General features: G+C 68.7%; 109 protein-coding genes, 4 tRNA genes, 1 pseudogene and 1 riboswitch (2 of these 115 cut by a window edge). Of the genes and pseudogenes, 89 read left to right on the top strand and 25 right to left on the bottom strand.

The window, feature by feature from the left end; all coding sequences use genetic code 11:
• From D9T14_RS01855 to D9T14_RS01805, 11 genes are all read left to right on the top strand, one after another.
• Positions 1-825, top strand: partial view of an NADH-quinone oxidoreductase subunit J gene (locus D9T14_RS01855; protein ID WP_119161128.1) — the 3' portion only. It extends 90 nt beyond the left edge of the window; 825 of the gene's 915 nt are visible here — the last part of the coding sequence; the start codon falls outside the window, past its left edge; the stop codon is at positions 823-825.
• Entirely contained in the window at positions 825-1124 is a 300-nt protein-coding gene (gene nuoK, locus D9T14_RS01850) for an NADH-quinone oxidoreductase subunit NuoK (protein ID WP_119160945.1), read from the top strand. Before D9T14_RS01855 ends, nuoK begins: the two co-directional genes overlap by 1 nt.
• Before the next feature lie 37 nt (positions 1125-1161).
• Positions 1162-3042, top strand: a complete 1881-nt coding sequence (gene nuoL / locus D9T14_RS01845; protein WP_232012325.1) for an NADH-quinone oxidoreductase subunit L — start codon at positions 1162-1164, stop codon at positions 3040-3042.
• Between the two features lie 13 nt (positions 3043-3055).
• On the top strand, positions 3056-4615 hold the full coding sequence (locus D9T14_RS01840; protein ID WP_119160947.1) for an NADH-quinone oxidoreductase subunit M: 1560 nt from the start codon (positions 3056-3058) through the stop codon (positions 4613-4615).
• A 3-nt stretch (positions 4616-4618) separates the two neighbouring features.
• On the top strand, positions 4619-6172 hold the full coding sequence (gene nuoN, locus D9T14_RS01835) for an NADH-quinone oxidoreductase subunit NuoN (RefSeq protein ID WP_119160948.1): 1554 nt from the start codon (positions 4619-4621) through the stop codon (positions 6170-6172).
• A gap of 12 nt (positions 6173-6184) precedes the next feature.
• Positions 6185-7162 (top strand): polyprenyl synthetase family protein, encoded by a 978-nt coding sequence (locus tag D9T14_RS01830; protein ID WP_119160949.1) that lies wholly within the window; start codon positions 6185-6187, stop codon positions 7160-7162.
• Between the two features lie 150 nt (positions 7163-7312).
• Positions 7313-7969, top strand: a complete 657-nt coding sequence (locus D9T14_RS01825; RefSeq protein ID WP_119160950.1) for a GntR family transcriptional regulator — start codon at positions 7313-7315, stop codon at positions 7967-7969.
• A 205-nt stretch (positions 7970-8174) separates the two neighbouring features.
• Positions 8175-8948 carry an SDR family NAD(P)-dependent oxidoreductase gene (locus D9T14_RS01820; protein WP_119160951.1) on the top strand — a complete coding sequence of 258 codons (774 nt, stop codon included), beginning with the start codon at positions 8175-8177 and terminating at the stop codon, positions 8946-8948.
• A gap of 24 nt (positions 8949-8972) precedes the next feature.
• A complete protein-coding gene (locus tag D9T14_RS01815; RefSeq protein ID WP_119160952.1) occupies positions 8973-9836 on the top strand; it encodes a transketolase in 864 nt (287 codons plus the stop codon).
• Positions 9833-10816: a transketolase family protein gene (locus D9T14_RS01810; RefSeq protein WP_119160953.1), complete on the top strand. Its 984-nt coding sequence runs from the start codon at positions 9833-9835 to the stop codon at positions 10814-10816. Before D9T14_RS01815 ends, D9T14_RS01810 begins: the two co-directional genes overlap by 4 nt.
• 205 nt (positions 10817-11021) lie before the next feature.
• Positions 11022-12416, top strand: a complete 1395-nt coding sequence (locus D9T14_RS01805; protein ID WP_232012323.1) for an MFS transporter — start codon at positions 11022-11024, stop codon at positions 12414-12416.
• Between the two features lie 90 nt (positions 12417-12506).
• Here the strand turns inward: D9T14_RS01805 and D9T14_RS01800 are convergent, their stop codons facing one another.
• Together D9T14_RS01800 and D9T14_RS01795 are read right to left on the bottom strand one after the other, a co-directional pair.
• The gene (locus tag D9T14_RS01800; RefSeq protein WP_119160954.1) at positions 12507-12977 is read right to left on the bottom strand and encodes a DUF805 domain-containing protein; all 471 of its coding nucleotides are present in this window, start codon (positions 12975-12977) and stop codon (positions 12507-12509) included.
• A gap of 63 nt (positions 12978-13040) precedes the next feature.
• Positions 13041-13586: a TetR/AcrR family transcriptional regulator gene (locus D9T14_RS01795; protein ID WP_170175743.1), complete on the bottom strand. Its 546-nt coding sequence runs from the start codon at positions 13584-13586 to the stop codon at positions 13041-13043.
• A gap of 288 nt (positions 13587-13874) precedes the next feature.
• Here D9T14_RS01795 and D9T14_RS01790 point away from each other — a divergent pair, with 288 nt between their 5' ends.
• The 3 genes from D9T14_RS01790 to D9T14_RS01780 are packed head-to-tail and all read left to right on the top strand — an operon-like array spanning position 13875 to position 16925.
• Positions 13875-14513 (top strand): electron transfer flavoprotein subunit alpha, encoded by a 639-nt coding sequence (locus D9T14_RS01790; protein ID WP_170175742.1) that lies wholly within the window; start codon positions 13875-13877, stop codon positions 14511-14513.
• A gap of 17 nt (positions 14514-14530) precedes the next feature.
• Entirely contained in the window at positions 14531-15454 is a 924-nt protein-coding gene (locus D9T14_RS01785) for an electron transfer flavoprotein subunit alpha/FixB family protein (RefSeq protein WP_182482046.1), read from the top strand.
• 13 nt (positions 15455-15467) lie between these two features.
• A complete protein-coding gene (locus tag D9T14_RS01780) occupies positions 15468-16925 on the top strand; it encodes an FAD-dependent oxidoreductase (protein ID WP_170175741.1) in 1458 nt (485 codons plus the stop codon).
• Positions 16926-17221: 296 nt separating this feature from the next.
• On the opposite strand, the gene D9T14_RS01775 is transcribed toward D9T14_RS01780, so the two are convergent.
• From D9T14_RS01775 to D9T14_RS01755, 5 genes are all read right to left on the bottom strand, one after another.
• The gene (locus D9T14_RS01775; protein WP_119160959.1) at positions 17222-18007 is read right to left on the bottom strand and encodes a DUF805 domain-containing protein; all 786 of its coding nucleotides are present in this window, start codon (positions 18005-18007) and stop codon (positions 17222-17224) included.
• A 315-nt stretch (positions 18008-18322) separates the two neighbouring features.
• Positions 18323-19153: a DUF805 domain-containing protein gene (locus tag D9T14_RS14080; RefSeq protein WP_119160960.1), complete on the bottom strand. Its 831-nt coding sequence runs from the start codon at positions 19151-19153 to the stop codon at positions 18323-18325.
• A gap of 139 nt (positions 19154-19292) precedes the next feature.
• The gene (locus tag D9T14_RS01765) at positions 19293-21248 is read right to left on the bottom strand and encodes a M13 family metallopeptidase (RefSeq protein WP_119161130.1); all 1956 of its coding nucleotides are present in this window, start codon (positions 21246-21248) and stop codon (positions 19293-19295) included.
• A gap of 140 nt (positions 21249-21388) precedes the next feature.
• The gene (locus D9T14_RS01760) at positions 21389-22492 is read right to left on the bottom strand and encodes a 2-oxoacid:ferredoxin oxidoreductase subunit beta (protein ID WP_119160961.1); all 1104 of its coding nucleotides are present in this window, start codon (positions 22490-22492) and stop codon (positions 21389-21391) included.
• On the bottom strand, positions 22489-24399 hold the full coding sequence (locus D9T14_RS01755) for a 2-oxoacid:acceptor oxidoreductase subunit alpha (RefSeq protein ID WP_119160962.1): 1911 nt from the start codon (positions 24397-24399) through the stop codon (positions 22489-22491). Before D9T14_RS01755 ends, D9T14_RS01760 begins: the two co-directional genes overlap by 4 nt.
• A gap of 142 nt (positions 24400-24541) precedes the next feature.
• On the opposite strand from D9T14_RS01755, the gene mptB reads away from it, so the two are divergent.
• Positions 24542-26188 (top strand): polyprenol phosphomannose-dependent alpha 1,6 mannosyltransferase MptB, encoded by a 1647-nt coding sequence (mptB, locus tag D9T14_RS01750; RefSeq protein WP_119161131.1) that lies wholly within the window; start codon positions 24542-24544, stop codon positions 26186-26188.
• A 71-nt stretch (positions 26189-26259) separates the two neighbouring features.
• Here mptB and D9T14_RS01745 read toward each other — a convergent pair whose 3' ends face one another.
• Positions 26260-27201 carry an exodeoxyribonuclease III gene (locus D9T14_RS01745; protein WP_119161132.1) on the bottom strand — a complete coding sequence of 314 codons (942 nt, stop codon included), beginning with the start codon at positions 27199-27201 and terminating at the stop codon, positions 26260-26262.
• A 108-nt stretch (positions 27202-27309) separates the two neighbouring features.
• Between D9T14_RS01745 and D9T14_RS01740 the strand changes: the two genes are divergently transcribed.
• From D9T14_RS01740 to D9T14_RS01730, 3 genes are all read left to right on the top strand, one after another.
• A complete protein-coding gene (locus D9T14_RS01740) occupies positions 27310-27837 on the top strand; it encodes a hypothetical protein (protein ID WP_126464251.1) in 528 nt (175 codons plus the stop codon).
• Complete coding sequence (locus D9T14_RS01735) at positions 27834-28343, top strand: hypothetical protein (RefSeq protein WP_119160964.1); 510 nt, start codon at positions 27834-27836, stop codon at positions 28341-28343. The genes D9T14_RS01740 and D9T14_RS01735 overlap by 4 nt, the downstream gene beginning before the upstream one ends.
• Before the next feature lie 131 nt (positions 28344-28474).
• Positions 28475-28559 (top strand) — tRNA-Tyr (locus tag D9T14_RS01730).
• Positions 28560-28573: 14 nt separating this feature from the next.
• Here D9T14_RS01730 and D9T14_RS01725 read toward each other — a convergent pair.
• Positions 28574-29953 carry a SidA/IucD/PvdA family monooxygenase gene (locus D9T14_RS01725; RefSeq protein ID WP_119160965.1) on the bottom strand — a complete coding sequence of 460 codons (1380 nt, stop codon included), beginning with the start codon at positions 29951-29953 and terminating at the stop codon, positions 28574-28576.
• A gap of 446 nt (positions 29954-30399) precedes the next feature.
• On the opposite strand from D9T14_RS01725, the gene D9T14_RS01720 reads away from it, so the two are divergent.
• From D9T14_RS01720 to ahpF, 3 genes are all read left to right on the top strand, one after another.
• Positions 30400-31089, top strand: coding sequence for a GNAT family N-acetyltransferase (locus D9T14_RS01720; protein ID WP_119161133.1), 690 nt, complete (start codon positions 30400-30402; stop codon positions 31087-31089).
• Positions 31090-31316: 227 nt separating this feature from the next.
• The gene (ahpC, locus tag D9T14_RS01715; protein WP_119160966.1) at positions 31317-31880 is read left to right on the top strand and encodes an alkyl hydroperoxide reductase subunit C; all 564 of its coding nucleotides are present in this window, start codon (positions 31317-31319) and stop codon (positions 31878-31880) included.
• 50 nt (positions 31881-31930) lie between these two features.
• A complete protein-coding gene (ahpF, locus tag D9T14_RS01710) occupies positions 31931-33496 on the top strand; it encodes an alkyl hydroperoxide reductase subunit F (RefSeq protein WP_119160967.1) in 1566 nt (521 codons plus the stop codon).
• A gap of 63 nt (positions 33497-33559) precedes the next feature.
• Here the strand turns inward: ahpF and D9T14_RS01705 are convergent, their stop codons facing one another.
• Positions 33560-34609, bottom strand: coding sequence for a hypothetical protein (locus D9T14_RS01705; protein ID WP_119160968.1), 1050 nt, complete (start codon positions 34607-34609; stop codon positions 33560-33562).
• Between the two features lie 72 nt (positions 34610-34681).
• On the bottom strand, positions 34682-35755 hold the full coding sequence (locus tag D9T14_RS01700) for a hypothetical protein (protein ID WP_126464250.1): 1074 nt from the start codon (positions 35753-35755) through the stop codon (positions 34682-34684).
• Between the two features lie 284 nt (positions 35756-36039).
• Between D9T14_RS01700 and D9T14_RS01695 the strand changes: the two genes are divergently transcribed.
• From D9T14_RS01695 to D9T14_RS01665, 7 genes are all read left to right on the top strand, one after another.
• Positions 36040-36112 (top strand) — tRNA-Thr (locus D9T14_RS01695).
• Positions 36113-36190: 78 nt separating this feature from the next.
• Positions 36191-36266 (top strand) — tRNA-Met (locus tag D9T14_RS01690).
• A 118-nt stretch (positions 36267-36384) separates the two neighbouring features.
• Complete coding sequence (gene rpmG, locus D9T14_RS01685) at positions 36385-36555, top strand: 50S ribosomal protein L33 (RefSeq protein ID WP_119160970.1); 171 nt, start codon at positions 36385-36387, stop codon at positions 36553-36555.
• Positions 36556-36670: 115 nt separating this feature from the next.
• Entirely contained in the window at positions 36671-38461 is a 1791-nt protein-coding gene (locus tag D9T14_RS01680) for a hypothetical protein (RefSeq protein ID WP_119160971.1), read from the top strand.
• A 79-nt stretch (positions 38462-38540) separates the two neighbouring features.
• On the top strand, positions 38541-38975 hold the full coding sequence (locus D9T14_RS01675) for an FAS1-like dehydratase domain-containing protein (protein ID WP_119160972.1): 435 nt from the start codon (positions 38541-38543) through the stop codon (positions 38973-38975).
• Positions 38972-39424, top strand: coding sequence for a MaoC/PaaZ C-terminal domain-containing protein (locus D9T14_RS01670; protein WP_119160973.1), 453 nt, complete (start codon positions 38972-38974; stop codon positions 39422-39424). Before D9T14_RS01675 ends, D9T14_RS01670 begins: the two co-directional genes overlap by 4 nt.
• Complete coding sequence (locus D9T14_RS01665; protein ID WP_119160974.1) at positions 39421-40566, top strand: UDP-N-acetylmuramate dehydrogenase; 1146 nt, start codon at positions 39421-39423, stop codon at positions 40564-40566. The genes D9T14_RS01670 and D9T14_RS01665 overlap by 4 nt, the downstream gene beginning before the upstream one ends.
• Before the next feature lie 61 nt (positions 40567-40627).
• Here the strand turns inward: D9T14_RS01665 and D9T14_RS01660 are convergent, their stop codons facing one another.
• Complete coding sequence (locus D9T14_RS01660; protein WP_232012321.1) at positions 40628-42166, bottom strand: sugar transferase; 1539 nt, start codon at positions 42164-42166, stop codon at positions 40628-40630.
• 701 nt (positions 42167-42867) lie between these two features.
• Here D9T14_RS01660 and D9T14_RS01655 point away from each other — a divergent pair.
• The 23 genes from D9T14_RS01655 (at position 42868) to D9T14_RS01545 (ending at position 70123) form a co-directional block, all read left to right on the top strand.
• Positions 42868-42940 (top strand) — tRNA-Trp (locus D9T14_RS01655).
• Positions 42941-43179: 239 nt separating this feature from the next.
• Positions 43180-43560 carry a preprotein translocase subunit SecE gene (secE, locus tag D9T14_RS01650; RefSeq protein ID WP_170175740.1) on the top strand — a complete coding sequence of 127 codons (381 nt, stop codon included), beginning with the start codon at positions 43180-43182 and terminating at the stop codon, positions 43558-43560.
• Between the two features lie 19 nt (positions 43561-43579).
• On the top strand, positions 43580-44449 hold the full coding sequence (gene nusG, locus D9T14_RS01645) for a transcription termination/antitermination protein NusG (RefSeq protein WP_119160976.1): 870 nt from the start codon (positions 43580-43582) through the stop codon (positions 44447-44449).
• 109 nt (positions 44450-44558) lie between these two features.
• Positions 44559-44987 (top strand): 50S ribosomal protein L11, encoded by a 429-nt coding sequence (gene rplK / locus D9T14_RS01640; RefSeq protein WP_119160977.1) that lies wholly within the window; start codon positions 44559-44561, stop codon positions 44985-44987.
• A gap of 108 nt (positions 44988-45095) precedes the next feature.
• Positions 45096-45794, top strand: coding sequence for a 50S ribosomal protein L1 (rplA, locus tag D9T14_RS01635; RefSeq protein ID WP_119160978.1), 699 nt, complete (start codon positions 45096-45098; stop codon positions 45792-45794).
• Between the two features lie 311 nt (positions 45795-46105).
• On the top strand, positions 46106-46753 hold the full coding sequence (gene rplJ, locus D9T14_RS01630) for a 50S ribosomal protein L10 (RefSeq protein WP_119160979.1): 648 nt from the start codon (positions 46106-46108) through the stop codon (positions 46751-46753).
• 15 nt (positions 46754-46768) lie between these two features.
• Complete coding sequence (gene rplL / locus D9T14_RS01625) at positions 46769-47170, top strand: 50S ribosomal protein L7/L12 (protein ID WP_119160980.1); 402 nt, start codon at positions 46769-46771, stop codon at positions 47168-47170.
• 197 nt (positions 47171-47367) lie between these two features.
• Positions 47368-47997, top strand: coding sequence for a hypothetical protein (locus D9T14_RS01620; protein WP_126464249.1), 630 nt, complete (start codon positions 47368-47370; stop codon positions 47995-47997).
• A 181-nt stretch (positions 47998-48178) separates the two neighbouring features.
• Positions 48179-48389: riboswitch (cobalamin riboswitch) on the top strand.
• Between the two features lie 81 nt (positions 48390-48470).
• Positions 48471-50150, top strand: coding sequence for an ABC transporter substrate-binding protein (locus D9T14_RS01615; protein ID WP_119160982.1), 1680 nt, complete (start codon positions 48471-48473; stop codon positions 50148-50150).
• On the top strand, positions 50147-51181 hold the full coding sequence (locus tag D9T14_RS01610) for an ABC transporter permease (RefSeq protein WP_119160983.1): 1035 nt from the start codon (positions 50147-50149) through the stop codon (positions 51179-51181). Before D9T14_RS01615 ends, D9T14_RS01610 begins: the two co-directional genes overlap by 4 nt.
• Complete coding sequence (locus D9T14_RS01605; RefSeq protein ID WP_119160984.1) at positions 51178-52035, top strand: ABC transporter permease; 858 nt, start codon at positions 51178-51180, stop codon at positions 52033-52035. Before D9T14_RS01610 ends, D9T14_RS01605 begins: the two co-directional genes overlap by 4 nt.
• A gap of 9 nt (positions 52036-52044) precedes the next feature.
• The gene (locus tag D9T14_RS01600) at positions 52045-52878 is read left to right on the top strand and encodes an ATP-binding cassette domain-containing protein (RefSeq protein WP_119160985.1); all 834 of its coding nucleotides are present in this window, start codon (positions 52045-52047) and stop codon (positions 52876-52878) included.
• A complete protein-coding gene (locus D9T14_RS01595) occupies positions 52865-53476 on the top strand; it encodes an ABC transporter ATP-binding protein (protein WP_119161135.1) in 612 nt (203 codons plus the stop codon). The genes D9T14_RS01600 and D9T14_RS01595 overlap by 14 nt, the downstream gene beginning before the upstream one ends.
• Before the next feature lie 251 nt (positions 53477-53727).
• Positions 53728-57204 carry a DNA-directed RNA polymerase subunit beta gene (gene rpoB / locus D9T14_RS01590; RefSeq protein WP_148669041.1) on the top strand — a complete coding sequence of 1159 codons (3477 nt, stop codon included), beginning with the start codon at positions 53728-53730 and terminating at the stop codon, positions 57202-57204.
• 89 nt (positions 57205-57293) lie between these two features.
• Entirely contained in the window at positions 57294-61184 is a 3891-nt protein-coding gene (locus tag D9T14_RS01585) for a DNA-directed RNA polymerase subunit beta' (protein WP_119160987.1), read from the top strand.
• A gap of 355 nt (positions 61185-61539) precedes the next feature.
• The gene (locus D9T14_RS01580) at positions 61540-63198 is read left to right on the top strand and encodes an FTR1 family iron permease (RefSeq protein ID WP_232012319.1); all 1659 of its coding nucleotides are present in this window, start codon (positions 61540-61542) and stop codon (positions 63196-63198) included.
• Between the two features lie 31 nt (positions 63199-63229).
• Positions 63230-63865 carry an iron transporter gene (locus D9T14_RS01575; RefSeq protein ID WP_119160989.1) on the top strand — a complete coding sequence of 212 codons (636 nt, stop codon included), beginning with the start codon at positions 63230-63232 and terminating at the stop codon, positions 63863-63865.
• Positions 63866-63950: 85 nt separating this feature from the next.
• Entirely contained in the window at positions 63951-65273 is a 1323-nt protein-coding gene (locus D9T14_RS01570; protein WP_119160990.1) for a Fe-S-containing protein, read from the top strand.
• A 20-nt stretch (positions 65274-65293) separates the two neighbouring features.
• Positions 65294-66583, top strand: coding sequence for an ABC transporter permease (locus D9T14_RS01565; protein WP_119161136.1), 1290 nt, complete (start codon positions 65294-65296; stop codon positions 66581-66583).
• A 4-nt stretch (positions 66584-66587) separates the two neighbouring features.
• Positions 66588-67829 (top strand): ABC transporter permease, encoded by a 1242-nt coding sequence (locus D9T14_RS01560; RefSeq protein ID WP_119160991.1) that lies wholly within the window; start codon positions 66588-66590, stop codon positions 67827-67829.
• 8 nt (positions 67830-67837) lie between these two features.
• Entirely contained in the window at positions 67838-68593 is a 756-nt protein-coding gene (locus tag D9T14_RS01555) for an ABC transporter ATP-binding protein (RefSeq protein WP_119160992.1), read from the top strand.
• On the top strand, positions 68590-69126 hold the full coding sequence (locus D9T14_RS01550) for an FMN-binding protein (protein WP_119160993.1): 537 nt from the start codon (positions 68590-68592) through the stop codon (positions 69124-69126). Before D9T14_RS01555 ends, D9T14_RS01550 begins: the two co-directional genes overlap by 4 nt.
• A gap of 46 nt (positions 69127-69172) precedes the next feature.
• Positions 69173-70123: an FAD:protein FMN transferase gene (locus D9T14_RS01545; protein WP_119160994.1), complete on the top strand. Its 951-nt coding sequence runs from the start codon at positions 69173-69175 to the stop codon at positions 70121-70123.
• 26 nt (positions 70124-70149) lie between these two features.
• On the opposite strand, the gene D9T14_RS01540 is transcribed toward D9T14_RS01545, so the two are convergent.
• From D9T14_RS01540 to D9T14_RS01525, 4 genes are all read right to left on the bottom strand, one after another.
• Positions 70150-70767, bottom strand: coding sequence for a response regulator transcription factor (locus tag D9T14_RS01540; protein ID WP_119160995.1), 618 nt, complete (start codon positions 70765-70767; stop codon positions 70150-70152).
• Entirely contained in the window at positions 70764-71912 is a 1149-nt protein-coding gene (locus D9T14_RS01535; RefSeq protein WP_119161137.1) for a sensor histidine kinase, read from the bottom strand. Before D9T14_RS01535 ends, D9T14_RS01540 begins: the two co-directional genes overlap by 4 nt.
• Before the next feature lie 5 nt (positions 71913-71917).
• Positions 71918-72712, bottom strand: a complete 795-nt coding sequence (locus D9T14_RS01530; protein ID WP_119160996.1) for an ABC transporter — start codon at positions 72710-72712, stop codon at positions 71918-71920.
• A 92-nt stretch (positions 72713-72804) separates the two neighbouring features.
• Positions 72805-73743, bottom strand: coding sequence for an ABC transporter ATP-binding protein (locus tag D9T14_RS01525; protein ID WP_119160997.1), 939 nt, complete (start codon positions 73741-73743; stop codon positions 72805-72807).
• Between the two features lie 364 nt (positions 73744-74107).
• Here D9T14_RS01525 and rpsL point away from each other — a divergent pair, with 364 nt between their 5' ends.
• The 5 genes from rpsL to D9T14_RS01500 all read left to right on the top strand — a co-directional run bounded on the left by rpsL (position 74108) and on the right by D9T14_RS01500 (position 79408).
• On the top strand, positions 74108-74479 hold the full coding sequence (gene rpsL / locus D9T14_RS01520; protein ID WP_119160998.1) for a 30S ribosomal protein S12: 372 nt from the start codon (positions 74108-74110) through the stop codon (positions 74477-74479).
• Positions 74479-74949 carry a 30S ribosomal protein S7 gene (rpsG, locus tag D9T14_RS01515; RefSeq protein WP_119160999.1) on the top strand — a complete coding sequence of 157 codons (471 nt, stop codon included), beginning with the start codon at positions 74479-74481 and terminating at the stop codon, positions 74947-74949. Before rpsL ends, rpsG begins: the two co-directional genes overlap by 1 nt.
• A gap of 92 nt (positions 74950-75041) precedes the next feature.
• Positions 75042-77144, top strand: coding sequence for an elongation factor G (gene fusA / locus D9T14_RS01510; RefSeq protein WP_119161000.1), 2103 nt, complete (start codon positions 75042-75044; stop codon positions 77142-77144).
• 251 nt (positions 77145-77395) lie between these two features.
• On the top strand, positions 77396-78586 hold the full coding sequence (gene tuf, locus D9T14_RS01505; RefSeq protein ID WP_119161001.1) for an elongation factor Tu: 1191 nt from the start codon (positions 77396-77398) through the stop codon (positions 78584-78586).
• A 192-nt stretch (positions 78587-78778) separates the two neighbouring features.
• Entirely contained in the window at positions 78779-79408 is a 630-nt protein-coding gene (locus tag D9T14_RS01500) for a vitamin K epoxide reductase family protein (protein WP_232012317.1), read from the top strand.
• 21 nt (positions 79409-79429) lie between these two features.
• On the opposite strand, the gene D9T14_RS01495 is transcribed toward D9T14_RS01500, so the two are convergent.
• Both D9T14_RS01495 and D9T14_RS01490 read right to left on the bottom strand, forming a co-directional pair.
• A complete protein-coding gene (locus D9T14_RS01495) occupies positions 79430-80920 on the bottom strand; it encodes a DUF2079 domain-containing protein (RefSeq protein ID WP_126464248.1) in 1491 nt (496 codons plus the stop codon).
• Entirely contained in the window at positions 80917-82164 is a 1248-nt protein-coding gene (locus tag D9T14_RS01490) for a multidrug effflux MFS transporter (RefSeq protein WP_119161004.1), read from the bottom strand. The genes D9T14_RS01495 and D9T14_RS01490 overlap by 4 nt, the downstream gene beginning before the upstream one ends.
• A gap of 200 nt (positions 82165-82364) precedes the next feature.
• Between D9T14_RS01490 and D9T14_RS01485 the strand changes: the two genes are divergently transcribed.
• The gene (locus tag D9T14_RS01485; RefSeq protein WP_170175739.1) at positions 82365-82904 is read left to right on the top strand and encodes a GNAT family N-acetyltransferase; all 540 of its coding nucleotides are present in this window, start codon (positions 82365-82367) and stop codon (positions 82902-82904) included.
• 210 nt (positions 82905-83114) lie between these two features.
• Entirely contained in the window at positions 83115-84299 is a 1185-nt protein-coding gene (locus tag D9T14_RS01480) for a Fic family protein (RefSeq protein ID WP_119161006.1), read from the top strand.
• Between the two features lie 111 nt (positions 84300-84410).
• Here the strand turns inward: D9T14_RS01480 and D9T14_RS01475 are convergent, their stop codons facing one another.
• From D9T14_RS01475 to D9T14_RS01465, 3 genes are all read right to left on the bottom strand, one after another.
• On the bottom strand, positions 84411-85883 hold the full coding sequence (locus D9T14_RS01475) for an amino acid permease (RefSeq protein ID WP_119161007.1): 1473 nt from the start codon (positions 85881-85883) through the stop codon (positions 84411-84413).
• Positions 85884-86042: 159 nt separating this feature from the next.
• The gene (locus tag D9T14_RS01470) at positions 86043-87338 is read right to left on the bottom strand and encodes a Y-family DNA polymerase (protein WP_119161008.1); all 1296 of its coding nucleotides are present in this window, start codon (positions 87336-87338) and stop codon (positions 86043-86045) included.
• A complete protein-coding gene (locus D9T14_RS01465) occupies positions 87314-87742 on the bottom strand; it encodes a LexA family protein (RefSeq protein WP_119161009.1) in 429 nt (142 codons plus the stop codon). The genes D9T14_RS01470 and D9T14_RS01465 overlap by 25 nt, the downstream gene beginning before the upstream one ends.
• Before the next feature lie 48 nt (positions 87743-87790).
• Here D9T14_RS01465 and gltX point away from each other — a divergent pair, with 48 nt between their 5' ends.
• From gltX to D9T14_RS01350, 23 genes are all read left to right on the top strand, one after another.
• Entirely contained in the window at positions 87791-89254 is a 1464-nt protein-coding gene (gene gltX / locus D9T14_RS01460; RefSeq protein ID WP_119161010.1) for a glutamate--tRNA ligase, read from the top strand.
• 390 nt (positions 89255-89644) lie between these two features.
• A complete protein-coding gene (gene rpsJ / locus D9T14_RS01455; protein WP_016668002.1) occupies positions 89645-89956 on the top strand; it encodes a 30S ribosomal protein S10 in 312 nt (103 codons plus the stop codon).
• A gap of 11 nt (positions 89957-89967) precedes the next feature.
• Positions 89968-90627: a 50S ribosomal protein L3 gene (gene rplC, locus D9T14_RS01450; protein ID WP_119161138.1), complete on the top strand. Its 660-nt coding sequence runs from the start codon at positions 89968-89970 to the stop codon at positions 90625-90627.
• Positions 90624-91310 (top strand): 50S ribosomal protein L4, encoded by a 687-nt coding sequence (rplD, locus tag D9T14_RS01445; RefSeq protein WP_119161011.1) that lies wholly within the window; start codon positions 90624-90626, stop codon positions 91308-91310. Before rplC ends, rplD begins: the two co-directional genes overlap by 4 nt.
• Entirely contained in the window at positions 91307-91618 is a 312-nt protein-coding gene (gene rplW, locus D9T14_RS01440) for a 50S ribosomal protein L23 (RefSeq protein WP_119161012.1), read from the top strand. Before rplD ends, rplW begins: the two co-directional genes overlap by 4 nt.
• A 38-nt stretch (positions 91619-91656) precedes the next feature.
• A complete protein-coding gene (gene rplB / locus D9T14_RS01435) occupies positions 91657-92493 on the top strand; it encodes a 50S ribosomal protein L2 (RefSeq protein WP_119161013.1) in 837 nt (278 codons plus the stop codon).
• 17 nt (positions 92494-92510) lie between these two features.
• Positions 92511-92792: a 30S ribosomal protein S19 gene (gene rpsS, locus D9T14_RS01430; protein ID WP_119161014.1), complete on the top strand. Its 282-nt coding sequence runs from the start codon at positions 92511-92513 to the stop codon at positions 92790-92792.
• Positions 92793-92818: 26 nt separating this feature from the next.
• Positions 92819-93226 carry a 50S ribosomal protein L22 gene (gene rplV / locus D9T14_RS01425; protein WP_119161015.1) on the top strand — a complete coding sequence of 136 codons (408 nt, stop codon included), beginning with the start codon at positions 92819-92821 and terminating at the stop codon, positions 93224-93226.
• Positions 93227-93228: 2 nt separating this feature from the next.
• Positions 93229-94044: a 30S ribosomal protein S3 gene (rpsC, locus tag D9T14_RS01420; RefSeq protein ID WP_119161016.1), complete on the top strand. Its 816-nt coding sequence runs from the start codon at positions 93229-93231 to the stop codon at positions 94042-94044.
• A 5-nt stretch (positions 94045-94049) separates the two neighbouring features.
• Entirely contained in the window at positions 94050-94469 is a 420-nt protein-coding gene (gene rplP, locus D9T14_RS01415; protein ID WP_119161017.1) for a 50S ribosomal protein L16, read from the top strand.
• 1 nt (position 94470) lies between these two features.
• Entirely contained in the window at positions 94471-94719 is a 249-nt protein-coding gene (gene rpmC / locus D9T14_RS01410) for a 50S ribosomal protein L29 (protein WP_119161018.1), read from the top strand.
• Complete coding sequence (gene rpsQ / locus D9T14_RS01405) at positions 94716-94982, top strand: 30S ribosomal protein S17 (protein ID WP_119161019.1); 267 nt, start codon at positions 94716-94718, stop codon at positions 94980-94982. The genes rpmC and rpsQ overlap by 4 nt, the downstream gene beginning before the upstream one ends.
• A 124-nt stretch (positions 94983-95106) precedes the next feature.
• Positions 95107-95478, top strand: a complete 372-nt coding sequence (gene rplN / locus D9T14_RS01400; RefSeq protein WP_119161020.1) for a 50S ribosomal protein L14 — start codon at positions 95107-95109, stop codon at positions 95476-95478.
• Between the two features lies 1 nt (position 95479).
• Positions 95480-95854 (top strand): 50S ribosomal protein L24, encoded by a 375-nt coding sequence (gene rplX / locus D9T14_RS01395; RefSeq protein WP_119161021.1) that lies wholly within the window; start codon positions 95480-95482, stop codon positions 95852-95854.
• Positions 95854-96516 (top strand): 50S ribosomal protein L5, encoded by a 663-nt coding sequence (gene rplE, locus D9T14_RS01390; protein WP_119161022.1) that lies wholly within the window; start codon positions 95854-95856, stop codon positions 96514-96516. Before rplX ends, rplE begins: the two co-directional genes overlap by 1 nt.
• A gap of 7 nt (positions 96517-96523) precedes the next feature.
• On the top strand, positions 96524-96709 hold the full coding sequence (locus D9T14_RS01385) for a type Z 30S ribosomal protein S14 (protein ID WP_119161023.1): 186 nt from the start codon (positions 96524-96526) through the stop codon (positions 96707-96709).
• A 149-nt stretch (positions 96710-96858) separates the two neighbouring features.
• The gene (gene rpsH / locus D9T14_RS01380; RefSeq protein ID WP_119161024.1) at positions 96859-97266 is read left to right on the top strand and encodes a 30S ribosomal protein S8; all 408 of its coding nucleotides are present in this window, start codon (positions 96859-96861) and stop codon (positions 97264-97266) included.
• A gap of 30 nt (positions 97267-97296) precedes the next feature.
• Positions 97297-97839 carry a 50S ribosomal protein L6 gene (gene rplF / locus D9T14_RS01375; RefSeq protein ID WP_119161025.1) on the top strand — a complete coding sequence of 181 codons (543 nt, stop codon included), beginning with the start codon at positions 97297-97299 and terminating at the stop codon, positions 97837-97839.
• A 2-nt stretch (positions 97840-97841) separates the two neighbouring features.
• The gene (gene rplR, locus D9T14_RS01370) at positions 97842-98225 is read left to right on the top strand and encodes a 50S ribosomal protein L18 (protein WP_119161139.1); all 384 of its coding nucleotides are present in this window, start codon (positions 97842-97844) and stop codon (positions 98223-98225) included.
• A 19-nt stretch (positions 98226-98244) separates the two neighbouring features.
• Entirely contained in the window at positions 98245-98859 is a 615-nt protein-coding gene (gene rpsE, locus D9T14_RS01365) for a 30S ribosomal protein S5 (RefSeq protein WP_119161026.1), read from the top strand.
• A complete protein-coding gene (rpmD, locus tag D9T14_RS01360; RefSeq protein ID WP_119161027.1) occupies positions 98859-99041 on the top strand; it encodes a 50S ribosomal protein L30 in 183 nt (60 codons plus the stop codon). Before rpsE ends, rpmD begins: the two co-directional genes overlap by 1 nt.
• A gap of 2 nt (positions 99042-99043) precedes the next feature.
• On the top strand, positions 99044-99487 hold the full coding sequence (rplO, locus tag D9T14_RS01355; protein ID WP_119161028.1) for a 50S ribosomal protein L15: 444 nt from the start codon (positions 99044-99046) through the stop codon (positions 99485-99487).
• Between the two features lie 129 nt (positions 99488-99616).
• The gene (locus tag D9T14_RS01350; RefSeq protein ID WP_119161029.1) at positions 99617-100687 is read left to right on the top strand and encodes a protein kinase domain-containing protein; all 1071 of its coding nucleotides are present in this window, start codon (positions 99617-99619) and stop codon (positions 100685-100687) included.
• A 50-nt stretch (positions 100688-100737) separates the two neighbouring features.
• Here the strand turns inward: D9T14_RS01350 and D9T14_RS14540 are convergent, their stop codons facing one another.
• The 3 genes and pseudogenes from D9T14_RS14540 to D9T14_RS01340 form a co-directional block, all read right to left on the bottom strand.
• Entirely contained in the window at positions 100738-101517 is a 780-nt protein-coding gene (locus D9T14_RS14540; RefSeq protein WP_408634736.1) for a Stk1 family PASTA domain-containing Ser/Thr kinase, read from the bottom strand.
• Between the two features lie 513 nt (positions 101518-102030).
• Positions 102031-102936 (bottom strand): annotated as a pseudogene (locus D9T14_RS14535) (protein kinase domain-containing protein); the annotation flags it as partial.
• A gap of 219 nt (positions 102937-103155) precedes the next feature.
• Positions 103156-104250 (bottom strand): polyprenyl synthetase family protein, encoded by a 1095-nt coding sequence (locus D9T14_RS01340; protein WP_232012551.1) that lies wholly within the window; start codon positions 104248-104250, stop codon positions 103156-103158.
• Positions 104251-104293: 43 nt separating this feature from the next.
• On the opposite strand from D9T14_RS01340, the gene D9T14_RS01335 reads away from it, so the two are divergent.
• The 3 genes from D9T14_RS01335 to D9T14_RS01325 all read left to right on the top strand — a co-directional run bounded on the left by D9T14_RS01335 (position 104294) and on the right by D9T14_RS01325 (position 106028).
• Positions 104294-105232 (top strand): methylenetetrahydrofolate reductase, encoded by a 939-nt coding sequence (locus tag D9T14_RS01335; protein WP_232012314.1) that lies wholly within the window; start codon positions 104294-104296, stop codon positions 105230-105232.
• Between the two features lie 162 nt (positions 105233-105394).
• Positions 105395-105691 carry a nucleotidyltransferase family protein gene (locus D9T14_RS01330; protein ID WP_197720571.1) on the top strand — a complete coding sequence of 99 codons (297 nt, stop codon included), beginning with the start codon at positions 105395-105397 and terminating at the stop codon, positions 105689-105691.
• 19 nt (positions 105692-105710) lie between these two features.
• Positions 105711-106028, top strand: coding sequence for a HepT-like ribonuclease domain-containing protein (locus D9T14_RS01325; protein WP_197720570.1), 318 nt, complete (start codon positions 105711-105713; stop codon positions 106026-106028).
• A 154-nt stretch (positions 106029-106182) separates the two neighbouring features.
• On the opposite strand, the gene D9T14_RS01320 is transcribed toward D9T14_RS01325, so the two are convergent.
• The gene (locus D9T14_RS01320) at positions 106183-108399 is read right to left on the bottom strand and encodes a HelD family protein (protein ID WP_119161035.1); all 2217 of its coding nucleotides are present in this window, start codon (positions 108397-108399) and stop codon (positions 106183-106185) included.
• A 179-nt stretch (positions 108400-108578) separates the two neighbouring features.
• Here D9T14_RS01320 and D9T14_RS01315 point away from each other — a divergent pair, with 179 nt between their 5' ends.
• The 5 genes from D9T14_RS01315 to ftsL form a co-directional block, all read left to right on the top strand.
• Positions 108579-111482, top strand: a complete 2904-nt coding sequence (locus D9T14_RS01315; protein ID WP_119161036.1) for a DUF5979 domain-containing protein — start codon at positions 108579-108581, stop codon at positions 111480-111482.
• A gap of 245 nt (positions 111483-111727) precedes the next feature.
• Complete coding sequence (locus D9T14_RS01310; RefSeq protein ID WP_119161037.1) at positions 111728-112120, top strand: SCO2097 family morphological protein; 393 nt, start codon at positions 111728-111730, stop codon at positions 112118-112120.
• 254 nt (positions 112121-112374) lie between these two features.
• A complete protein-coding gene (gene mraZ, locus D9T14_RS01305; RefSeq protein WP_119161038.1) occupies positions 112375-112812 on the top strand; it encodes a division/cell wall cluster transcriptional repressor MraZ in 438 nt (145 codons plus the stop codon).
• A 121-nt stretch (positions 112813-112933) separates the two neighbouring features.
• Entirely contained in the window at positions 112934-113926 is a 993-nt protein-coding gene (gene rsmH, locus D9T14_RS01300; RefSeq protein ID WP_119161039.1) for a 16S rRNA (cytosine(1402)-N(4))-methyltransferase RsmH, read from the top strand.
• Positions 113926-114005: the 5' end (the start) of a cell division protein FtsL gene (ftsL, locus tag D9T14_RS01295; protein ID WP_119161040.1), read on the top strand. It continues 487 nt past the right edge of the window; the window shows 80 of its 567 coding nt (coding positions 1-80); the start codon lies at positions 113926-113928; its stop codon lies beyond the right edge, outside the window. The genes rsmH and ftsL overlap by 1 nt, the downstream gene beginning before the upstream one ends.

Here is a 114005-nt window from a genome sequence, read left to right as displayed (position 1 = left end):
AAGCCGGTGCACTCGGCACTGTGCCTGGCCGCCGTCATGATCTGCCTGGCCTGCCTGTACGCCAGTCTCGACGCACCCTTCCTGTTCGTCGCCCAGATCATCGTCTACACCGGTGCGGTGATGATGCTCTTCGTCTTCACGATGATGATCATCGGCGTCGACTCGGTCGACGCGATGGTCGAGACGATCAAGGGCCAGCGCGTCGCGGCAGCCGTCGGTGCAGCCGCCCTGCTCGTGCTGCTCGTCCTGGCCGTCGGCCACGGCGTCATCACCGAGCCGGCGGGTCTTGACGAGGCGGTCGGTGAGGCGGGCAACGTCCGTTCGCTGGCCTACCTGGTCTTCGGCCGTTACGTCTTCGCCTTCGAGGCGACCGCGGCCCTGCTCATCACGGCGGCCCTCGCCGCGATGGTGCTGGCCCACGGCGAGCGGCTCCGCAAGAAGGAACGTCAGAAGGCCCGTGCCGCCCGGCGCATCCGCGAGTACGCGGAGCAGGGCGTCGACCCGGCGCCCCTTCCCAACCCCGGCGTCTACGCCCGCCACAACTCGGCCGATCACCCGGCCCTGCTTCCAGACGGCTCGATCGCCGAGGGCTCGGTCATCCCGACGCTCGCGGCGCGCGGTGTCGTGGTCGTCGACCGGGGGCGTCTCGTCGCCCCGAACATCGTCGCCGACGAGACGATCCGAGCCGTCCGGGACGAGCAGCACGGCCTGCTGCCCGGCGAGAACGAGCTGCCCAGCCCCGGCCCGGCCGTGGCGCTCGCCGCGGCCTCGGAGGCGGAGGCGCCGGAGGGCGCCGACTCAGAGGAGAACGAGGGGGACGAGTGATGAACCCGAACGCCTACATCATCCTGTCAGCCGTCCTGCTGTGCATCGGGCTGCTCGGCTTCATGGTCCGCCGCAACGCGCTCATCGCCTTCATGTCGGTGGAACTCATGCTCAACGCGGCAAATCTCGCGCTGGTGACCTTCTCCCACGTGCACGGTGGTCTGGACGGGCAGATCGCGGCCTTCTTCGTCATGGTCGTCGCGGCCGCCGAGGTGGTCGTCGGACTCGCCATCATCATCACCATCTTCCGTACCCGCCAGTCGGCCTCGGTCGACGACGAGAACCTGCTGAAGCACTGAGGGGGCAGCGGTGACTCTTCTCGAAACACTCACTCCGGTGGCAGCCACGGGTGCGCTCGGCCTCGCCTGGCTGCTCATCGCGATCCCACTCGCCGTGGCGGGCATCCTGCTCGTCGTCGGGCGGGCCGGTGACTCCTGGGGCCATCTGCTCGGTGCGGCGGCGCCGGTCGCCGCCTTCGTCATCGCCCTGACCGAGTTCGTCCAGCTGCTCGGTGCCCCGGCGGCCGACCGCGCCGTCTCGGTGCCGGTCTACACCTGGGCCGAGGTGGGTGGCCGCAGCATCGAGATCGGGCTGCTGGTCGACCCGCTGTCGATCCTCTTCGCGCTGCTCGTCACCGGCGTCGGCTCGCTCATCTTCATCTACTCGATCGGCTACATGGCCGAGGACCCGAAGCGGCGTCGCTTCTTCGCCTTCCTCAACATCTTCCTGGGCGCCATGCTCACGCTGGTGCTCGCCGACAACTACATCATGCTGTTCATCGGCTGGGAGGGCGTCGGCCTGGCCTCCTATCTGCTCATCGGCTTCTGGCAGGAACGCACCTCGGCGGCCCTGGCTGCCAAGAAGGCCTTCCTCACCAACAAGGTCGGTGACCTCGGCCTGCTGTGCGCCAGCTTCGCGATGTTCGCGCTGTTCGGCTCCGTCTCGTTCGCCGACGTCAACGCGGCCGCACCGGGCATGTCCCACGGCTGGGCCACCGCGCTCGGTCTGCTCCTGCTGCTGGCGGCCTGCGGCAAGTCCGCCCAGGTGCCGCTGCAGGTCTGGCTGCTCGACGCCATGGAGGGCCCCACTCCGGTGTCGGCCCTCATCCACGCGGCGACGATGGTCACCGCCGGCGTCTACCTGGTCGTCCGCTCCCAGGCGATCTTCACGCTGAGCGACGAGGCTGCGCTCGCCGTCGTCGTCGTCGGCCTGTGCTCCATCTTCGCCGGCGCCTGGATCGGCTGCGCCAAGGACGACATCAAGAAGGTGCTGGCCGGCTCCACGATGAGCCAGATCGGCTACATGATGCTGGCCGCGGGCCTCGGCCCGGCCGGCGTGGCCTTCGCGATCTTCCACCTGCTCACCCACGGCATGTTCAAGGCGAACATGTTCCTCGGTGCCGGCGCCGTCATGCACGGCATGGGCGACGACACCGACATGCGGCACTTCGGGGCGCTGGCCAAGGGCATGCCCTGGGTCTTCGGCACCTTCGCGATGGGCTACCTGGCCATCATCGGCTGCCCCTTCTTCGCCGGCTACTACTCGAAGGACCACATCATCAACGCCGCCTTCGGCAGGGGAGCGGTCTTCGGCTGGCTGGCCATTGCGGGCGCGGCCGTCACCGCCTTCTACATGACGCGCCTGGTGGTGATGACCTTCTTCGGCCCGTCCCGTCACCTGCCCGGCGTGCACCCGCACCGCCCCGGCCCGGTCATGGTCATCCCGCTGGTCATCCTGGCCGTCGGCTCGGTCATCGGCGGCCTCGTGCTCAACGGCTGGATCCAGGGCTGGCTGTCCGATGCCATCGGCGCCGAGGTGGAGCCCGTCCACGTCTTCGAGACGAGCGTCATCGCCTGGGTCACCCTGCTCGCCGTGGTCTGCGGTGTCGTGCTCGGCGTCCTGATCTACCGCCGTCCGATCGCCCAGGAGATGCCGGTCAGCCGCAACTTCTTCGTCAACGCCGGCCGCAACGAGCTCTACGCCAATGCGTTCAACGAGGCCGTGTTCATGCGACCCGGCCAGCGGCTGTGCGACGGTCTGGAGCTGACCGACCGTTACGTCGTGGACGGCGCCGTCAACGGCAGCGCCACCCTCGTCAAGGGCGCGTCCGGTCTGCTGCGGCTGCTGGAGAACGGATATGTCCGCACCTATGGCGCCCTGATGACCTTCGGCTCGGTCATCATCGGTGCCGTGCTGATCCTGGGCCGGCTGGCCTGAGGGAGGAAGAGAAATGACATTCCCCTGGCTCACCCTGTTGGGGCTGCTGCCGATCGCGGGTTCGATCATCGTCCTCGCTCTGCGCGGCCGTGGCGGCAAGACCGCCGCGATGGCCTTCGCCCTGGCCGAACTCGCCTGCGGCATCGCCATCCTGCCCATGGACTCCGCGGCCCTGGCCGAGCAGCACAGCTGGATCGGCACGATCGGCGCCTGGTACGCGCTGGACGCCGACGGCATGACCAAACTGCTCATCGGCCTCACCGTCGTCCTCGTGCCGGTCGTCCTGCTCGCCGAGTGGCACGTGGGCGATGCCCCGAGGAGGATGGCCGGCGCGAAGGGCCGACCGGTCGAGAAGGACGGGGTGCTGCCCCCGCGCTGGAGCACCGAGGCCTTCATGGCCCTGGCCCTGCTGCTGGAGGGCTTCACCCTCTACGTCTTCATGGCCTCCGATCTGCTGCTGTTCTACATCTTCTTCGAGGCCACCCTCATCCCGATGTACTTCCTCATCGCCGGGTGGGGCGGCACGGGCCGCACCGCTGCGGCGCTGAAGTTCCTGCTGTTCAGCCTGCTCGGCGGCCTGGTCCTGCTGCTCGGCGTCATCGGCATGTACGTGATCTCGGCCTCCGACGGCGCCCCGAGCCTGCTGACCGCCGACCTGACCGGCCTGCCGATGGCAACGGGCACCGAGCGCTGGTTGTTCGTCGCCTTCTTCATCGCCTTCGCGATCAAGGCCCCGATGGTTCCGGTGCACACCTGGCTGCCCGACACCGCCGAGCAGGCCCGCCCGGGGGCCTCCTCGCTGCTGGTGGCAACGCTCGACAAGATCGGGACCTTCGGCATGATCCGCTTCTGCCTGGCCTTCTTCCCGCAGGCCAGCGGCTGGGCGACGCCCTTCGTGCTGACCCTGGCGGTCATCTCGATCTTCTACGGCGCGCTCATGGCGATCGGCTCCCGGAATCTGCTGCGTCTGGTGGCCTTCACCTCGGTGAGCCACTTCGGGTTCATGGTGCTCGGCATCTTCGCGTTCACCACGACGTCGCTGACCGGTTCGATCTTCTACATGCTCGGTCACGGTTTCAGCGCCGCCGCCATGTTCCTGGTCGTCGGCTTCCTCGCCGACCGCCGCGGCTCGGTCCTGGTCACCGACTTCGGCGGGGCCCAGAAACTCGTTCCCGTGCTGGCGGGGGTCTTCCTGGTCTCCGGCCTGGCCACGCTCGGCCTGCCCGGTCTGGCGAACTTCGCGGGCGAGTACCTCATCATGTCCGGCGCCTGGAGCAGGCACCTGGTCTTCGTCGCGGTGGCCGTCGTCGCCACCGTTCTCGCCGCGGTCTACATCATGCTCGCCTATCAGCGGGTCTTCACCGGCCCGGTGAGCGAGGCGAGCGAGAGGCACCTGACGCACGACCTCAGCGGCCGTGAACGAGCAGTCATCGCACCGCTCATCATCCTCATGCTGTTCTTCGGCCTGGTGCCGGGGCCGGCGCTCGACATGGTCGCCCCGACCGCGCAGCAGGCAATGGTTCACGTCTCGGCCAGCGATCCCGAGCCGAGCGTCTCGAACGGGGGTAAGTGAGTCATGACAAATCCCACGATCGAGTACGGGCTCATCGCCCCGCTGCTCGTCCTGCTGGGTGGCGCCGTGTGCGCCGTGCTCGTCGAGGCCATCGTGCCCCGTGCCAGGCGCTTCACCGTCCAGTTCGGCCTGGCCCTCATCGCCCAGCTCATCGCCCTCGCCCTGGTCTGCGCGGGCTGGTCGGTCACCCCGGGCGTGGCCGTCATGGGCGGCCTGAGCATCGACGGTCCGACCCGGATCGTCTGGTCGCTGCTGCTGGTCTTCGGGATCGGCGCGAGTCTCCTGTACGGGGAACGTCGGGTCTGTGGCGGGTCGAGCGCCTTCGCCGCCCAGGCCCACACCGTGCCCGGCTCACGGGCCGAGCACGAGGCCATCGCCGCTCGTCAGGAGAACACCGAGGTCTTCATCCTGCTCGAGCTGTCGCTGTTCGGCATGCTCGTCTTCCCGGCGGCCAACGACCTGCTGACCATGTTCGTCGCCCTGGAGATCCTCTCGCTGCCGCTGTACGTCATGTGTGCCCTGGCGCGTCGCCGTCGGCTCCTGTCGCAGGAGGCCGCGCTGAAGTACTTCCTGCTGGGCGCCATGTCCAGCGCGCTGTTCCTGTTCGGCGCGGCGCTGCTGTACGGCTTCAGCGGCTCCTTCCTGTTCACCGACATCGACGCAGGCATCACGCTCGGCATCGAGTCCCAGACGCTGCTCATGGCCGGTCTCGCCCTGACCGCGGCCGGTGTCCTGTTCAAGATCGGCGCCGTGCCCTTCCACGCATGGGTGCCGGACGTCTACACCGGAGCCCCGACCCCGGTCACCGCCTTCATGGCCGTGTGCACCAAGCTGGCGGCCTTCGGCGGGCTGCTGCGGCTGCTGTTCGTCGCCCTCGGCGGCGCCCGCTGGGACTGGCAGCTGGTCCTCGCCGTCATCGCCGTCCTGACGATGCTCTTCGGCGCGGTCGTCGGCCTGGCCCAGAATGACGTCAAGCGCCTGCTGGCCTACTCCTCGATCGCCCATGCCGGGTTCATCCTGGTCGCCGTCGTCGGGGCGATGGCCGGAGACGCGCTGGGGGAGGGGCTCACCGGCTCGGTCTCGGGGGTCATGTTCTACCTGGCCGGCTACGGTCTTGCCACGATGGGGGCCTTCGCGATCCTGACGATGGTCCGCCGCAGCGGCGGCGAGGCGACCGGCTTCGACGCCTGGGCCGGTCTCGGCCGCCGCGAACCGGTGCTCGGCGCCATCATGACGCTCTTCCTGCTGTCGATGGCCGGGATCCCGCTGACCGGCGGATTCGTCGGCAAGCTGGTGGCCTTCGTCGCCGGCTGGCAGGGCGGCTACACCTGGCTCGTCGTGGTGGCGATCGTCATGTCCCTGGTCACCGCCGGCTTCTACTTCCGGTTGGTCAAGATCATGTACTTCGACAAACCGGACGCCTCCGTCGACGTCGTCAAGGCCGGGGTCCCGACCTGGGTGGTGATCGTTGTTGGGGCCGTCGGTACGCTTGTCCTTGGTCTTGCACCTGGTTCCGTGCTCGACCTTTTCACGAGCGCGGCAGGGTTCCTGCGCTGATAGGAGACGACTGTGAGCCAGGCTGAGGACGAGGCCTTCGCCGAGAGCATCGACGACCAGCTCACCGCCATCGAGCGACGGCTCGATGAGGTGGCTCTCGGGGCCGACAATCCCTTCCTGGCAGAGGCAGCCGCGCATGTGATCTCGGCCGGCGGCAAGCGTTTCCGTCCACTGCTGGTGGCCCTCACCAGCCACCTGGGACCCCGCGCGGACCCCGAGGACGTGACACGTGCGGCCGTCGTCGTCGAGCTGACCCATGTAGCCTCGCTCTATCACGACGACGTCATGGACGAGGCCGATCTGCGCCGCGGGGTGCCCAGCGCCAACGCGGCCTTCGGCAACTCCACGGCCATCATGGTCGGCGACTGGCTCTTCGCCCGTGCCTCGAGTGAGGTCACTCATCTCGGCAACGACTACGTGCGCTTGCAGGCCGACACCTTCGCCGATCTCGTCACCGGCCAGATCGGCGAGATGAAGGGCCCGCAGCCCGGCGCCGACCCCATGGAGCACTATCTTCGCGTCATCGAGGGCAAGACCGGTGCGCTGATCCGCACCTCGGCGCTGTTCGGTGCCATGGTCGCCGGCGCCGACCGGCCGGTCATCGACGCGATCGGCCGCTACGGCATGCAGATCGGCCTGGTCTTCCAGCTGTCGGACGACCTCATCGACATCGTCAGCGACGAGACCGGAAAGACGCCCGGCACCGATCTGCGCGAGGGCGTCCTCACACTGCCCACGCTCCTGCTCGCCGCCAGCGACGACCCGGCGGACCAGGATCTCATGGCTCTCATCCGCTCCTCGTCGACCGATGACGCCGATCTCGCCCGTGCCCTGGCCGCCCTGCGCGCCAACCATGTCATCGACGAGGCGCGTGCCGAGATCCGCCGCCGGGCCGATCTTGCCCGCACCGAGCTGGCCGCCGTACCGGAGGGGCCGACGCGCCGTGCTCTCGACCGGCTGTGTGACGAGGTCATCACACGCTCGGCCTGAAGCCCTGGCGCCCGGCCCGACCCGGCGGCCAGCGGGAGTGACCCAAATGCGGGAAAACTCCCACGTCATGACGTATGATCCCCCTGACCTTGAGGCGTACCGATGACTGCTCATCGGGACCCCTGACACGACCTCGAAGGATGTGCCCTCATGACCATCAGTGCCGTGCGACGCGTGAATCTGCGGACGCAGGTGCTCGACCAGCTGCGCGAGGCGATTCTCGAGGGACAGCTGGCGTCCGGGGAACATCTCAACGAGACCGATCTGGCCGCCCAGTTCTCCGTGAGCCGGGGTACCGTGCGCGAGGCCCTGCGGGCGCTCGAGGAGGCCGGCCTCGCCGAGTCGGCCTCGCGGGGCCGCCTCATCGTCCGTTCCTTCACGCCGACCGAGGTCACCGAGCTGTACGAGGTCCGTTCCTTCCTCGAGAGCGGCGCCGCGGTGCGCCTGGCCCGGAGCGCCGATCGCGAGGCCCTGTGCGACGAGCTGGCCAGGGCCCTGCCCCAGGAGAAGCTGGGGGACCTGTCCGACGCGGTCCAGCAGGACCTGGCCTTCCACCAGCGGTTGTGCGAGTTGTCGGGCAACAAGCTCCTCCTCGCGAAGTGGCTCGAGCTGCAGCAGCAGATGCGCGTCGTCATCTTCGCCGGAGCCATGCACCAGAGCGCGGTGATCCCGATCATCATCACCCGCGCGCACCACGAACCGCTCGTCCACGCCGTGCGCACCGCTGACGAGCTCGAGATCATCACCGCCTTCGCCGACCACATGCGCCGCGCCGGCTCCTTCTGGGTCTCCCAGATGGGTTCGTAGCCCTCCCTGCCGCCCCGGTTGCCGACTGCCCGGCCCGGTGCCGGTGAGCCCGAGGTACCCGGTGCCGTGGCTCGTTGCCCGAATCGGCGGGAAGAGCTGACATCCCAGCCCTTGACGTGCTCGCGGATGACTGCCTATGCTCAGTGTCAACAGTCAACAGTAAACAGTTGACTTCAATCATCACGATGAAGTGAGGAGATCCAGAATGGGACTCGGAACGGGCGTCGGCCCCAGGACCGCAGTAGTGACGGGCGCTGCTTCACCCCATGGCATCGGGTACGCAACCGCTCAGCGTTTCGCCGAGGAGGGCTGGGCCGTCGTCGTCCTCGACCTGAACGAGGAGGGCGTCAGGAGCGCTGCCGAGGCCATCGCCAAGGACACCGGCGCGCGGGTCGCCGCCTACGCGGCCGATGTCACCAACCGCGAGCAGGTCTTCGACATCGCCCAGCAGGTCGCCGCCTCCGACCTCCCCCCGGTGGGCGCCCTGGCCAACGTGGCCGGCATCCCCTCGCCGGTGCCCTTCCTCGAGGTCACCCCCGAGCTGTGGGACAAGGTCATCGCGGTCAACCTGACCGGCGTCTTCAACACCTGCCAGGCGTTCCTGCCGGCCATGATCGAGGGCGGCTACGGGCGCATCGTCAACATGAGTTCCGTCTCCGCTCAGCAGGGCGGCGGCGTCTTCAGCAAGACGCCGTACTCGGCCGCCAAGGCCGGCGTGCTCGGCCTGACCCGTTCGCTGGCCAGGGAGATGGCTCCCGAGGGCATCACCGTCAACGCCATCTGCCCGGCCGTCGTCGCCACCGACATCCGTGCCGGCAACAGCCAGGAGGACGAGGACAGGCTCACCGCGACCATCCCGATGAAGCGCCAGGGCACGGGGCGCGACATCGCCAACATGTACGTCTGGCTGTCCAGCGAGGACGCCAGCTATGTCACCGGCACGACCCAGTCGATCAACGGCGGCGCCTACATCGCGTGACGTGCGCCGGAACGAGGAGTGAACATGACAACGAACCGTGAACCGATCACGCCGGAGCGTCTCGAGGCGCTCCGCATGGCGGCCTACCGCATCCGCCGGAACTCCCTGCGCGAGGCCGCTGTGCAGGGCGAGGGCTACATCGGCCAGGCCCTGGGGCTGTCGGACGTGCTCGCCGCACTCTACGTGGACCAGGCAAGGCTCGACCCGAAGAACCCGGAGTGGGAGGGCCGTGACCGCGTGCTCGTCTCGATGGGCCACTACGGTCTGGCCATCTACGCCGCACTCGTCGAGATCGGCATGATCGACGAGGACGAGCTGGACACCTACGCCACCGACGACTCCCGACTGCCGATGTCCGCCATGGCCTCGTACACCCCCGGTGTCGAGATCTCCGGCGGCTCCCTCGGTCATGGCCTGGTGATCGCCAACGGCATCGCCCTGGGTCTGAAGCGCAAGGGCAACACCGAGAACGTCTGCTACAACGTCCTCTCCGACGGCGAACTCGACGAGGGCTCCACCTGGGAGGCCGCGCAGACCGCCAGTCACTTCAAGCTCGACAACCTGATCGCCATCGTCGACTTCAACAACCAGCAGGCGGACGGCAAGAGCCAGGAGATCATGACCACCGAGTCCATCGACGAGCGCTTCCGGGCCTTCGGCTGGGAGACCCGGCGCTGCGACGGCAATGATCTCGCCAAGGTCGTCGAGCTCCTGGAGGAGCTGCGCTACGGCGTCGACAACGACAAGCCGCGCTGCCTGATCGCCGACACCAAGCTCGCGAAGGGCGTGGACTTCCTCGAGACCCGCGAGAAGCTCCACTTCATGAGGGTCGCTCCGCAGGAGTGGGCCGTTGCACAGCAGCATCTCAAGGAGGCATACGGACTATGAGCCCCAAGAAACTCGTCTCCGGCGCGATGAGCGCCGACATCGCCCGCGAGGGCCAGCGCACCATGGCCGCCCCGCTCGGCCATGCCCTGCTCGAGATCGCCGAGAAGGACGAACGTCTCCTCGGCCTGTCGGCCGACCTGGCCAAGTACACCGACCTGCACATCTTCCGCGACGCGATGCCCGACCGCTTCTACCAGGTCGGCATGGCCGAGATGGCCCTCGTCGGCGCGGCCACCGGTCTTGCGCAGGAGGGCTTCATCCCCTTCGCCTCGACCTACTCGGTGTTCGCCACCCGCCGCGCCTACGACTTCATCTGCCTCGACATCGCCGAGCGCAACCTGAACGTCAACATGGTGTGCGCCCTGCCCGGCCTGACCACCGGCTACGGCCCGTCCCACCAGGCCACCGAAGACATCGCGATCCTGCGCGGCATGCCGAACATGACGATCGTCGATCCCTGCGACTCGATCGACATCGTCCAGGCCACCCCGCAGCTCTTCGCTCACGACGGCCCGACCTACATGCGTGTCCTGCGCGGCAAGGTCCCGGTCGTGCTCGACGAGTACGACTACGCCTTCGAGCTGGGCAAGGCCAAGGTCATCCGCCCCGGCAAGGAGGTCCTCATCGTGTCGACCGGTCTCATGACCGAGCGCGCGCTCGACGCGGCCACCGAGCTCGCCAATGACGGCATCGACGTCAGCGTGCTGCACTGCCCGACCCTCAAGCCGTTCGACGAGGAGACCGTCCTCGCCGAGATCGCTCAGGACCGCCTTGTCCTGACGGCCGAGAACCACACCGTCATCGGCGGTCTCTTCGGCGCCGTGGCCGAGGCCATGGCGAAGAAGGGCGTCACCAGGCAGATCCACCCGGTGGCGCTGCCCGACGAATTCCTCGACGCCGGTGCGTTGCCCACGCTGTACGACCGCTACGGCGTGAGCACGGCCAGGATCGTGGAGCGGACCAAGGGCCTGCTGGCCTGAGACGCCGGTCCTGAAGGACCCCGTGCGGGGAGCGGGCCGGACACGTCCCCTCCCCGCACCCGCCACGGCGGTGCCATGACGGCCCGCCCAACCGTGGCTCGTGGCCGGCCGGCAGGCCGGCCCGCCCATCGTCAGGGACAGCGCTCGTCCCCACCTTTCCCATCACGAAGGCCCGCACGCGGTCTTCCAGGACTTTTGGAGCAACATGACTACCTCACCGGAGCCGAACGCTGCGCTCCAGGCCGAGCTGGCCGAGATGGCCAAGCACGGCACGCCCGTCCACGGCACACCCGAGAAGTTCAAGGTCGCCATCGGTTCCAGCGTTGGCGCCACGGTCGAGACCTATGACTTCATCGGTTTCGGCACCGCCGCCTCGCTCTACCTCAACGACGCCTTCTTCCCGGCCGTCAGCCCGGTTCTCGGCCTGCTGGCCTCCTTCGCCACACTCGGCATCGGTTTCGCCGTCCGGCCCATCGGCGGCATCCTCGCCGGTCACCTCGGCGACCGGATCGGCCGCAAGCCGATCCTCATCGCCTCGCTGCTCCTCATGGGCGGCGCGACGGTCGCCATCGGCTGCCTGCCGACCTACGACACCGCGGGCATCCTGGCCCCGATCCTGCTGGTCATCGTCCGCATCATCCAGGGCCTGGCCTTCGGCGGCGAGTGGGGCGGCGCCATCCTCATGACCTACGAGCACGCCCCCTGGCTGCACAAGGGCTTCCTCACCGGCATCACCCAGGCCGGGTTCCCGCTCGGCCTGCTGCTGTCGACCATCGCCTTCCAGCTCTCGACCCATTTGCCCGGCACCTGGGCCTGGCGCGTGCCCTTCCTGCTCAGCGCGGTCCTCATCGCCGTCGGCATCATCATCCGGACGCACGTCTCCGAATCCCCAGAGTTCGAGGAGGTCAAGGAGGAGGGCAACATCGAGAAGAACCCGATCCTCGCCTCGCTGCGCAACGACTGGCAGAACTTCTTCAAGGCCATGGGCCTGCGCATCGCCGAGACCGCGACCTACGCCGTGGCGATCACCTACGTGCTGTCCTACGTGCGGATGCACGCGCCGCAGAACGCCGGCCGGACCCTGCCGACCCTGCTCACCGCCGCCGCGATCGGCCTGTTCGCCACGATCGGCTGGGGCACCCTGTCCGACAGGATCGGGCGCCGCGGCCTGTACATCGGCCTGTCGGTCGTCGTCATCGCCTGGGGCTTCCCGCTGTTCCGTCTGCTGCACGTGGACTCCGCGGGCGTCATGCTCGTGTGCATGATCATCAGCTACTGCGTCTGCCAGAACGGCATGGCCGGCATCCAGGGAGCCTGGTTCTCCGAGCTGTACCCGCCGGAGCGCCGTTCCGCCGGCGTCTCGCTGGCCTACCAGTTCTCCGCCGTGCTGTCGGGCTTCACGCCCTTCTTCTGCACCGCCCTGTACGAGGCCCTCGACTGGAAGGGGCCGGCCCTGCTCATCGTCATCTACGGTGTCATCGGCCTGGTCTGCGCGCTCACCACCCGTGAGACCTGGGGCAGGGAGCGTCGCGAGGCGGTGCGGAGGCACGCCGAGGAGGTCGACGCCGCCGTCGCAGCGACCAGCGGCGCCGTCAACTGAGCCATTCCCTCCTCTCGCACAGGGCAGTGCCCCCGGCCAGGAGATGGCCGGGGGCACTGCTCATGCCTGCACACGGGGCAGTGCCCGTGCTCACTGACCGCCGTACGGGGGCCGGCCGTAGGAGGCCTGCTGGGCGGGCTGGACCGGGTGACCGAAGGACTGGGCGCCGCGCCCCGTGTCCACCGGGTCGTCGCCGTACTGGTTGGGGCCGGGCTGGCCGGCGGAGGCGCACAGGACGAGCAGGATGAGCGCGCCGAGCCCGGCGATCAGGAACAGGAGCAGGAAGGCCGCGCTGCGGCCGGTGTCATGCAGGCGCCGGGCGTAGAGCGCCAGCAGCGGAATGAACGTGCCGAGGTTGAAGAGGGCGAGGAGGTGGACCGCCGGGGTGGTCGTCTCGGGGCTCACGATGCCGGCGTTGCGCGCGATCGTGTTGAGCGCCATGAGGACGAGGTTCACGAGGAAGTCGAACAGAAGGAACCACCAGAACTCGCCGCGGCTCGCGCGGCCGCTGAAGGTGGCGTACTTCGAGTAGACGGTCTTGATGGACTGGCCGAAACCCATGGGGGACTCCTGTGGTTGGGGGGCAAATCGGTCGGCAGTATCGCACGGGACACCCGCGGGGCGTCAAGGGCTCGGCAGGACTCTCGTGGAGTCCTCGCGTGGTTGGGACAGCCAGCTGGGTGCGATGGCCGAGTTCAGGATCGCCACGGAGAGCTCGGTATCGGTGATCGCGCCGGAACGAACCAGGGATTCTATCGCGCCGAGGGTGGCGAAGGCGACGTAGGCGATCAAGGCGTCGCGGGCTGCGACTCCCGGCTCGGCGTCGTCGATCCGCGGCAGTTTCTCGGGGAACTCGTTGACGTGGGCCTGGAGGACCTCGGTGAAGCGCCGCAGCAGAGCATCCTGCAACTGCGGCGTGAAGTGCGGGTCCAATGCGTTGGTGTAGATGGCCAGGTTCCGCTGGACGTGCTCAACGACGAGACGCATGGCGGCGGTCAGTGAAGGCGCGGCCTCGGTGGTGGCCGCGTGTCGCGGTGTCACCTCCGACACGTTGTGGTCCTCGTAGAGGTAGGCGGCCAGCAACTCGGCGGGGCTGGCCGCGAAGCGGTAGAACGAATCCCTGGAGATGCCCGCCCTACGGCACACCTCGGCCACCGTGAGCCGGGCCACTGACTTGTCCTTTGCGAGGGCTACCACCGCTGCACGCAGGGCTGATTCCGCGTACGTGACGGAGCGATCCGTTTGGTAGTCCTCTGGGGTTGCGGTTGACACCTGTTCATCATAGGATATCTGACAGATGTCAGTCTGACATGTGTCAGATAGATCCCATGGGCTGACAGAAACTCACAGTGGAGGGGATGTCAGGTGGATTATGCAGTCGTTTTCAAATGGGCGCGGGACCCGCAGACCGCCCGAGTGAGTGCTGACGGTGCTGTGGACTGGGGTCGCTCCCAGCCCGTGGTCGGTGATGATGAGCCGGCCGCGATCGAAATCGCGAAAATACTGGCGCAGCCGACCGGAGCCAGGCTCGTCGGCGTGACGATCGCGGGCGGTGACCTGGCCTGGGCTGCGGCCCGGGGCGCGCAGGAGACCATCATCGTCACCGATGCCACACCCGATCAGGACACCTCAGCCACTGCGGCGATGCTCGCGGCGGTCGTCCGGAGCACGCCGTCGATCGGTCTGGTGACCATCGGGGACTCTGCGTGGAACCGGGCGCTTCCGGTGGCACTTGCGGCGGCGCTCGGCTGGCCATGCATCGCACAGGTGGAGTCGGCGGAACCGTGCGGCGAGGACCGGATCCGGGTCGGTCGGAAGTCCGGCACGGGCGTCGATGTCATCGAGACCGCACTGCCGGTGGTGCTTGCCTGTGTCGCGCATGCCGAGGAGAAGAAAACCCCTGGCATGAAGGAGATTCTCGCTGCGCGCAGGGCGCCGCAGGTGAAGGTGACCATTGCCGAACTCAACGCGGCGGCCCCGGACCGGGTCGTCTCCAGAGGCACTCGGGTTCCCGATTCTGCTCGGGTCCAACTGTTCGAAGGCGACAACGCCGCATCCGAGCTCGTCGCCGCGCTACGCGCCGACGGCGTCTGCTGACCCACATGGAGGACATCATGAACACGTGGATCATCGTGACGAATGCGGGGCCCGTCTCAACCATGGTGGCTGCAAGCCGGGCGCTTGGCGGCGTTACCATCGTGGCCGTCGGTCCCAGAGAGCTTGCCGACACGCTTGCCGTGGCAGGTGCTGACAAGGTTGTCTGGATCGACTGCGGGGCCGACGTGCCGGCCGAGGCCCACGCCACCACCGTGGCGGAGTTGGTCGCGTCCGCGGCTCCGGAGCTACTGCTCATCGCCGATCATCCGGCCAGCCGGGTACTGGCGGCGGCTGCGGCGGTGCGGATCGACGCCGCCTGGGTGCCGGCCATGCACGAGGTCAGCGCGGAAGGCCAGGATCTCCTCATCAGCGGCCCCGCCCTGGAAGGACGTGTTACTGAGACTCTTCGGGTCGGCGTGCCTGCGGTGGCGATCTTCGCCGGCCGCGACGAGAACCTTCCGGCCTGCGAGCCGGCCCCGGTGGAGCGGATGACCGCAGGGGATACCGATGGGGACCTCACGCTCATCTCATCCAGCAGCGCCCCGACCGCCGGGCTCGCCTCGGCGTCTCGCGTGATCGGCATCGGGCGCGGTGTGCGTTCGCGCGGCGATCTGCCGCTGGTCGAGGAGTTGGCCGCGACCCTGGGCGCAGAGATCGCCTGCACCCTGCCCGTCAGTGAGGATTTGCACTGGTTCGGCGCCGAGCATGTCATCGGTCGCTCCGGACAGCGGATCAAGCCTGAGCTGTACCTGGCCCTCGGCATATCGGGCCAACCGCAGCATCAGGACGGCATCCGCGATGCCCGTGTCGTCGTCGCGGTCAACAACGACCCCAAGGCGCCGATCTTCCGGCGCGCCCGCTACGGCATCGTCGCCGACCTTTACGATGTCGTTCCCGCCCTGCAATCAGCGTTCAGTCAAGAAACACCACCCCACCCTTAGAAGGGAGACAATCATGCCCAACAACTATGACGTTGAATACGACATCGTCGTTGTGGGGGCCGGCGCGTCCGGTCTTTCCGCAGCCGCCCAGGCGGCCTTGAACGGCAACACCGTCGCAGTGCTGGAGAAACTGGACGCCGTCGGTGGGCACGGCCAGTTCGTCGAGGGATCGGCCGCGTTCGAATCGGCTGAGCAGGAGAAGCGCGGTATCGAGGTGCCCTGCTCGGTGGGCTTCAAGCGTTTCATCGGCCTCAGCAGCTTCCGTGCCGACGCCGATGTCGTCAGCATGTTCGTGAAGAATTCGGCCACCACCATCGAGAAGCTCCGTGACATGGGTGCGGTCTGGGAAGACGTGACCATCTATGCCTACGAGCAGGAAAACGAGTTGAAGACCATGCACTGGGCCGAGGGCGAGGGCGCTCGCATCATCCAGCTCATGGAGGCCCAGGCCCGGGAGAACGGCGCGGACATCTTCTTGTCCACGTCAGCGGTCAACCTGATGGTCGAGGACGGTGCGGTTGTTGGCGTTGAGGCCAAGGATTCCGACGACAATGACCTGCGGATCGGTGCCAAGGCCGTGATCCTGGCCGGCGGTGGCTACTCGTCCGACCCCGACATGATCGCCAGGCATTCCCGTTTCGGTGAGAACGGGCGCATGCTCGTCGAGCTGGGCACTCCGGGTAATACCGGTGACGGGTACCGGATGGCGATGGCCGCCGGCGCCAAGGAAGGCATGACCGGCGCCATGGCGCTGATGCCGGTGGCAAAGGGCAAAACCATCACCTCGCATGTCAGTGGCGCGGGCTCGCAGCCCTACCTATGGGTCAACAAGCTGGGTAAGAGGTTCACCGACGAGAGCGTCGCCATGAACTTCGCGGATGCCGCGAACGTGATCGCTCAGGCTCCCGGCGCGGTCGTCTACACCATCTTCGACGAGGCCACCAAGCGCTACATGGAGACCTCTGGCTCGGACATCAGCTTGGGTACCTTCATTCCTTACCACGCGCCGTTGGCGATGCTGGACGAGGAACTGGCGCAGGATCTCAAGACCGATACCGCCTTCAAGGCCGACTCGCTGGCCGAACTGGCCGCTCAGATCGGTGTGGACGCCGACGAACTGGCTGCTACCGTGGCCCGCTACAACGCGCACTGCGCAGCCGGCGTCGATGACGACTACTACAAGACACCGAAATACCTCCGCGCGGTCACCGAGGGCCCGTTCTATGCGGTCACCATGATTGCCGGCACCTTGATCTCGCTGGGTGGCATCGTCGTGGACGGGAACCTGCAGGTGATTTCGGGGGATACCGAGCGGCCCATCCCGGGCCTCTTCGCCGTGGGCGCCGAGGCCAGCGGCCTGTGGGGTGACAGCTACCCGCTGGATATTCCCGGTACCATCAGCGGCTTCGCGTACACATCCGGGTGGGTTGCGGCCAACCGCGCTACCGAGCTGATCAAGGCCAGTATCTAGCGGAACTCCGTGGCCAGGGCGGGGGCCAGTCGTCCCAGGCCCCGCCCTGGCCGCATCGCAGGAGGTGCGGAAGAGAGCCGGGCCCCTGGTCGGCTCAGCGGGCCGAGGCGGCCGATGCCATGCTGGTGTCTGGCGGCCTGGATGATCTCGTGGCTCGCGGATTGGCCGCCTCGGATGGGCACGGTGGTTTTCGCCCCATCCGGCGATCGCAGCCGCGGAGGCCATCGAGCAGGCATTGGCTGTCACAACACAAGAGATCTGTTGGAGGGCGCTCCTGCGCCAGAAGAGCCAGCAGATCAGTTGCCTGTGCCGTAGCCCTCGGGCTTGTCGAAGTCGAAGCCGTAGTGCCGGCTGGAGTCGGAGCCGTAGGGCTGCTGGTCGTTGCCCTGGGCAGGGGACTGGGGCGCCGAGGGCTGGCTGTACGGTGCGGCGGCCGGCCAGCCGGTCGGTGTCGCAGTGTCGTAGGGCCAGCCGTAGGTCTGGCCAGAGCCGGGCTGCTGTCCTGGGGTGGCTGCGTAGGGGGTGGCCGTCGGGACGGCGTAGGGATTGCCGGCCGGCTGGGCCTGGTACCCGGTGCCGTAGGGCTGGGCCGGGTAGCCAATGTTGTAGGGCTGGGCTGGATATCCGGCGCCGTAGGGCTGGGCGTAGGGGTTCGTCAGAGCGAGGGCCTGGCCGTTCGGGTTGAGCGGGTCGGGCCCGTACATGTTCGGGCCGCGATCGGGCTCCAGTGCGCAGAGGACGAGCAGGATGATGCTGCCGACCCAGGGGATGAGGGTGACCAGGTAGTAGGTTCCCGACTTGCCGGTGTCGTGCAGCCTGCGGACCGTCACCGCGATGAGCGGGATGATACTGACCAGGTAGAAGGCGAGATAGAGGCCCACGAGTATCACGGCGAATATCGGGACCTCGTACGGGGCGTTCGCGCTGGCGATCACGGCACTGATCATGATGAGCAGGTAGACCGCGATGGTGACGCCGAGGAAGAAGGCCTGGAGCCACCAGAACTCGCTGCGGCTGGCGCGTCCGTTGAAGTCCGCGTATTTCTTCGTGTAGCAGGTTTTCACCGCTTCGGTGAAGGTCATCGGGGCACTCCTGAGTGTCTTCGGGCCTGACTCAGCAGTATGGCACGGCGGGCCGACACGGCCCAAGGACGTGGCGAGACCCGCCCCGCACCGGCGCCCGCCAATCCGATCACCCGGTGGGAGCCTTGAGGCACCGGGTCGCGTTTCGCGGGGGTGTGCCAATAGGGCGCCGCGGGGTTGACGCGACCAGGGCGGGTCGTGCACCCGGGTGGGGTACAAACACAGGTGGTCCCGGCGCACAAGCGCGCCGGGACCACCTGTCGTCGGGTCCTGACGCGGGACCGGTTCGCCCGGCCGGGGGCCAGTGGGTCGGTGTCAGTTGGTGGTGCCGTATCCCTCGGGCTTGTTGAAGTCGAAGCCGTAGGACTGCTGGTCACCGCCGGGGGCCGGAGGCTGAGGCGCAGACGGCTGGCTGCTCTGGCCGCCGGCTGCCGAGGCCGGGCTGGCCGGTGCCGCGAACGGGGCATCGGCCGACGGCTGGGACGCCGAGGGCTGGCCGTACGGCGAGGCGGCAGGCTGACCGGTCGGTGCCGCGCCGTAGGGCTGACCGTACGGCTGATTCGAGCCGGGCTGCTGGTCCCCGGTGGCCGCGTAGGGATTGACCGTCGGGGCGGCGTAGGGGTTGGCGGAATCGTAGGGCTGGGCCGGGTAGCCGGTGGCGCCGTAGGGCTGGGCCGGCTGCGCCCCGCCATAGGGCTGGGCGGCGTACAGGCCCGCCATGGCCTGGGACGAACTGGTCGGGTCGAGCGGGTCGGGGCCGTACATGTTGGGGCCGCGGTTGGGTTCCAGCGCGCAGAGGACGAGCACGATGATGCCGCCGACCGACGGGACGAGGACGAGCAGGAAGTAGGTGCCCGGCTTGCCGGTGTCGTGCAGCCTGCGGACAGCCACAGCGATGTACGGGACGATGCTTGCCAGGTCGAAGGCGATCAAGAGAACGAGGATCACGATGGCGATGGCAGGAGCACCGCTGTAGGGGTCATTGGCTGCGGAGGCCGCAGCGATGATGAGGAAGACCGCGTAGAGCACGAGATTGACGGCGGCATAGAAGAGGAAGAACCACCAGAACTCGCTGCGGCTGGCGCGTCCGTTGAAGTCTGCGTATTTCTTCGTGTAGCAGGTTTTCACCGCTTCGGTGAAGGTCATGGGGATACTCCTGAACGTTTTCGGGGCTGACTCCGCAGTATGACATGACATGGCGGCGCGATCCAGCGATGTCCAGAACCGGTCATCGGCGCGGACCATCCGCTCGCGGGTCGGGGTGGCGGACGGATCGGGCCTGCCGTCACCAGATCCGCACGCGCTCTGCGGGGTCGAGCCACATGCCGTCGCCTGGCCCGGTGCCGAAGGCCTCGTGGAAGGCGTCGACGTTCCTCGCCACCTGGTTGCAGCGGATCTCGTCGGGGGCGTGCGGGTCGTTCGCCAGGCGCTGCCGGAGCTGCTCCGGGCGGGAAAGATCCTGCCAGACCTGGGCCCAGCCGAAGAAGAGGCGCTGGGCGCCGGTGAGGCCGTCGATCGGTTCGGGCTCGGTGCCGCCGGTGGCGATCCGCCACGCCTGGTAGGCGATGGACAGGCCGCCGAGATCGCCGATGTTCTCGCCGATCGTCAGCTCGCCGTTGACGTGGGCGTCGTCGATGCCGGTGGGCGACAGCCCGTCGTACTGTGCGATGAGCGCGCCGGTGCGGGCCTCGAAGGCGGCGCGGTCCTCGTCGGTCCACCAGTTGCGCAGGCGGCCGTCGCCGTCGCAGGTGGCGCCCTGGTCGTCGAAGCCGTGACCGATCTCGTGGCCGATCACCGCGCCGATCCCGCCGTAGTTCACCGCGTCATCGGCCGCGGGGTTGAAGAACGGGGGCTGCAGGATGGCCGCGGGGAAGACGATCTCGTTGCGCAGCGGATGGTAGTAGGCGTTCACCGTCTGCGGGTACATGAACCACTCCTCCCGGTCGACCGGGCCGGAGAGCTGCTCGATGGTGTGGTCGAATTCGAAGGACTCGGCGCGCAGTACGTTGCCGACCAGGTCGTCGGCGCGGATCTGGAGCGCCGAGTAGTCGCGCCAGCGCGACGGGTAGCCGATCTTGGTGCGGAAGCTGTCCAGCTTGGCGAGGGCCTCGGCGCGGGTCGCGTCGGTCATCCAGTCGAGCTCGCCGATCGAGCCCCGGTAGGCCTGCAGAAGATTGGCGACGAGCCGGTCGGCGGCGGCCTTCGTCTCGGGCGGGAAGTACCGCGCGACGTAGATCCGGCCGATGGCCTCGCCGAGGACGCCCTCGGTCAGCGCGACGCCCCGCTTCCAGCGCGGCCGCTGGGTGGGGATGCCGTGCAGGGTCTTGGAGTAGAACTCGAAACCGGCTGTCGACAGCTCGCGCGTCAGGTACGGGGTGAGGGCGTTGACGGCCTGCCAGCGGGCCCAGCTGCGCCACTCGTCGAGCCGGTCGGGGGTGACCAGCTCGGCGATGGCCGCCGGGACGGTGCGATGGCAGTTGACGACCTCGGCGACCGTCTCGGCAGGCAGCCGGGCGCCGTCGAGGAAGGCGTCCCAGCACAGGGCCGGGCTCTCGGCGCAGAACTGCTCCCAGGTCTGCAGGTGGTACATCTCGACCATGTCGCGGGTGCGGACCTTGTCCCAGTGGCAGGCCGCGATGTCGCGTTCCAGCCCGTAGGCCGCCTCGGCCTGCTCCTGGGGGTCGGGCAGGCCGGCCAGGTCGAGGCTCTTCGCGATGTGCGCCCGGTACGCCTCGCGCAGCTCGGCGTGCTCGGGGAGCCGGTAGTACTCCTCGTCGGGCAGGCCGATGCCGGACTGGCCGAAGAACATGAGATAGCGATCCGGGTCGCCCGGGTCGGAGTCGTTGCTCATGTCGAGCGGCACGTCGATGCCGTGGCGGGCGCTCCATCCCCAGAAGCGGGCCAGGTCCTCGACGGTGCCGATGGCGTCGATGCGGTCGAGGATCGGCGCCAGGGGAGCCGTGCCGGCGGCCTCGACGGCGTCCTCGTCCATGAACGACGCGTAGAGAGCGGCGATCCTGGCCTCGTCGGAGCCTGGATCGGCGTCGGGCGACTGGGCCTCGATGATCTCGCGGACGGCCTGCTCGGAGTTCTCGCGGAGCCTGTCGAAGGCACCCCAGGAGCCGCGGTCCTCGGGGATCTCGGCGGTCCGCAGCCATGTCCCGTTGACGTGGCGGAACAGGTCCTGCGTGGCTGGCACGTTGAGGTCGAAGTCCTCGAAATGAAAGGCCGGTTCGGTCATGAGAGGCAAGGTTACCCTACTGGGGTCTCGGATCGCCGCTCGGCTCGTGACAGTGACCCTGCCCACCGGCAGAAACACAGTTGCGCTGCGCGGACGGACGTGCCGGACATCCCCGACGGCGGTGCCGGGGCCGCCGGGCCTCAGGTCTGCCAGGTGTCGGTGCCTGCGATGAGGGCGGCCAGCGCCGCATCCGAACCCAGGTCCGGGCCCAGGGTCTCCTGGGCCCGGCGGACGTGGTCACGCACCAGGTCGTCGTAGACGGGGCGGTCCACGTCACGGAAGACACCCATCGGCGCCTGTGCCATGGCGCCCGTCGAGGTGAGGCGGCTCAGCGCAAAGGCGCGGCTCGGGTCGTCGATCGTCGGGTCGTGGACGAGCACGTTCTCCAGCCCGACCTCGGCGACCTCGGCGACGCGGACACCACCGTCCGGACCGGCCACCACGCCCAGGTGCCCGTCGTGACCGAAGACGATCGGTTCGCCGGCCCGCAGCCTGATGATCGACTCCGTACGGTCGGGGCCGCGCAAGGCCTCATAGGCCCCGTCGTTGAAGACCACGCAATTCTGGTAGATCTCCACGAAGGAGGCTCCGCGGTGCCTCGCCGCCGCCTCGATCGTCTCCTCCAGGGCGTCCCGGTCGGCGTCCAGGGCCCGCGCCACGAAGGTCGCCTCGGCCCCGAGGGCCAGGCTCATCGGGTTGAGCGGATTGTCGAAGGTGCCGGACGGACTCGACTTCGTCACGGCGCCGACCGGTGAGGTGGGGGAGTACTGCCCCTTCGTCAGGCCGTAGATGCGGTTGTTGAACAGCAGGATCGTCAGGTTGACGTTGCGTCGCAGCGCGTGCACCAGATGGTTCGCCCCGATCGACAGGGCGTCGCCGTCACCGGTCACCACGAAGACGGCCAGGTCCTCGCGGGTCATGGCCAGGCCCGTCGCCAGGGTCGGGGCGCGCCCGTGAACCGAGTGCATGCCGTAGCTGTTCACGTAGTAGGGCAGGCGGCTGGAGCATCCGATGCCCGAGATGACGACCGTGTTCTCGCGCCTGATCCCGAGCCGGGGGAGCACGGACTGCAGGGCCGACAGGATCGTGTAGTCGCCGCACCCGGGGCACCAGCGCACCTCCTGGTCGGAGACGAAGTCCTTGCGGGTGGTCGGGGCGGTCGCCAGCGGGACACCCGCCAGCCCGTCGCCGCCGGTGCGGTCCGTCCCCCGGTCGGCGGCGCGTCCCTGTGCCCCGGTGCTCATCGGATCCCCTCCTCGCCGCTCGCGGCCCCGCCGCCGGCCAGTTCGTCGATCTGACCGGCCAGGTGCGCGGTCAGCTCGTCCACGTTGAGCGGGAAACCGCGCACCCGGTTGTAGCCCCGGACGTCGACCAGGTACCGGGCGCGCAGGACCGTCGCGAACTGGCCGAGATTCATCTCGGGGACGACGACCCGGGCATAGCGGCGCAGCACCGGTCCGAGATTGGCCGGCAGCGGGTTCAGGGCGCGCAGCTGCACGTGGGCGATGCGGGTCCCGGCCTCACGCAGGCGCTGCACGGCCGCCGAGACCGGTCCGCACGCCGAGCCCCAGCCGACGACGAGGACCTCGGCCCGCCCGCTCGGGTCGTCCACCTCGGCGTCGGGCACCGGGATGCCGGCGATGCGCCGGGACCTGGTCAGCACCATCTCCTCGTGGTTGAGCGGGGAGTAGGTGACGGTTCCGGCCTCGACCGACTTCTCCAGTCCGCCCAGGCGGTGCTCCATGCCGGGCGTGCCGGGCACCGCCCAGTCGCGGGCCAGCGTCCGCGGGTCCCTCCGGTACGGCAGATGGACGGGCCTGCCCTTCTCGTCGATGCCGTTGGGTGCGGCGGCCAGGTTCGGGTTGATCGGGGCGATCGTGGCCAGGTCCGGCAGGCGCCACGGTTCGGCGCCGTTGCCCAGGAAGGCGTCGGTGAGCATGACGACAGGGGTGCGGTACTCGATGGCCATCCGGCAGGCCTGCACGGCGACGTCGAAGCAGTCGGCCGGTGAGGTGGGGGCCAGGACCGGCAGTGGCGACTCTCCGTTGCGGCCCCACATGGCCTGCAGCAGATCGCCCTGCTCGGGCTTGGTCGGCATCCCCGTCGACGGTCCGGCGCGTTGCACGTCGATGACGACCAGCGGCAGCTCGCTCATCACGGCCAGGTTGATCATCTCCTGCTTCAACGCGAAGCCGGGACCCGAGGTCGTCGTGACGCCCAGCGAACCGCCGAAGCTCGCGCCGAGTGCCGCGCCGATACCGGCGATCTCGTCCTCGGCCTGGAAGGTGACGACCCCGTAGGAGGCCCGCCTGCTCAGTTCGTGCAGCAGGTCCGAGGCGGGAGTGATCGGGTACGAGCCGACGAACAGCTGCAGCCCGGCGCGGTGGGCGCCGACCATGAGACCGTAGGCGGTGGCGGTGTTTCCCGTGATCTGCCGGTAGCGGCCCTTCGGCAACGGGGCCGGCCGCACCTCGTAGCGCACGGTGAACAACTCGGCCGTCTCGCCGTAGTTCGCGCCCGCCTTGAGGGCGGCGATGTTGGCGTCCCGGATGGCCGGCTGGGACGCGAACCGCCGGGTGATCCAGTCGATGGTCTCCTCGATCGGGTGCGAGTACAGCCAGCTGACGAGCCCCAGCGCGAACATGTTGCGGGATCGCTCGGCCTCCCGGCGGCCCAGGCCGAGTGCCTGGACGACGGTGCTGGTCAGCGCGGTCATGTCCAGGTGGACGAGCTGGTGCGCGTCCAGCGAGCCGTCCTCGAGGGGATTGGTCCGGTAGCCGGCCTTCGTGAGGGCTCGTGCGGTGAAGCCGTGGTCGTCGACGATGATGAGGCCGCCGCGCCGCACGTCCCCGGCGTGGGCCTTCAGGGAGGCCGGGCCCATGGCGACGAGCACGTCGAGACGTTCGCCGACGGTGGTGACCTCGTGGTTCGCGAACTGGACCTGGAAGCTGCTCACCCCGGCGATCGTGCCCTGGGGGGCCCTGATCTCGGCCGGATAGCTGGGGAAGGTGGTGATGTCGTTGCCGGAGCCCGCCGACTCAGAACCGAAACGGCCGCCGGCCAGCTGCATGCCGGTGCCGGAGTCGCCCGCGAACCGGATGACGACACGATCGATCTGCTTGGTCTGGGTGCTGGTCTGGTCGACGCTCACGTCCGATCCTCACTGGCGGGCATGTCACCTGCGGCCACGGTCTCTCCTCCCCGCTCTGGTGACCCCGCCGTCACCACCCACGGTAGCCGTGCTCGATGTGCTGTTCCCAGGCCAGGACAGCACGGAACGCTACGCTGTGAGCATGTCTTCTGCGGCCCCGGGTGCGTTCGCCACGATGCGGCGTCTCGGTGCCGATCTCTTGGCCGCTGCCCGGGTGGGCATCGTCCGCCGGGGCTTCTACGGCACCGCGCTCATCGCCATCGGCGCACTGAGCCCGGCCTATCTGCCGCGCAGCTCCCCGTGGTGGCGGATGCTCGCCTCCCTGCGGCTGGAGGGCTCGCTGTCGAAGATCACCGGCACCGTCGTCACGATGGCCGGCCTGCTGCTGGTGATGAGCGCCTGGTTCGCGCTGCGCCCACTGCGCTCCTCCCAGGCCGGCTCGCGCAGCCGCGGACCGCAGGTCTACCGGCACGTCAAGCACTGGGCCGTGCTGGCCATCTGGTCGGTCCCGTTCCTGCTCGCCCCTCCCATCTTCAGCCACGACGCCTACTCCTACGCGGCGCAGGGCTGGCTCGTGCACAACGGCATCAACCCCTACTACTCGGGCCCCGGGGTGCTGCCGGGCGCCTTCGCCGACCAGGTCTCCTGGGTCTGGCGCGACACCCCCAGCCCGTACGGCCCGCTGTCGATGCAGATCTCCCATCTGCTGCTCCACGTCTTCGGTTTCGACCCGTACTGGTCCGCCGTCGCCCAGCGCATCCCGGCGCTGGTCGGCGTCGTCCTCATCGGGGTCTGCCTGCCGCGCATCGCGACGCGCCTGCACATCGACCCGGCCTTCACCGCCTGGTTCGGCACCCTCAACCCGCTGCTCATCATCGACTTCGTGGGCGGCTGCCACAACGACGCACTCATGATGGGCCTGGTCGTCCTCGGCCTGTGGCTCGCCACCATCCCACCCGCCAACCGCACCCCGCAGACCCGGCGCCGCAGCTGGTCCGACGGCGGCTGGTGGTGGCTGCTCGGTGCGGTGGCCTGCGGCGTGGGCGCCTCCATCAAGCAGCCGGCCCTGCTCGCCGCCTACGTCGTGCCCATGCTGGCCCGCCGCTGGTCGGGGCCGGGCCTGCGCGAGGGCCTCATCTCGGTCTCCCGGGTCCTCGTCTCGATGCTCGTGGCGATCGGCACCTTCGCAGGCATCAGCCTGTGGACGGGCCTCGACTTCGGCTGGTACAACGCGGTGAGCGTGCCCGGCAGCTCGAACTCGCCGGCGCCCTCGACGATCGTCGGTCAGCTGGTCCGGCTCGGTCTGCGCCTCGCCGGCGGCGACCCGGCCAGCCGCACCGCGATCGACATCAGCCACACCGTGTTCCTGGCCATCGGCGTCGTGCTGCTCGCCGTCACCGCCCTGACGGTGGCCCGCCGCCGGCCGGCCACCTTCGTCTCCTGGGGCTACCTCATCGCCGCAATGGCCAGCCCCGCCCTGCACTCCTGGTACATGCTCTGGGGCGGCCTGACGCTGCCGCTGGCGCGCCCGAGTTCGCGCCAGATCACGGTCGCCATCTGGGTCAACTTCGCGCTGCTCGGCTACGACGCCATCGACATGAGCCTGCGCAACAATGGCCTGGCGATCTCGATCGCCGCCGTCATCGCCTTCCTGTTCATGACCTGGTCCCATCTCTCCTCGGTCACCGTGCCCGGGCGCGTGCCCGAGACGGCGGCTCACCTGGAGATCGCGGACGTCCGGGGGGCACGGACCGGGACGTCCGGCGGCGCCAAGGCCCAGGACGGCTGAACCGCGGCGCGCGGGCCGCCGACCGACACGAGGCCTGCGGTCCGCTGCCCCGCTGTGTGCGGCGCGAGGCGTCACAACTGGGCGGTGTCGTACTCCACGACGACGGGGCAGTGGTCGCTCACCCGGGCCGCCGGGTCCTCGTCCCGCTCGGTCGTGCCGCTGACGGCCGTCTTCGCGAGCCCCGGCGTGGCCAGGTGGTAGTCGATCCGCCAGCCGGTGTCCCGGGCGAAGGCCTGACCCATCCAGCTCCACCACGAGTAGGGGCCGTTCTCATCCGGGTGCAGCGAGCGCACCACGTCGATGAGGGTCCGCGGGCCCAGCTGCCCGGCCAGCCAGGCTCGTTCCTCGGGCAGGAAGCCGGAGGCCTTCTGCGCCGGGCGCCAGTTCTTCACGTCGACCGTGTCGCGGGCGACGTTGAAGTCCCCGACGAGGAGGAACTCGCGGCCCGCCCGCAGCGCGGCCTTGCGGGACCGGGCGAGCTGGGGGCCGAAGCCATCGAAGAAGCGCATCTTGCGTTCGTAGCGGCTGCGCACCCCCTCCAGCTGCTCCGGTGTCGGCGTCCTCGTGCGGATGCTCGGGGCGAGCATCGAGTCGCCCTTGGGCAGGTAGAGGCAGCCGACGGTGACCGGCTCGTCGGCCAGGTCGACCTCGATGTAGCGGCCCTCGTCGACGAACTCCGTCAGAGCGCGGGCCAGGGTGCCGCCGGCCATGCCCACCAGTCCGGGATCGGTGGCGGACAGCCGCCCGTCGTCGATCGAGAAGACCTGCCCGCCCCAGGAGCGGACGGCGGTGACCGGCGTCCGGGTCATGACGGCGACCCCGTTGCGGCCGGCGATCGTCCCCGGGCTGTAGACGACGTGGTAGCCGTCGAAGACCTCCAGCGGCACCTTGTCGGCAGGGCAGCGCACCTCCTGCAGGCAGACCGCATCGGGTCGGCGGCGCCGGATCCAGTCGCCGAAACCACGACGCTGAGCAGCGCGGATGCCGTTGACGTTGTAGGTGGCGAGGGTCAGCATGCCAGCCAGGTTAACCAGGTCCGATCGGTTCACCAACGGGGTGTATCGGTTCACCAACGGGGTGTGATGCGTTGGCCGCGGCCCCGAGCTGACACACTAGGGGGCATGACGAGTACTACTTCCCCTGGTGCGGGGGCGGCGAGGAGGCCTGCGTCCTTCTGCTCCAGCACCACCCTGCTGGCCGCGGCCCTGGCCATCGTGATCGGTCTCGGCCTGGGGTGGGGCCTGCTCTCCCCGGTCAACGCGCCCTTCCTCGCCTTCCCCTCGGTGATCGCCTCGGCCATCCTGGTGGTCCTGGCCGTCATCGGCCTGTTCCGGGACGGCAGCAGGGTGCGCATCGGAGACGTCCTCTTCATCGTCGCTGCGGCGGCCGACGCCGTCATCGTCCAGTTGACCGACCACACCCTGCGCCCGGTGAGCGCCGCCATGCTCGCCGCCGTTGTCGTCATGTACGCGGCGATCGTCCTGGGCATCGTCTTCGTCAGCCGCCGCGCCGCCGACACCGCCGACACGCCCCGCGCCGTCGAGCCGCAGTACCCCTCCGGCCCGCCGCAGCGCGCCGCCGGCGGAGACGCCGGCTCGGACGGCGCGGGGGGAGCCACGGGGGACGGCGGGCAGGCCGGGCCCGAATGAGCCCTCGCCGCCCGAAGGCCCCGCAGCCACCGTCTGCGGCCGGTGCGGTCAGACTCGATGTCGAACCCCGGCGCAGCCGCGCCGCACTTGGCGCCGCACTCGGCGCCGCCGTGCTGCTGCTCGCCCTGCTACTCGTCCCGCTCATCCTGCGCTCGACGATGGGCGCCACCTCCGATGCCGCCAGTGCCGGCATCCTGCTGCTCGCCCTCGCCGCCGTCCTCATCGGCGCCGTCCTGTTCGTCCTGGCCGTCATCGGTCTCGTCCGGAGCCACGGCACCCCCAGGGTCGGAGCCCTGCTGCTCGTCATCGATGGTGCGGTGCAGCTCGGTTACGGCCTGGCCGGGAACTCGACCCTGATGGTCGATGCCCTGCGCGACTCCCTGCTCCTGTGGAGCTGGGCCGTCCTCAGCATCCTCCTCACCGTGCTGGGCTGCGTCTTCGTCCTGGCCACGCCCAGGCCCGTGCTCACCGCCAGGCGGTACCGCCGCAGGAGCGACGAGCGCTGACCCCGGGGCCCGGTCCGGCGCGGACCGCCGCACCAGGTCGGTCCCGCCCCGGGCACGGGCCGGATCCCCGGTTCGGGGCGTCCTCCCGATTTCCCCTTGAGGGGAGAGGCTGGTAGAGTCTGACGGCGCATGGCAGGTTGCCCGAGCGGCCAATGGGAGCGGTCTGTAAAACCGTCGGCGATGCCTACGAAGGTTCGAATCCTTCACCTGCCACCACCGCGGGGCCGAGGTCACGCGGTCGAAAATCCCCGTGCCGGATGGGTACGGGGATTTTTCATGCCGTGGGGCAGCTGCCCAGGTCGAGCGGCGGGACTGCTCTCCGGCAGCCGGCCGACGCCGATGCCCGCGAGGATCCGGTCCGAGAGTTCGCCGAGGCAGCTCAGGTTCGCGAACCCCGGCCCCTGCCGGAACCCGGACAGCGCCGGAACGAACAGCGTCGGGGCCAGGTCGGCCAGAGCGAGCGTCGGTGTCATGCGGTCCTCGAAACAACGGGCGGTGAGCTCGCCACCACACGCCGCGGACACCAGCGACCGGGTCTGCGGGTCCATCAGTTCGGTGAACCACACGGGGCTGCCGCCGCGGGCGTCGATCACCAGGCCGAAGGTGGCGGTGCGGTGTCCTCGCGCTGGATCGGTCATGGTCAGTTCCACCCCCGACGCGGTGTCGCGGGCCTCCAGCACCCTGCCGCGCAGATGTGCGACCCGGTCATCGGAGCTCAGGCAGTCCTGCATGCCGACCGAGATGACCCCTCGGTCGGTCCGCGCGATGAAGTCCCGGCGAGCCTGCTCGTCGAGGTCCGCCCACCGGCGTGGATCGGTGTACATCGCGTTCTCGAACCGCCCCTCGCCCCGCGAGAAGACCGTGGCGGCGGGGGAGACGAGGCAGATCTCGTCGACGTCGTGCCGGATCACCTCGGTGATGACGCTGGCGGCGCTCTCGCCGGCCCCGATGACGGCAATCCTGGAGCTCTCGGGCAGCTCGTCGTCGGCGATCGCCTTCCAGAAGCCGGCCAGGGACAGCACACGGGGAATCTCGGCGATGCGGTGCGTGCTGGGCCCGGGGCCGGTGACCAGGAGGGCGTCAGCGGTGACGGTCCGCACCCGGCCATCGGTCATGCAGACCGACAGCGACCAGCCCTCGGCCCCAGCATGCATGCCGGTGACCCGGCCCCGAACCAGGTCCAGCCCGGTGCGGGCTGCGACCCAGCGCAGGTACTCGGCCCACAGCCGGTGCTGCGGTTGCGGCTGGCAGCGGTCGATCCATGAGGCGTACCGGCCGGTCTCGATGAGGAACCGTACCCAGCTCAGGGTGAGCAGCTCCCGGTCGACGGCCCGGCTCAAGGGGCCGCGCGTGTCAGCGATCTCCGGGTGCGGCGGCGGATCGTCTGCGATACGCGTGCGATAGGGGAAGCCGATGTCCTTGAAGGGCGAGGTGCCCAGAAGATGCCGGCCATCGGTCCAGCCGCCCTCCGGAAGCCAGTTGCCCGCGACGCCGATGGGATCGACGACCTGGATCTCGGGGATCGTCATGCCCAGTCTCCGCAGGGCGTGCGCCTTGGCCTGGACGGCGACGGCCTTGGGTCCGGCGCCGACAACGACGAGAGACGCCACAACCGATCAACTCCTTCGACAACGGATGGAAAAATCATCAACACTGTTCGTGCACCACCTGAAGCTTATTCGCGAATAACTGCCCAGAATGCAATGAGGATCATTCACAGGATCGTCTTGGGTGACTCCCAGTGAGCCCTGAAGGGGTGCGCTGCACCATGCTGATATGGGCTACGTCTGGAATGTTTCAGGTGTCCGCAGAAAAACCGGGGACAGCGCGCGGAAATGCCCTGCATGATGACCGGGGTCATACCGGAAGTCGGGCGGCAGCTACGGGGAATCGACTCACGATCGGTGCTCGCCGACCCGGCTATCGGAATCCGCGGGCGCCTGTTCCGAGGCTGCCACCATCATTCTTCGGGGTGCGCCAAGGATATTCTGTGAACAAGCTTCACGACGGCCCCGGTCAATTGAATTGACCGAGTCGGGCGATGATCATCGGGATCATGGATCAGCAGGAGCCGACGGTTGTCGGGGACGAGCACGAGGCCACGCAGCAGGTGCTGAGGCGTCTTCGCACGGATGTGCCGCGGGACTGGGTGCTGACCGACAGGCCCCCGGTGCCCGATCTGGCCCGGCTGACCCGACGCCGGCTGGGGCACGCCGATGCCGGACTGCGGGTCGCCGATCCCGGCCGTGACGCCGCAACGGTTGCCGCGTGGATGGCCAGGCCCCACCTCGCCGAGACCTGGGACCAGGCATGGTCCGCCGGGCAGTGGGCCCGTGACTGGCGGGAGCGGCTGGCGGGAACCTACTCGCTGCCCCTGATCCTGCTGTACCGCGGGGATGAGGTCGGGTACCTGGAGGTCTACCGCCCGGCACGCGACGAGATCAGCCGGTGCTATGCGGCCAGACCCCACGACCTGGGGTTCCACATCGCGGTCGGGAAACCCGAGCTGACCGGCAAGGGGTTGTTCTCGCCGCTGCTGCCCATCCTCGCCGATGCGCTCATTGAGGCCGATCCCGAATGTCATCTGGTTCTCGTCGAACCCGACGCGCGCAATCTCCGGGCACATCGGGCACTGCGGTCGGCCGGGTGGGCCGACGACGGTGAGGTGCAGCAGCGCAGCGATCGGAGGGCCCGGCTGTTCCACTGGTCCGACCGGGAGCTCGTGCTGGAGGTCCACGACGCCTGAGCAGGTTCGCGTGGGGAGCAGGACATGTGTCCATCTGCGGGAGGACTGCCCCAGCATGCCTGTTCGCCCTCGGCTGAGACCTCATTTTCCGCTTCTGACAAGGTAATTCATGGAATGCGGGGGGCTGTCGGGGTGCGATCGGCGAATTGGCGGCCGTCCGGGGAACAACGCTGCCCGGCTTCCGGGTTGAACCGGTGACACCATCCAACGACCAGGAGGTACCCGAAGTGTCGCTCGTAGGAACCCAGCTCCTGCCCTTCAAGACCACCGCCTTCCACCAGGGCGACTTCGTCGAGATCACCGACGAGGACCTGCGCGGCCGGTGGGCCGTCGTCTTCTTCTACCCGGCGGACTTCTCCTTCGTCTGCCCCACCGAGCTCGGCGACCTGGCCGACCACTACGAGGAGTTCACCGCCCTCGGCGTCGAGATCTACTCCGCCTCCACCGACACTCACTTCGTCCACGCCGCCTGGCACGCCGACTCCGACCAGGTCAAGAAGGTGCAGTACTACATGCTCGGCGATCCCTCGGCTCAGCTGGCCACCAATTTCCAGGTGCTCCGCGAGGGCGAGGGGCTGGCCGACCGCGGCACCTTCCTCATCGACCCCGACGGCGTCATCCAGCTCATGGAGGTCAGCGCCGACGGCATCGCACGCGACGCCTCCGAGCTGCTGCGCAAGGTGCGCGCCGCCCAGTACATCCGTGAGCACCCCGACAAGGTCTGCCCCGCCCATTGGGACGAGACCGGCGACACCCTGACCCCGGGCCTCGACCTCGTCGGCAAGATCTGACGGAGGACCGGCCGACGACCAGGAGACAGGACCAGGAGACAGAACACACCATGGCAGTTCTCGACGAGAAACTCATCGCCCAGCTGAGCGCACTGATGGACCGCATCACCCGGCCCGTCGAGTTCGTCGTCAGCCTCGACGACCGCGAGCAGTCGAACCGGATCGACGGGATGCTCCGGCAGGTCGCCGCCCTGTCCGAGCGCATCAGCGTCCGGCGCGACGACACCGCCCACGAGCGCAGGCCGTCCTTCTCGCTCACCTCGCCGGGCACCGGGATCTCGATCACCTTCTCGGCGCTGCCGCTCGGCCACGAGTTCACCTCGTTCGCCCTGGCCCTGCTCCAGGTCGGCGGCAACCCCGTCAAGCTGGACGAGGCGACCATCGAGGCCGTCAGGGCGGTCCAGACGGACCAGGAGTTCACCACCTACATCTCGCTGACCTGCCAGAACTGCCCGACCGTCGTCCAGGCCATCAACGCCATGGCGGTCCTCAACCCGAGGATCCGCCACACCGTCGTCGACGGCTCCCTGTTCCGCGACGAGGTCGAGGCCCGGAACATCCTGGCGACCCCGACCATCTACCTCAACGGGGAGCTCTTCGGGCAGGGCCGCATGGAGGCCGCCCAGATCATCGCCGCCCTCGACCCCGAGGCCGGCGCCGCCGCCGCGGCCGGCCTCAACGACCGGGAGCCCTACCAGGTGCTCGTCGTGGGGCAGGGCCCGGCCGGTGTCTCGGCGGCCATCTACCTGGCCCGCAAGGGCATCCGCACCGGCCTCGTCGGTGACCGCTTCGGCGGCCAGGTCAACGACACCATGGCCATCGAGAACCTCGTCTCGGTGCCGCACACCGAGGGCCCGAGGCTGGCTCGTGACCTGCGTGCCCATGCGGGCGAGTACGGCGACATCGACATCATCGACGGAGTCACCGTGACCGGCCTCACCCGGGCGGGCGACGGCACCATCGAGATCCAGGCGGGTCCCGGCGCGACCCTGCGCGCCCGGGCCGTCATCCTGGCGACCGGCGCCAGCTGGCGGCACATGGGCGTCCCCGGCGAGCAGGAGTACCGCAACAAGGGCGTCACCTACTGCCCCCACTGCGACGGCCCGCTCTTCAAGGACAAGGACGTCGCCGTCATCGGCGGCGGCAACTCCGGTGTCGAGGCGGCGCTCGACCTGGCCGGTGTCGCCCGCAGCGTCACCGTCATCGAGTTCATGCCCGAGTGCAAGGCGGACGAGGTGCTGCTGCAGCGCATGGGCGAGGCGCCGAACATCGACGTCGTCACGAACGCCGCCGTCCAGGAGGTGCTCGGCGACGGCACCCGGGTGCAGGCGATCCGCTACCGGGATCGCGCCGGCGGTGAGGAGACCACGGTCCGGCTCGACGGCGTCTTCGTCCAGATCGGCCTGGCGCCGAACACCGGCTGGCTGCCCGACGAAGTCGACCGCGACGCCCGCGGCCAGATCGTCATCGACACCAGGGGCGCGACGAGCATGCCCGGCGTCTTCGCCGCCGGTGACTGCACGGACACGCCCTACAAGCAGATCGTCATAGCCTCGGGCGCCGGCGCCACCGCGGGCCTGTCGGCCTGGGACTGGCTGGTCCGCACCCAGCCCTGATGCCCCCGTCCGGCTCGGACTCCGGCATCCTCCTCGTGGTGGACCGAGCCGGACGGCGCACCATCAGCCCAGGAGGATCCCGTCGAGCGTGTAGGTGCGCGACGGGTTCGAGTTCGTCGTGACGACGAGCTGCCAGTAGTCGTCCGACCAGTGCACCTGGAGTCCCTGGTAGAGGTTCACCGCGGGATCCTCACGGCATGCGTCGGCGATCCGGGCGAGGACCTGCGGGTCGACATCGTCCCAGGTGAACCGACCGGTCACCTTGACGTTCTCGTCGGGCACGGTGAGCACGGCCGGGTTCGCGGCCCCGCGCGCCTGCAGATGAGTGGTGAACACGCCCCGGCCGGGCTCGTCGGCAGGCTGGGACACCTGGAGCACTTCCTTGCTCGGGTCGTTCTGGTCCTGCCGGACGATGACCTGCGACAGCGGGGCGTCGCCGGTCAGGGCGGGCAGTGTCTCGGTGAGTGCCCTGGTGACGGACTCGGACGAGGAGAAGCTCTCCGGCAGCCTCAGCTCCTCGTCCCCGAGCCATGCCCTGGTCAGCGCGTAGTCTCCGCCGGGACCGGCGGGGCACAGCACCGAGTACGCGGTGGCGCCGCTGCGTGCCGCCGTGACCTGGACCTGCGGGGAGTCGTGCTCGCACCGGGCGCCCGTCCAGACCGACTGCAGCCGGTCGAGGTCGATGCCGTCCCGGTCCAGGGCGGCGAGGGCGACGTCCCGGTCGGTGGTGCTCGTGGCCTCCCTGCCGGGGAGGCGGTAGCTGTGCCGGACTCCGTCGGAGCCGCTCGTGCCGGCGATGGTGAACTCGTCCGTGGTCATGACGATGCGGGTCGGCTGGAAGGCGGGGTCCGTGGCGAGTGACTGGTCGATCGCCCACCTGACGAACTCGGGCTCGGCGACCGAGTCGTCCGGCGACTGGCTCGGCCCGGTGGGGTGGATCGCACTCGGTTCGTCCCGCGTGGGCGAGAAGAGCCCGGCGATGGCGCCGGTGACGGTGACGGCGAGGACGACGAGCAGGGCCAGGAGGCTGGCCAGGGCGATGACGAGCATCTTCTGCAGGCGTCTCCTGAGCATCGCCGACGGATTGGTGAAGGGGCTGTGACGCAGTCGCATGGGGCTCCTTGTTCCTGAGGGTCGCCCCCGATCCTAACGAGTGGGCCAGCGGGGGTGCGCCGGGGTGAGGGGTCAGTTCAGCCGGGTCCCGTCGAGCGCGTACTCGGCGCCGGAGCGGGCCCGGATCGTGAACTGCTCGAACCCGGTGTTCCAGCCGATGGCCAGCTGTCCATGCTCATCAATGGTGCTGTTCATGATGGTTTCGATGACGGTGGGATCGATCTCGTCGCGGCTCAGCTCGTGTCCGGTCTCCCAGCTCCTTGTCCTACCCGACGTCCACCGCGTGGTGATGGCATCGTCGGATCTCCCGGTCAGGTGACTGGTCGTCACCAGGAAACCCTCGGCATCGTCCTGGTAGACGCTGCAACCGTCCCAGCCCTCCCGGCTGTTGCCGTAGCGCAGTACGACGCGGGTGACGGGACGATCGGGTGCGGCGACGGCGAATGGCTGATCGAGGATCTCGGAGATCGCTGTGGCATCGCTGAGGCTGTCGAGCAGGGGGATCTGCGTTTCGTTCAGCCAAGCCCGGGTCAATCGGTAGGAACAGAACTGCGAGTAGACGGCCTGTTGCGACCAGGTGCTCGTGGCGCTGACCCCCGGGCGGTCCCGACACTCGGGATCGGCGTCCTCCAGATGGATCACGAGGCGTTCGTAGAACTCGGCCCCGGTCGGTAGGGGAGCCTCGATGCTGGTACCGGCCGGGCCCTGGTTCTCGGCTGGATCGGATCTGCTCTCCTGCTCGAAACCGTTCGTGGAGTACCGGCGGATCACGTAGGCACCAGAGGCGTCATGGCCGCTGATGACCATCGTTTCCGTTGAAACCCGAACCCGGAGTCTGGTGGGCGTGAAACCGTCCGTGGTGTCCTCGGTGTCGGCCACTGCCCAGGCGATGAACTCGGGATCGGTGAAGGACCCGTGACGGCTCCCACCCGTTCCTGTCGTGCCGTCCCGCCCTGAGCTGCTCGGAGCCGACGTGCTCGGCGAGGTCTGCGGGCAGGGCTGACCGCCGCAGCGCTCCCGCTCCTGCTGCCCTGCGGCCCAGCGGATCGTTGTTGCCGCGACGAGTAGGGCGAGGGCGAGGATGGCGGCGAGTGACATCGTGCTCGGGATGCGGCGCCGGGTGGCCGGTCCTTGTGGTGCGGGCATGTTCTCTCCGGGGTCGGGGCTGCGACCCAGCCTAGGGCACTGCCTGCCAGCCGGTCCTGCTCCGGGTCACACAGTCCTGGACGTGCCCGCTGCGTCATGGCCGGGCTCGGCGGACCCTTGCAGGCGATGTCCTGGCGCTGACCGTTCCGCTGCCGGGGAGGCCGACCCGGCCCGGTGCCCCGGTGATCTGGTCCCGGACGATTCCTTCCGTGGCGGGCCCGGCCCGCAACACCGAGACGATTTGAGAACCCGGGTCGGGGTCCGGTAACATTCTTCCCCGGCTGGCCCCTATAGCTCAGTCGGTAGAGCGTCTCCATGGTAAGGAGAAGGTCTGCGGTTCGATTCCGCATGGGGGCTCCGCTGCGGCAGGGCCGTACACCGCGCGACCCGGTCATCAGGGCAGCTGCTTGCGGGCCGGGCGACCGGCAGGCAAGAGGCGGGATAGCTCAGGCGGCAGAGCAAGCGGCTCATAATCGCTGTGTCGCGGGTTCGAATCCCGCTCCCGCTACCAGGGTCGTGGCACCACGTGCGCCATGGCTTTCTCATGAGAGCCGCAGGGGCCTTACGGGTCCGTGCGGGGAACGACGAGACGTGCTCCGTGGAGCACCGGCAAGACAGAGGGTTCGATCATGGCCAAGAAGACCGGGGACGTCCGCCCCAAGATCACGCTTGCCTGCACCGAGTGCAAGGAGCGCAACTACATCACCAAGAAGAACCGCCGCAACACGCCGGATCGTCTTGAGCTGAGCAAGTTCTGCCCCCGCTGCGGCAAGCACACCGCTCACCGCGAGACCCGCTGAGCGGAATCCGGTCCACGTCGTTGGGGCCGCCGGGCGAGGCCCGGCGGCCCCAACGACGTTCTGTCACGCCGGGACGCGCAGACAGCCACGACGAGATCGCTATAGAGTCCGGGACATGAAGACCTCCTCGGCCCATCCCCGCCTGGCCCCGGACCGCTACCCGCCGGCGCCCAACGCCCCCGACGAGCTGTGGCACTCGGCGTCCGGCACCGTCCTGGTGCGCCTCGGAGGCGCGGTCGTCGCCGTTCTCGGCGACTGGTGGGTCCTCGGCGTGCTCGGCGCCGGCCCCTACGGCCATGTCCTCATGCTGATCGGCGCGCGCCTGGTCGTCATGGCCTCCTTCATCGTGCTCCTCGTCCCGCTGACGAGCTGCTGGGTCGGCTGTGCGGGGAGCCTGCTGCTGGGCGCCGGCCTGCTCCTCGGCGCGGATGGCGTGAGTGCCGCCATGCTCGCCCCTGCCGTCGCGATGACCGTCTGCTACGCACTCGTCCCGCTGCTGCACGCGATCGACAAGCGACGCTACGCCGAGGCGGGCCGGGGCATGATCGGTTTCCTGCTCACCGAGACCGAGCGACGCAGCGGCCGCGCCATGGCCACGATCGAGAGGACCACCGCCGTGGGCAGGATCGTCATGTGCCTGGTGATCGGCCTCTTCTGCGCCTGGGCGCTGGCCGGCTTCGACAGCGGGCACGCCTCGCCGGGCAGCCCCCTGCCCTTCGGCACCACAGTGGTCATGGGCCTGGTCATCGCGGGCTGGTGGGTTCGCGCCGCCAGCCGCCGCGCCCGCAGGCGCCTGTTCACCCAGCCGACGGACGTTCACCTGCTGGAGTGGCAGCAGCACGGCGAGCAGGTCCTGCTCGCCCAGCCGGGTTCGACACGGCCCATGGCCTACCTCCACAACCCGAAGGCCGTCAACGAACCACAGCCGCGTCCCCGGACGAAGGACGGGAACGGCGAGGACCCCGTGATGCCCAAGCCGGCCCGGCGCCAGCCCGTCTACGTCTTCGGCACCCTTGGCCCCGGCTGCGTCATCGGCCTGCGCGACGGGGCCGGACGCGCCTGGACGGCGAACCTGTCGCTCGGTCCGGACGCGGCGCAGCTGCCGCTGCGCCCCGACGGCCGGACACTCATCGCACCCGAGCTGTTCTGGGAGCTCGCGCCCGAGGCCTTCGAGGTCGACGACCCGCTCGTCGACGCCTACATCGGCGCCCACGCCCCGGGCGAGCCGGCACCCGGCCGCGACGAGCGCGCACTCGACGGACTGCCGACCCCGCACGACGGCCGCGACGGCCAGGTCCAGCCGGCCCACAGCGCGGCCGGGCCGCTCGCCGCTCTGCCCCGGCCCAGAACCACGATGCTGCCGGCCGCCCTGCGCCGGCCGGTGACGCCGCCCGGGCCGGCCTCACGCACCGCCCCGGCAGAACCGGAGCCCGCCGAGTGGCTCTCCCGGCCCCCCTCCCCGGGGCAGCCGGCAGAACCGGAGCCCGCCAGCCAACCCGCCGCATCCGATGCCGTCGCGCAGCCGGCGGGGCGGATTCCCGAACGAGTCGCCAACCAGGCGGAGCAGGCCCTGCAGTCGGCAGCGCCGACCGGCTCCGCACCCGCCCACGGCGACGACTGGTTCACGCCAGTGACCACATGGACCCCGTCGAGCGAGCCGTTCTCACCCGGCACGAGCTGGCAGCCCACGAGCAACTGGGAACCGGCGAGCAGCCCCTCCGGCACCCACGCCACCTCCACCTGGCGGCCCGGGGCCTGGCAGCCGAGCACCTGGCGGCCCGGCGGGGGAGCGGCCGCCGGCTGGACCCCGCCCGGCCTGGGGCTCGGCGACACCGGGAAGGATGCCTCGCCAGCACCGGGAGGCTCCGCTCCCGGCGACGAGGCGGGTGCCGCCGACCGTCGGTGACCCGTCCGCCCCATGGCCCGGCGGCCCGATGGGCCGCGGGAGACGATGAGGGCAGTGCTGGTCACCCTAAGATTGAGGGGTGAGCATCGGCACTGAACACGAGGGACGGATCTACCCGTCCCCACAGCCCTACACGGTGAGTCGCGCCAAGATCGAGGAGTTCGCCAGTTCGCTCGGTGACACGAACCCCGCGTACACCGGTGACGACGAGTCCGTCATCGCACCCCCCACCTTCGCCGCCGTCATCGCCGCCCGGGCTTGGAGCGCGATCTTCGACGATCCCGAGCTCGGCCTGGCCCTGCACCGCACGATCCACGCCGACCAGCGTTTCGAGATCACCCGGCCGCTGCGCGCCGGCGACCGGGTCGTCTCGACACTGACCATCACGAAGGTGCGCCGTCGCGGTCCCGCCGACATGGTCACCATTTCGGTCCGGCTCGACACCGTCGAGGGCGAGCCCTGCTGCACCGCCATCTCCACCCTCGTCCACACCAGGCAGGAGGACGCGGCATGAACGCATTCGACCCCGCCGCCGTCGCCGTCGGCGACGAGCTGCCCGCCGTGGACCTGCACGCCACCCGTGCCGCCGCCGTGCGCTACGCCGGCGCGTCGACCGACTTCAACCCCATCCACTGGAGCGACCGCTCGGCCCGCGAGCTGGGCCTGGACGGCGTCATCATCCACGGCATGTGGACGATGGGTTCGGCGCTGCGCGTCGTCACCGACTGGTGCGCCGATCCGGCGCGCCTCATCGACTACTCGGTGCGCTTCACCAGCCCCGTCCGGCTGCCGGACGATGACGAGGGCACTCTCGTGCGAGTCACCGCCAGGGTCACGGAGATCGTCGACGAGACCGCCACCATCCTCATCGACGCCCGCATCCCCGCTGCCGCCGAGGGGGAGAAGGACAGCAAGGTTCTCGGAGCCGCTCGCGCCCACGTCTTCCTCGGAGAACGCGCATGAGCATCGAATGGGAGGAGGACGTCGACCGGTTCCCGGCCGCGGGCGAGGGCTGCCGCCTCGATCGTGCCGACGGTTTCCTCGAACCACGGACGGTCCCGGACTCGCCGCTGCTGAGCGAGCACACCAGCTTCCACATCGGCGGGCCGGCCAGGCGTTTCGTCATCGCCCGCACCGAACGCGAACTCATCGACGCGGTCACCGAGGCCGACGAGGCCGGTGAGCCGCTCCTGGTGCTCTCGGGCGGCTCGAACGTGCTCATCAGCGACGCCGGTTTCGACGGCACCGTCGTGCGGGTCGACAACCACGGCATCCGGGCCGAGGTCTCGGCCTGCGGGGGAGCGGTCGTGCGCGTCGGTGCCGGCGAGGTCTGGGACGACTTCGTCGCGTTCGCCGTGCGCAACCAGTGGCGCGGGCCCGAGGCCCTGTCGGGCATCCCGGGACTCGTCGGCTCGACCGTCGTGCAGAACGTCGGCGCCTACGGCGCCGACGTGGGCCAGTACGTCTACCAGGTGCGTACCTGGGACCGCGAGACCAGGGGCTACCGGACCTTCGCCAACGCCGACTGCGGATTCGCCTACCGCGACTCGGTCTTCAAGCAGACGCGCTCGCCCGGCTCACCGACCGGTCGTTACGTCATCCTCGAGGTCGTCTTCCAGTTCCTCCTGGGGGACCAGTCCATGCCGATCGCCTACGCCGAGCTGGCCGGGCGGCTGGGCGTCGAGCCCGGTGAGCACGCCCCGTCGGCGCTGGTCCGCGAGCACGTGCTGGCCCTACGGGCCGGCAAGGGCATGGTCATCGACCCTGCGGACCACGACACCTGGTCCGCCGGCTCGTTCTTCACCAATCCGATCATGAGCGCCGAGCAGGCCGCCCGGCTGCCCGCCGAGGCCCCGCGTTTCCCCCAGCCGGACGGCCGGGTGAAGTCCTCGGCCGCCTGGCTCATCGACCATGCCGGTTTCCACAAGGGCTTCGGCGACGGCCCGGCGGGCCTGTCGACGAAGCACACGCTGGCCCTGACCAACCGCGGCAACGCCACGGCCGAGGACGTCAGCGCCCTGGCCAGGACCATCCGGGACGGCGTCCTGTCCGCCTACGGGGTGACACTCGTGCCAGAACCCGTGTTGGTCGGCGTGCAGATCTGATCCGACCCGGCGCCCGGGTCCCCCGTTAGGAGGAGGTCTCGGGGGCCCGGGCGCCGGTGGCTCAGTAGGCGCCGGAGGAGCTGAACACGGCCTTGAAGGTCTTGGCCAGGATGCTGAAATCCTGCACCAGTGACCAGTTGTCGACGTAGTACAGGTCCAGGCGGACGGTGTCGGCCCAGGACAGGTCCGAACGACCGGAGACCTGCCACAGCCCGGTGATGCCCGGGCGCACGTCGAGGCGGCGCCGCACGTGCTGCTCGTACTTGTCGACCTCCGACTTGAGCGCGGGACGCGGCCCGACGAGGGACATGTCGCCCTTGAAGACATTGACGAACTGGGGAAGCTCGTCGATCGAGAATCGGCGGATGAACCCGCCCACCTTCGTGATGCGCGGATCCTTCTTCATCTTGAACAGCACATCGCCCTCGGACTCGTTCTGGTGCTGGGCGATGAGCTGCTCCTTGATCTCGGCCGCGTTGGTGACCATGGAGCGGATCTTGTAGCACTCGAAGGGCTTGCCCCCGATGCCGATGCGCTGCTGCTTGAAAATGATCGGACCGCGGTCCTCGAGCTTGATCGCGATGGCGGTGACGGCGATGATCGGCAGGCTGAGCAGGATGAGCAGTGCCGAGCAGACGACGTCGAAGACGCGTTTGGTGACCTGACTGTAGCTGTGCGTCGATGGCTTGTCGATGTGCATCAGCGGCATCCCGGCCACGGGGCGCATGGTCATGCGCTGGGAGGAGATGTCGCTCAGGGCCGGGACGACGATGAGTTCGACCCGCTCGGCCTCCAGCTTGGCGGCCAGGCGGTTGAACATGTGCGAACGGGAGAAGGAGCCCTCGGCGAAGACGATCGTGCTGACACCGCTCGTGCGGGCCACATCCAGGACGTTCTCGAGCATCCCGACGGCCGGGATGCTCGGGTACTGCATGCAGGGCATCATGTTCGGGGTGAGCACGCCGACCACGTCGTAACCCAGCCAGCGCTCGCGCTGGAAGACCCGGATGACGTCCGCCACATGGGTCGCGTCCCCAGCCACGATAACCGAGCGCTTGATACGCCGCCGCTCGTGCAAGGCGAAGATGATGCGCCGGTGACCCCACCTACTGACCAGCAGCGCCGGGATGCCGAAGGCATAGGTGAGGAAGAAATAGCCGTGCGAGAGCGAGGCGTTCAGAAGATAGGCCCCCGTGCCGCTCAATGCCATGGCGATGAGCGAGCCGTGCAGGATGGTGCGGTAATCGATGACCCCCACGCCGATGTTCCGAACGTTGTAGCTTCCGCACTGCCTGAGGCAGATCAGCCACACCAGGACCATGAGCAGGGCGGCGGCACCGACGGTACTAGTGGTGCCGAACCAGCCGATGGCATCACGGAAGCGGTCGGCGGCGAGTGTCGCGATCGCCATGATGACGACATCGCAACCGGCTATGCCCCAGACGATCCCGGCGTTGCGCCGGCGAACCCTGTCGCGAGGCTCGACGTTGTCGCGCCACTCGTTGCGGAGAGCGGCGTCCGCGCCGATGTTGAAGAAGAGTTCGTCGAAGTTCGTCTCGTCGAAGTCGGCGAGCGACTGATCCTTGGTGATGGTTGACATGGCAGATCCGCGGACGGAATCACCAGCTTTCGGTGAGAGGGCGTACAGATGTCCATGCAGAAACCGACACCGCGCCTGGCTGCGGGGGCTCCCGCCATGGCCACGGTGATCGCACAAGTGGAAGTTGCGGCGATGGTTCCGCTGGTTGGGGGTGAGGCTCCTGCTGTCTGACAGCCGGGGGTCGGAGTTGGCTTCGTGACGAGAAGGCTATCGCCTCAGACTCTGGAAAACCACGATTCCCCCGCATGGGCTGGCCGGGGTCACGGAGGCGTCTCGCGCCCTGAGGGAGAGGGATTTCACCCTGATCGACAAGTGTGCTTGTCAGTCAGGGTTTAGTTCACTCTCGGCTGTGTTCAAGATAAGAATGAGCTGTGAAAACAGTTGCCATCTGTTGCCCTGGCAGCCGACTTCCGGGCTTAGAACAGCCGGATGGCTTGCGTCAATGCTTTCTGTGAAGGCTATGAGGCGCATGAGGACATGACCCTGATTGAACCCTGACCCAACATGAGGGGGTCCCTGATTCCGAGGCGGGAGGGATGGATGGCTCATCTCCTGCGGTGGTCGGGTTTGAGCGCTGTTCGGTCGGCTATGAGGATGACGCGGGGTCCCTGGTTTCGTTCCGAGGCTTTTGCCGCTAAACTTCTTCTCTTGGTGGCGCAGTGCGCTCTCGGCCGGGTCGGTCGAGGGTCGGCTGGGCCCGAAGGGCACTAGCTCAATTGGCAGAGCAGCGGTCTCCAAAACCGCAGGTTGGGGGTTCAAGTCCCTCGTGCCCTGCAAGGGCGCGTCCCGCACAGCCGGTCTGGTCAGGTCTGCGGTGCGGCACGTGCCCTCGATGCTTGTGGGCCGGCCGGCTCGCAAGCGGCACAGGGGCGTCCTCGTCCCGGTACCACCGGGGGCACCGGCCGGTGCTTCCCAGAAGACTCGAACAGGGGCAGTACGTGGCCGATGAGAGCATGCGCGCGGGTGAGGCCGCCGACGCTGACGAGCGCGCGTCCCGGGGTGAGGATGAGTCCGTGACAACCGGTGACGCCGTGGCGGGGTCGCGCGCTGCCAGGAAGAGGGGTCGCTCCGGGAAGCCGAAGCGCCGCCTCGCCAAGGACGAGACCGGGGCCGACGCCCCTGCGAGGACCATCGAACGCAAGCACACGACGGCGCCGACCCGGCGCACCAGTACGGACAAGAAGAAGCCGCCGGAGGCGGCCAAGCGCGGGCGCACCACTCCGTGGAACTTCGCCAAGCAGTCCGTCGGCGAGCTGAAGAAGGTCATCTGGCCCAGCGGTCAGGATGTCAGCCAGTACTTCGTCGTCGTGCTCGTGTTCGTCGTGTTCATCATGGCGATCGTCGCTGGCCTCGATTTCGGTTTCACGAAACTACTGCTGAAGCTGTTCGGCTGAGGACCAGGAGGAGACACACGTGACTGACGTTCCTGAGGACGATTTCACCGCGCCCGCCGACGACATCCAGATCGATCTCGGTTCCCTCGAGGGAGCCGAGGAGCCCAGTGACCCGGGCATCAACCTCGACTTCGATGACTTCTCCTCCGAGGCCTCCGACGATGTCCAGATCGACCTCGCAGCAGTGGACGAGGCCGAGCAGGTCGCCCGGGCCGAGGAAACCTCACCGGAGGCTGATGAGCCCGTCGTCGAGGACACCGACGCCGACGAGGCCCTTGCCCAGGCGTTGGAGGAACTCCACGACGAACTCGTCGTCAAGCCCGGTGACTGGTTCGTCGTGCACACCTACTCCGGGATGGAGAACCGGGTCAAGCAGAACATCGACAATCGCGTGAAGTCCCTCAACATGGAGGACTTCATCTACGAGACGATCGTGCCCACCGAGGACGCGGTCGAGATGCGCAACGGCCAGAAGAAGAACGTCACGCGCACCTACATGCCCGGCTACGTCCTCGTGCGCATGGAGATGACCGACGAGAGCTGGGGCACCGTGCGGCACACCCCCTCGGTGACCGGTTTCGTCGGCAGCGCCCAGGAACCCACCCCGCTGAGCCTGGCCGAGGTCGAGAACATGCTGAAGCCCTCGGTCATCGCCCGGCTGAACGCCGAGAGCCGGTCCACGAGCCGCAGCGCCCGCGCCCGGGTCGAGGTCGTCGACTACGCCGTGGGCGACCAGGTCATGGTCATCGACGGCCCCTTCGCCGGTGTCCATGCCACGATCACCGAGATCAACACCCACAACCAGCGCTTGAAGGCCAACGTCGAGATCCTGGGTCGTGAGACCCCAGTAGACTTGACCTTCCCGCAGATCCAGAAGGCCTTGGGCTGAGGACCTGCACGGCCCACCGCGGGTCGGGGCGGCAGGGGCGCCCATCACCACCACCGGCACACGGTCCCTTGCGCAGTGCGCCGGAAACCAGCAGAGAAGGACCCACGACATGCCTCCCAAGAAGAAGGTAGCGGCGATCGTCAAGATCGCCATTCAGGCTGGTTCCGCGACTCCCGCGCCGCCGGTCGGCACCGCCCTCGGCCCGCACGGCGTCAACATCATGGAGTTCGTCAAGGCGTACAACGCCAAGACGGAGGCCATGCGCGGAACCATCGTTCCTGCCGAGATCACGATCTACGAGGACCGCACCTTCACCTTCATCACGAAGACCCCGCCGGCGGCCGAGCTCATCAAGAAGGCGGCCGGCCTCCAGAAGGGTTCGGGCAAGCCGGCGACCGAGAAGGTCGGCACCATCACGGCCGACCAGGTGCGCGAGATCGCCCAGACCAAGATGCCCGACCTCAATGCCAATGACATCGAGGCCGCCATGAACATCGTCGCGGGCACCGCCCGCTCCATGGGCGTCGTCGTTCAGTGAATCCCACGGGCGGCCCCTGCGGTGCCGCTCCCCAAGACCTGGAAGGGGCAGTGCTCCCCTCACCAGAACTGGTGGATCAGCTCACGAGGCTGACGGAAAGGAACCAGCATGAAGCACTCAAAGCGCTATCTCGCCGACGCGCAGCTGCGCGACGGCAATCAGCTGTACTCGCCTGAGGAGGCCCTGGCCATCATCAAGCAGTACAAACCAGGCAAGTTCGACGAGACCGTCGAGGTCTCCATGCGTCTGGGGGTCGACCCCCGCAAGGCCGACCAGATGGTGCGCGGCACGGTCAACCTGCCGAATGGCACGGGCAAGACGGCGAGGGTCCTCGTCTTCGCCCAGGGTGCCAAGGCAGACGAGGCCGTCGCGGCCGGCGCCGACGAGGTCGGCGCGGACGAGCTCATCGCCCGCGTGGCCGACGGCTATCTCGACTTCGACGCCGTCGTCGCGACCCCGGATCTCATGGGCAAGGTCGGCCGGCTCGGCCGTGTGCTCGGCCCTCGTGGCCTCATGCCGAACCCGAAGACCGGGACCGTGACCATGGACGTCACCAAGGCCGTCTCCGACATCAAGGGCGGACGGATCGAGTTCCGCGTCGACCGGCATGCGAACCTGCAGTTCGTCATCGGCAAGCTGAGCTTCGACCAGGACGCCCTGCTGGCCAACTACCGGGCAGCCGCTGAGGAGGTCTTCCGCCTCAAGCCGAGTACCGCCAAGGGCCGGTACGTGCGCAAGGTCACCTTCTCGACCACCATGGGTCCCGGAGTCCAGATCGACCCGGCCGCCGCGCGCCCCGCGGAATGAACCGGTCTGGTTGAGAGCCGACCGCGTACGGCAGTTCAGGGAGGGGGCCGATCCCGACGGGGATCGGCCCCCTCCCTGCGTCCGGAGCCCGATGGTTTGGTTCGTCCCGGATCGACGGGTATGCTCGGTCGGGCCGAAGACCGCTGGTGGTTCTCCACAATGCCGTCTCCCCGTGAGGCGGCGCCCGCGCAGGTGCTGTTCACGACATTTTCCTTGCCGTGCCCCAGTACGTGTGTGCCGGGGCTTTTTTGATGCTCCCGGGAGGGTCGTCTGGGTCTTCGGCACGAACGATGAAGTGGGAAGGAGACCCAATGGCGAGGCCTGACAAGGCAGCCACGGTCGAGCGGCTCTCTGCGCAGTTCGCGGAGAGCAACGCCGCCGTGCTGACCGAGTATCGCGGACTCACCGTCAAGGACCTGAAGAACTTGCGCAGGTCCCTTGGCGACGACGCCACCTACGCCGTTGCGAAGAACACCCTGACCAAGCTCGCTGCTGCCAAGGCCGGTGTCGACGGACTCGACGACCAGCTTTCCGGTCCGACGGCCATCGCCTTCATCTCGGGCGATGTCGCCAACGTGGCGAAGGGTCTGCGTGATTTCGCAAAGGACAACCCGCTTCTGGTCATCAAGGGCGGCGTCATGGACGGAAAGATCCTCGACGCCGACACGGTCCGGAGGCTCGCCGACCTCGAGTCGCGTGAGGTACTGCTCGCCAAGCTGGCCGGCGGCATGAAGGCATCCATGAGCAAGGCCGCGGCCTTGTTCGCTGCCCCGCTCACGCAGGCCGCCCAGACCATGGGCGCGCTCCAGGAGAAGGCAGCCCAGGATCCCTCCGTCATCGGCGGGCCCGGAAGCCCCGCCGCAGACCAGGAGCACAACACTGCCGAGGACTCGGCACCCGAAGCAGCAGATGCTGCCGAGGCCACTACAGACGCGGCTGACGCTGCATCGAACGAGTAAGGAAGGACGCCCATCATGGCGAAGCTCAGCACCGAGGAGCTCCTTGACCAGTTCAAGGACATGACCCTCATCGAACTGTCCGATTTCGTGAAGGCCTTCGAGGATGCCTTCGACGTCAAGGCGGCCGCTCCCGTGGCCGTCGCCGCTGCCCCGGCCGCCGGCGCCGCTGCTGCTGACGGTGGCGACGCCGCCGCGGACGACAGCGATGCCGAGGTGGACGTTGTCCTCGAGGCCGCTGGCGAGAAGAAGATCCAGGTCATCAAGGAGGTCCGTGCCCTGACGAACCTCGGCCTCAAGGATGCCAAGGATCTCGTCGAGGCCGCTCCCAAGGTTCTTCTCGAGAAGGTCGCGAAGGACGCCGCCAACCAGGCCAAGGAGAAGCTCGAGGCCGCCGGCGCCACCGTCTCCTTCAAGTGAGACGGCACATGATCCTGGCGGCTCGTTGAGCCGGCCGAACCGGGCGGGCACCACCCTTCACGGGTCGGTGCCCGCTCTGCGTGCTGGCCCTCGGGGCCCGCGTGCACTCGTACCGGTGCAGGAGTGTCCCCGGCAGGAGCGGACCGGTACGGTGGAGGAGTTCTGGACGAGTCGGGGCGTACCGAGGAGGAGTGGCCTTGAACGCAGTACGGGGTGAGCGCAGCCGTAGCGAACTCGTCCGCTGGTCGGCCATCGGGGTGGCGCTGCTGCTCGTCGCCATCCTGTTCACGGTCGGCGTCGGTTCCGCGCGGAACGACGAACAACAGGACCGGCTCACAGGCGGCGTCGGCTCGGAGTCCGTTCGTGCGGTCTCCACCGCGGCTGCGCCGGGTTCGGGCTCCTCCATGTCGACCGATGTCCAGGCCTACAGTGCGCTGTCGAGCCTGGCCGATGCCGGCTGGGCGAGCATCCAGCCGGTCCAGGGCCAGTGGACGGTTCAGGTGGGCATCCATCTCGTCCTGTCGCCGAATCAACCAGCAGCCCGACCGAGCGGCAAGGCCACGGTCGACTCCGCCCCGGTCGTCCTGGCCGAGTACGAGTCCCTCGCCGACCGGTTCGCCTTCAACGGAACCCAGGTGCTCCTCGTGCGCCGTTCCGCCTACGGCCCGGCGGTCACCGACGATCAGTACATCCTCGTCACCCTCGTCGTCGAGCGCTTCGGCTCCGAAGAGGACGCCCAGAACTGGTGCGACGGGCACTACTCGAATCTCGCTCAGGGGGCCGACCGGGACGCGGCCTGCTCGCCCACGCAGTTGCAGCGACGATGACACCACACCTTTTGAGAATCATTCGCATTTATGCTAGGTTCATGACCGGTCTCGTCGCCACGGGTGGGTCGGGGCGAAGCAGGCGATCGCTCCGGCCCACTTCGACGACGGGGCGGGTGTGCGGATCACGCGGCGGCTCACGGATGAGTCTCTCAGTGGGTTCCCCGTCACGGCCGGCCCCCAGTACGGTGAACTCGCTGGTTCGGTTCGCCTTCGGTGAATCGTCGTAAGAGGGAATCCGGTGTGAGTCCGGAGCTGTCCCGCAGCGGTCAGTGGGAACGATGCCGCATCGAGTGCACTGGGCACAGGTGTCCGGGAAGCAGCGGCGGAGGAACCCGGCATGGTCCGGAACGCCCATGAGCCCGAAGACCTGCCAGTGCGGCGACAGCCGTCGCCGTTCGATTCCTGCCTCGTGGAGGGCCAATGGCTCAGCCGTGCCCGCGCCCGGGGCGTGTCGTGCCGAGGAGCATCACATGAGCAGTACGTCCCAGCGAAACCGTCAACTGCCCTCGCGGCAGCTCAGTCGTCGTGCCCTGCTCGGTGGGGGAGCCGCCCTCGCCGCGATGGGCGGTCTGGGGCTCACCGGCTGTTCTGGTGCTGGCTCCTCGGCGGCCTCGACCGGAGCGCTGCCCGAGCGTCTGGCGGGTCGCAAGGAGGTCATTGTGGCGATGGACCCATCGACTGTGAAGGCTCCTTTCGACCCGATCAAGGGTTTCGGCGAGACTGGCGTCCTGCTCTTCAACAGCACCCTCATGGCCGCCGACGACAACAATCAGATCGTCAACGACCTGGCCACTGAGTACTCCATCAGCGATGACGGACTGATCTGGACCTTCGCCATACGGTCGGATGTCACGTTCAGTGACGGGAGCCCGCTCACCGCCGGCGATGTCGCCTTCACCTACAACAAGGCGAAGGATGCCGCCTCCGTCTCCATGCCCGGTTTCGACAAAGCGGTCGTGGTCGATCCGAACACGGTTCAGCTGATCCTCACCAAGCCCTGGTCGACGTTGCTGCACACGGCCGCGACGCTCGGCATCGTGCCCGAGGCCGGCTATGACGAGGCCGTCTTCGCCTCGAAACCGGTCGGCTCCGGCCCGTGGAAGCTGGTCGACTACGTCCAGGGCCAGCAGCTCATCATGGAGCGCAATGACGGCTACTACGGCACCAAGCCGGTGTTCGCCAAGGCCACCCTGCTCCTCATGGAAGCCGACGCGGCCCTGGCCGCCGCCAGATCGGGCCAGGTCGATGTCGCCGAGGTCTATCCGAATCTGTCCGGCCAGCAGGTGAACGGATTCAGCCTCAAGAGCTTGCCGACCTTCGGATATCGCGTCATCTCACTGCCCTGCCAGGAACCGGGCGCCTTCGAGGTCGAGGGGCAGCAGGTCGGCAATGCCGTGACGAGCGATCCGGTCATCCGCAAGGCCATGGCCACCGGAGTCAACCGTCAGCAGATGATCGACGATTGCCTGTACGGCTACGGCGAGGTCGCCTTCGACATCTTCGACGCCTTCGACTGGGGCATCAAGGAGGACACGAAACAGCTCAGGGACGGCGACGTCGAGGCGGCCAGGAAACTCCTCGACGATGCCGGCTGGGTCACAGGTCCGGACGGCATCCGCGTCAAGAATGGGCAGCGCGCCAGCTTCCCCCTGCTCTACCCGACCAACGATTCGGGGCGTCAAGCCATCGCCGAGGCCTTCAAGGCCCAGATGGCCGAACTCGGGATCGAGGTGCAGAACGAGGGCGGGGACTTCACCTGGATGCGTGAGCGCAACCGCTCCAGCGCCGTCGTCCTCGGCGGAGGCCGGCTGAATCCCTATCACGTGCGCACCATGCTCTCGAGTGCGCTCAGCCACGACAGCGGATGGGCCAACATCGCCTGCTATGACAACCCGACCGTCGAGGAGCACCTCGAACAGGCCCTGACGGCCACCGACCAGAAGAGCGCCGACGAGCACTGGCACAAGGCCCTGTGGGATGGCAGGACCGGCGGCTCGGTGCTCGGCGACAATCCCTATCTATGCGTCGGCTACATCCGCCACAACTACTACGTGCGCGACGGCCTGGACATCGGGACCCAGCGAGTGCACCCGCACGACCACTTCCTGCACGTGCTCTACAACCTCAACACATGGGACATCAGCGGATGAGTGCCGTTGCGGCCCCCGCCGGGCACACCCGGCGGACGGGCCGGCGGGTGTTCATCGGGCCCCTGCGCTATGCGGGCGGTCAGCTGATCAAGTGCGCCTCGCTGATCTTCGCGGTGAGTGTGCTCACCTTCTTCTTGGCCAAGGTCTCGCCAATTGACCCGGTATCGGCGTACCTGGGCGCCGAGAACGCCGTCGACCCCAGCCAGTACGAGGCCCTGTCCGCCAAGTGGGGGCTCGACGAACCGGCCGTCGGGCAGTTCCTCCGGTGGTGGGGCAATGCCCTGCATGGCGATCTCGGGACCTCGCTCATGCTCCAGCGGCCGGTCGCCGAGGTGATCGCCGAGGGGCTGGCGAACTCGGTGATGCTCCTGGCGACCGCATGGCTGGCCTCCGGCGTCCTCGGTGCCGTGCTCGGCATCGTCGCGGGCAAGAACCGCGGGGGATGGCCTGATCGGCTCATCAGCACGATCTGCTATGTCTTCGCGGCCCTGCCGACCTTCTGGTTCGGTCTGCTCATGCTGCTTCTGTTCGCCGTCCACCTCGGCTGGTTCCCCATCGGGCTGTCGACGAGCGCCGGGGTCAGCCTCGCCGACTCGAGCCTGGCAGAGCGGCTCCACCACATGATCCTGCCCGCCCTGACCTTGTCAGTCTCGGGCGTCTCCTCCATCGCGCTGCAGACCCGGGCCCGCCTGGTGCAGGAGTCCGAGTCCGACTACGCGCTCTTCGCCGCCGGGCGCGGTGAGGGGCCGTGGCGTTTCGTCATCCGGCACGGACTGCGCAACTGCCTCAAGCCCTTCGTCACCCTGCAGTTCGGCTCGATCAGCGAGATCATCGGCGGCTCTGTGCTCGCCGAGACCGTCTTCAGCTACGCCGGGCTCGGCGCCCTGACCTCCATGGCGGGCACCAAGGGGGATCTGCCGCTGCTCATCGGCATCACCCTCATCAGCGCCACGATCGTCTTCATCGGCAATCTCATCGCGAACCTGCTGTACCCCGTCATCGACCCGAGAATCAGACAGGAGTGGGCATGAGCGCCCTCGTACTCGCCAGCGAACCCGTCGTCGAACGCTGGAACGGACGTCGCAGGGCGACCGTCGTCTTCGCCGGCACGGCGCTGCTCATGGTCGTGCTCGGCGTCTTCGGCGGCATGATCCCCGAGAGCGCCTACGCCGTGCACTTCGACCGGGCCAACCAGCCGCCGAGCCTTGCGCATCTGTTCGGCACCGACTGGCTGGGGCGCGACATGCTCATGCGAACCCTGAGAGGCCTGTCGATCTCGATCCGCATCGGCCTGTTCGCCTCGCTGGTGAGCACGCTCATCGCCCTGCTGCTGGGGATCGGCGCCGCGGTCTGCGGCGGCTGGGTCGACCGGGCCGTGCTCTGGCTCGTCGACCTCATGCAGGGCATGCCGCACCTGATCTTCATGATCTTCATCGCGATCCTGGTGGGCCGGGGCATTCCCGGCGTCATGATCGGCGTCGCGGTCACCCACTGGGTGAGTCTGTGTCGCATCGTGCGCGCCGAGACCCTTCACCTGCGCACCAGCGCCTATGTCATCGCCTCGCGGCAGATGGGGCGCTCCCGCTGGTTCATCGCCCGCTCCCACTTCCTGCCGCACATCGTGCCGCAGGCCCTGGTAAACACGATCCTCATGTTCCCGCACGCCATCCTCCACGAGTCCGGCCTGACCTTCCTGGGCTTCGGCATCCCCAGCCAACTGCCGGCCGTGGGAGTCATCCTGTCCGAGTCGATGCAGTACCTGTCCACCGGTGCCTGGTGGCTCGGCGTCTTCCCCGGCCTGGCCCTGCTGGCCATCGTCCTGGTCGTCGACCGCTGCGGCGACTCCCTGCAGGCCCTCGTCAGCCCGGCCGCGGCGCAGAACTAGGAGACGACGATGCCCCTTCTCGAGGTGAACGACCTGCGGGTCGGCTTCACGATGTACCGCACCTTCTACCGGCGCGCCACCGGCTGGGCCGTCGACGGACTCGACGCGTGCGCGGAGGCCGGGCAGATCCTCGGCGTCGTCGGGGCATCGGGCTCTGGCAAATCGCTCCTGGCCCATGCCATCATGGGCCTGCTGCCGTACAACGCCCGTGTCGGCGGGACGGTGAGCTACGACGGGCAGCCCCTCACGCCCGAACGCACCAGGGCACTGCGGGGCAGCGAGTTCGCCCTCATCCCCCAGTCGATCAGCTATCTCGACCCGCTCATGCGGGTGCGCCGCCAGCTGCTCACCAGTGCCGAGCCCAGTGCGGACGAACTCGACGAGATCGCCGAACGCTTCGAGCTGAGCCGCGCTGACCTGGACAAGTTCCCCTTCCAGCTGTCCGGGGGCATGGCCCGGCGTGTTCTCCTCGCCACGGCGATGCTCAGCAGTGCGCGTCTCATCATCGCCGACGAGCCGACGCCCGGCCTGTCCGTCGACCTGGCCGAGCGCATGCTCGCCGACTTCCGCGCCATGGCCGACGAGGGGCGATGCCTCATCGTCATCAGTCACGACGTCGACCTCATCAGCGCGGTCTCCGACCGCGTCCTCATCCTCAACCGAGGGCGCATGATCGCCGAGATGCCGGCGCGCGAGTTCATGGACCCCGACCACTACGACAACGGCCGGTACGCGGCAGGGCTGTGGCGGGCCCTGCCCCAGCACGACTTCGACGGCGCCGACCTGTCGCTGGCCGAGGGAACCGATGCCGGGGGAGAGGAGGCCGGGCATGCTGAGGGCTGAGAACATTCGCTTCGCATACCGCAGCGGCACCCCCGTCCTGAGCGACGTCAGCCTCGACCTGGCCGCCGGCCAGGTCCGCGGGCTCATCGCCCCGTCCGGCTACGGCAAGAGCACCTTCGCCCGTATCCTCGCCGGCTGGGAACGCCCCCAGGGCGGGAAGGTCACGCTCGACGGCGGTCCGGTCAACGCCGAACGCCCCGGCCTCGTGCAGTACCTCAACCAGAACCCGGAGCTGGCGGTGAACCCCCGCTGGCGCATGGAGCGCATTCTCACCGAGTGCTGGCCGGTCGACGAGAGAACCCGCCGGGCGCTCGGCATCGAGAAGGCCTGGCTCACCCGGTTTCCCGGCGAACTCAGCGGGGGAGAGCTGCAGCGCTTCTGCATCGCGCGGGCGCTGCACCCGCGGCTGCGCTATCTCGTCGCCGACGAGATGACGACCATGCTCGACCCGATCACCCAGGCGCTCATCTGGTCGCGGCTGCTCGGGCTCATCCGAGAACGCCGGGTCGGTCTGCTCGTCATCACGCACAGCCCGCCGTTGGCGAGGCGGCTGTGCGACGACATCGTCCACCTCGACCAGATCAACGCGATCCGCTGACCCGCGGCCCGCGCGGCGCGCCGGGGCACGTCGGAGCGGGGGCGCGTGCGTATCATCTGAGGCGTGGTCCGCCGCGCAGGCCACTGCCTGTGGGCCTTGCGGTGAGCGATGGAAAGACCTCTGGCGTGAGCTTGCCCTTCTGCCGGATCTGGTCTATAGTTCATAGTTGCTTATCGCCATATGGACGACCCGTCTCGCCGCGGGCCGTTTTGCATGCAAAGAACCTTGCGAGTTCTTGGAAGGACCACACCTTGGCCGCCTCGCGCAATGCGTTGAAGAATACCGATGTCGTCTCCGCCAGCGGACGAATCTCCTTCGCGAAGATTCAGGAGCCCCTGGAAGTCCCCAATCTGCTCGACCTGCAGGTGAAATCGTTCAACTGGCTCGTCGGCAACGACGTGTGGCAGCACGAGGTGGACGAGGCCCTGGCCGCGGGGCGCACCGGTGTCAACACCAAGTCCGGACTCGAGGAGATCTTCGAGGAGATCTCCCCGATCGAGGACTTCTCCCAGACGATGTCGCTGAGCTTCCGCGACCATCGCTTCGAGGAGCCCAAGTACACCATCGACGAGTGCAAGGACCGTGACGCCACCTACGCGGCGCCGCTGTTCGTCACCGCCGAGTTCATGAACAACGACACGGGTGAGATCAAGAGCCAGACCGTGTTCATCGGCGACTTCCCGCTGATGACCGACAAGGGCACCTTCATCATCACCGGCACCGAACGCGTCGTCGTCTCCCAGCTGGTGCGCTCCCCGGGCGTCTACTTCGAGCAGACCCCCGACAAGACCAGCGACAAGGACATCTTCACCTGCAAGGTGATCCCCTCCCGGGGCGCCTGGCTCGAGTTCGAGATCGACAAGCGCGACACCGTCGGCGTCCGCCTCGACCGCAAGCGCAAGCAGAACGTCACCGTCCTGCTCAAGGCGCTGGGCTGGACCGAGGAGCAGATCCTCGAGGAGTTCGGTGAGCACGAGTCCATCCGCATGACGATGGAGAAGGATCACGTCACCACCCAGGGGGAGGCGCTCCTCGACATCTACCGCAAGCTGCGCCCCGGTGAGCCGCCGAGCCGCGACGCCGCCCAGACGCTGCTGGAGAACTTCTACTTCAACCCGAAGCGCTACGACACCGCCAAGGTCGGCCGCTACAAGATCAACAAGAAGCTCGGCCTCAACCTGCCGTTCGACCAGCAGGTGCTGACGATCGACGACATCAAGGCCGCGATCCACTACATCTGCGCCCTGCACGAGGGCAGGACCGAGCTCGAGGGCGGTCTCCTGGTGGAGGCCGACGACATCGACCACTTCGGCAACCGCCGTCTGCGCACCGTCGGCGAGCTCATCCAGAACCAGCTGCGCACCGGCCTCGGCCGGATGGAGCGCGTCGTGCGCGACCGGATGACCACGCAGGACATCGAGGCCATCACGCCCCAGACCCTCATCAACGTGCGGCCGGTCACCGCCGCGCTCAAGGAGTTCTTCGGCACCAGCCAGCTCTCCCAGTTCATGGACCAGAACAACCCGCTGGCCGAGATGACGCACAAGCGCCGTCTGTCGGCCCTGGGCCCCGGCGGTCTCTCCCGCGACCGCGCCGGCATGGAGGTCCGTGACGTCCACCCGAGCCACTACGGGCGGATGTGCCCGATCGAGACCCCCGAGGGTCCGAACATCGGCCTCATCGGTTCGCTGGCCTCGTTCGCACGGGTCAACGCCTTCGGCTTCATCGAGACGCCGTACCGCAAGGTCGTCGACGGCATGGTCACCGACGACGTCGACTACCTGACCGCCGACGAGGAGGACCGTCACATCATCGCCCAGGCCAACGCCGGGGTCGACGCGGACGGGCGCTTCGTCGAGGACCGCGTCCTGGTGCGCAAGCGCCACGGCGAGGTCGATCTCCTCCCGCGCGACGAGGTCGACTACATGGACGTCTCCCCGCGCCAGATGGTCTCGGTCGGTTCGGCGCTCATCCCGTTCCTCGAGCACGACGACTCCTCGCGGGCCCTCATGGGCGCCAACATGCAGCGCCAGGCGGTCCCGCTGGTGCGCAACGAGGCCCCCTTCGTGGGGACCGGCATGGAGTACCGCACGGCCATCGACGTCGGCGAGGTCACCTGCGCCTCCAAGCCCGGCACGGTGACCTCCGTCACCGGTGATCTCATCGACATCGCCTGCGACGACGGCACCTACCAGACGTTCAAGCTCGAGAAGTTCCAGCGCTCCAACGCGGGCACCTGCGTCAACCAGCGCCCCATCGTCGTCCCCGGACAGCACGTGGAGAAGGGCACGCCGCTGGCCGACGGCCCCTGCACCGACCAGGGCGAGCTGGCCCTCGGTCGCAATCTGCTGGCAGCGTTCATGCCGTGGAACGGCCTGAACTACGAGGACGCCATCATCCTGTCCGAACGGGTCGTCTCGGAGGACGTCCTCACCTCGATCCACATCGAGGAGCACGAGGTCGACGCCCGTGACACCAAACTCGGTCCGGAGGAGATCACCCGCGACATCCCGAACGTGTCCGACGACATGGTCGCCAACCTCGACGAGCGCGGCATCATCCGTATCGGCGCCGAGGTGCGCACCGGTGACATCCTCGTCGGCAAGGTCACCCCCAAGGGCGAGACCGAGCTGACGCCCGAGGAGCGTCTGCTGCGCGCCATCTTCGGTGAGAAGGCCCGCGAGGTCCGCGACACCTCGATGAAGGTCCCGCACGGCGAGGAGGGCACCGTCATCGGCGTGCGCATCTTCGACCGCGAGGACTCCGACGAGCTGCCGCCCGGCGTCAACCAGATGGTCCGCGTCTACGTCGCCCAGAAACGCAAGGTGCAGGTGGGCGACAAGCTCGCCGGCCGTCACGGCAACAAGGGCGTCATCTCCAAGATCCTGCCTGTCGAGGACATGCCCTTCATGGCCGACGGCACCCCGGTCGACATCATCCTCAACCCGCTCGGCGTGCCCTCGCGCATGAACCTCGGCCAGGTGCTCGAGATGCACCTCGGCTGGGTCGCCCACTCGGGCTGGGACATCGGTGAGTGCGACGAGCCCTGGGCCCAGCGCCTGCGCGAGGTCGGACTCGAGCACGTCGCAGGCGACGCCCACCTGGCCACCCCGGTGTTCGACGGCGCGGACGAGGCGGAGATCTCGGGCCTGCTGGCCAATGGCCTGCCCAACCGGGACGGTGACATGGTCGTCGACAGCGACGGCAAGGCCACGCTCTTCGACGGTCGCTCCGGCGAGCCCTTCCCCGAGAAGGTGGGTGTCGGCTACATGTACATGCTGAAGCTGCACCACCTGGTCGACGACAAGATCCATGCCCGCTCCACCGGCCCGTACTCGATGATCACGCAGCAGCCCCTGGGCGGCAAGGCCCAGTTCGGCGGCCAGCGGTTCGGCGAGATGGAGGTGTGGGCACTGGAGGCCTACGGCGCCGCCTGGGCTCTGCAGGAGATGCTCACCATCAAGTCCGACGACGTGGCCGGCCGGGTCAAGGTCTACGAGGCCATCGTCAAGGGCGAGAACATCCCCGAGCCGGGCATCCCCGAGGGCTTCAAGGTCCTCGTCAAGGAGATGCAGTCCCTGTGCCTGAACGTCGAGGTGCTCGGTGTCGACGGCCAGATCATCGATCTGCGCGACTCGGAGGACGACTTCCGCTCCGCCGACGACCTGGGCATCGACCTCTCCCGTCGGCCGGGAGCCGATTCGTACAAGCTGGAGTCCGAGGCCTGACGCCTCTCGGCGTCGGGCTCCGGCCCGTCCCACGACCACTGGATCCACAGTTTTAGCCGCCTGCTGGAAGCAGGGGAAAGAGAACCAACGTGCTGGACGTCAACACCTACGACACGCTCCAGATCGGCCTGGCCACCGCCGACCAGATCCGCGAGTGGTCCCACGGCGAGGTGAAGAAGCCCGAGACGATCAACTACCGTACGCTCAAGCCCGAGCGTGACGGCCTGTTCTGCGAGAAGATCTTCGGGCCCACCCGCGACTGGGAGTGCTACTGCGGCAAGTACAAGCGCGTGCGCTTCAAGGGCATCGTCTGTGAGCGGTGCGGCGTGGAGGTCACCCGTTCCAATGTGCGCCGTGAGCGCATGGGCCACATCGAACTGCGTGCCCCCGTCACCCACATCTGGTACTTCAAGGGCGTCCCCTCGCGCCTGGGCTATCTGCTCGACGTGGCGCCGAAGGACCTCGAGAAGGTCATCTACTTCGCCGCGTACATGGTGACCAGCGTCGACGAGGAGGCCCGCCACCGCGACCTGCCCTCCCTCGAGGCCAAGGTCGCCACCGAGCGGGGCCAGATCGAGCAGCGCCGGGAGACCGATCTGGCCAAGCGCATGGCCAAGCTCGAGGAGGACCTCGCCACGCTCGAGAGCGAGGAGGCGGCTGCCGACGTCAAGAAGAAGGTCAAGGACGCCGCCGAGAAGGAGCTCAAGACCATCCGTGACCGCGCGAGCCGCGAGATCGACCGGCTCGACGCCGTGTGGGAGCGCTTCAAGGGCCTCAAGGTGCAGGACCTCGAGGGCGACGAGGTGCTCTACCGCGAGATGAAGAACCGCTTCGGCAAGTACTTCGAGGGCTTCATGGGAGCCGAGGCGGTCAAGCGCCGCTTGGAGACCTTCGACCTGAACGCCGAGGCGGAGAGGCTGCGCGAGGTCATCAAGAGCGGCAGGGGCCAGCGCAAGACGCGCGCCCTCAAGCGCCTCAAGGTCGTCAACGCCTTCCTCGAGAACGGCAACTCGCCGATGGGCATGGTGCTCGACGCCGTCCCGATCATCCCCCCGGACCTGCGCCCGATGGTGCAGCTGGACGGCGGTCGCTTCGCCACGAGCGACCTCAACGACCTCTACCGTCGCGTGATCAACCGCAACAACCGCCTGGGGCGTCTGCTCGATCTCGGCGCTCCCGAGATCATCGTGAACAACGAGAAGCGCATGCTCCAGGAAGCCGTCGACTCCCTGTTCGACAACGGCCGCCGAGGCCGCCCGGTCACCGGTCCGGGCAATCGTCCGCTCAAGTCGCTGTCCGACATGCTCAAGGGCAAGCAGGGCCGGTTCCGTCAGAACCTGCTCGGCAAGCGCGTCGACTACTCGGGCCGTTCTGTCATCGTCGTCGGTCCGCAGCTGAAGATGCACCAGTGCGGCCTGCCCAAGCAGATGGCGCTGGAGCTGTTCAAGCCCTTCGTCATGAAGCGGCTGGACGACCTCAACTACGCGCCGAACATCAAGAGCGCCAAGCGCATGGTCGAGCGCCAGCGGCCCCAGGTCTTCGACGTCCTCGACGAGGTCATCAAGGAGCACCCGGTGCTGCTCAACCGCGCGCCCACGCTGCACCGCCTCGGCATCCAGGCGTTCGAGCCCCAGCTCATCGAGGGCAAGGCGATCCAGCTGCACCCGCTCGTCTGCGCTGCCTTCAACGCCGACTTCGACGGCGACCAGATGGCCGTTCACCTCCCGCTGAGCGCCGAGGCGCAGGCCGAGGCCCGCATCCTCATGCTCAGCTCGAACAACATCCTGAAGCCGGCCGATGGCAAGCCGATCGCCCTGCCGAGCCACGAGATGATCATCGGCATGTACTACCTCACCCAGGACCTCGACGGCCTGCCGGGCGAGGGGCGCGCCTTCAGCAGCGAGGCCGAGGCCATCATGGCCAACGACCTCGGCCAGCTGGACCTGCGCGCCAAGTGCAGGATCAAGATGACCGGGATCGTCCCGCCGCCGGCCCAGGTCGACAGGATGCGCCCGGACGGTTCGATCATCCTCGACACGACTCTCGGCTCGGTGATCCTCAACCATGCGCTGCCCGCCGACTACCCGTTCGTGGACTACCACGTGGGCAAGAAGCAGCTCTCGGCCCTCATCAACGATCTCGCCATGAAGTTCCCGCGTCCCGTGGTCGTCGAGACCCTCGACAACCTCAAGGACCTCGGCTTCGAGTGGGGCACCCGCTCCGGTGTGACGGTCTCGATCGGTGACGTGCAGACGCCTCCGGACAAGCCCGAGATCATGGCCACCTACGAGGCCAAGGCCGCCAAGATCGACAAGCTCTACGATCGTGGCGCGGTCACCGAGGAGGAGCGTCGCGGTGAGCTCGTCCAGATCTGGAACGACGCGACGGCCGAGCTGACCAGCGCGATGGAGAAGAACTTCACCAAGACGAACCCGATCTACATGATGGTGAACTCGGGTGCCCGCGGCAACCTGACCCAGATGCGTCAGATCGCCGCGATGCGAGGCCTCGTGGCCAACCCGAAGGGCGACATCATCGAGCGGCCCATCAAGTCGAACTTCCGCGAGGGGCTGACGGTTCTGGAGTACTTCATCTCAACCCACGGCGGCCGGAAGGGGCAGGCGGACACCGCACTGCGGACCGCGGACTCCGGCTACCTCACCCGTCGTCTGGTCGACGTCTCCCAGGACGTCGTCATCCGGGAGAACGACTGCGGTACCGAACGCGGCCTGAACAAGGTCATCGCGACGGCCACCGAGGACGGCGCGCTGATCCCGGTCCGGATGCTCGACACCTCCGTCTACGGTCGTGTCGCGGCGCGCGACGTCGTCACCGATGCCGGTGACGTCGTCATTCCCGCCGGGACGCTGTTCGAGGCCACCAATGTCCGTGCCGCTATCGATGCCGGCATCACCGATGTCAAGGTCCGCTCGGTCCTGACCTGCGAGGCCCACACCGGCGCCTGCGCGATGTGCTATGGCACATCGCTGGCCACCAACCGTCTCGTCGAGGTCGGCGAGGCGGTCGGTATCCAGGCCGCCCAGTCCATCGGCGAGCCCGGCACCCAGCTGACGATGCGCACCTTCCACACCGGTGGCGTGGCCGGTGACGACATCACGCAGGGCCTGCCCCGCGTGGTCGAGCTCTTCGAGGCCCGCACCCCGAAGGGCAAGGCCCCGATCGCCGAGGCCGATGGCCGGGTCAGGATCGAGGAGACCGATCGCGGTCGCAAGCTGACGATCGTCCGCGACGACGGCGGCGCCGACGTCGAGTACACCCTGCCTCGCCGGGCACGCCTCGAGTTCGAGGACTCGAACCGGGTGCGCCACGTGATCGCGAACGGCGTGCACGTCGGCGTGGGCGAGCAGCTCACCGGCGGCACCGTCGATCCCCAGGACGTGCTGCGCGTCCGTGGCGTTCGCCGGGTGCAGGAGCACCTGGTGGAGGAGGTCCAGAAGGTCTACGCCTCCCAGGGCTCGCCGATCCACGACAAGCACATCGAGATCGTCATCCGCCAGATGCTGCGTCGCGTGACCGTCATCGAGTCGGGCGACACCCCGATGATGCCGGGCGAACTCGTGGACCGCCAGACCTACGAGGCGGCCAACCGCACGGCGGTCGCCGAGGGCGGCCGTCCCGCCGAGGGCCGTCCGGTGCTCATGGGCATCACGAAGGCCTCCCTGGCGACCGACTCCTGGCTGAGTGCGGCCTCCTTCCAGGAGACCACCAAGGTGCTCACCGATGCGTCCATCCAGGGCAAGTCGGATCACCTGGTCGGCCTGAAGGAGAACGTCATCCTCGGCAAGCTCATCCCGACCGGCACCGGCCTGGAGCGTTACCGCAACATCCGGGTGGAGCCGACGGCCGAGGCCAAGGCCAACTCCTTCCAGATGAGCTACGACCCGTTCGACTACGACTTCGGTTCCGGCTCCGGAGCCGCCGTCCCGCTCGACGACCTGGACTTCGGCGACCTGCGCTGAACCCGCCCGGCCGAACTGAGGGCGCCCCGCATCCGCGGGGCGCCCTCGCGCATTGTGCGCCCCACCATGAGCCGGGCTCTTCCCCGGGGACGCGGGGACGACGTCAGTGGCCTTCCAGCGGAGCGGGCTCCCCCGACCGCAGCCATGCCCCTGGGCGGGCGGTGCCGTGCCAGATGTCCGGTGGCCGGGGAGGAAGCCGGCCCGACCAGCCGGAACGGAAGGATCCCGGGGCCGACTGGCCCCCGGGAACTTGTTAGCCTAAGCTAATCAACTGTTAGCCTAAGCTAGTCGTTTGTGGGTTCTGTCGAGAATCTGTGAACGGTCGAGTCCTTCTCGGGGAATGGGGTGTCCGCCAGTGCATTCCGCACAGCTGACAGCGATGGTGGACGGGCAGGCCCGTCTGCGGCGCCTGACCGTCGTCGGCGCGCTGCTGCTTCTCCTGGTGCTGCTGCCGATCGGTCGTTCGGCGACGGCCGCCGCCGAGCCCTCGGCCTCCGCGGGGCAGTGGACCGGTGTGGCCCAGAAGATCAGTGACGAACTCGATGCGGCGGCAGCCACCTTCCACGACGGTGACCGGGACGGCGCCAAGAACCGGGTCAGGGACACCCGTTACAAGACCTACGTCGGCTCGGGCTTCGAGGAGGCCCTCGGGGCCAAGTCGGGCGCCGACGTCAAGGACGCCGACATGGACTTCGCGCTGCTCATTCAGGCGATCAAGGACAACGACGGCGCCGAGGTCGACAGCCGGACCGACGAGCTCAAGAAACTCGTGACGAGCGCCGCCCAGAGCCTCGACGGCGGCTCCCAGAGCGCCGAGGACATGGCGATCAGCCCCGGCAAGTGGGGTCAGGTCGCCTCGACCATGATCGACCTGCTCAACCAGGGCCGGGACGCCTCGGCGGCAGGCGATCCCGAACGCGGCAAGGAACTCGTCAACGAGGCCTATTACGGGAACTACGAGACGACCGGTTTCGAGAAGGTCACGATGAGCAGGGTCTCCGGTGCGCGCGTGTCCACCATCGAACTGGAGTTCGCCAACATCAAACGGGACATGACCAGTCAGGACAACGACTCGGTCGCGGCCCGTGTCGCCCAGCTCGAGGTCATGCTCATCCAGGACGCCAATACGCTTGACGGCTACGACCCGAGCACCGGAGCGACGAGCGGCGGGGGCGGCCTCACCCTGTTCCTCTCGGCCTTCCTCGTCATCCTGCGGGAGGGCCTCGAGGCCATCCTCGTCGTCGCAGCCGTGATGGCCTTCATGATCAAGGCCGGCCTCAGGCGCGAGTCGCGTCTCATCTGGGCCGGCGTGGCCCTGGCCGTGCTCCTCTCGGCCGCCCTGGCGCTCCTGTTCCACTTCGTGACCGCCGCGGCCGGCTCCAACCAGGAACTGCTCGAGGGCGTCACGGCGCTGGTCGCCGTGGCCATGCTCATCTGGGTGTCGAACTGGATGATCCAGAACTCCGACCACTCCTCCTGGCAGAAGTACCTGCCGGGATCGACCGAGCACGGCATCAGCCGCGCCTCGCTGTTCTCGCTCGTCCTGGTGACCTTCGTCGCCGTGCTGCGCGAGGGCGCCGAGACGATCCTGTTCTACCAGCCGATCCTCGCCATGGCCGGTGACGATACCCACCTCGTGTGGCTCGGCCTGGTTGTCGGCGTGGTCTGCCTCGTCCTCGTCTACGTGGCGATCCGCTTCTTCAGCCTGCGTATCCCGCTACGCCCCTTCTTCATCGTCACCTCGATCTTCCTGGCCGTCATGGCGATCGTCTTCACCGGGTCGGGCATCAAGGAACTGCAGGAGGCCGACGTCCTGCCGTCGACGGCGATCGGCGGGCTGCCCACGATCGACCTGTTGGGGCTCTACCCGAGGGTTGAGAACCTGGCCGGTCAGGCCGTGGTTCTCATCATCATCGTTGCTCTCTACGTCATCGGCTCCCGGCGCCAGCGTCGTCGTGGCCTCGTGGCCAGTGGCCGGGGCGGGCAGACGGCGGCGAACCGGACAACTGAATAACACCGAATCCTCTCATCACAGGAGACATTTCATGTCCATGTCAGTCAAGAAGCTTGGAAGCCTCATCGCCGTGCTGGCGCTGGCCGGTCTGATGGCCGGCTGCTCCGGCGGCTCGAGCTCCTCGGGCTCCAGCTCGGCGGACAGCAGCAGCACCGCCACTGCCGCCGAGACCGCCGACGACGGCGGTGACGCCGGTTTCCAGGAAGAACCCGTCGGCGACGAGGTCTTCTCCGGCCCCCTCAAGATCGCGGCCGTCTACTTCCAGCCCGTCGAGATGACCCCGAAGATGGGCGTCGACGCCTCCCAGGCCGCCATGCACCTCGAGGCCGACATCACGGCCGTCGAGGACAACAAGCTCGGCTACGGCGCCGGCGACTTCGTCCCCGGCCTGACCGTCGAGTACGCCATCAAGGACGCCTCCGGCAACGAGGTGCAGAGCGGCACCTTCATGGCGATGAACGCCTCGGACGGCCCCCACTACGGCCTCAACCTGCCCGAGCTGGCCGCCGGCGACTACACGCTCGAGATCATCGTCCACTCCCCGGAGGAGAACGGCTGGATGCTGCACACCGACAAGGAGACCGGGGTCGAGGGTCGCTTCTGGACCGAGCCGATCGTCGCGAGCTTCCCGGACTGGCACTGGGATCCCGAGGCCGTGTGGTGGTGACGGGCCGCGGCCACCAGCCAGCCGGCCCGGCCGGTGCTCGTGATGACGCACTGGTGAAACAGTCCTCAGCCGTACAGGAGAGACAGTGCTCGCACAGCTCGTTGACGCACTCGGTTCGCTCATCCTCGTCGCCCTGACGATCGGGGCGCTGGCTCCCAGCGTGCGCCTGGCCTGTGGCGGGGACCCGGCTCGCCCGGGCCCCCGCCCGGTGGCCTGGGGCGCGCTGGCCGGCGCGGCGCTCGGGCTGGCGTTCATCGTCGTCCACCAGTTCTCGATCATCCGCTTCGACCGGCAGCGCCTCACCCTCACCACGCTCGAACCCACCGTCGGGCTCTTCGTCGTCCTGCTCGCCCTCGTCTGGTTCCTCGGCCGGCGGACCCTTGGGCTCCTCCGCGGGGCCCGGGGCGACTCCTTGGCCGGCGCCGGCGTCGCCAACCCGATCCCCAGGCCGTGGCGGGCCGTCGTCTCGACGGCCGGCTCCGTCTGGGCCCTGGCCATCGTCTTCCGCGCCGGCCAGAGCGTCTACCTGCAGATCTGGGAGTGGGTGCCCTCCAATTCGACGCTGTTCTCCAGCACCACCTTCCTCAACGTGCTGGGTTTCCTGGCCGGCGTCGCCATCGCGGTCGTCGCCGGGGCGAGCGTCTCGCTCATGTGCGCGCGGCGGCCGTCCCACGCCCCGGCGCTGTTCACCGTCTCCGGTCTCATCCTCACCGCGACACACGTCTTCCTCATCGTCCGGCTGCTGTACTCCCTGCGCGTCATCCGCGTCTCGAAGCAGACCGCCACGACGATGTCCTGGCTGGCCAATCACGGCGACCTGTTCTCCTTCGCGGCGATGGCCGCCACGGCCGTCGCCGCCGTGATCCTGCTGGTCTCGGCCCGTCGCACGCCCACCGAGTCCGATGTGGCACCCGAGCGGCGGCTGAAGAAGGCCGGCGTCCGTTCGATGACCCGCCGCTCGGTCCTCAGCCTCGGCACCCTGGCCGTGGCCGCCGGCGTCCTCACCGTCGGCGAGCACTACGCCACGCAGGAGGTCGAGCTGTCGGACCCGGAGCCCTTCGACGTCAGGGACGACAATGTCGTCGTCGGGCTCGATGCGATCAGCGACGCGCACCTGCACCGTTTCGAGTACCAGACCTCCTCGGGAACCAGGGTGCGGTTCATCGCGATCCAGAAGGCCGGCACCTCGTTCGGCGTCGGCCTGGACGCCTGCGAGATCTGCGGCCCCAGCGGCTACTACGAGGAGGACGGCCAGGTCATCTGCAAGCTCTGCGGTGTCGCCATGAACATCGCCACCATCGGCTTCAAGGGCGGGTGCAACCCGATCCCGATCGACTACACGATCGCCAACGGTGAGCTGAGCGTGCCGATCCAGGTCCTGGAGTCCAGCGCCGGCGTCTTCGCCTGAACCCGAACGAGGTGGTCACCATGTTCCTTCGCATGCTCCGCGGCGCGCTGCTCCGGCAGCGTTCCCGGCGTCTCATGATCATCGCGACCGTGGCCCTCGGTGCCTCGGTCGCCACCTCGATGCTCTCGGTCATGTTCTCCGTGGGCGACAAGATCAACCAGGAGCTGAAGGCCTACGGCGCCAACATCGTCGTCCGCCCCCAGAACGCCGCGGTCGTCCAGGACATCTACGACGTCGGCGGCGGTGACACCCAGCAGTCCTACCTCGACGAGGCGGACCTGCCGAAGATCAAGACGATCTTCTGGACCTACAACATCGTCGACTTCGCGCCCCTGCTCACCACGAGCGCCGATGCGGCGACCACGAGCGGGACTGCCGAGGGCGTGACCGTCGTCGGCACCTGGTTCACCCGGCACCTCGACCTGGCCGATGGCGAATCGGTCGACACCGGCCTGGTGAACATGCGCGGCTGGTGGACGATCGACGGCTCATGGCCGGCCCAGGACGCCGATGACCAGGTCGTCGTGGGCGTCACCTTCGCCCAGGACAACGGCCTGGGGATCGGCGACTCCGTCACGCTCACCAGGGGCGGCGTCGCCGAGCAGATGACGGTGTCGGGCATCGTCACCACGGGCGCCGAGGAGGACAACCAGGTCCTCACCAACATCGGCGCAGCCCAGGAACTCATCGCCACCCCCGGCGCGGTCGGCGAGGTCGAGGTCTCGGCCCTCACCACGCCGGACAACGACCTGGCCAGGAAGGCGGCGAAGAACCCGGCCAGCCTCTCGGTCGCCGAGCGCGAGACCTGGTACTGCACCGCCTACGTCTCCTCGATCGCCTACCAGATCGAGGAGGTCATCCCCGACTCGACGGCCCGCGCGGTGCGCCAGGTCTCCGAGTCCGAGGGCACCATCCTCGAGAAGACGCAGCTGCTCATGGTGCTCGTCACGATCCTGTCGATGGCCGGTGCCGCGCTCGCCATCGCCAATCTCGTCACCGCCAACGTCATGGAGCGCGCCGCCCAGATCGGCCTGATGAAAGCCATCGGCGCCCGCGATGCGGCGGTGGTCGGGCTGATCCTCACCGAGATCCTCATCATCGGCCTGGTGGGGGGCCTGCTCGGGTTCGGTGCCGGCATCGGCCTGGCCCAGCTCATCGGGCATCTCGTGTTCGGCTCCGCCATGTCGATCCTGCCCTCGGTCGCCGGGATCGTCGCGGCCCTGGTCCTGCTCGTCGTCCTGGCCGGCTCCATCCCCGCAATCAGATTCCTGCTGCGACTGCGCCCGGCCGAAGTGCTGCACGGGAGGTGAGCCGATGAACCCCAAGCGCAGACTGTTCATCCGCATGGTGATGTCGTCGATCCTGCGGCGGCACTCCCGCGTCGTCGTCGCGATGCTGGCCGTCGCGGTGGGCGCCACCACGCTGTCGGCCCTGGCCACGATCTCGGTCGACGTGCCGCGCCAGATGGCCCGCGAGATGCGCTCCGCCGGCGCCAACATGCTGCTGACGCCGGCCGGTGACGCGAACAGCTTCGACGTCTCGGTCGTCGAGGAGATCACCGGCGAGATCGGCTCCGACGAGCTCGTCGGAGCGGTCGGCATCGACTACGAGGCGGTCCTCGTCAACGACCTGCCGTACGTGGCGGCCGGCGCCGACCTCGATGCCGCCCGCCGGCTGAACCCGTACTGGTACGTGGACGGCGCATGGCCCTCCGGCGCCGGCCAGGTGCTCATCGGCCGGGACATCGCCGAGGCCGTCGACGCGCAGGCCGGTGACACGATCACCCTGTCGATGCTCGCCGAGGACGACTCCGGCGACGGTGAGGGCGACGCCTCGACCCCGGCCGCGGCGGCGACAAACGAGAACGGCAAGGAGATCTCGAACCAGGACGTGAGCCGGGCCGGGGCCACGACGAGCGCCGAGACCACGGTGACGGTCTCGGGCGTCCTGGAGACCGGTGGCAACGAGGACGGTTTCGTCTACCTGGCCATGGACGAGCTGACCGAGCTGACCGGCGAGCCCCCGGTCTTCACCGTCGCCGAGTTCTCGATCTCGGGCGAGGGCGACGCCCTGCAGACGCTGGCCGACCGGATCAGCGCCCGCCATCCCGAGGTGAGTGCCGCCCCGGTCGCCCGCCTCGCCCAGTCCGACTCCGACGTCCTCGGCATGCTGCGCTCGCTCATGGTGATCATCTCGGTCATCGTCCTCGCCCTCATCATGATCGGCGTCTCAACGACGATGATGGCCGTCGTCACCGAGCGCCGCAACGAGATCGGCCTGCGCAAGGCCCTCGGCGCCGATGACGGATCGATCATCGGGGAGTTCCTCGGCGAGGGCGTCGTCCTCGGCCTGATCGGCGGCCTCATCGGCGCGGCGGCAGGATTCGGCCTGGCCCAGGTGATCTCCCTCAACGTCTTCCACCGCACCGTCGAGGCGCACCTGCTCATCCTCGTCGGCACCGTCGTGGCGGCCGTCCTCGTGTCGACGCTGGCGAGCCTCATCCCGGTGCGCCGAGCCGTCGACGTCGACCCCGCCCTCGTGCTGCGCGGAGAATAGGAACCATCATGACAAACACCACGTCCGATCTGCTGCAGCTCACCGACGTCTCGAAGATCTACGGTGACCTGCACGCCCTCGATCACGTCGACCTCACCGTCCAGCGCGGCGAGTGGGTCTCGATCGTCGGCCCGTCCGGCTCGGGCAAGACGACGATGATGAACATCATCGGGTGCATGGACCGGCCCACCGAGGGCACCGTCATGCTCGACGGCCGGGACATCTCCAAGTTCTCCGGCTTCGACCTCACCCAGGTACGTCGTGAGACGATCGGCCTGATCTTCCAGCAGTTCCACCTCATCCCGCACCTGACGGCCCTCGAGAACGTCATGGTCGCGCAGTACTACCACTCGATGCCCGACGAGACCGAGGCCCTCGCAGCCCTCGCCCGGGTGGGACTGGCCGAGCGGGCCACTCACCTGCCGAGCCAGCTGTCCGGCGGCGAGCAGCAGCGGGTCTGCGTCGCCCGCGCCCTCATCAACTCGCCGAAGATCGTCCTGGCCGACGAACCCACCGGCAACCTGGACGAGAAGAACGAACGCATCGTGCTCGACATCTTCGGTCAACTGCACGCCGAGGGCACCACGCTCATCGTCGTCACCCACGACGCCTGGGTCGCCTCGAAGGGCCAGCGCGAGGTCCGGCTGGACCACGGCAGGATCGTCGAGACGACCAGACACGACCACGACGAGCCCGGCGCCGGGCAGTCCGCCCAGCCGGACGTGGTCATGACCGGCGGCGAGGACCAGGGGGAACAGGCATGAACACCACGCACCGCGGTCTCACCCGTCGGTTCGCCGCCTTCGCCGGGCTCGGCGCGGTCGGCGCCATGATGCTCACCGCCTGCTCCGGCGACGACGAGCTCGTCGACATGGGCATCCCGATGAGCGACGGCACCTACACCGGCCAGTCCAACGAGGACGACCAGGGCTCGGTGGGCACCGTCACCATCACCGTCGAGGGCGGCCGGATCATCGAGGCCTCCTACGAGACGGTCGAGTCCGACGGCACCGTCAAGGACGAGAACTACGGCAAGGACAGCTCGGGGGAGATCGCCAACGCCGAGTACTACCAGCGCGCCCAGGCCGCCGTCGCCTCCTACGAGCAGTACTCGGCCGCCCTCGTCGAGGCCCAGGACCCGACCGCGGTCGACACGATCTCGGGCGCCACCGTGGCGCACAGCCAGTTCCTGCAGGCCGCGCTGCGCGCCGTCTACCAGGCGCAGGGCGTCGAGGACGACGGCCGGGCCGACACGATCAACATGCCCGGCCTGGGGCTGGAGGACGAGGATTACTGATCAGCAGTCCCCGCAGCGCCGCACCGTCCCCGGGGCGGCCGCGCGCATGAGGGCGACGGCCGGGGCGCAGCGCTTCGTCCTGCCCTCGATGGCGACCATCGTCGAGGTCATCGTGGTGACGCCCCGGCTGGACGGGCTCGTGGAGGAGACCGCCGGGCTGCTCGTCCACCACGAGTCGCTGCTGTCGCGCTTCCAGCCGGACTCGGACGTGTCCGCGCTCAACCGCGCCGCAGGCGGCGTCGTCGAGGTGGCCGAGGCGACGTCCGTCGTGCTCGACGCCGCCCTGACGCTCGCCGGACTCAGCGACGGGGCCTTCACACCGTGCATCGGCGCGCTCAGCGAGCTGTGGAACGTCAAGGGCTGGCTGGCCGGGCTCGCCGCCGGGCGGCCCGTGCAGCCGCCGGGCCAGGACGTGCTCGACGCGGCGCGGCGGCGCTGCGCGCCCGGGCTGCTCGAGAAGGTGGATGAACGCGCCTACCGCCTGCACGGCGGGGCGCGGCTCGACCTGGGGGCCATCGCGAAGGGATTCGTCGCCGACGCCGTCCGCGGGCTCTGCCTCGACCGGGGGGTCGAGGCCGCCCTCGTCTCGGTCGGAGCCTCGTCGATCGCCGCGGCCGGCACCAGGCCGGACGGGCGCCCCTGGCGGGTCGGCGTCAACACCCCGACCGGCGAGGCCATCCTCGGCTCCGTCGAACTGGCGGACGGCGCCGACCTGGCCACCTCGGGGGACCAGCTGCAGCAGCTGCCGGGCCTGGTCGACGGGCAGCTCGTGCACCACGTCGTCGACCCGGCCACCGGCCGGCCGTCCGATGCCGGTGTGCGTCAGGCCACCGCGGTGTGCGCCGACGGCATGCGGGCCGAGGTCGCGGCGACGGCCCTCATGATGCGGTCGGCTGGACGGCTGGCCGGGCTGCTCGACGGCGTCGAGTACCTGACGGTCACCGACGAGGCCGCCCGGCCGAGCCCGGGCCTGCCCTGGCTGCCGGCCGACGGATGAACGCGGTGCCCCGCCGCAGGGGGACGCTACAGCCAGCCGTTCCGCTCCGCGGTCCGGGCCGCCTCGGTGCGGTTGCGGGCATGCGTCTTGGCGATGGCGCCCGACAGGTAGTTGCGCACCGTGCCCTCGCCGAGCGCCAGTTCCCGGGCGATGCCCTGCGCGTCCGCCCCCTCGGCGGCCAGCCGCAGGACGTCCTTCTCGCGCTCGGTCAGCGGGTTCGGCCCCAGCAGTACCGACTCCTGGGCCAGCGTCGGGTCGATGACGCGCAGCCCACGGGCGATCCTGCGGATCGCCTCGGCGAGCTCGGACGGCGGGGTGTCCTTGACGAGGAAGCCGCTCGCGCCGGCCTCGAGGGCCCGCGAGAGATAGCCGGGACGGCCGAAGGTCGTGACGATGAGACTGCGGCAGCTCGGGTACAGCTCGGTGATCGTCGCCACGGCGGCCAGCCCGTCCATGTCCGGCATGTCGATGTCGAGCAGGGCCACGTCGATCGCGTGGGCGCGCACCGCGTCGAGGGCCGCGCTTCCGGTGCCGACCTGGGCGACCACCTCGATGTCGGGTTCGAGCCCGAGCAGCGTGGCGAGCGCCCCGCGGACGAGCCCCTGGTCGTCTGCGATGAGCACCCTGATGGGGGAGGGGTTCACAGCCTCACCTCCAGGAGGGTTCCCGGGCCGGGGCCTGCGCAACTCTCGGGGGCCGGGCTGGTGAGTGTGAGCGTGCCCCCGGCGGCCCGGATCCGTTCGGACAGTCCCCGCAGCCCGTTGCCCAGCTCGCAGCCGGTGGTTCCGGCGCCGTCGTCGGTGACCCGCACCAGGCCCGGGGCGAGTTCGACGCGCACGCTGCGCGCCCCGGCGTGGCGCAGGACGTTCGTCGTCGCCTCGCGCAGGGCCCAGGCGAGCAGCTCCCGCTGAGGGGCGGGCACGGCTTCGGCCCGTCCCGAGAACGCGGCCTCGAGCCCGCCGGCGGCGAAGGCCGTGCGAGAGGCCTCCAGCTGGCCGGCGAGATCCGGTACGCGCAGCCGGGTGACGGTGGCCCGCACGTCCGCCAGGGCCGTACGGGCGAGCCCGACGATCTCACCGAGCTCGTGCTCGGCGGCGTCCGGGTCGCGGCGCACGAGACGCTGGGCGACCTCGGCCTTGAGGGTGAGCACGGTGAGGGAGTGCCCCAGCAGGTCGTGGACGTCACGGCTGATCTCCTCGCGCTCGGCCGCCGCGGCGAGCTCGCGCTCCTTGACCTGGCGGCGTTCCTCGGCATCCACGCCGATGCGCGACAGAGCGACGAGGAACACCGAGAAGCACGGCCCCAGTACGCCGCTCCACCTCGTCTCGGCGTCGTGGATGAACAGCACTGCGCAGATCACGGCACCCGCGTTCAGCAGGGCCACGGCCAGCAGCCCCGTGCCCAGCCGCGTCGTGTAGAGCAGCAGTGCGGTGAAGAAGGGCAGGAAGTAGAACGCCCACCAGCCCAGGCCCGGCAGGGTCAGCGCCACGGGGACGAGCAGAACGGCACTGGCGCGCAGCGGTACCCGCAGCTGCTCGGCCGGCGAGGCGCCCTCCGGCAGCCGATTCCACGCGAAGGCCTCGGACGAGGAGTTCACCATGACGAGATAGACGACGATGAAACCACAGATGCCCACCACCCCGCCCGCCTTGACCGGCCAGGACGCGGCGGAGCCGACGAGCAAGGTCAGCGGGACGAGGAGGAAGATCACCCAGATGCTCGCCATCCAGTCGATCCGGTGCCAGAATCCCGCCCGGTCACCGGCCGGGCTCGCCGCGCGGTCGGTCATCGTGCTCACCTGCGCCGGGTCGTCCGGCGGCGCGCCGCCAGGCACACGAGGGCGAAGAGCAGGGTCCACGCGATCATGTTAGTGAGCGGAACCCACAGCGCCTCGGTGGCGATGTCGCTCATCATGATGACGTCGTCGCCCAGGATGGGACGGGTGCCCAGGGCCCCCACGCCGTAGATGGGGGTGAAGCGGCTCAGGGCGAACAGTGTGCCGTCGAGCGGCATGAACAGATTGCCGAGGAAACCGAACAGCGCGATCGAGGTCCCCGCGAGGCCGACGGCTCCCTGGGCCGGGAACCACAGCCCCACGGCCAGCCCGTAGCAGCCGAAGAGCAGGGCCGTCGGCGCCAGTGCGAGCAGAAAACTCGCGGCCCACACCCAGACGGCGTCCATCTCGGCGCCGGTGAACAGTCCGGCGATGAAGATGACGGTGACCGGCACCGCCGAGACGATGACGGCGCCGAGCAGCTTGACGAGGACGTAGCCGCGGGTGCCGACCGGGGTGAGGGCCATCTGCCGTCCCCAGCCGCCGGCCAGTTCCACCGCGGCGCCGGCCGCCGTGCAGGTCGCCGCGACCGCGACGGAGAAGACCGCCATGTTGACCATCGTCGAGGCCGCCACATTGCCGCGTCCGACGTCGATGTCGGAGTAGTCCTGCATGGCGCCCCAGAACAGGTACATGCCCAGCGGCAGGACGATGGTGAAGAGGATCATATCGGCCCGCTTGAGGATGGTCAGCGCGTCGATGCGCGTATAGGTGCGCAGCCCGGGCCGTCTGCTGGTCGTGGTGAGTGTCGTCATGGTCGGTGTGTCCTTCGTGAGTTCTTCGCGCGGGGCCGTCGCCTCGCAGCACTGGTCTGCCTGCGCCGTGGGCCCGCGGCAGTGGGGCGGGTTCAGGCCGACGGTACGGTGTCCTGCTCCTGGTTGACGAGCCCGGTGAAGACCTCGTCGAGGCTGAGCGCGGTGATGCCCAGGTGCTCTGCCGGGGTCCGGGTGAGTAGGAGCCGGGCCACGTCGTCGGCGGCGGCGGTGCGCAGCTCCACGTGCTCGCCGTGGACGCTCACCGTGAGCAGGGAGTCGGCCGCGGGGGCGAGCGCCTCGCGCAGCTCGGTCTCGCCGCTCAGCCCCGGCCAGCGCGCGGTGACGGTGGTGCCCTCGCCGAGCGCGCGCACCTCGTCCACGGAGCCGTCGGCGACGAGCCGGCCGCGGTCGATGATGACGATGCGGTCGGCGAAATCGGCCGCCTCGTTCAGATAATGGGTCGCGAACAGGATCGCCCGGCCCTGCGCCGTCGCCTCGCGCATGGTCTCCCAGAAGGCGGCGCGGGCCGTGACGTCCATGCCTGTGGTGGGCTCGTCGAGGACGAGCAGCTCGGGCTGGGGCAGCAGGGCCAGCGCGAGGCGGATGCGCTGGATCTCCCCGCCGGAGCACTTGCCGATCCTGCGGCGCAGCAGCCCCGACAGCCTGGTCTGGGCGATGATGGCCTCGACGTCGGGGGCCCTCCGCTGCAGGGAGGCGACCACGTCGAGGGTCTGTCGCACGGTGAACTCGGGCAGCAGGCCTCCGGATTGCAGCATGGCGCCGACCCGGCCGCCCTGTACGGCCTGGGTGGGCGTGCCGCCCAGCACCGAGACGGTGCCGGCGTCGGCCTGTGAGAGGCCGAGGAGGACCTCGAGCGTGGTGGACTTGCCGGCACCGTTCGGGCCGAGGAAGGCGACCACCTCGCCCCTGGCGACCGAGAGGTCGAGCCGGTCCACCGCGACGAGCGGGCCGAAGGACTTGGTCAGGCCGCTGATCCTCACGGCCGGTTCGGGTGCGGTTGTGCTGTTCATGGCTCCATGCTTTCGCCTCAGGCCGCCGGGTGGCAGTACGATCTGTCACCGGCTTCGTGTGACAGATCTCACATGGGCCCGGCCGCGGTCCGCTGCCACTGCCCGGCGGGGGAGCCGTGGCACATTGTTGCCAACCCGGGGTGTGCCGCGTAGACTTGTGACTTGGTTCGGTTTGCCCGGATGAAGCACATAACCTCACGGCCTGGCTCCTGAACGTTGCGAGGCGGCCCGGCGGTCCCAGGATGTGTGCGGCAACGACCCATCGTCCTTCGAACGCGCATCGGTTGCTGGGTGCGGCGGTCGGGTTGCTGGGGGAGTTGCGCCATCAGGAGAATCCCTCTAACAACGAAAGAGATACCAGCAGGTGCCCACAATTCAGCAGCTGGTCCGAAAGGGCCGCACCGACAAGGTCAGCAAGGCCAAGACGCCGGCGCTCAAGGGATCGCCCCAGCGCCGCGGCGTGTGCACGCGCGTCTACACGACGACCCCGAAGAAGCCGAACTCGGCGCTGCGCAAGGTCGCCCGCGTCCGTCTCAGCTCCGGTGTCGAGGTCACCGCCTACATCCCCGGCATCGGACACAACCTGCAGGAGCACTCGATGGTGCTCGTGCGCGGCGGCCGCGTCAAGGATCTGCCCGGCGTTCGTTACAAGATCATCCGTGGCGCCCTCGACACCCAGGGTGTCAAGGGCCGCAAGCAGGCCCGCAGCCGCTACGGCGCGAAGAAGGAGAAGTAATGCCTCGCAAGGGACCCGCGCCCAAGCGCCCTGTCATCATCGACCCGGTCTACAGCTCCCCGCTGGTCTCCCAGCTCGTGAGCAAGATCCTGCTCGACGGCAAGAAGACCACTGCGCAGCGCATCGTCTACACCGCCCTCGAGGGCACCCGTGAGAAGACCGGCGTCGACCCGGTGCAGACCCTCAAGAAGGCTCTTGACAACGTCAAGCCCTCGGTCGAGGTCCGTTCCCGTCGCGTCGGCGGCGCCACCTACCAGGTGCCCGTCGAGGTCAAGCCCTCACGCTCGAACACGCTGGCCATGCGCTGGCTCGTGAGCTTCGCCCGCGCGCGCCGCGAGAAGACCATGGCCGAGCGCCTCATGAACGAGATCCTGGATGCCAGCAATGGCCTGGGCGCCTCGGTCAAGAGGCGTGAGGACACCCACCGCATGGCGGAGGCCAACCGGGCCTTCGCCCATTACCGCTGGTAATCGCTGTCAAGGCCCCGCTCGCCGTGGCGGGGGCACCGCCCTGCTCTGGGGCAGATCGTTCAACCAAGACCAAGAAATAGAGGTTTGATCCAGTGGCCCTGGACCTGCAGACGAACCTGGCCAAGGTGCGCAACATCGGCATCATGGCCCACATTGACGCCGGTAAGACCACCACGACCGAGCGCATCCTGTACTACACCGGCGTGAACCACAAGATCGGTGAGGTGCACGACGGTGCGGCCACCATGGACTGGATGGAGCAGGAACAGGAGCGCGGTATCACGATCACGTCGGCCGCCACGACCTGTTTCTGGAACGACTACCAGATCAACATCATCGACACCCCCGGCCACGTCGACTTCACCGTCGAGGTGGAGCGCGCCCTGCGCGTCCTCGACGGCGCCGTCGCGGTGTTCGACGGTGTCGCCGGCGTCGAGCCCCAGTCGATGACCGTGTGGCGTCAGGCCAGCAAGTACAACGTCCCGCGCATCTGCTACGTCAACAAGCTCGACCGCACCGGCGCCTCCTTCGACTGGTGCATCAAGACCATCCGGGAGCGCCTCAACGCGATCCCGGTGCTGCTGCAGCTGCCGATCGGCGCCGAGGCCGACTTCATCGGCGTCGTCGACCTGGTCGAGATGCACGCCAAGACCTGGCGCGGCGAGACCGAGCTCGGTGCCCACTACGAGGTCGAGGAGATCCCGGCCGACATGGCCGAGGCCGCCGAGGCCGCCCGCGCCGAGATGGTCGAGACGGTCGCCGAGAACGACGAGCAGTTCATGGAGATGTACCTCGGCGGCGAGGACTGGACCAGGGAGGACCTCAAGGCCGCCATCCGCCGCGGCGTCCTGGCCGGCGCCTTCACCGGCGTCGTGTGCGGCACCTCCTTCAAGAACAAGGGTGTCCAGCCCCTGCTCGACGCGATCGTCGACTACCTGCCGAGCCCGATCGACGTGCCCGCCATCCGCGGCTTCAAGCCCGGTGACGAGTCCGTCGAGATCGACCGCCATCCCAGCAAGGACGAGCCGCTGAGCGCCCTGGCGTTCAAGATCGCGGCCGATCCCCACCTGGGCAAGCTGACCTTCGTCCGCGTGTACTCCGGCGTCCTCAAGACCGGCTCGCAGGTGCTCAACTCGACCAAGGGCAAGAAGGAGCGCATCGGCAAGATCTACCAGATGCACGCCAACAAGCGCCAAGAGGTCGAGGAGATGCCCGCCGGCATGATCTGCGCCGTCATGGGTCTGAAGGACACCGGCACCGGCGACACCCTCTGCGATGCCGGCAGCCCGGTCGTGCTCGAGTCCATGACCTTCCCGGCCCCCGTCATCGAGCAGGCCATCGAGCCGAAGTCGAAGGCGGACCAGGAGAAGCTGTCGGTCGCCATCCAGCGGCTCGCCGAGGAGGACCCGACCTTCCAGGTCCACACCGACGAGGAGACCGGCCAGACGATCATCGCCGGCATGGGTGAGCTCCATCTCGACATCCTCATCGACCGCATGAAGCGCGAGTTCCGCGTGGAGGCCAACATCGGCCAGCCGCAGGTCGCCTACCGCGAGACCCTGCGCCGCCCGGTCAAGAACGTGGACTACACCCACAAGAAGCAGTCCGGTGGTTCGGGCCAGTACGGCAAGGTCATCATCGACCTGGAGCCCACCGAGCCCGGCAGCGGCTACGAGTTCGTCAACGCAGTCACCGGCGGCCGCGTCCCCAAGGAGTACATCCCCGCCGTCGACGCGGGCATCCAGGAGGCCATGCAGTTCGGCGTCCTCGCCGGCTACCCGGTCGAGGACATCAAGGTCACCCTGACCGACGGCGCCTACCACGACGTCGACTCCTCGGAGCTGGCCTTCAAGATCGCCGGCTCGATGGTCTTCAAGGAGGCCGCGCGTCGCGCCGACCCGGCCCTCCTCGAACCGATGATGGCCGTCGAGGTCACCACGCCCGAGGACTTCCTCGGCACCGTGATCGGCGACATCAACGGCCGTCGCGGCCACATCCGCGAGATGGTCGAGGAGCATGGCAACAAGGTCGTCCGCGCACTCGTCCCGCTGTCGGAGATGTTCGGCTACGTGGGCGATCTGCGGTCCAAGACCTCGGGCCAGGCCTCCTACACCATGGAGTTCGACTCCTACGGCGAGGTGCCGAAGTCGATCGCCGACGAGATCGTCGCGAAGGCCCGCGGCATCGCCGAGTGAACCGGCTGGGCAGGCCCGCCCGCCGCCGACGCGGCGGGCGGACCCCGGTCCCTTCCCATGGCGTTTGACTATGCAGCGGGGAAGGACCAAAATTGCAAAAGTTCGTGGGCACCTGCCCATGCGTTATCGGGCCCGGTATGTCACCGGCCGGTACCGGGAACTGACACAATCAGGACTGCGGGAGAACCCCCGCAGTAGTCAACACGGGCGTCCCGCAAGCCAGCGTGACGCGACATCATGAAGGAGCCCCAGTGGCAAAGGCCCATTTCGAGCGCACGAAGCCGCACTGCAACATTGGCACGATCGGTCACATCGACCATGGCAAGACCACCCTGACTGCGGCGATCACCAAGGTCCTCTCGAAGAAGTACCCCGAATGGAACTCGTTCGAGGCCTTCGAACAGATCGACAAGGCCCCTGAGGAGCGCCAGCGCGGCATCACGATCTCGATCGCCCACGTCGAGTACCAGACCGAGAAGCGTCACTACGCACACGTCGACTGCCCCGGCCACGCCGACTACGTCAAGAACATGATCACCGGCGCCGCCCAGATGGATGGTGCGATCCTCGTCGTCGCCGCCACCGACGGCCCGATGCCGCAGACCCACGAGCACGTCCTGCTCGCCCGCCAGGTCGGCGTGCCCGCCATCGTCGTGGCCCTCAACAAGTGCGACATGGTCGATGACGACGAGCTCATCGAGCTCGTCGAGATGGAGACCCGCGAGCTGCTCACCAGCCAGGAGTTCGACGGCGACGACTGCCCCGTCGTCCGCGTTTCCGCTTACCAGGCCCTTCAGGGCGATGAGAAGTGGGAAGAGTCCATCATGGAGCTCATGAACGCCGTCGACGAGTACGTGCCGCAGCCCGCCCGCGACACCGACAAGCCGTTCCTCATGCCCGTCGAGGACGTCTTCACCATCACCGGTCGCGGTACCGTCGTCACCGGTCGTGTCGAGTCCGGCATCATCAAGACCGGCGAGCAGGTCGAGATCGTCGGCCTCGCCGAGACCCAGACCACCACGGTCACCGGCGTCGAGATGTTCCGCAAGATCCTCGACGAGGGCCAGGCCGGTGACAACGTCGGTCTGCTCCTGCGCGGCACCAAGAAGGAGGACGTGGAGCGCGGCATGGTCGTGACCAAGCCCGGCAGCACCACCCCGCACACCGACTTCGAGGGCAACGTCTACGTCCTGACGAAGGAGGAGGGCGGCCGCCACAAGCCGTTCTTCACCAACTACAGCCCCCAGTTCTACTTCCGTACCACGGACGTGACGGGCACCGTGACCCTTCCCGAGGGCGTCGAGATGTGCATGCCCGGTGACAACACCGACATGATCGTGCACCTGCAGAAGCCGATCGCCATGGAGGTCGGCCTGAAGTTCGCCATCCGCGAGGGCGGCCACACCGTCGGCGCCGGTCGCGTGACCAAGATCGACAAGTGAGCTGATTTCCGTATCAGGCATCAAGGGCCCGCTCCCCGTCGGGGGAGCGGGCCCTTCGCCGTCCCGGTGGGCCGGTGCAGTGGGGGCGGGGCACTGCCGGCACGCCGCCGACCGGGCCCTGGCGGGTATGCTCGACGAGGCGCCCGTTCGGCGTCCATTCCCGAAGCCAAGCAGATGCACGAGGAGTCCAGCGTGACAGCAGACCTCGAGTCCGGAACGGTCGAACTCGACCCCGATCTGACTGGTCCGGCCCCTCAGCGATGGCGGGCCCGCACCGCGACGGAGATGATCGTCTCCGGCCTGCTGGGGCTGTTCGTCTCGTTCAAGCTGTCGATCGAGGCCTGGGAGCTGGCCGGCGACCCCGGTCTCGAGCTGGCCTGCGACATCAACGAGCGCATCAGCTGCGTCACCGTCGCCCAGACCTGGCAGGCCACCCTGCTCGGCTTCCCCAATGCCTTCCTCGGCATCCTGTTCGAGGGCATCGTGCTGGCCATCTCGGTGGCCACCGTCGCCGGCGTGCGGTTCCCGCGCTGGTACATGCGCTGTGCTGAGGCGCTCTACACCGTGGCGCTGCTCTTCGCCCTGTGGCTGTTCACCCAGTCCTACTTCGTCATCCACGCGCTGTGCCCGTGGTGCCTGCTCATCACGGTCACGACGACGCTGGTGTGGGCGGGCCTGACCCGCATGAACGTACGCGACCACGTGCTGCCGAGCAGCGCGCGCATGCGCTGGTTCGTCGCCAGCGGCAACGACTGGATCATCACCATCGCCGTCCTGCTCGTGCTGGCTGGCATGGTCCTCGTCCGCTACATCCTCGTCTGAACCGAACGTCCAAGGGTCTGCTCAGTTCGCGCGCTGCAGGACGACGATCGCATCGCCGGCCCAGCGGACGTCGTAGCGCGTGCCGCGTACGACCGGGTCGGCCAGGAAGTCCCGCACCCAGGCATCGCTCTCGTTCTCGTAGCTGATCGTCTCCAGGTTCAGCACGAGCCAATCCGGGTCGACCGGCTTCCCCAGATCGTCCAGGTAGCCGTCGGTGGGCCGCCACTGGCTCACCTCGAAGCGATCGGTCAGATGATTCGTCAGGTAGACGTCGGCTCCCACCCAGGAGCCCGCCGGGACCATCGCCGTGGCCTCGTCGAGCTCTGCGCAGGCCGCCCGGCAGGGCTCGCCGGTCAGGTCGTGGAGCACGGCGCCGGTCGGGATCGACACCAGTGCGACGAGGACCACGACGGGCAGGGCCAGCGCCCGCCAGGCCCGGACGGCCCTGGCCCGCAGACCCCCGGCCTGCCCGGAACCCAGTGCCTCGGCCCTGGCCACCAGGGCGGGCCAGGCGTCGACGAAGGCGAAACAGGCGACGAGCATCGGCAGCAGGTTGTAGTGAAAACCCGTCGTCCAGTGCTGCGGGTTCTTCGACAGGGCACGCATGGCGAAGGGGCCGATGAACCCCCAGATGAGCGCCGAGCGGGCGGCGACGAAGCCGGTCGCGGCCAGCAGGATGGCAGCGGTGCCGATCGTGGCGAGCGGGCCGTACCAGGCCGGATGCCCGGTGTCCTGGACGCCCTCGACGGTGACGGTGCCCAGGGAGCCCAGGTAGGCGTAGACATGGTTCGGGTTGAACTGGGGGATGACGACGAAGACGGCGGCGGCCGTCCACGCCACCGCGAAGATCCCGAGGCCGAGTCCGGCCCTGATCCTGCGGCGCACCAGCAGCGCGATCGCGAGGCCGCCCACCAGGAAGCACATGTCCTCCTTGACGAGCATGAGCGAGGCGGTCAGGACCCAGAAACGCCCCCACCGCTGCTGGCAGAAGGCGCTCAGCGCATAGGCGAGCAGCGGCAGGCCGAGCGCGACCTCGTGGAAGTCGAAGATGACCGCCGACTGCGTGCCGAGCGCGCACAGCCAGGCGGCGGTGATGGCCAGCGCCGGACCGGTGCCGACGCGGCGCTGGGCGAGGCGTCCGAGCACCCAGCCGGCCCACGCCACGCAGAGCGCCTGCGCGATGAGCAGCGTGCGGGGGTCGTCCCAGAGCCAGTAGAACGGTGCCAGCACCGCGATGATCGGGTGCCAGTGATCGCCGAAGATCGACATGCCCGGTGACTTCATCGCCGTGTAGCCGGGCTCGCCGTGCGCCAGGGAACGGATGGCCTGGTCGAAGATCGTCAGGTCCATGCCGTCGCCGAGACGGGCGTACTTGAGCAGGCTGACGGCCAGATAGGCGGTCAGCGCGAGAAGACACATGAGTGCCAGCAGCCCGGTGCAGTGCCTGTTCGCCCACGCCCGTGCCCGAGCACTGCGGGTGCGGATGACTTGGCGTGCTGGTTCGTCGGTCACCGGCCCAGTCTAGAGGCAGCGGCCGGCGTGCCGTCCGAGCCGGCGCGCGCCAGGGGAAGGGCGGCTCCCAGGACGACGGCCAGGCAGGCCAGCATGACGACCGCCATGCCTGTCGTGGGGTCCTGGGCCAGGCCGACCAGCGGGGAGATGAGACCGGCGATGAGGAACTGGATGGCGCCGAGCAGACCGGAACCGGTGCCGGTCGCGTGCCCGCCGAGCGCATCGGTGGCCAGCGCGGTGGCATTGCCGAGCGCCAGGGCCACGCCGGTGACGGTGGTGAGCATGCAGACGACGATGTACCACAGGGGCGCGTGGACGAGGCCGGCGACCAGGAAGGCCAGCGCTCCGCACGTCATGACGCCCAGGCCCACGTGGAGCACCGAGCGAACCGGGAAGCGATCGACGAGCCTGGTGTTGCAGCCCGAGGCGATCGTCATCCACAGGGCGCCGCTGCCGAAGAGCAGCGCGTAGGAGAGCTGGCTCAGCCCGTAGGTCTCCTGCGGGACGAAGGGGGAGCCCGAGATGTAGGCGAACATGACGCCGAAACCGAAGGCGGTGACGAGCGTGAAACCCATGAACCGGCGATTCGACACGACCCGGCCGGCCACCGCGAAGAAGGCGCGGGGGCCGTCGTGGTTGCGGCGTGCAGACGGCAGGGTCTCCTCGATGCTGGTGATCGTCAGGACGAAGGCCGCCAGATTGCAGGCGGTGATGACGGCGAAGATGCCGCGCCAGCCGCCGTGGGTGGCGAGCAGGCCGCCGATGACAGGGGCCGCCACCGGGGCGACGCCCTGGATCATCATGAGCATCGAGAAGGCCTTCGCCGCGGCGATGCCGTGCGTCCGGTCGGCCACGACCGCGCGGGCCAGCGCGACGGCGGCGCCGCCGCCGAGCCCGGTGAGCAGGCGCAGCGCGATGAGCAGGCCGATGCTGGGCGCGACGATCGTCAGGGCGGAGGCGAGGAGCATGAGGCCGGTGCCGATGAGCAGGACCGTCCGGCGTCCCGTGGCGTCGGAGACGGGCCCGGCGATGAGCTGACCTGCGCCCATGCCCACCATGAAACTGGTGAGCGTCAGCTGCACCGCCGAGGCCGAGGTGTTCAGGTCGGCGGCCATCTGGACGAAGGTCGACAGGTACATGTCGGTGCCCAGCGGGGGAGCGGCCGACAGGAGGGCCAGGACGCACAGCAGCCCGGCGCCAAGGGACGCGGGAGCGGTGGACGGGCCCTGCTCGGTGTTGGACATGCGGTTCCGTTGATCTACTCGGGGGGCCGGGGAGTGTCATGGGTGGCCCGGCCCGCCCATTGTAGGGAGCGGAGGGCCATGCCGGGCACTCCGGCAAGCCGGTTGCAGGTCAGTGCCCTGCCCGGGGTGGCGACTGCTGGTTCTGCCAGCCGGGGACGCCGGACTGTCGGCCGTCGTCCGGGATGGGACAGGATGGGATCATGACCGCCCAGCCCTGGCAGCCGATCGTGCTGCGCACGCGACGACTGGACCTGGTCGGCGTCGACCCCGCCCAGGCCCAGGCGCTCGCCGACGGGGTGTGCCCCCTGCCCTGCGCCCCCGGCTATCCGCACGCCGACACGAGCAGCGCCGCCCGGCTGGCCAGGGCCGCCATCGAGTTCGACAACTGGGTGCCCGGCTATGGGATGTACATGATCGTGCGCCGCAGCGACGGACTGGTCGTCGGCGACATCGGATTCCACGCCCCGCCGGACCTGCGCGGCGCGGCCGAGATCGGCTACGGCCTCGCGGCGAGCGCCCAGCACCAGGGCTACATGAGTGAGGCGCTGGCCGCCCTGCTGGACTGGGCGCACGCCAACGGGTGCGCGACGGTGCTCGCCGACGTGGACCCCGGCAACGCCCCGTCGATCGCCGTCCTGGAACGCTGCGGCTTCACCCAGGTGCGCTCGGCGGGCCCCCAGCTGCGGCTGCGGCACGTCGGCCAGGGATGGTCCGCGGGCAGCGGGGGGCCGGAGCGGTGAGTAAGACGATCCTCGTCGTGATGCCGATCACTTGGCGAGCTCACCGTGTCCGATGCCCCTGATAGCCGGGTGATCCACCAGAGGCGCCCAGGCGCCTCTGGTGGATCACATCCTCTCCCGTTCGGTCCAGGGCTGCGCAGACAGCAGAAGTGACGTTATTTTGGTCAACAGGAATGGACACTGCAAGGGACAGAAAGGTGCACCACAATCATGGTTCCCGCTGACGAACACCGATATCTCAGCACCCATCCATGGATCACCTTCACCTTCGACATGGGCCGGCTGAGGCCGAGGACCTGGGTGCTCCTCGGCGAGGCCGCCTCCAAGTGCGAACACCTCGCACGGTCGGTCATGCCGCCGGCCGTCGCCGAGGACCTCAACCAGGTCAGCCTGGTGCGTGGCGCCTACGGAACCACCAGCATCGAGGGGAACAGCCTCAGCGAGGAAGAGGTGCAGGCCATCGTCCAGGGGCAGTCCTCGATCCCCCCGTCGCGGGCCTATCTGCAGCAGGAGATCGAGAACCTCCTGAGCCTGTTCAACGACATCGCCCGGGACTGCCTGGAAGCTCCTCCTCCACTGAGCCCGGACCGCCTGAAGAAGCAGCATGCGCGACTTCTGGTCGGTCAGCCCGAGAAGGCCGATGTCGTTCCCGGCGAATTCCGTACGTATGACGTTGTCGTCAACCGCTACCGGGGAGTACCGCCCGAGGACTGTGCATACTTGATGGACAGGCTGTGCGCTTGGCTGAACGACGATCTGGCCGCCCTGGACGGGAACGATGAGGTGCTCCGAGTCCCTCAAGCTCTCGCGCTGGCCATCCTGGCCCATCTGTATCTCGCCTGGATCCACCCCTTCGGGGACGGCAATGGGCGCATCGCCCGGCTCCTGGAGTTCGAGATCATGCTCCGTGCGGGCGTCCCGATGCCGGCAGCGCATCTCCTGTCCGACCACTACAACAAGACCAGGGACAGGTACTACGCGGTCTTGGAGCGCACGAGCCGCGACGACAACCACCCGGTGGAGGACTTCGTCCACTACGCGGTCGAGGGACTGGTCGACGGTCTGCGCGGTCACATCGAGAAGGTGCAGAGCATGCAGGTGTTCGTCATGTGGCAGTCATACGTCCACGAGCAGTTCCACGGTGCACGGACCAGGGCCAGGGCACGGATGCGGGACGTCGTCCTCGCCCTGCCCCCGGGAAAGTGGACCCTGCCCGATGAGATCGTCCTGCTCGGCAAGCGGATCAACGAGGCCTACCAGGGCACGACACCGAAGACCATGAGCCGAGACCTCAACGCGCTGGAGAAGATGGGCCTGGTGGAGAGGCGCCGTGGACTCGGCGTGCGGCCGCGTACCGAGCGCATGATCGCATTCCTGCCGCCCCGCCGCGGGTAATGACGACAGGGGCATGCGCTCAGCTGCGATGGCCGAGCGCCCCGGAACCGCGATGAGGCGCCTGATGTGAGTTGTCCGCGGGACGAGCCGAACAGGCCACCCCGGCGGCTGTCAGTCCAGCCCGAGATCGGCGGTCGCCGGGTCGACCTTGCGGGCCCGGGTCACCAGCTTGTGGCCCCACCACAGGGTGAAGAAGAACGGTATGCCCACATAGGACATGAGGATGTCCGACAGGGGCGCCCCGGACGTGACCGGCCCGTAGGCCTGGCCCGCGATGATCGCCACGCAGGCCACCAGGGCGGCAATGGTGCCGGCCGGGAAGAACCGGGCCCGGTAGGGCAGCTCGTCCAGGTCATGGCCCTGCGCCCGCAGGGCCATGCGGAACTTCCAGTGGCACCACGAGATCCCCGCCCAGGTGATGAAGCCGGCCAGGGCCGAGATCGTCAGCAGCAGTTCGTAGGCCCGCCCGTCGCCGATCAGCGAGGTGAGGAATCCGGCCAGGCCCACGAGCGTGGTCGCCAGCAGGGCGTTGAGCGGTACCTGGTGGCGGCTCAGCCGCATGAGGAGGCGCGGGGCGTGGCCCCGCTCGGCCAGCGCGAAGAGCATGCGCGTGGAGGAGTACAGGCCCGAGGTGCCCGCCGAGAGCACCGAGGTGAGGATGACGGCGTTCATGAGGCTGGCCGCCCCCAGGACGCCCGCCCGCTGGAAGACGAGCGTGAAGGGGCTGATCGAGACGTTCTCCTCCGATGTGTTGAGCAGATTCGGGTCGGTGTAGGGGATGAGGAAACCGATGACGATGATCGCCCCGACGTAGAACAGCAGGATGCGCCAGAAGATCGTGCGGATCGCCCGCGGGATCGTTCGTTCCGGGTGTGCGGCCTCACCGGCCGCGGTGCCGATGAGTTCGGTGCCCTGGAAGGAGTAGCCGGCCACCAGCAGGACCAGCAGGATGCCCCGGCCGCCGCCGACGAAGGGGGCCTCGCCCTGCGTCCAGTTGGCGGTGCCCGGGGCGTCCCCCAGGATCCCGGCGATCATCGCCACGCCCAGCGCGAGGAAGGCGATCACCGCGACCACCTTGATGGTCGCGAACCAGAACTCGCTCTCGCCGTAGGCGCGGGTGGACAGCGCGTTGATGCCGAACAGGATGAGCAGGAACAGGCCCGACCACACGATCGAGGGCACCTCGGGCAGCCAGAACTTCATCACCAGGGCGGCCGCCACCAGCTCGGCCGCCACGGTGATCGCCCAGTTGAACCAGTAGTTCCAGCCGATGGCGAAGCCGAAGGACGGCGAGACGAAACGGGTTCCGTACTCGCCGAAGGAACCGGCCACCGGAAGACAGGCCGCCATCTCGCCGAGCGACTGCATGATGAGCCAGACCATCGCGCCGATCGCCGCATAGGCCACCAGCGCGCCGCCCGGGCCGGCCTGGGAGATCGTGGCGCCGGAGGCGACGAACAGGCCGGTGCCGATCGCGCCCCCGATCGAGATCATCGTCAGGTGCCGGCCGCGCAGCGAACGACGCAGCCCCTCGGCGGATGCGGAGTCCGCGGACAGGTCCGCCGGGGCGGTTCGTGTGGTCATGATCAGTCCTGTGAATCGAGGCCAGGGATGTGGGCCGGCGAAGCCGTGGCTCACGTCAGAAACGACCCCACCCTATCCGAGGCGGGCTCTGCCTCAGCGGGGCCTCGTATTGGTTCGAGCTGTGAACGCGGGCCGGGGCGCGTCCCGCCCGGCGTCGGCTCAGGCCCGGACGGTCGCCAGCTCCGCCCAGCAGGTGGTGGCCCGGTTGGAGAGCATCGCGCGGCGCATCTGCCAGTCGGGCGGGGCGGCCAGGCCGGCCAGCCCGAGCCCGACCGCGCCGTGACCGACCCGGGCGTTGACCTCGTCGATCACGGCGCCGATGCGCCGTCCGCGCGGGTCCGCCGCGAACACGGGGAGGGGCTCCTGATGGCCGGCGGGCGCCAGCTCCGACAGGCAGATCCCCGCCCGCGCATAGCGCGTCCCCTCGACCATCCTCGACTCCAGCAGCCCGGCCACGCTCCGCAGCACGACCAGGGGATCGTCCGTGCGCTCGGGCAGCCCGGCCGCGGCCGACACCTGGTGGAACGGCTGCCGGCCCGGGCTCGTGGCGGCGAAGGCCCACACCGCTCCCGCCACACAGCCCTGCCGGCGCAAACGGGAGGTGAGCTGCTGCGTGTACAGGCTCAGCACCTGGTGCATCTGTGCCACGGTGGTGACGGGGGTGGAGAACGAGCGGGAGAACACCACCCGGTCGGCCCGTTCGGCGTCGTGGTCCGCGGTCTCGATGCACGGGGTCCCGCACAGCTCCAGGACCGTGCGGGCCAGGTTCACGCCGAACTGCTGCCGGATGGCGCGGGGGTCCTGCTCGCGCAGCTGCTGGGCGGTGTCGATCCCCAGCGCGGCCAGCCGCACGGCCGTGCGCCGGCCCACGCCCCACACACCGGCGGCCGGTGTCGCCCGGAGGATCCGCGTCCGAGCCGCCGCGGTGCAGCGGTCCCACACCGCGACCCCGTCCAGGCCCCGGGAGTGCTTCGCGCCGGCCGAGGCCAGCTTCGCCAGGGTCTTCGTCGGGGCGATGCCCACGGACACCGGGATCCCCAGGTCGCGCCGCACCGTGGCGCGGATCCGGCGGCCGACGGCGGCCAGGGCGTCCGGGTCGGCGGCCTGCACACGGACGAAGGCCTCGTCGATCGAGTACGCCTCCACGATGGGGGACAGCCCGCGCAGGAGTTCCATGAGCCGTCTGGAGATGGACCCGTACAGCTCGTAGTTGGACGAACGGGCGACCACGCCCCGGCGGGCCGCCCAGTCCCTGATCCGGAACCACGGGGCACCCATCGCCACCCCGAGAGCCGCGGCCTCGCTGCTGCGGGATATCACGCAGCCGTCGTTGTTGGACAGCACCACCACCGGGGCGCCCTCCAGCTCGGGGTGGAAGATCCGTTCGCACGCGCAGTAGCACGCGTCGACGTCCACCAGGGCGTAGCGGGTCAGCGGTGCAGATGGTGCAGGCATGTCAGCACCACCCCCCAGATCCGCAGCTCGCGGGGCCTCAGCACCGGGTAGTCGTCGTTGGCCGGGTGCAGCTGGGGGCCGTCGGGGCTCAGGTGGAGGCGCTTGACGGTCAGCTCGTCCTCGACGACGGCGATCACCACGTCCCCCTCGCCGGCCCGCAGGGAGCGGTCCACGATCAGCTCGTCCCCGTCGAAGATCCCCGCCCCCTCCATCGAGTCCCCGGCGACCCGGACGACGAACGTGGCGGGCCGGTTGCGGATCAGGTGCTCGTTGAGGTCGATGTCCTGCTCCCAGTAGTCCTGCGCGGGCGAGGGAAAACCCGCCGGCACGGTCTCGACGGCCAGCGGGACCGGTGCCGCAGGTGTCAGCTGCGCCACCCGGCACAGCACTCGTGCATCGTACATGAGTTCGATAATAAGTCCTGGGTGGCAGCCACTAGACTTGGCGCCACTATGACGACTCCTGCTCGCACCCGCGTTGCCCCTTCCCCCACCGGTGATCCCCACGTCGGTACCGCCTACATGGCGCTCTTCGACAAGGCGTGGGCGGTGAAGACCGGCGGCCAGTTCATCCTGCGCATCGAGGACACCGACCGCGCCCGCCTGGTCGCCGGCTCCGAGCAGCAGATCATCGACACCCTCGACTGGCTGGGCCTGAGCCCCGACGAGTCGCCGGTCCTCGGAGGCCCCTGCGCCCCGTACCGGCAGTCCGAGCGACTGGACCGCTACCAGCCGGTCGTCGAGCGCCTCCTCGCCGAGGGTCATGCGTACCACTGCTGGTGCTCCCCCGAGCGGCTGGCCCGGATGCGCGAGGAGAAGGCCGCCCGGAAGGAGGACACGCGCTACGACCGGCTGTGCCACGGGCTGACGAAGCAGGAACGTGCCGAGCTCCCAGGCTTCACCGAGACGCCCACCGTGCGCATGCTCGTCCCCGACGATGCGCCGACCGTCTTCCACGACGTGATCAGGGGCGACGTCAGGGCGCCGTTCCCCGATGACCAGATCATCATGAAGGCCGACGGCTTCCCCACCTATCACCTGGCAGTCGTCGTCGACGACCACGAGATGGGCATCACGACGGTCGTGCGCGGTGAGGAGTGGATCAGCTCGACCCCCAAGCACGTCCTGCTCTACCGCTGGCTCGGCTGGGAGCTGCCGCAGTTCGCGCACATGCCGCTGCTGCGCAACGCCGACCACTCCAAGATCTCCAAGCGGAAGAACCCGGCAGCCCGTCTCATGTGGTTCAAGGAGCAGGGCTACCTGCCCGAGGCGCTGCGCAACTTCCTTCAGCTGCTGGCCTACCCGCCGTCCGGTGGTGACGAGGAGATCAGTACATTCGAGCAGTTCGTCGAGGGCTTCGACTGGGGCAAGGTCAACACCGTCGGCCCGATCTTCGACACCAAGAAGCTCGACTGGCTCAACGGGCACTACATCCGGGAGCTCTCCGACGAGGAGCTGGGAGACCGTCTGGTCGAGTACATCGCGGCGAACGAGCAGTGGGGCCCGGACCCCGACCCGGGCTGGGAACGCATCGTCCGGGCCGCTGCCGGCATGATCAAGCCACGCCTGGTGAAGCTCTCGGACGCCTGGGGTCAGATCGCCTTCCTGACGGTCCCGGACGACTCGATCCGCGTCGAGGACGACGCCCGGGCCCAGCTCAAGGACGACGCAGCCGAGATCCTCGACGCCACCGCCGAGGTCCTCGCCGCGGTCGAGCCCTTCGAGGCGGACGAGATCCAGGCGGCCCTGCGCGCCCGGCTCGTCGACACGATGGGCGTCAAGCCCCGTGTCGGTTTCGCGCCGTTGCGCGTGGCCACCAGCGGCCGCAGGATCAGCCCGCCGCTGTTCGAGAGCTGCCAGATCCTCGGCCGGGAATCCACCCTGGCTCGTGTCGAGGGGCTGCGCCGACAGCTGTGAACACGACCCGCCCGCCTCGCCGCGGGGAGTGACCGGCGTGGCGAGAAATCTGCACCACTGATTTGCCTGGGTCACTGATTCATGGGAACATGGACAAGTTGCTCCTTGCGGTGTGGCGGTCTCAGAACGAGTTCTGAGGCGTCCACGGTGGGGAACCCAGGCAGCGGCAGAGGGCTCGCAGGAGTCTCCGACCGGGCAGCCGTTCGAGCGCACGCGTGGCGTGCGCTCAAAAAATGCTGGCCGACACGCCCGACCTCGGGTGCCAGGCGACATGACATTGACAAGGGCGAATAGCGGTGAAAACGGAGAGTTTTCGAGGTGGATTCGTCCTGGTCACAACCAGGCCAGGCCGGGTGCACCGGCTCAGCAGGGACGAGAAGAGGAACAACCGTGGCGGGACAGAAGATCCGCATCAGGCTCCGTGCCTATGACCACGAGGTCATCGACTCGTCGGCGCGCAAGATCGTCGACACCGTCACCCGGACGGGTGCCAAGGTCGCCGGCCCAGTGCCGTTGCCGACCGAGAAGAACGTGTGGTGCGTCATTCGTTCGCCCCACAAGTACAAGGACAGCCGCGAGCATTTCGAGATGCGCACCCACAAGCGGCTCATCGACATCCTCGACCCGACTCCGAAGACCGTCGACTCGCTCATGCGTCTCGATCTTCCCGCCGGCGTTGACATTGAAATCAAGCTTCCGTGAGGCCGCAGAACATGACCATCGATCGCAAAGTCAAGGGCGTGCTGGGCACCAAGCTCGGCATGACCCAGTTGTGGGACGAGAACAACCGGCTCGTGCCGGTGACCGTCATCCAGGCCGGTCCCTGCGTCGTCACGCAGGTTCGCACGCCTGACAAGGACGGCTACTCCGCCGTTCAGCTCGGCTACGGCGCCGTCAAGGCCAAGTCGGTCAACAAGCCCGACGCCGGTCAGTTCGCCGCCGCCGGCGTGACCCCGCGCCGCTATCTCGCGGAGATCCGCACCAGCGATGCCGCCGAGTACACGCTGGGCCAGGAGCTCGGCGCGGACGTCTTCGCCGCCGACGAGATCGTCGACGTCGTCGGCGTGACCAAGGGCAAGGGCACGGCCGGTGTCGTCAAGCGCCACGGCTTCGCCGGTCTGCGCGCCAGCCACGGCGTCCACCGCAAGCACCGTTCGCCCGGCGGCATCGGTGCCTGCGCCACGCCCGGCCACGTCTTCAAGGGCCTGCGCATGGCCGGCCGCATGGGCAACGAGCGCAAGACCATCCAGAACCTCCCGGTCGTCGCCGTCGACGCGGACAAGGGCCTGATCCTCGTGCGCGGCGCCGTCCCCGGCAACAAGGGCGGTCTGGTCGTCGTGCGCAGTGCCGCCAAGAAGGGTGATGTCAAGTGAACGAGAACAGCACCGTCGACGTCGTCGACGCCAGCGGCAAGAAGACCGGTTCCGTCGAGCTCCCCGGTGAGCTCTTCGACGTCCAGGCCAACATCCCGCTCATGCACCAGGTCGTCACGGCCCAGCTCGCCGCGGCCCGTCAGGGCACCCACTCGACGAAGACCCGCTCCGAGGTCTCCGGCGGCGGCCGCAAGCCGTGGCGTCAGAAGGGCACCGGCCGCGCCCGCCAGGGCTCGATCCGCGCCCCCCAGTGGACCGGTGGCGGCATCGTCCACGGCCCGGTGCCGCGTTCCTACGCGCAGCGCACCCCCAAGAAGATGATCGCCGCCGCGTTGCGCGGCGCCCTCTCCGACCGCGCCCGCGAGGGTCGCCTGTTCGTGGTGGACTCGTTCGTCACCGGTGAGCGCCCCAGCACCAAGAGCGCCGCCGCGCTCCTCGCCTCGCTCGGCGAGCACGGCCGTGTCCTGGCCGTGCTCGAGCGCGCCGACGAGAACAGCCTGCTCTCGCTGCGCAACCTCGTCGGCGTCCACGTCATCAGCTGGGATCAGCTGAACGCCTACGACGTGCTCGTCGCCGACGCCGTGGTCTTCACCGGATCGGCTCTCGAGGCCTTCATCGCGAAGAACAAGTCCGTCAAGGCCGCCACCAGCGGCGTGGCCGAGGTTGAGGAGGACGCCAAGTGAGCGACTTCAAGATCCACGATCCGCACGACGTCATCCTCGCCCCGGTGGTGAGCGAGAAGACCTACGGTCTGATCGATCAGAACACCTACACCTTCGAGGTCAGCCCCAAGGCCAACAAGATCGAGATCCGCGAGGCCATCGAGGCCATCTTCGGTGTCAAGGTCCTGTCGGTCAACACCCTGAACCGGGCCGGCAAGCGCCGCCGCACGCGCTACGGCATCGGCAGGACCGCCAGCAGCAAGCGAGCGATCGTGACCCTGGCGGCCGACGACCACATCGACATTTTCGGGAACGCTCCGGCCGAGTGACCGGGAGCTGACGCGTAGACAAGGAACGAAGAAACCTCATGGCTATTCGTAAGTACAAGCCGACCACGCCGGGCCGTCGTGGCTCCAGCGCGTCCGACTTCAGTGAACTGACTCGTTCAAGGCCGGAGAAGTCCCTGGTCGCCCCGAAGCCGAAGACCGGTGGCCGCAACAACTCCGGTCGCATCACCACCCGCCACATCGGCGGCGGTCACAAGCAGGCCTACCGGCTGGTGGACTTCAAGCGCTACGACAAGGACGGCGTGCCGGCCAAGGTCGCTCACATCGAGTACGACCCCAACCGCACCGCCCGCATCGCGCTGCTGCACTACGCCGACGGCGAGAAGCGCTACATCATCGCCCCGGTGAACCTGACCCAGGGCATGACGGTGGTCTCCGGTCCCGACGCCGACATCAAGCCCGGCAACAACCTGCCGCTGCGCAACATCCCGGTCGGTACCCAGGTGCACGCCGTGGAGCTGCGTCCCGGCGGCGGCGCCAAGCTCGGCCGCAGCGCCGGTGCCGTGATCCAGCTGGTCGCCCGCGAGGGCAAGTACGCCACTCTGCGCATGCCCTCGGGTGAGATGCGCATGGTCGACGTCCGCTGCCGCGCCACCATCGGCTCGGTCGGCAACGCCGAGTACTCCAACATCAACTGGGGCAAGGCGGGCCGCAACCGCTGGCGCGGCATCCGCCCGACCGTCCGCGGTGTCGTGATGAACCCGATCGACCACCCGCATGGTGGCGGTGAGGGTCGCACCTCCGGCGGCCGCCACCCGGTGAGCCCGTGGGGCAAGCCCGAGGGGCGTACCCGCAACAAGAACAAGGCCAGCAGCAAGCTGATCGTCCGTCGCCGCAAGTCCGGCAAGAAGCGCTGATTCAGGAGCAGTAGACAATGCCTCGCAGCTTGAAGAAGGGTCCGTTCGTCGACGAGCACCTGCAGAAGAAGATCGACCTGCAGAACGAGAACGGCACCAAGAACGTCATCAAGACCTGGTCGCGCCGCTCCATGGTCACCCCGGACATGCTCGGCCACACCATCGCCGTGCACGACGGTCGCAAGCACGTCCCGGTGTTCATCACCGAGTCGATGATCGGACACAAGCTCGGTGAGTTCGCCCCGACGCGTACTTTCCGTGGCCATGTGAAGGACGACAAGAAGGCCCGCCGGCGCTGAGGCGCGGACCAGAAGGAATGAATTCGATGAGCAATAACAACGAACGGCCCAGCCGTCGTCTTGCCCTGCTCGGGGATCGCCCTGGCTCGTACGCCATTGCGCGTCACGTCCGGATGAGCCCCCGCAAGGTGCGCCGTGTCGTCGACACGGTGCGCGGGATGGACGTCAACCGGGCCATCGCCACTCTCCGTTTCGCACCGCAGGCGGCCGCCGAGCCGGTCCGCAAGGTGATCGAGAGCGCGGTCGCCAACGCCGAATCGGCCGAGGGGCTTCGCGCCGACGATCTCTACGTGAGCCAGATCTTCGTGGATGAGGGCGTCACCATGCGTCGCATCCGCGCCCGCGCCAAGGGTTCGGCCAGCCGGATCCTCAAGCGCGCCAGTCACATCACCGCGGTCGTCGAGCCCCGCTCGGGCGACAAGAAGGGGGCCTGAGCATGGGACAGAAGATCAACCCGAACGGCTTCCGCCTGGGTGTGACCACCGACCACAAGTCGCGCTGGTACGCCGAGAAGCAGTACGCCGAGCTCGTGGGCGAGGACGACCAGGTCCGCACCTGGATCAGGAAGAACCTCGAACGCGCCGGCATCTCCTCGGTCGAGATCGAGCGTCGCTCCGATCGCCTGACGATCTTCCTGTACGCCGCGCGTCCGGGCATCGTCATCGGTCGCAACGGCGCAGAGGCCGAGCGCGTGCGCGGTGAGCTCGAGAAGCTCACGGGCAAGCAGATCCAGCTGAACATCCTCGAGGTCAAGAACCCCGAGACCGACGCCCAGCTCGTCGCCCAGGGCATCGCCGAGCAGCTCGGGGCCCGCGTGGCCTTCCGCCGTGCGATGCGCAAGGCGCAGCAGACCGCCATGCGCATGGGCGCCCAGGGCATTCGCATCAAGTGCTCGGGTCGTCTCGGCGGCGCCGAGATGAGCCGCTCCGAGGGCTACCGCGAGGGTCGCGTGCCGCTGCACACCCTGCGCGCCGACATCGACTACGGCTTCTACGAGGCCCGCACGACCTACGGCCGCATCGGTGTCAAGGTGTGGATCTACAAGGGTGACGTCACCGGGACCCGCGCCGAGCGCGCGGCCCAGAAGGCCGCCCGCCAGGCCGCTCCGGGCCGTCAGCGCAGCAGCCGCCGTCCGGGCCGCGGTGAGCGTTCCGGTCGTCGTCGCGCCGATGCCGCCCGCGAGCAGGCCCCGCGCAGCAGCGCCTCCAGCGCCCCGGCAGAGGCGCCCGAAACCCAGAACGCAGGAGCCTGACACCCATGTTGATTCCCAAGCGCGTCAAGTACCGCAAGCAGCACCACCCGAAGCGCCGTGGCATGGCCAAGGGCGGCACGCAGCTGGCTTTCGGTGAGTTCGGCATCCAGGCCCTCGAGCCCGCCTACATGACGAACCGTCAGATCGAGGCGGCCCGTATCGCCATGACCCGTCACATCAGGCGCGGCGGCAAGGTCTGGATCAACGTCTTCCCGGACCGTCCGCTGACCAAGCACCCGGCCGAGTCCCGCATGGGTTCGGGCAAGGGCAGCCCCGAGTTCTGGGTCGTCAACGTCAAACCGGGCCGCGTGCTCTTCGAGCTGTCCGGCGTGTCGGAGGAGGTCGCCTCCGAGGCCCTGCGGCTGGCCATTCACAAGCTGCCCTTCAAGGCACGCATCATCAAGCGCGAGGCAGGTGAGAACTGACATGGCGAAGAACCGGAGCAACACTGCCACCGAGCTGCGCGGGCTGTCCCGCGTCGACCTCAACGCCAAGGTCGTCGAACTGAAGGAGGAGCTGTTCGCACTGCGCTTCCAGGCAGCCACCGGCCAGCTGGAGAACACCGCGCGTCTGCGTGAGGTCCGCAAGGACATCGCCCGCATCTACACGGTGCTGCAGGAACGCAACCTCGGCATCATCGATGATCCTGATCGTGAAGGGGAGGTCGCGGAATGAGCGAGTCGACCAAGCGCAACGCCCGCAAGGTCCGTGAGGGCCTGGTCGTTTCCGACAAGATGGACAAGACGGTCGTCGTCGCCGTGGAGGACCGCGTCAAGCATCCGCTGTACGGCAAGGTCATGACCAAGACCGTCCGCTTCAAGGCTCACGACGAGAACAACGAGGCCGGTGTGGGTGACCGCGTGCGCATCATGGAGACGCGCCCGCTGTCCGCCACCAAGCGCTGGCGCCTCGTCACCATCATCGAGAAGGCCAAGTAACCGAGACCCGGCGGGTCATCGCGTCGGTGACGCCGCTGCTCCCTCTGGCAGAATCCAGGGGACAACTACGAGTCCGGCAAGGCCTCGGGGAGACCCGGGGAACCGGTCGGGCAGAGGAGAAGAAATGATCCAGCAGGAGACGCGACTGAAGGTCGCCGACAACACTGGTGCCAAGGAGCTCTTGTGCATCCGTGTTCTCGGTGGCTCGAAGCGTCGCTACGCCGGGCTCGGTGACACCATCGTGTGCACCGTCAAGGATGCCATTCCCGGTGGCAATGTGAAGAAGGGCGAGGTCGTCAAGGCCGTCGTCGTGCGCACCGTCAAGCCGCACCGTCGTCCCGATGGCTCCTACATCAAGTTCGATGAGAACGCGGCCGTCGTCCTCGGCGGCAACACGGGCGAGCCCCGCGGTACCCGTATCTTCGGGCCGGTGGCCCGCGAACTGCGTGACAGGCGCTTCATGCGCATCGTCTCGCTGGCTCCCGAGGTGATCTGACATGGCGAAGATGAAGCTGAAGAGGGGTGACCGCGTCAAGGTCATCGCCGGCAAGGACAAGGGCGCGGTCGGCGAGATCATCGCCGTCTTCCCCGAGGACAACCGGGTGACGGTCCAGGGCGTCAACATCGTCAAGCGCCATCAGAGCGACACCGCCGATCCCAACACCGGCCGTCAGGTCAAGGGCGGGATCATCTCGCGGGAGGCCCCGATCCACGTCTCCAACGTCCAGCTGCTCGTCAAGGACGGCGGCAAGGATGTCGTGACGCGCGTCGGCGCCAAGCGCGTGACCGTGACCAAGCGCCGCCCCGACGGTTCCGAGTACGAAGGCACCCGAGGTGTCCGGGTCGCCCGCAAGACGGGGGAGGAGATCTGATGGCCCGCACCAAGGACAACGCTCTCAAGGTCGCCGACGTGGCCGTCGCCACCGCGCCCCAGACCCCGCGGCTGAAGGCCCGATACCGCGACGAGATCCGCAAGAGCCTCCAGGAGGAGTTCGGCTACACCAACCCGATGCTGATTCCCGGTCTGACCAAGATCGTCGTCAACATGGGTGTCGGTGAGGCCGCTCACGACTCCAAGGTGCTCGACGGGGCGATCAAGGACCTCACGGCCATCACGGGCCAGAAGCCCATGGTCGTCAAGGCCCGCAAGTCGATCGCTCAGTTCCACCTGCGTGAGGGCCAGTCCATCGGCGCCTACGTCACGCTGCGCGGCGACCGCATGTGGGAGTTCGCCGACCGCCTGCTCACCCTTGCCCTGCCTCGCATCCGCGACTTCCGTGGCCTGAACGGCAACCAGTTCGACGGCAATGGCAACTACACCTTCGGCCTGACCGAGCAGGTCATGTTCCACGAGATCGACCAGGACAAGATCGACCGCGTCCGCGGCATGGACATCACCTTCGTGACGACCGCCAGGACCAATGAGGAGGGCAAGGCCCTGCTCAAGGCCCTCGGCTTCCCGTTCAAGGCAGTTGACGATCCCAAGGTCAAGAAGAAGAGCAGCGGTCCGCAGTACGGCCGCAGGAGGAAGTGAACAGCTCATGGCTAAGACTGCTCTGAGAGCCAAGCAGGCACGCAAGCCCAAGTTCGCCGTGCGCGCCTACACCCGCTGCCAGCGCTGTGGCCGCCCCAAGGCCGTCTACCGCAAGTTCGGTCTGTGCCGCATCTGCCTGCGCGAGCTCGCCCATGCGGGTGACCTGCCGGGCGTGACCAAGTCGTCCTGGTGAGCGCGCAGACGTTCCACCCGACGACCCCGTGGCGGCGCGAGCCGCCAGCCGCCGCCCGGCCCCGCGCCGGTGCAGGCGGGCTCCACACTCGACCACAACAGGTCCGGGCCGGTGCCCGGAAACCGTTGTGAGAAAGAGGCTGACAAGCCATGACTATGACCGACCCGATCGCAGACATGCTCACACGTCTGCGCAACGCCAACCAGGCGTACCACGACGAGACGAGCATGCCCAGCTCAAAGATCAAGGTGGGCATCGCCACCATCCTGAAGCAGGAGGGCTACATCCGGGACTTCGCGGTGGCCGAACCCCAGGCCGGTGAGGTGGGCAAGACGCTCACCCTCAAGCTCAAGTACGGCGACGACCGCAAGCGCTCCATCGCCGGGCTGCGGCGCATCAGCAAGCCCGGTCTGCGTGTCTACGCGAAGTCCAGCCAGCTGCCCAAGGTCCTGGGCGGTATGGGCATTGCGATCATCTCGACCTCGCAGGGCCTGATGACCGACAGGCAGGCCCATGAGAAGTCCGTGGGCGGCGAAGTGCTCGCCTATGTCTGGTGAACCGAACGAGAACTGGTAAGGAGAACAGGAATGTCACGAATTGGCAGGCTCCCCATCACCGTTCCGTCCGGTGTCGAGGTGACTCTGGCCGGGCAGGAGGTGACCGTGAAGGGGCCGAAGGGTGAACTCTCGCGGACCATCCCGGAGCCCATCACCGTTTCCAGGAACGACGAGGGCCAGCTGGTCGTCGAGCGGCCCGATGACGAACGTGTCAGCAAGTCGCTGCACGGTCTGAGCCGCACCCTGGTGAACAACATGGTCGTCGGCGTCACGGACGGCTACGAGAAGCACCTCGAGATCGTCGGCGTCGGCTACCGGGTCATCGCGAAGAGCCCGACTCAGCTCGAGTTCGCGCTGGGTTTCTCGCACCCGGTCGTCGTCAACGCCCCCGAGGGCATCACCTTCGAGGTCATCACGCAGACGAGTTTCAAGGTGCACGGCATCGACAAGCAGGTCGTCGGCGAGGTCGCTGCGAACATTCGCAAGATCCGCAAGCCAGAGCCCTACAAGGGCAAGGGCGTTCGGTACGCCGGCGAGCACATCCGTCGCAAGGTCGGAAAGGCTGGTAAGTGATCATGGCGGTCAACATCAAGCATCAGAAGCATCTCGCCGCCCGCAGGTCCGCCCAGCTGCGCCGCCAGAAGCGTGGCCGCAAGAAGATCTTCGGCTACCCCGAGCGTCCCCGTCTCGTCGTCACCCGCAGCGCCCGCCACATGGTGGCCCAGGTCGTCGACGACGTCGCCGGTGTCACGCTGGTGTCTGCCTCCACCATGGAGAAGGACGTGCGCGCGCTCGACGGCGACAAGACGGCGAAGGCGGCCCGGGTCGGTGAACTCGTCGGTCAGCGCGCCAAGGACGCCGGTATCGAACAGGTCGTCTTCGACCGCGCGGGCAACCAGTACCACGGTCGTGTCGCTGCGGTCGCCGACGGCGCCCGCAAGGCGGGCCTGAGTCTCTGACGGAAGGATAGGAAAAGCGATGAATACATCCCAGCGCGGCACCACCGGCCGCCAGGGCGGTGACCGTCGCGGCCGTGACGACCGTCGGAGCCGCGACAAGCAGAGCGAGCGCAAGGACGAGTACCTCGAGCGCGTCGTCGCCATCAACCGCGTGTCCAAGGTCGTCCAGGGCGGCCGCCGGTTCAGCTTCACCGCGCTCGTCGTCGTGGGCGACGGTGAGGGCACCGTCGGCGTCGGCTACGGCAAGGCCAAGGAGGTGCCCGCGGCGATCGCCAAGGGCGTCGAGGAGGCCAAGAAGCACTTCTTCAAGGTGCCGCTGGTCCAGCGCACCATCCCGCATCCCGTGCAGGGCGAGAAGGCGGCAGGTGTCGTCATGCTGCGTCCGGCCTCACCCGGTACCGGTGTCATCGCCGGTGGCTCCGTCCGCGCCGTCCTCGAGTGCGCCGGGGTCCAGGACGTGCTGGCCAAGTCACTCGGCTCGCCCAACGCCATCAACGTGGTGCACGCCACCGTTGAGGCCCTTCAGATGCTCGAGGAGCCCGAGCAGGTCGCCAAGCGACGCGGCAAGGCCGTCGAGGACGTCGCCCCCGCCGCCCTGCTGCGGGCCCGCAAGGAATCGGAGGTGTCGGCCTGATGGCAGACCTGAAGATCACCCAGATCAAGTCGACCGTGGCCCAGAAGCCCGCCATCCGCGCGAGTGTCAGGTCCCTCGGTCTGAAGCGAATTGGTGACACCGTCACGCAGCCCGATCGCCCGGAGATCCGCGGCATGATCCATGCTGCGCGTCACCTGGTCACCGTGGAAGAGGTGAAGTGAGCATGCCGATCAAGGTTCATCACCTGCGCCCGGCTCCCGGCGCCAAGCACAGCAAGAAACGCGTCGGCCGTGGCGAGGCCGGCAAGGGCGGCAAGACCGCGGGCCGCGGCACCAAGGGCACCGGCGCACGCAAGAACGTGCCCGAGAGCTTCGAGGGCGGCCAGATGCCGATGCACATGCGGATGCCCAAGCTGCGCGGTTTCCAGAACCCGTTCAAGATCGAGTACCAGCCGGTGAACGTGGCCCGGATCGCCGAGCACTTCCCGTCTGGTGGCGCCGTGGGCGTCGAGGACCTCGTTGCCGCGGGCCTGGTCCGCGACGGCCGGCTCGTCAAGGTGCTGGGCGACGGTGAGCTGAGCGTCAAGCTCGACATCACCGCCGACAAGTTCAGCGCCTCCGCCAAGGAGAAGATCGAGAAGGCCGGCGGCAGCGTCACCGAGCGCTGACCCCGGTCCCCGCGGAGGGGGCGGCCCACCGGGCCGCCCCCTCCGTCATGCCCGGGGACGGTCGGGTCCCGCCCGGCGAGGAGCCGACGATCCGGCGCACCGGCAGGGCGCCGTGCACGAGCGGGGGTCATGGTGGCAAGCTATCCCACCATGGGTGATGTCTTCGACGGACGCTACGAACTGGTCGATGCCCTCTCGGCCGGACTCTGGAGGGCCTGGGACGGCCAGGACAGGGTCTACCTGGCCTGCCAGCGCGTCGAGGACGCGCCGAGTTCCCTGGGCGCTCTGCTCGCCCGGATACCCAGTACCAGCGCCCACCTGGCGGTACCGGTCACCTGCAGCGGCGCCGGCGGCGGCACCGCACTCGTCCTCAGCCCCCTGGTGGGCGGTCAGCTGCTCAGCGACCGGCTCGCCAGCCGCGAACCCATCGACGTCGACAACGCGCTGGAGATCACCGACCAGCTGCTGGCCGCCCTGGCCGTGCTGCACGGCGCGGGGCTCGTCCACCGCAACATCGCCGATCATGTCGTCATGCTGCGCGCCGGTCGCCGTCCTCACGTGATCCTCGGCGGACTCGGCGGTGTGGCCGAGGCCCCCGACGGCAGGAGCACCCGCGCCCTCGGCCCGGCCGTGGGGACACCCGGCTACATGTCCTTCGAGGCCTTCTCCGGCGCCGCGCCGGAGCCCGCTCAGGACCTCTACTCGGTGGGTGCCCTCCTGGTGCAGATGCTCACCGGTCGTCGCCCTTCGGCAGGCGCGGTGGCGCGCGGCGGGGCGGAGGTGCCTGCCCATTACCGGGACACACCCGTCGGCGACTTCCTCGCCCACCTGCTGGCCACCGCGTCCGCGCGGATCGGCAGCGCCTCGGCTGCCCGTGCCGAGCTGGCCGCGGTGCGGACGGCCCTCACCGCGCAGCTGCCCCAGGAAGGGCCGCAGGCCCGTTTCGCGGCCCCCTTCATCGTCGAGGACGGCACCCCGCCCCTGCCCGCCGACTGGGGGCTGGACGGACCGCTGCCGGCGCGTGTCAGCGAGCACCTGATCCACGTCGTCCGCACCCCGGAACCGGGCGATACCGGCCGGCCCGCGACGACGGCCGATGGGCGGCCGCCGGCCCGTCGCAGCTCTGGACGCTGGGCGCTGGCCGGTGTTCTGCTGTGCGCCCTGACGGCCGTGCTGCTCCTGGTGATGTGGCTCAGCTGAGCCACATCACGGCTCGGCGCGGGCAGCCCGGTGACGGTCAGCGGCCCGGCTCAGATGATGTAGATCGTCACGGTCGAGCCCTTGGCGAGCTTCGTGTTGCGCACCGGATCGGTCTTCTGGACCCGGTTGAGGCGCACCGAGGCGTCCTCGTCCACGTACTTCTCCTCGACCTCGAACCCGGCCGCCTCGAGGATCGACCTGGCGTCATCGGCGGTGCGGGCCCGCACGTCGGGCACCGCGACCTCCTCGGCGCCGCTGGAGACGACCAGATGGACCTCGCTGCCGGCCTGCAGCTGGCCGCTGGCCGGATCCTGCGAGATGACGTGACCGACCTCGACCTCCGAGGAGGGCTGCTCCTCCGTGGTGACCGTGAAACCGGCTCGCTCCAGGGCGCTCTTGGCCTCGTCGGCGGACTTGCCGGTGTAGTCCTTCACCTTGATCGGCGAGGGTCCCATCGAGACGACCAGGTCGATGGCGGTGTCGTGGACGACCTGGGTGCCGGCCTCGGCGCTGGCCGAGATGACGTCACCGGCCGCGACGGTGTCGGAGTACTCCTGCGTCACGGCACCGACGGCCAGGTGGGCGTCGATGAGCGCCTGCGTGGCCGCCTCCTGGGTCAGTCCCGCGACGTTCGGCATCGCGTAGGTCTGCGGTCCGGCCGAGACGACGGCGTCGATCTGCGACTTGCGTTCGATCTTCGTCCCCGCGGTCGGGTCGGTCGAGATGACCACGCCGGCCTCGACGTCGTCGCTGAACGCCTGCTCGAAACTGACCGTCAGGCCGGCCTGCTGAGCGGCGCTGATCGCGGCGTCCTGGCTCATGCCGACCATGTCCGGGGTCTCGATGAAGCGGCCCGAGGTGACCCACCAGGAGCTCACGCCGATGACGGTGGCCAGGATCAGGACGAGCAGTGTCGCGACGATACCGCGACGGCGGCGGTGCACCGGGTCGTTGACGATCTCCGGGAACAGCGGCGTGCGCTGGCTGCGCGGCATCGGGCTGCGCTGGTGACGGGGCAGCTGGTGCGGTCCGGTCTGCGACAGGTGGTCGCTGTAGTCGACCGGGCTGACCGGCGCTGACGGGCGCGAGGGGGCGCCCACCGGATGCCAGCCGTTCGAGGGCGGGCGCGCCGGTTCCTGGTCGGCCCGCACCCGCGTCGCCGCCGGGGCCGCGGTGGCTCCGGCACGGGTGCGCGACGAGCCGGGGACGGCCGAGGCCGTGAGGCGGTCACGGCCCCGGATCCTTGCCGAGAGACGGATCGGCTCGGTGTCGATGCGCGTTGCCCCGGAGCGGGCGTCCCCACTCGACCAGTTGCGGCCCTCGCGCCAGCCCGCCGGGTACATGACCGCGGACAGCGACTCGTCATTCGTCACGCCCGATGCCACGGCTGCTCGGGCACGGCGCACCTTGGTGAGCAGCTCGTGCCCGTCGGCCGGGCGGCGGTCGGGGTCGCGTCGCGTGCAGGCGAGGACGAGCGCATCCACGTAGTCGGGTACCGGGGCGTGGCCGTTGCGGCGCAGCGTCTGCGACGGCGCGGGAACCGACTTGTTGACGTGCGCATAGGCGACCTGGAGGTTCTCGCCCGTGTAGGGCTTCTCGCCGGTCAGCAGTTCGTAGAGCACGATGCCGGTCGAGTAGATGTCAGAACGTGCGTCCGCGTGCGTCTGCGCGACGATCTCGGGCGGCAGATAGCTGACCGTGCCGATGACATTGCCCTTCGCCACGGTGATCGTCTTGGCGCTGGCGGCGCGCGCCAGACCGAAATCGGCGACCTTGATCTGGCCCTTGTTGCCGATGAGGACGTTCTCTGGTTTGACGTCGCGGTGCACCAGACCGGACTCGTGGGCCGCCGCCAGGGCCGCCGCGATGGGCTCGATGAGGCTGAGGGCGCGTTCAGGGTCGAACGGTGCCTCGCGCGTGATGAGATTGCGCAGCGTGCAGCCCTCGATGAACTCCATGACGATGTAGGGGCGGCCGTCGTCGATTCCCTGGTCGAAGACCCCGACGACGTGCGAGTCGGTCAGGGCCGCGGCGGCGCGTGCCTCCCGGTCGAACTTGCGGGCGAAATCGGTTCCCTGGGCCTCGTCGAGGTCGTCGTGCATCACCTTGACCGCGACGATACGGCCGAGCCGCAGGTCCTGGGCACGGTAGACAGTGGCCATGCCGCCACGAGCCAGCCTCTGCAGGATCTCGTAGCGGTCATCAAGCACATGACCCACCAAAGGGTCAGTAGTGCCATTTCTGGTCACGGTGTCTGCTCCAAACACGGTCGGGGAAGAAAGGCCGTGCAAGCCTGTGAGCCAGTGTAGGACGTCCGGGCGGGCCAGGCCCAGTGAAACACCTGAGAAAGACGATTCGCCGGGAGGGGCGGTCCGGAACAGGCCCGAAGAGCGGGGGACAACCGGGATGGTCCCCGATGGGGGCCGCATCGCCCCGGTCTCGTCGGTGCAGCAGCCGTCCCAGCCGGGTCAGAAGTCCCTGACCAGACAGGCCTCGATGAGCCCGGCCAGCGCAGTGCGCCCCTCGTCGGTGATCTCGAGCCGGTCCAGGGCGGCACGGGCCCGGGCGCCATCGGCGGCGATGCGCTCCTCGACACGGGCCCGGGCGCCGCAGTCGACGAGCAGGGCCCGGGCCCGGGACAGCTCGGAGTCGTCGAGCGGACGCCCGAGGAAGTCGAGGATCAGGGGCGTGACGGCCTGTGCCTCGGCGATGAGCACGGTGCGCTTGCCCTCGCGCAGGTCGTCACCGGCGGGTTTGCCGGTGAGCTGCTCGTCGCCGAAGACGCCGAGCAGGTCGTCACGGAACTGGAAGGCACGTCCCAGCGGGGAGCCGAGCCCGGCCAGGGCGTCGAGCGTCGGCCGGTCCGCTCCGGCCAGGGCCGCGCCGTACTGCAGGGGACGGGTGACCGTGTAGCGGGCGGTCTTGAACTCGACGACGCGTTCGGCGACGGCGACCGGATCCTCCCCGCCGGACAGCCCGGCCTCGGCGGCCATGTCGAGGAACTGGCCGGCATTGACCTCGGTGCGCATGCCGTCCAGCACGTGGTGCGCGGCGGCCAGCGCGGCAGGGGAGAAACCCGATTCCCAGACCAGCTCGTCGGACCAGGCGGCGAGCAGGTCACCGAGCAGGATCGCACCTGCTCGTCCGAAGGCGACCGGGTCGCCTGCCTGTCCGAGGGCGACCGGGTCGTCAGGGCCGGTGCGCCCGGCGTGAAGGGCCTCGAACTGGCGGTGCACGGCCGCCAGGCCACGCCGGGTGTCGGAGTCGTCGATGACGTCGTCGTGCATGAGGATCGCGACGTGCAGCAGATCGAAGCTCGCGGCGGCGGCGACGAGCGGGGCCGGGTCTGCGGGCTGACCCGCGACGGCTGCGTGCCCCCAGTAGCAGAAGGCCGGCCGCAGCCGCTTGCCGCCGGCGGTGAAGGCGCGGGCCAGTTCGCCCAGTGGTGCCAGCGACGGCGAGATCTGGGACAGGCGCGCGCAGGCGCCGTCGAGGAAGCCGCTCAGCTGCTCGCCGACGGCGTCCCGGAAGGGCCGGCCGGCTGGGGACGCGGGGTTGAACATGGTCACGTCCAGCAGCCTAACCGGTGCCGGTACGCTGGTGTGCGTGCAGCACGAGTACCGTCCCAATGCAGTGGCGCCGCAGGACCGGCTGGACTTTTGTCCCGACGAGACCATCGCGCAGCTGCTGGCCCGCGCCGACCGCCCGACCATCAGCGCCGAGTTCTTCCCGCCCCGCGACGACGAGGGGCAGGCCATCCTGCACCGCGCCATCGAGCGGCTCGAGCCGCTGCATCCCGACTTCGTCTCGGTCACCTACGGCGCCAACGGCTCCAGCCGGGAGCGCACCCTGGACGCCGTGCGCGACATTCTCGCCAGCACCCGGCTGCGCGTCATGGGCCACCTCACCTGCACCGGCCAGAGCGTCGACGAGCTGAGGGTCGTCATCGACAGCTATGGCGAGATGGGCGTGCGGCACATCCTGGCCGTCCGCGGCGACATGCCCGGCGGCCCGCTCGTGCCCTGGCAGCAGCACCCGCAGGGGCTGTCCAACGCCACGGAACTGGTGGAACTCATCAAGAGCCGCGGCGAGTTCTGCGTCGGTGTCGGCGCCTTCCCCGACGTGCACCCCGGCTCGACCGCCGAGAACGACGTGCGCGTGCTGTGCGACAAGCAGGCCGCCGGCGCCGAGTTCGCCATCACCCAGCTGTTCTTCCGCCCGGCCGCCTACCACCGGCTCGTCGACCGGTTGCGTGTCGCCGGCTGCCGGATGCCCATCATCGCGGGCAAGATGCCGGTCACCAACATCAGGCAGGTGGACAAGTTCGCCGAGCTGTCCGGGGCGCCGCTGCCCGACGAGATGGTGACTCGTCTGCAGGCCGTCGCCGAGGACCCCGAGCAGGTGCGCAGCACCGGCGCGCAGATCTGCGCCGAACTGGCTCGGGAACTGCTCGCCGGCGGGGCACCCGGAATCCAGTTCTTCACGCAGAACCGCTCGGCGGCGACCCGCAGGATCCTCGCCATGCTGGAGTCAGGGGCTCGGTGAGGCCCGGCCGGGGTTTGAGCAGTCCGACACGGCTGGCCCGCTGCTCGCCGGCGATTGTCGCTGTGCCTGCCGTGCGATGAGTTCCGAGACGGCACGCATCGACGGTGACAGTGTGGGGCGAGGACTGAATCCGCAGTGGTTCCTCTCGTTATGCTGAAGAGCATGGGCGACCTCCAGATCGATTTCCCGCGTCTTGCCGAGTTGTGCCGACGCTATGGTCTTGCGCGCCTTGAGGTCTTCGGGTCCTTCGCCCGGGGTGAGGAATGCTCGGACAGTGATGTTGACCTGCTGTACACCCTGGAAGCAGATCGTTCTCTCGGCTGGGAGATCGAGGACCTGTCCGACTCCTTGGCGGCACTCTTCGGGAGGCCTGTTGACCTGGTGTCCCGACGCTCACTTCATCCGGTGATCCGTGACCGTGTCGTTGCCGAGGCGGAGACGCTTTATGAGGCGGCCTGAGTACCTGTACGTTCATGAGATGCGTGCGGCCGCTGCCCGGATCGTCGACATCGTCGGGGCGTCAGACCTGCAAGAGCCGGAACGGGAGCGGGACCGCGTCGATGCCCTGCTGTGGAACTACACGGTCCTTGGCGAGGCAGCGGCCAGCCTTTCGCAGGAATTCCGTGAGCAGCATGCCGGCATCGTGTGGCGCAGGCCGATTGGCCTGCGCAACCGTATCGTTCACGGCTACTGGTCCATTGACACCGAGATCCTCATCGTCACCGCGAAGAATGACCTGCCAGGTCTGCTGGAACAACTGGATGAACTCCTGATCTGCCTGGAACAGGACCCGTGAACGTTTTCATCGGAACGAGGTGAGCTCGGCGGCGACCCGCAGGATCCTCGCCATGCTGGAGTCAGGGGCTCGGTGAGGCCCGGCCGGCGAGCCGGCCGGACGCACGGAACGCAGGTGCCCGGTCGGCGGTCGTGATGCGTGGACCCGTGCGGTGTCAGCCCTCGAGCCCGGTGCGCCAGCTGCCGGGGAAGGCCCCCGGGGTGATGTCGAGCGTGGTGAGCAACTGGGTGGGGCGGGTGAGCGCCACGTAGAGCACCCGCGGGCCTCCCGGGGCCTGGTCGACGATCTCGTCGGGCGCGACGACCAGCGCCGCGTCGTACTCCAGACCCTTCGCCTCGAGAGCGGTGACGACGAAGACGCGCTCGTCCTGCTCGGCGAGACCGAGCCCGGCGACCTCGGCGTAGCGGGACGGCGGCACGATGACGCCGACGGTGCCCTCGACCCGGGCGGCCAGGGCGGCCACCTGGGCGCGGATCTCGTCGTCGGCGTGCCCCGGTGTGCAGCTGAGCAGCCGCGGCTGCTCGCCGGTGCTGCGCACCGCGTTCGGCAGGTCGGCGTCGTCGATCAGCCGGCGGATGTAGGCGCCGGCCAGGGCCATGACCTCGGCGGGGGAGCGGTAGTTCGTCGCCAGCCGGAAGGTGCGGTGCGGTGCGCGCCCGATGAGGTCGCGCAGGGCGCGTTCGCTCTGCCCCGCGTCCGGGTAGGAGCTCTGCGCCGGATCACCGACGATCGTCCAGCTGGCCTGCGGGCCGCGCCGCCGGATCATGCGCCACTGCATCGGCGTGATGTCCTGGGCCTCGTCCACGAGGATGTGGGAGTAGTTCTCGAGGGGCTCGTCGTCCTCGCGGCGATCGGTGAGCAGATCGGCCACCGTCACGAGTTCGGGAACGTCCGAGTCGACGAACAGTTCGGGCTCGGTGTCCTCACCGGGCGGTACCGGGCCGAGGATGGCGTACAGCTCATCGAGCAGCGGGATGTCCGATACCGTCCAGGCCGGCCGTTGCTGGCCCGTGCCGGGCAGATAGCCGCGGGCGTGGGCCAGGGACTGCGACAGGACGGCCTGCTCGTCGGGATCGAGCAGCCCCCGCGCGACCTTGGCGAGCACCGACGGCTCGGCCAGCCGGGCGAGCGTCTGCTCGGGGCCGACGAGCGGCCACCAGGCGTTCATGAACATCCGCCAGGACGCCTGCCCCGTGACGCGGTCGTCGAACTCCTCACGGGCCATGTCCTCGATCTCGGCCGGGCGCTGCGCGTACAGGGCGTCGAGCAGCGCCTTCTCGGCCGCGGGACGGGCCTGGTTCATCGTGCGCTGGCCCAGTACCTGGGAACGGATGCCGGCCAGGGTGCGGGCGTCGGCCCGCAGGAACTCGCCCTTGACACTGACCTTGAGGCTGCGCGCCGCCTCGGCCGCCAGCGGCTCGTTGCAGATGCGGCGCATCAGCTTGGCCATGACGAGCGAGCCCTTGAGGATCGCGGTCTCGGCATCGTCCTGGCGATCGGTGCCCGTGCCCAGCACGTCCTGCGCGACGCGGCCGATGCTGCGCAGGGCCACGGCGTCCTCGCCCAGGCCGGGCAGGACACGTTCGATGTAGCGCATGAAGACGCCGGAGGGACCGACGACGAGTACCCCGCCGCGCTCCAGGCGCTTGCGGTGCGTGTACAGCAGATAGGCGGCACGGTGCAGGGCGACGACCGTCTTGCCGGTGCCCGGACCCCCGGCGATCATCGTGACGCCCTGGTAGGGGGCGCGGATCGCCTCGTCCTGCTCGGCCTGGATGGTCGCCACGATGCTGCGCATGTGCGCGCCACGGGCCCGGGACAGGGCCGCCATGAGCGCGCCCTCGCCGATGATCACCAGGTCGGTCTGCGTCTCGGTGTCGAGCAGATCGTCCTCGATGCCGATGACCTTGTCGTCACGGCACCGCAGGACGCGGCGGCGGACGACGCCCATCGGATTCGTCGGGGTCGCCCGGTAGAACGCGGAGGCAGCCGGTGCGCGCCAGTCGATGACGAGCGGCTCGTAGTCGGCGTCACGCACTCCGATGCGGCCGATGTAGCGGCTCTCGTCGTCCTCGAGCAGGTCGAGCCGGCCGAAGACCAGGCCCTCGTGCTCCTCGTCGAGGATCGCCAGGCGCTTGGCCGCCTGGTAGGCGAAGGCGTCGCGTTCGAACAGCGCCGTGCTGTTCTCCTCGCGCAACCAGTCGGCGCGATCGGAGGTGAAACGGGCTCGGGACTCGGCCTCGACATTGCGCGCCTCGGCCTCAGCCCGACGGAGGGCCTCGTAGACCCGGTCGACGTGCTGCTGCTCGGCGGCCAGTTCGGAGGCCAAGGGTTCGGTGACGTCCAGGTGTTCGGATTCGCTCAACTGCATTCTTCCTGTGCCGGGGACCGGCCAAGTTTACTCCAGGATGAAAAAGCCGTGGCTGTGGCCCGGAGCCGGCGACACGCCCAGCGATTTGACTAAGCCGGGGATCGTCCGCGTACCATTGTTCAGTTTCCAAGCATCTGCGCACCCCCGCCACCGAATGATTGCCGGAAGGTTCATAGTTCATGTCGCGCACCCGCTTGGTGCGGCGCCCGTTCGGCGCCCTGTTCCTCGTGCTCACCCTGATGCTCACCGTCTTCAACGCGGCTGCTCCTGCGAGGGCCGAGGAGAACTCGGCCATCACCGTCTCGAACCTGACCCTGGTGCGCTCCACCGTCGGCGGCGAGACCCAGGACGGCAAGATCGAGGTCGGCGGCTACGCGAAGCTGTCCTTCTCCTGGGACGCCACCAACGCCAACGTCAAGAGCGGCGACTCCTTCTCGATCGACCTCGGCGCCAACTTCAGGAACCTCGAGTTCCCGAAGACCACCCCGATGTCGATCCTCTACGACGGCGCCGAGAAACAGATCGGCAGCTGCGAACTGACGAGGACACGGGTCGTCTGCACCTTCGACGACACGGTCGACGAGCTCCGCAACTCGGGCTTCACCAGCTTCAGCGGCACGGGGCAGGCCCTGTTCGTCGCCACGACGAGCACGACGAGCAGGACGGCGAACATCACGGCGAACGGGACCGTCACGGCCGTTGAGCTCCCCGGGGGCGGGGGCATCCCGGGCCCCGACTACGGCCGGTGGGGCTCACTGTCCAAGTGGGGCGGCGCCATTGCCGAGAACGCCACCAGCGTGCAGTGGGGCATCAACTTCAACACCACCAGCCTGACCCAGGACACGGGGATGGTCTTCGACGGTTCGACGAACCAGACCCTCACCTTCACCGACACCCTCGGCGACGGCATGACCTTCTCCACGGACATGACCCGGGCCCGGCTCCTGATGCGCAACAGCGCCACCGACCCGGGCCGTGAGGCCGGCGCCCCCATCGTCAACGCCGCCGGCGAGGACCTGACCGACGTCTACGGCGACTTCGACATGACGATGACCACCGAGGGCAACACCGCCACCATCACGGTGACCGGCCCCTTCACCCCCGAGACCAACTACTTCATCGTCTACGACGCGGTGTTCCCGGGCGGCAGCGTCGTCAAGGGCTTCCAGTACCAGAACAGCGTCACCCTCCAGGGTCTGAACCAGACGGGCAGCGCAGAACGCTACTACGTCGACTCCTTCTCGATCTCGGTCGAGATGGCGGCCGGTTTCGGTGGATTCGACATCACCAAGCTGCTGCGCGGCAATGGCGCGGGCAATGTGCCCGACGGAACGAGCCTGAGGGTCGTCGTGAACTACGAACTGCCCGCAGCCGCCTCGGCCTACGAGGGCTGGACGGCTCCCGGCACCCTCAACGCCGATCGCAGGACCGGCTCCACGACGATGACGGTCCGGGTCGGCCAGAAGAACCCATACCCGAGCACCTTCCCGGCGGGTACGCGGATCACCCTGGAAGAGGACACGTCATCGGCCTCCCCGGCCCCCGACGGCTACACCTGGGGCGATCCCGTCTTCACCATCGGCAACCGCACCACCAACACCCTGACGATCGGTGACCAGACCTCCGTCGCAGTGAGCCTGAGCAACCAGGTGACCGCCCTCGGCACGTTCTCGGTGACGAAGTCGGTGTCCGGTGCCTCGGCCGGTGACAAGGAGTTCACCTTCACCTATGACTGCTCCGATGGTCAGACCGGCTCGCTGACGGTCAAGGGCGACGGCGCGGCGGTCACGGCCGACAGGTCCTTCCCGCTGGGTACCGAGTGCACGATCTCGGAGGACACTTCGTCCGCCGAGGTGCCGAATCACACGCTGGACGCCCCACAGGACCAGACGGTGACCATCTCGGACGCGACGACTCCGGTGCCGGTCTCGTTCACCAATAACTACACCCGTGATGAGGGTGCATTCCTCGTGAGGAAGCTGGTCACCGGTGACTACCAGGCCTCGTCCCCGGAGATGTTCACCGTCAACTACCGCTGTGACGACGGTTCGGAGGGTTCGCTGGAGGTGCCCGGCGACGGCTCCGAAGTGCTCAGCCCGAGGCTGTCGGCCGGTATCGTATGCACGATCACCGAGGACGCCGGCAGTGCCGAACGCGACGGCTACGTGGTGGCGACGAGTTACTCGGACCCATCCGTGGCCATCTCTGGAAGCGCTGCGCTCCTGCTGACGGTGACGAACGACTACACGCGGCTGGTCGGCGGGTTCACCATCGCCAAGACCGTTGACGGCGATGGCGCCCCGCTGGCCCCCGGATCGTTCACCTTCGACTACGACTGCACCAATGCGGCCGGGGAGGGCACCGTGTCCGGCGAACTGACGGTCGAGGCCGGCGCGGCTGCCAGTGTCGGGGATGTCCCGGTCGGCCGCTGCACCGTGACCGAGCGCGACGCCGGGGTTGCCGACACCGATCTGGTGACGACCCTGACCGTGAACGGCCAGGAGGAGTCCGGCCCCAGCGTCGGTTTTGACGTGACGGACAACGCCGAGATCGCGATCGCCGCGACGAACACGTACACCCTGCACCGCGGCACCTTCTCCATCGCGAAGTCGGTGTCCGGTGCCTCGGCCGGTGACAAGGAGTTCACCTTCACCTATGACTGCTCCGATGGTCAGACCGGCTCGCTGACGGTCAAGGGCGACGGCGCGGCGGTCACGGCCGACAGGTCCTTCCCGCTGGGTACCGAGTGCACGATCTCGGAGGACACTTCGTCAGCCGAGGTGCCGAATCACACGCTGGACGCCCCACAGGACCAGACGGTGACCATCTCGGAGAAGGACCAGGTCGTCACCACCACTTTCGAGAATGCCTACGCGCCGGTCCCGACGCCGACCCCGTCGACCCCCGATCGGACCCCGGAATCCTCCGCGCCTGCCCCGGGCCCCTCGCCCAGCGAGTCGCCCAGGCGGAGTTCGACGCACCCGTCCGGTCTGCCCAGGACCGGCGCCGGTGCGGCCGGGCTCTCGGCCGTGGCGCTCTGCGCGCTGGCTGCCGTGTCGTTCCTGCGCAGGCGCAGCCGATGACCGGCCGCTGAGCGGGCCACGCCCCTCAGCGCCGTCGGCGCCGGGCCGGTGACCACCGGGTCACCGGCCCGGCGCCAGGTTCTGCGGCTCGCCGGCATGATGCCCCGAGGGCCGCCGGCGCCGCCACGCCGTGCTGGTGCCGGAATTGATTCGGGATTGGCGTTTCACAGAGGCAGGGCGGGTCATAAACTGGAGACACAGTCGGTCCACTGATGGACCGGACGCCTGAACCAAGGAGGCGTGTGATGCCCCTCTCGAACGAAGAGCAGAGGATGCTCGATGAGCTCGAAGCATCGCTGAGGGCCGAGGACCCCCGGCTCGCGCGCACGATGGGCACGCCGGCCAGACCCCGTCCTGTCACCCGTTCACGTCGCAGGGCCGGCCTGGCCGGACTCGGTTTCATCGCGGGTCTGGCCCTCCTGCTCATCGGCATGCAGACGGTCTGGGTCGTCAGCGTCATCGGTTTCGTCCTCATGCTCGCCTCGACCGTGCTCGCTCTCAACGCCTGGGGCGGATCGGCCAAGCCCAAGTCCGTCGCTCCGCCGAAGTCCCCGCCCAGGAAGCCGGTCTCGTCCGACCCCTTCACGACACGCATGGAGGACCGCTGGCGTCGACGCCAGGACGAAGGGCGCCTCTGAGCAGCACCCGAGCCGCGCCGGAGGAACCGCCGGCGGTGAGCAGCGCAGAACGCAGGACACGCAGTCCCAGGAGCCCCCGGGCCATTGAGGTCCGGGGGCTCTTGCGTGCCCGAGGGCGGTGGACCGGAGGCTGCCCAGGCCACCCATGTCGTGGTGGGGGCATCGGGTTGTTGATGATGAAATGGAGCAAAATGGAGTAGTGTGGTGCTTAGTGGAGTAAAAGCCCGCAGTTGGGGATCGAAGGGGGGAGGCCCATGTTCCTGGGTACCCACACCCCGAAGCTCGACGACAAGGGCCGCTTCTTCCTCCCGGCGAAGTTCCGGGACGAGCTGGCCGCCGGTCTCGTCATCACGCGGTCCCAGGACCGCTGCCTGGCGATCTACCCGATGGCCACGTTCGTCACCATGACCCAGTCGGTCAGTACTGCTCCGGCCACCCTCAAGCAGGTCCGCGACTTCCAGCGCATGCTGGCGGCCGGGGCGAGCGACGAGGTGCCGGACAAGCAGGGGCGAGTGACGATCCCCCCGGCGCTGCGTTCGTACGCGGGGCTCGACAAGGAGATCGTCGTCGTCGGTGCCATCAACAGGGTCGAGATCTGGGACAGCGCCACCTGGGAGAGCTACTCCGCTGCTCAGGAGGATGTCTTCGCCGACATGAACGGCGAGATCCTCGTAGCTGACGTCGACCGCTGACTGCGGCATGCGGCTTCGGCCCGGGCCGATCCCCTGGCACACCTTCCCCGGTGCCAGGTGAGCCCGGCTCGGGTTGAAACCAGATGCCGCAGTTGCGCTGCCGGGAGCGGGGGAGTGGACCATGGCCGAACAGGGCGCCGAGGACGGTCCCGCCGTCCTGCACATCCCGGTACTGGCCGAGGCCATAGCCGAGTACCTCGCGCCGCCCCTGGACCATCCCGGTGCCGTCTACGTCGACGGCACCCTGGGCATGGCCGGGCATGCGAGCCTCATCCTCGAACGCAACCCGCAGGCGGTCCTGATCGGTATCGACCGGGACGCCGAGGCGCTGGAGCTGGCGGGGCAGCGCCTGGCCCGTTTCGGGGACCGGGTCCGGCTGGTGCAGGCCCGCTTCGACGAACTCGGGCGGGTACTGGACGACCCGGGTGCAGCACGCGTCGACGCCATGCTCCTCGACCTCGGCCTGTCGAGTCTGCAGATCGACCGCACCGACCGCGGCTTCGCCTACCGCGTCGACGCCCCGCTCGACATGCGCATGGACAGTCGTGGCGCGGTGACGGCCGCCGACGTCCTGAACAGCTACGCGCCCGCCGATCTCGTCCGTGTCCTGCGCGAGTACGGCGAGGAACGCCAGGCCCAGCGCATCGTGCGGGCGATCGTCGAGGAGCGTGAACGTGCTCCCTTCACCACATCGGCCCGCCTCGTGCGGACCATCATCGGCGCCCTGCCCGCCGCGGTCCGCGGCAAGCAGAGCGGTCATCCCGCGCGGCGGGTCTTCCAAGCGCTCCGGATCGAGGTCAACGGCGAGCTGGATGCGCTGACCAGGGTCCTACCTGTCATGCTGGAACGCATGAACGAACATGCGCGCGCGGCCGTCCTGGCCTACCACTCGCTGGAGGACCGTATCGTCAAGCGGGCCTTCGCGAGGGCCGCCAGTGATTCCGCGCCCGCCGGCCTGCCGGTCGTCCCCGAGCACCTGCTCGCCCAGTTCTCCCTCGTCACCCACGGCGCCCAGCGCCCCACCGCCGACGAGATCGAGCAGAACCCGCGTGCCGCCTCGGCGCGGCTGCGCGTCATCGAACGTGTCCGGCCCCCGATCGGGGAGGTGCGCTGATGGCCCGCCGCGTTCGCCTGCGCGTCTTCGTCCCGGACGGTCACGGCGGTCGGCGTTTGTCCAACGGCGCCTTCGGCCT

This window comes from Propionibacterium australiense, from assembly GCF_003666605.1.
Classification (GTDB): domain Bacteria; phylum Actinomycetota; class Actinomycetes; order Propionibacteriales; family Propionibacteriaceae; genus Propionibacterium; species Propionibacterium australiense.
Note: the sequence above shows the minus strand (reverse complement) of the source record. Positions and strands in the feature narration are given on the sequence as shown.

What these genes read in the sequence shown, in the direction of transcription:
- D9T14_RS01330 (WP_197720571.1), top strand. Translation starts at nt 105,395, where the DNA reads ATGGGCGACCTCCAGATCGATTTCCCGCGTCTTGCCGAGTTGTGCCGA.
- D9T14_RS01555 (WP_119160992.1), top strand. Translation starts at nt 67,838, where the DNA reads ATGACAAACACCACGTCCGATCTGCTGCAGCTCACCGACGTCTCGAAG.
- D9T14_RS01820 (WP_119160951.1), top strand. Translation starts at nt 8,175, where the DNA reads ATGGGACTCGGAACGGGCGTCGGCCCCAGGACCGCAGTAGTGACGGGC.
- nuoN (WP_119160948.1), top strand. Translation starts at nt 4,619, where the DNA reads ATGACAAATCCCACGATCGAGTACGGGCTCATCGCCCCGCTGCTCGTC.
- ahpF (WP_119160967.1), top strand. Translation starts at nt 31,931, where the DNA reads ATGGCAGTTCTCGACGAGAAACTCATCGCCCAGCTGAGCGCACTGATG.
- D9T14_RS01600 (WP_119160985.1), top strand. Translation starts at nt 52,045, where the DNA reads ATGCCCCTTCTCGAGGTGAACGACCTGCGGGTCGGCTTCACGATGTAC.
- D9T14_RS01535 (WP_119161137.1), bottom strand. Translation starts at nt 71,912, where the DNA reads ATGACCGACCGCGCGGCGAGCCCGGCCGGTGACCGGGCGGGATTCTGG.
- D9T14_RS01475 (WP_119161007.1), bottom strand. Translation starts at nt 85,883, where the DNA reads ATGACCACACGAACCGCCCCGGCGGACCTGTCCGCGGACTCCGCATCC.
- D9T14_RS01560 (WP_119160991.1), top strand. Translation starts at nt 66,588, where the DNA reads ATGAACCCCAAGCGCAGACTGTTCATCCGCATGGTGATGTCGTCGATC.
- rpsG (WP_119160999.1), top strand. Translation starts at nt 74,479, where the DNA reads ATGCCTCGCAAGGGACCCGCGCCCAAGCGCCCTGTCATCATCGACCCG.
- rplB (WP_119161013.1), top strand. Translation starts at nt 91,657, where the DNA reads ATGGCTATTCGTAAGTACAAGCCGACCACGCCGGGCCGTCGTGGCTCC.
- D9T14_RS01680 (WP_119160971.1), top strand. Translation starts at nt 36,671, where the DNA reads ATGAAGACCTCCTCGGCCCATCCCCGCCTGGCCCCGGACCGCTACCCG.
- D9T14_RS01315 (WP_119161036.1), top strand. Translation starts at nt 108,579, where the DNA reads ATGTCGCGCACCCGCTTGGTGCGGCGCCCGTTCGGCGCCCTGTTCCTC.
- D9T14_RS01490 (WP_119161004.1), bottom strand. Translation starts at nt 82,164, where the DNA reads ATGTCCAACACCGAGCAGGGCCCGTCCACCGCTCCCGCGTCCCTTGGC.
- rpmD (WP_119161027.1), top strand. Translation starts at nt 98,859, where the DNA reads ATGGCAGACCTGAAGATCACCCAGATCAAGTCGACCGTGGCCCAGAAG.
- D9T14_RS01705 (WP_119160968.1), bottom strand. Translation starts at nt 34,609, where the DNA reads ATGCGACTGCGTCACAGCCCCTTCACCAATCCGTCGGCGATGCTCAGG.
- rplX (WP_119161021.1), top strand. Translation starts at nt 95,480, where the DNA reads ATGGCGAAGATGAAGCTGAAGAGGGGTGACCGCGTCAAGGTCATCGCC.
- D9T14_RS01805 (WP_232012323.1), top strand. Translation starts at nt 11,022, where the DNA reads ATGACTACCTCACCGGAGCCGAACGCTGCGCTCCAGGCCGAGCTGGCC.
- D9T14_RS01575 (WP_119160989.1), top strand. Translation starts at nt 63,230, where the DNA reads ATGTCCATGTCAGTCAAGAAGCTTGGAAGCCTCATCGCCGTGCTGGCG.
- rplL (WP_119160980.1), top strand. Translation starts at nt 46,769, where the DNA reads ATGGCGAAGCTCAGCACCGAGGAGCTCCTTGACCAGTTCAAGGACATG.
- rplA (WP_119160978.1), top strand. Translation starts at nt 45,096, where the DNA reads ATGAAGCACTCAAAGCGCTATCTCGCCGACGCGCAGCTGCGCGACGGC.
- D9T14_RS01485 (WP_170175739.1), top strand. Translation starts at nt 82,365, where the DNA reads ATGACCGCCCAGCCCTGGCAGCCGATCGTGCTGCGCACGCGACGACTG.
- rpsE (WP_119161026.1), top strand. Translation starts at nt 98,245, where the DNA reads ATGAATACATCCCAGCGCGGCACCACCGGCCGCCAGGGCGGTGACCGT.
- D9T14_RS01735 (WP_119160964.1), top strand. Translation starts at nt 27,834, where the DNA reads ATGAGCCCTCGCCGCCCGAAGGCCCCGCAGCCACCGTCTGCGGCCGGT.
- D9T14_RS01320 (WP_119161035.1), bottom strand. Translation starts at nt 108,399, where the DNA reads ATGCAGTTGAGCGAATCCGAACACCTGGACGTCACCGAACCCTTGGCC.
- rplP (WP_119161017.1), top strand. Translation starts at nt 94,050, where the DNA reads ATGTTGATTCCCAAGCGCGTCAAGTACCGCAAGCAGCACCACCCGAAG.
- D9T14_RS01825 (WP_119160950.1), top strand. Translation starts at nt 7,313, where the DNA reads ATGACCATCAGTGCCGTGCGACGCGTGAATCTGCGGACGCAGGTGCTC.
- D9T14_RS14080 (WP_119160960.1), bottom strand. Translation starts at nt 19,153, where the DNA reads ATGACCTTCACCGAAGCGGTGAAAACCTGCTACACGAAGAAATACGCA.
- D9T14_RS01765 (WP_119161130.1), bottom strand. Translation starts at nt 21,248, where the DNA reads ATGACCGAACCGGCCTTTCATTTCGAGGACTTCGACCTCAACGTGCCA.
- D9T14_RS01810 (WP_119160953.1), top strand. Translation starts at nt 9,833, where the DNA reads ATGAGCCCCAAGAAACTCGTCTCCGGCGCGATGAGCGCCGACATCGCC.
- rplR (WP_119161139.1), top strand. Translation starts at nt 97,842, where the DNA reads ATGGCGGTCAACATCAAGCATCAGAAGCATCTCGCCGCCCGCAGGTCC.
- D9T14_RS01480 (WP_119161006.1), top strand. Translation starts at nt 83,115, where the DNA reads ATGGTTCCCGCTGACGAACACCGATATCTCAGCACCCATCCATGGATC.
- D9T14_RS01720 (WP_119161133.1), top strand. Translation starts at nt 30,400, where the DNA reads ATGGATCAGCAGGAGCCGACGGTTGTCGGGGACGAGCACGAGGCCACG.
- D9T14_RS01780 (WP_170175741.1), top strand. Translation starts at nt 15,468, where the DNA reads ATGCCCAACAACTATGACGTTGAATACGACATCGTCGTTGTGGGGGCC.
- D9T14_RS01660 (WP_232012321.1), bottom strand. Translation starts at nt 42,166, where the DNA reads ATGTCAACCATCACCAAGGATCAGTCGCTCGCCGACTTCGACGAGACG.
- rpsC (WP_119161016.1), top strand. Translation starts at nt 93,229, where the DNA reads ATGGGACAGAAGATCAACCCGAACGGCTTCCGCCTGGGTGTGACCACC.
- D9T14_RS01665 (WP_119160974.1), top strand. Translation starts at nt 39,421, where the DNA reads ATGAGCATCGAATGGGAGGAGGACGTCGACCGGTTCCCGGCCGCGGGC.
- rpsH (WP_119161024.1), top strand. Translation starts at nt 96,859, where the DNA reads ATGACTATGACCGACCCGATCGCAGACATGCTCACACGTCTGCGCAAC.
- D9T14_RS01800 (WP_119160954.1), bottom strand. Translation starts at nt 12,977, where the DNA reads ATGGGTTTCGGCCAGTCCATCAAGACCGTCTACTCGAAGTACGCCACC.
- D9T14_RS01670 (WP_119160973.1), top strand. Translation starts at nt 38,972, where the DNA reads ATGAACGCATTCGACCCCGCCGCCGTCGCCGTCGGCGACGAGCTGCCC.
- D9T14_RS01760 (WP_119160961.1), bottom strand. Translation starts at nt 22,492, where the DNA reads ATGAGCACCGGGGCACAGGGACGCGCCGCCGACCGGGGGACGGACCGC.
- D9T14_RS01740 (WP_126464251.1), top strand. Translation starts at nt 27,310, where the DNA reads ATGACGAGTACTACTTCCCCTGGTGCGGGGGCGGCGAGGAGGCCTGCG.
- D9T14_RS01700 (WP_126464250.1), bottom strand. Translation starts at nt 35,755, where the DNA reads ATGCCCGCACCACAAGGACCGGCCACCCGGCGCCGCATCCCGAGCACG.
- D9T14_RS01615 (WP_119160982.1), top strand. Translation starts at nt 48,471, where the DNA reads ATGAGCAGTACGTCCCAGCGAAACCGTCAACTGCCCTCGCGGCAGCTC.
- D9T14_RS01350 (WP_119161029.1), top strand. Translation starts at nt 99,617, where the DNA reads ATGGTGGCAAGCTATCCCACCATGGGTGATGTCTTCGACGGACGCTAC.
- rpsS (WP_119161014.1), top strand. Translation starts at nt 92,511, where the DNA reads ATGCCTCGCAGCTTGAAGAAGGGTCCGTTCGTCGACGAGCACCTGCAG.
- nuoK (WP_119160945.1), top strand. Translation starts at nt 825, where the DNA reads ATGAACCCGAACGCCTACATCATCCTGTCAGCCGTCCTGCTGTGCATC.
- D9T14_RS01340 (WP_232012551.1), bottom strand. Translation starts at nt 104,250, where the DNA reads ATGTTCAACCCCGCGTCCCCAGCCGGCCGGCCCTTCCGGGACGCCGTC.
- gltX (WP_119161010.1), top strand. Translation starts at nt 87,791, where the DNA reads ATGACGACTCCTGCTCGCACCCGCGTTGCCCCTTCCCCCACCGGTGAT.
- mptB (WP_119161131.1), top strand. Translation starts at nt 24,542, where the DNA reads ATGTCTTCTGCGGCCCCGGGTGCGTTCGCCACGATGCGGCGTCTCGGT.
- rplV (WP_119161015.1), top strand. Translation starts at nt 92,819, where the DNA reads ATGAGCAATAACAACGAACGGCCCAGCCGTCGTCTTGCCCTGCTCGGG.
- D9T14_RS01550 (WP_119160993.1), top strand. Translation starts at nt 68,590, where the DNA reads ATGAACACCACGCACCGCGGTCTCACCCGTCGGTTCGCCGCCTTCGCC.
- rplN (WP_119161020.1), top strand. Translation starts at nt 95,107, where the DNA reads ATGATCCAGCAGGAGACGCGACTGAAGGTCGCCGACAACACTGGTGCC.
- D9T14_RS01310 (WP_119161037.1), top strand. Translation starts at nt 111,728, where the DNA reads ATGCCCCTCTCGAACGAAGAGCAGAGGATGCTCGATGAGCTCGAAGCA.
- D9T14_RS01385 (WP_119161023.1), top strand. Translation starts at nt 96,524, where the DNA reads ATGGCTAAGACTGCTCTGAGAGCCAAGCAGGCACGCAAGCCCAAGTTC.
- D9T14_RS01545 (WP_119160994.1), top strand. Translation starts at nt 69,173, where the DNA reads ATGAGGGCGACGGCCGGGGCGCAGCGCTTCGTCCTGCCCTCGATGGCG.
- rpmG (WP_119160970.1), top strand. Translation starts at nt 36,385, where the DNA reads ATGGCCAAGAAGACCGGGGACGTCCGCCCCAAGATCACGCTTGCCTGC.
- mraZ (WP_119161038.1), top strand. Translation starts at nt 112,375, where the DNA reads ATGTTCCTGGGTACCCACACCCCGAAGCTCGACGACAAGGGCCGCTTC.
- rplJ (WP_119160979.1), top strand. Translation starts at nt 46,106, where the DNA reads ATGGCGAGGCCTGACAAGGCAGCCACGGTCGAGCGGCTCTCTGCGCAG.
- D9T14_RS01530 (WP_119160996.1), bottom strand. Translation starts at nt 72,712, where the DNA reads ATGACGACACTCACCACGACCAGCAGACGGCCCGGGCTGCGCACCTAT.
- D9T14_RS01470 (WP_119161008.1), bottom strand. Translation starts at nt 87,338, where the DNA reads ATGCCTGCACCATCTGCACCGCTGACCCGCTACGCCCTGGTGGACGTC.
- rplE (WP_119161022.1), top strand. Translation starts at nt 95,854, where the DNA reads ATGGCCCGCACCAAGGACAACGCTCTCAAGGTCGCCGACGTGGCCGTC.
- D9T14_RS01595 (WP_119161135.1), top strand. Translation starts at nt 52,865, where the DNA reads ATGCTGAGGGCTGAGAACATTCGCTTCGCATACCGCAGCGGCACCCCC.
- D9T14_RS01775 (WP_119160959.1), bottom strand. Translation starts at nt 18,007, where the DNA reads ATGACCTTCACCGAAGCGGTGAAAACCTGCTACACGAAGAAATACGCG.
- rplF (WP_119161025.1), top strand. Translation starts at nt 97,297, where the DNA reads ATGTCACGAATTGGCAGGCTCCCCATCACCGTTCCGTCCGGTGTCGAG.
- rpmC (WP_119161018.1), top strand. Translation starts at nt 94,471, where the DNA reads ATGGCGAAGAACCGGAGCAACACTGCCACCGAGCTGCGCGGGCTGTCC.
- D9T14_RS01605 (WP_119160984.1), top strand. Translation starts at nt 51,178, where the DNA reads ATGAGCGCCCTCGTACTCGCCAGCGAACCCGTCGTCGAACGCTGGAAC.
- D9T14_RS01840 (WP_119160947.1), top strand. Translation starts at nt 3,056, where the DNA reads ATGACATTCCCCTGGCTCACCCTGTTGGGGCTGCTGCCGATCGCGGGT.
- D9T14_RS01815 (WP_119160952.1), top strand. Translation starts at nt 8,973, where the DNA reads ATGACAACGAACCGTGAACCGATCACGCCGGAGCGTCTCGAGGCGCTC.
- rplK (WP_119160977.1), top strand. Translation starts at nt 44,559, where the DNA reads ATGCCTCCCAAGAAGAAGGTAGCGGCGATCGTCAAGATCGCCATTCAG.
- rpsQ (WP_119161019.1), top strand. Translation starts at nt 94,716, where the DNA reads ATGAGCGAGTCGACCAAGCGCAACGCCCGCAAGGTCCGTGAGGGCCTG.
- D9T14_RS01325 (WP_197720570.1), top strand. Translation starts at nt 105,711, where the DNA reads ATGCGTGCGGCCGCTGCCCGGATCGTCGACATCGTCGGGGCGTCAGAC.
- D9T14_RS01785 (WP_182482046.1), top strand. Translation starts at nt 14,531, where the DNA reads ATGAACACGTGGATCATCGTGACGAATGCGGGGCCCGTCTCAACCATG.
- D9T14_RS01610 (WP_119160983.1), top strand. Translation starts at nt 50,147, where the DNA reads ATGAGTGCCGTTGCGGCCCCCGCCGGGCACACCCGGCGGACGGGCCGG.
- rsmH (WP_119161039.1), top strand. Translation starts at nt 112,934, where the DNA reads ATGGCCGAACAGGGCGCCGAGGACGGTCCCGCCGTCCTGCACATCCCG.
- rplC (WP_119161138.1), top strand. Translation starts at nt 89,968, where the DNA reads ATGACCATCGATCGCAAAGTCAAGGGCGTGCTGGGCACCAAGCTCGGC.
- D9T14_RS14540 (WP_408634736.1), bottom strand. Translation starts at nt 101,517, where the DNA reads ATGGTCGGCATGAGCCAGGACGCCGCGATCAGCGCCGCTCAGCAGGCC.
- D9T14_RS01465 (WP_119161009.1), bottom strand. Translation starts at nt 87,742, where the DNA reads ATGTACGATGCACGAGTGCTGTGCCGGGTGGCGCAGCTGACACCTGCG.
- D9T14_RS01525 (WP_119160997.1), bottom strand. Translation starts at nt 73,743, where the DNA reads ATGAACAGCACAACCGCACCCGAACCGGCCGTGAGGATCAGCGGCCTG.
- D9T14_RS01565 (WP_119161136.1), top strand. Translation starts at nt 65,294, where the DNA reads ATGTTCCTTCGCATGCTCCGCGGCGCGCTGCTCCGGCAGCGTTCCCGG.
- rplO (WP_119161028.1), top strand. Translation starts at nt 99,044, where the DNA reads ATGCCGATCAAGGTTCATCACCTGCGCCCGGCTCCCGGCGCCAAGCAC.